The sequence below is a fragment of the Pseudomonas brassicacearum genome, assembly GCF_000585995.1.
Taxonomy (GTDB): Bacteria; Pseudomonadota; Gammaproteobacteria; order Pseudomonadales; family Pseudomonadaceae; genus Aquipseudomonas; species Aquipseudomonas brassicacearum_A.
Window position 1 is genome coordinate 1314831 of the sequence record NZ_CP007410.1, and the last position, 112961, is coordinate 1427791.

The 112961-nt window shown below is 60.7% G+C and carries 113 protein-coding genes and 1 pseudogene (2 of these 114 cut by a window edge); 82 read left to right on the top strand and 32 right to left on the bottom strand.

The window, feature by feature from the left end; genetic code table 11:
• From lysS to CD58_RS05630, 6 genes are all read left to right on the top strand, one after another.
• Positions 1–341, top strand: the 3' end of a protein-coding gene (gene lysS, locus CD58_RS05605; RefSeq protein ID WP_025212075.1) for a lysine--tRNA ligase. 1162 nt of this gene lie to the left of the window's left edge; the window shows 341 of its 1503 coding nt (coding positions 1163–1503); its start codon lies beyond the left edge, outside the window; it ends in the stop codon at positions 339–341.
• A gap of 113 nt (positions 342–454) precedes the next feature.
• Positions 455–1159, top strand: coding sequence for a TetR/AcrR family transcriptional regulator (locus CD58_RS05610; RefSeq protein WP_038436458.1), 705 nt, complete (start codon positions 455–457; stop codon positions 1157–1159).
• A 165-nt stretch (positions 1160–1324) separates the two neighbouring features.
• Entirely contained in the window at positions 1325–1879 is a 555-nt protein-coding gene (locus CD58_RS05615; RefSeq protein ID WP_025212077.1) for a hypothetical protein, read from the top strand.
• Positions 1880–1915: 36 nt separating this feature from the next.
• Positions 1916–3193 (top strand): flavohemoglobin expression-modulating QEGLA motif protein, encoded by a 1278-nt coding sequence (locus CD58_RS05620; protein ID WP_025212078.1) that lies wholly within the window; start codon positions 1916–1918, stop codon positions 3191–3193.
• 149 nt (positions 3194–3342) lie between these two features.
• Positions 3343–4248: an alpha/beta hydrolase gene (locus CD58_RS05625; protein ID WP_025212079.1), complete on the top strand. Its 906-nt coding sequence runs from the start codon at positions 3343–3345 to the stop codon at positions 4246–4248.
• Positions 4245–4574, top strand: a complete 330-nt coding sequence (locus tag CD58_RS05630; RefSeq protein ID WP_025212080.1) for a hypothetical protein — start codon at positions 4245–4247, stop codon at positions 4572–4574. Before CD58_RS05625 ends, CD58_RS05630 begins: the two co-directional genes overlap by 4 nt.
• Positions 4575–4766: 192 nt before the next feature.
• Here CD58_RS05630 and CD58_RS05635 read toward each other — a convergent pair whose 3' ends face one another.
• The 3 genes from CD58_RS05635 to CD58_RS05645 form a co-directional block, all read right to left on the bottom strand.
• Positions 4767–5555, bottom strand: a complete 789-nt coding sequence (locus tag CD58_RS05635) for an OmpA family protein (RefSeq protein ID WP_025212081.1) — start codon at positions 5553–5555, stop codon at positions 4767–4769.
• Positions 5556–5606: 51 nt separating this feature from the next.
• Entirely contained in the window at positions 5607–6020 is a 414-nt protein-coding gene (locus CD58_RS05640) for a DUF4398 domain-containing protein (protein WP_025212082.1), read from the bottom strand.
• Between the two features lie 286 nt (positions 6021–6306).
• The gene (locus CD58_RS05645) at positions 6307–6651 is read right to left on the bottom strand and encodes a hypothetical protein (protein WP_025212083.1); all 345 of its coding nucleotides are present in this window, start codon (positions 6649–6651) and stop codon (positions 6307–6309) included.
• Between the two features lie 217 nt (positions 6652–6868).
• Here CD58_RS05645 and ppc point away from each other — a divergent pair, with 217 nt between their 5' ends.
• The 7 genes from ppc to CD58_RS05680 all read left to right on the top strand — a co-directional run bounded on the left by ppc (position 6869) and on the right by CD58_RS05680 (position 14319).
• On the top strand, positions 6869–9499 hold the full coding sequence (ppc, locus tag CD58_RS05650) for a phosphoenolpyruvate carboxylase (RefSeq protein WP_025212084.1): 2631 nt from the start codon (positions 6869–6871) through the stop codon (positions 9497–9499).
• Between the two features lie 290 nt (positions 9500–9789).
• Complete coding sequence (adk, locus tag CD58_RS05655) at positions 9790–10440, top strand: adenylate kinase (protein ID WP_025212085.1); 651 nt, start codon at positions 9790–9792, stop codon at positions 10438–10440.
• A gap of 94 nt (positions 10441–10534) precedes the next feature.
• Positions 10535–11212, top strand: a complete 678-nt coding sequence (tsaB, locus tag CD58_RS05660) for a tRNA (adenosine(37)-N6)-threonylcarbamoyltransferase complex dimerization subunit type 1 TsaB (protein WP_025212086.1) — start codon at positions 10535–10537, stop codon at positions 11210–11212.
• Between the two features lie 369 nt (positions 11213–11581).
• Positions 11582–11890, top strand: coding sequence for a hypothetical protein (locus CD58_RS05665; protein ID WP_025212087.1), 309 nt, complete (start codon positions 11582–11584; stop codon positions 11888–11890).
• Positions 11890–12750, top strand: a complete 861-nt coding sequence (locus tag CD58_RS05670) for a DUF72 domain-containing protein (RefSeq protein ID WP_025212088.1) — start codon at positions 11890–11892, stop codon at positions 12748–12750. The genes CD58_RS05665 and CD58_RS05670 overlap by 1 nt, the downstream gene beginning before the upstream one ends.
• Before the next feature lie 32 nt (positions 12751–12782).
• On the top strand, positions 12783–13604 hold the full coding sequence (locus CD58_RS05675) for an isocitrate lyase/PEP mutase family protein (RefSeq protein WP_025212089.1): 822 nt from the start codon (positions 12783–12785) through the stop codon (positions 13602–13604).
• Between the two features lie 37 nt (positions 13605–13641).
• On the top strand, positions 13642–14319 hold the full coding sequence (locus tag CD58_RS05680) for an extensin family protein (protein WP_419178821.1): 678 nt from the start codon (positions 13642–13644) through the stop codon (positions 14317–14319).
• Positions 14320–14332: 13 nt separating this feature from the next.
• Here CD58_RS05680 and CD58_RS05685 read toward each other — a convergent pair whose 3' ends face one another.
• The gene (locus tag CD58_RS05685; protein WP_025212091.1) at positions 14333–14953 is read right to left on the bottom strand and encodes a hypothetical protein; all 621 of its coding nucleotides are present in this window, start codon (positions 14951–14953) and stop codon (positions 14333–14335) included.
• A gap of 108 nt (positions 14954–15061) precedes the next feature.
• Between CD58_RS05685 and CD58_RS05690 the strand changes: the two genes are divergently transcribed.
• Positions 15062–15844: a class I SAM-dependent methyltransferase gene (locus CD58_RS05690; RefSeq protein WP_025212092.1), complete on the top strand. Its 783-nt coding sequence runs from the start codon at positions 15062–15064 to the stop codon at positions 15842–15844.
• Positions 15845–15970: 126 nt separating this feature from the next.
• Here CD58_RS05690 and CD58_RS05695 read toward each other — a convergent pair.
• Positions 15971–16605: pseudogene (locus CD58_RS05695) on the bottom strand (TetR/AcrR family transcriptional regulator).
• A 94-nt stretch (positions 16606–16699) separates the two neighbouring features.
• On the opposite strand from CD58_RS05695, the gene CD58_RS05700 reads away from it, so the two are divergent.
• On the top strand, positions 16700–17800 hold the full coding sequence (locus CD58_RS05700; RefSeq protein ID WP_025212093.1) for an efflux RND transporter periplasmic adaptor subunit: 1101 nt from the start codon (positions 16700–16702) through the stop codon (positions 17798–17800).
• A gap of 6 nt (positions 17801–17806) precedes the next feature.
• Positions 17807–20872, top strand: a complete 3066-nt coding sequence (locus CD58_RS05705; protein ID WP_025212094.1) for an efflux RND transporter permease subunit — start codon at positions 17807–17809, stop codon at positions 20870–20872.
• Between the two features lie 131 nt (positions 20873–21003).
• Here CD58_RS05705 and CD58_RS05710 read toward each other — a convergent pair whose 3' ends face one another.
• The 4 genes from CD58_RS05710 to plsB all read right to left on the bottom strand — a co-directional run bounded on the left by CD58_RS05710 (position 21004) and on the right by plsB (position 25271).
• Positions 21004–21693: a DUF4197 domain-containing protein gene (locus CD58_RS05710; RefSeq protein ID WP_025212095.1), complete on the bottom strand. Its 690-nt coding sequence runs from the start codon at positions 21691–21693 to the stop codon at positions 21004–21006.
• A gap of 33 nt (positions 21694–21726) precedes the next feature.
• A complete protein-coding gene (locus tag CD58_RS05715; protein WP_025212096.1) occupies positions 21727–22122 on the bottom strand; it encodes a YbaY family lipoprotein in 396 nt (131 codons plus the stop codon).
• A 127-nt stretch (positions 22123–22249) separates the two neighbouring features.
• On the bottom strand, positions 22250–22585 hold the full coding sequence (locus CD58_RS05720; RefSeq protein WP_049866944.1) for a hypothetical protein: 336 nt from the start codon (positions 22583–22585) through the stop codon (positions 22250–22252).
• Between the two features lie 187 nt (positions 22586–22772).
• Positions 22773–25271 carry a glycerol-3-phosphate 1-O-acyltransferase PlsB gene (gene plsB, locus CD58_RS05725; RefSeq protein ID WP_025212097.1) on the bottom strand — a complete coding sequence of 833 codons (2499 nt, stop codon included), beginning with the start codon at positions 25269–25271 and terminating at the stop codon, positions 22773–22775.
• Between the two features lie 226 nt (positions 25272–25497).
• Between plsB and CD58_RS05730 the strand changes: the two genes are divergently transcribed.
• Positions 25498–25707 carry a cold shock domain-containing protein gene (locus CD58_RS05730; protein ID WP_025212098.1) on the top strand — a complete coding sequence of 70 codons (210 nt, stop codon included), beginning with the start codon at positions 25498–25500 and terminating at the stop codon, positions 25705–25707.
• 172 nt (positions 25708–25879) lie between these two features.
• On the opposite strand, the gene CD58_RS05735 is transcribed toward CD58_RS05730, so the two are convergent.
• The 3 genes from CD58_RS05735 to dapE all read right to left on the bottom strand — a co-directional run bounded on the left by CD58_RS05735 (position 25880) and on the right by dapE (position 28300).
• Positions 25880–26257, bottom strand: a complete 378-nt coding sequence (locus CD58_RS05735; RefSeq protein WP_025212099.1) for a hypothetical protein — start codon at positions 26255–26257, stop codon at positions 25880–25882.
• Positions 26258–26339: 82 nt separating this feature from the next.
• A complete protein-coding gene (locus tag CD58_RS05740; RefSeq protein WP_025212100.1) occupies positions 26340–27149 on the bottom strand; it encodes a putative RNA methyltransferase in 810 nt (269 codons plus the stop codon).
• Positions 27149–28300, bottom strand: a complete 1152-nt coding sequence (gene dapE, locus CD58_RS05745; RefSeq protein WP_025212101.1) for a succinyl-diaminopimelate desuccinylase — start codon at positions 28298–28300, stop codon at positions 27149–27151. The genes CD58_RS05740 and dapE overlap by 1 nt, the downstream gene beginning before the upstream one ends.
• Positions 28301–28691: 391 nt before the next feature.
• Between dapE and tcdA the strand changes: the two genes are divergently transcribed.
• Entirely contained in the window at positions 28692–29510 is an 819-nt protein-coding gene (gene tcdA, locus CD58_RS05750) for a tRNA cyclic N6-threonylcarbamoyladenosine(37) synthase TcdA (RefSeq protein ID WP_025212102.1), read from the top strand.
• 126 nt (positions 29511–29636) lie between these two features.
• Here the strand turns inward: tcdA and CD58_RS05755 are convergent, their stop codons facing one another.
• From CD58_RS05755 to CD58_RS05770, 4 genes are all read right to left on the bottom strand, one after another.
• Entirely contained in the window at positions 29637–30044 is a 408-nt protein-coding gene (locus tag CD58_RS05755; protein ID WP_025212103.1) for a SufE family protein, read from the bottom strand.
• Entirely contained in the window at positions 30041–31246 is a 1206-nt protein-coding gene (locus CD58_RS05760) for an aminotransferase class V-fold PLP-dependent enzyme (protein ID WP_025212104.1), read from the bottom strand. The genes CD58_RS05755 and CD58_RS05760 overlap by 4 nt, the downstream gene beginning before the upstream one ends.
• A 126-nt stretch (positions 31247–31372) precedes the next feature.
• Positions 31373–32407: a 2,3,4,5-tetrahydropyridine-2,6-dicarboxylate N-succinyltransferase gene (gene dapD / locus CD58_RS05765; RefSeq protein WP_025212105.1), complete on the bottom strand. Its 1035-nt coding sequence runs from the start codon at positions 32405–32407 to the stop codon at positions 31373–31375.
• Positions 32408–32439: 32 nt separating this feature from the next.
• The gene (locus tag CD58_RS05770; protein ID WP_235195312.1) at positions 32440–32748 is read right to left on the bottom strand and encodes an arsenate reductase; all 309 of its coding nucleotides are present in this window, start codon (positions 32746–32748) and stop codon (positions 32440–32442) included.
• A 355-nt stretch (positions 32749–33103) separates the two neighbouring features.
• On the opposite strand from CD58_RS05770, the gene CD58_RS05775 reads away from it, so the two are divergent.
• A complete protein-coding gene (locus tag CD58_RS05775; protein WP_025212107.1) occupies positions 33104–34750 on the top strand; it encodes a Na+/H+ antiporter in 1647 nt (548 codons plus the stop codon).
• Between the two features lie 211 nt (positions 34751–34961).
• On the opposite strand, the gene CD58_RS05780 is transcribed toward CD58_RS05775, so the two are convergent.
• Positions 34962–35570 carry a short chain dehydrogenase gene (locus CD58_RS05780; protein ID WP_025212108.1) on the bottom strand — a complete coding sequence of 203 codons (609 nt, stop codon included), beginning with the start codon at positions 35568–35570 and terminating at the stop codon, positions 34962–34964.
• A gap of 108 nt (positions 35571–35678) precedes the next feature.
• Here CD58_RS05780 and CD58_RS05785 point away from each other — a divergent pair, with 108 nt between their 5' ends.
• Both CD58_RS05785 and CD58_RS05790 read left to right on the top strand, forming a co-directional pair.
• Complete coding sequence (locus CD58_RS05785; RefSeq protein WP_025212109.1) at positions 35679–36593, top strand: LysR family transcriptional regulator; 915 nt, start codon at positions 35679–35681, stop codon at positions 36591–36593.
• 604 nt (positions 36594–37197) lie between these two features.
• The gene (locus CD58_RS05790) at positions 37198–37557 is read left to right on the top strand and encodes a DUF6124 family protein (protein ID WP_025212110.1); all 360 of its coding nucleotides are present in this window, start codon (positions 37198–37200) and stop codon (positions 37555–37557) included.
• Positions 37558–37807: 250 nt separating this feature from the next.
• Here CD58_RS05790 and dapC read toward each other — a convergent pair whose 3' ends face one another.
• From dapC to map, 3 genes are all read right to left on the bottom strand, one after another.
• Positions 37808–39007 carry a succinyldiaminopimelate transaminase gene (dapC, locus tag CD58_RS05795; protein ID WP_025212111.1) on the bottom strand — a complete coding sequence of 400 codons (1200 nt, stop codon included), beginning with the start codon at positions 39005–39007 and terminating at the stop codon, positions 37808–37810.
• A 137-nt stretch (positions 39008–39144) separates the two neighbouring features.
• On the bottom strand, positions 39145–41847 hold the full coding sequence (locus tag CD58_RS05800; RefSeq protein ID WP_025212112.1) for a [protein-PII] uridylyltransferase: 2703 nt from the start codon (positions 41845–41847) through the stop codon (positions 39145–39147).
• 44 nt (positions 41848–41891) lie between these two features.
• On the bottom strand, positions 41892–42674 hold the full coding sequence (map, locus tag CD58_RS05805) for a type I methionyl aminopeptidase (RefSeq protein ID WP_025212113.1): 783 nt from the start codon (positions 42672–42674) through the stop codon (positions 41892–41894).
• A 448-nt stretch (positions 42675–43122) separates the two neighbouring features.
• Here map and rpsB point away from each other — a divergent pair, with 448 nt between their 5' ends.
• From rpsB to ispD, 23 genes are all read left to right on the top strand, one after another.
• Positions 43123–43860 (top strand): 30S ribosomal protein S2, encoded by a 738-nt coding sequence (rpsB, locus tag CD58_RS05810; RefSeq protein WP_003198231.1) that lies wholly within the window; start codon positions 43123–43125, stop codon positions 43858–43860.
• Between the two features lie 191 nt (positions 43861–44051).
• Positions 44052–44915, top strand: coding sequence for a translation elongation factor Ts (gene tsf / locus CD58_RS05815; RefSeq protein WP_025212114.1), 864 nt, complete (start codon positions 44052–44054; stop codon positions 44913–44915).
• A 213-nt stretch (positions 44916–45128) separates the two neighbouring features.
• Positions 45129–45872, top strand: a complete 744-nt coding sequence (pyrH, locus tag CD58_RS05820) for a UMP kinase (protein ID WP_003184915.1) — start codon at positions 45129–45131, stop codon at positions 45870–45872.
• Complete coding sequence (gene frr, locus CD58_RS05825) at positions 45869–46426, top strand: ribosome recycling factor (RefSeq protein WP_003198238.1); 558 nt, start codon at positions 45869–45871, stop codon at positions 46424–46426. The genes pyrH and frr overlap by 4 nt, the downstream gene beginning before the upstream one ends.
• Positions 46427–46439: 13 nt before the next feature.
• A complete protein-coding gene (gene uppS, locus CD58_RS05830; RefSeq protein ID WP_025212115.1) occupies positions 46440–47195 on the top strand; it encodes a polyprenyl diphosphate synthase in 756 nt (251 codons plus the stop codon).
• Positions 47195–48001 (top strand): phosphatidate cytidylyltransferase, encoded by an 807-nt coding sequence (locus CD58_RS05835; protein ID WP_025212116.1) that lies wholly within the window; start codon positions 47195–47197, stop codon positions 47999–48001. Before uppS ends, CD58_RS05835 begins: the two co-directional genes overlap by 1 nt.
• Complete coding sequence (ispC, locus tag CD58_RS05840; RefSeq protein WP_025212117.1) at positions 47998–49188, top strand: 1-deoxy-D-xylulose-5-phosphate reductoisomerase; 1191 nt, start codon at positions 47998–48000, stop codon at positions 49186–49188. The genes CD58_RS05835 and ispC overlap by 4 nt, the downstream gene beginning before the upstream one ends.
• Positions 49189–49240: 52 nt before the next feature.
• Positions 49241–50593, top strand: a complete 1353-nt coding sequence (gene rseP / locus CD58_RS05845; RefSeq protein ID WP_025212118.1) for a sigma E protease regulator RseP — start codon at positions 49241–49243, stop codon at positions 50591–50593.
• Positions 50594–50667: 74 nt separating this feature from the next.
• A complete protein-coding gene (gene bamA, locus CD58_RS05850; RefSeq protein ID WP_025212119.1) occupies positions 50668–53055 on the top strand; it encodes an outer membrane protein assembly factor BamA in 2388 nt (795 codons plus the stop codon).
• 45 nt (positions 53056–53100) lie between these two features.
• Positions 53101–53604 carry an OmpH family outer membrane protein gene (locus tag CD58_RS05855; protein ID WP_003184901.1) on the top strand — a complete coding sequence of 168 codons (504 nt, stop codon included), beginning with the start codon at positions 53101–53103 and terminating at the stop codon, positions 53602–53604.
• 3 nt (positions 53605–53607) lie between these two features.
• The gene (gene lpxD / locus CD58_RS05860; RefSeq protein WP_025212120.1) at positions 53608–54663 is read left to right on the top strand and encodes a UDP-3-O-(3-hydroxymyristoyl)glucosamine N-acyltransferase; all 1056 of its coding nucleotides are present in this window, start codon (positions 53608–53610) and stop codon (positions 54661–54663) included.
• 102 nt (positions 54664–54765) lie between these two features.
• The gene (fabZ, locus tag CD58_RS05865) at positions 54766–55206 is read left to right on the top strand and encodes a 3-hydroxyacyl-ACP dehydratase FabZ (RefSeq protein ID WP_008154051.1); all 441 of its coding nucleotides are present in this window, start codon (positions 54766–54768) and stop codon (positions 55204–55206) included.
• Entirely contained in the window at positions 55203–55979 is a 777-nt protein-coding gene (gene lpxA, locus CD58_RS05870) for an acyl-ACP--UDP-N-acetylglucosamine O-acyltransferase (RefSeq protein WP_025212121.1), read from the top strand. The genes fabZ and lpxA overlap by 4 nt, the downstream gene beginning before the upstream one ends.
• 2 nt (positions 55980–55981) lie before the next feature.
• A complete protein-coding gene (gene lpxB / locus CD58_RS05875) occupies positions 55982–57112 on the top strand; it encodes a lipid-A-disaccharide synthase (protein ID WP_025212122.1) in 1131 nt (376 codons plus the stop codon).
• Entirely contained in the window at positions 57109–57768 is a 660-nt protein-coding gene (gene rnhB, locus CD58_RS05880) for a ribonuclease HII (RefSeq protein WP_025212123.1), read from the top strand. Before lpxB ends, rnhB begins: the two co-directional genes overlap by 4 nt.
• 241 nt (positions 57769–58009) lie before the next feature.
• Positions 58010–61531 carry a DNA polymerase III subunit alpha gene (dnaE, locus tag CD58_RS05885; RefSeq protein WP_025212124.1) on the top strand — a complete coding sequence of 1174 codons (3522 nt, stop codon included), beginning with the start codon at positions 58010–58012 and terminating at the stop codon, positions 61529–61531.
• Between the two features lie 149 nt (positions 61532–61680).
• The gene (locus tag CD58_RS05890) at positions 61681–62628 is read left to right on the top strand and encodes an acetyl-CoA carboxylase carboxyltransferase subunit alpha (RefSeq protein ID WP_025212125.1); all 948 of its coding nucleotides are present in this window, start codon (positions 61681–61683) and stop codon (positions 62626–62628) included.
• A 150-nt stretch (positions 62629–62778) separates the two neighbouring features.
• Positions 62779–64080, top strand: coding sequence for a tRNA lysidine(34) synthetase TilS (gene tilS, locus CD58_RS05895; protein WP_038436466.1), 1302 nt, complete (start codon positions 62779–62781; stop codon positions 64078–64080).
• 298 nt (positions 64081–64378) lie between these two features.
• Positions 64379–66010, top strand: a complete 1632-nt coding sequence (locus CD58_RS05900) for a CTP synthase (protein WP_025212126.1) — start codon at positions 64379–64381, stop codon at positions 66008–66010.
• A 4-nt stretch (positions 66011–66014) separates the two neighbouring features.
• Positions 66015–66860: a 3-deoxy-8-phosphooctulonate synthase gene (gene kdsA, locus CD58_RS05905; RefSeq protein WP_025212127.1), complete on the top strand. Its 846-nt coding sequence runs from the start codon at positions 66015–66017 to the stop codon at positions 66858–66860.
• A 204-nt stretch (positions 66861–67064) separates the two neighbouring features.
• Entirely contained in the window at positions 67065–68354 is a 1290-nt protein-coding gene (gene eno, locus CD58_RS05910) for a phosphopyruvate hydratase (protein WP_025212128.1), read from the top strand.
• Between the two features lie 171 nt (positions 68355–68525).
• Positions 68526–68804 carry a cell division protein FtsB gene (gene ftsB / locus CD58_RS05915; RefSeq protein ID WP_025212129.1) on the top strand — a complete coding sequence of 93 codons (279 nt, stop codon included), beginning with the start codon at positions 68526–68528 and terminating at the stop codon, positions 68802–68804.
• Positions 68801–69508, top strand: coding sequence for a 2-C-methyl-D-erythritol 4-phosphate cytidylyltransferase (gene ispD, locus CD58_RS05920; protein ID WP_025212130.1), 708 nt, complete (start codon positions 68801–68803; stop codon positions 69506–69508). The genes ftsB and ispD overlap by 4 nt, the downstream gene beginning before the upstream one ends.
• A 176-nt stretch (positions 69509–69684) precedes the next feature.
• On the opposite strand, the gene CD58_RS05925 is transcribed toward ispD, so the two are convergent.
• Positions 69685–70581 carry a LysR substrate-binding domain-containing protein gene (locus CD58_RS05925; RefSeq protein WP_025212131.1) on the bottom strand — a complete coding sequence of 299 codons (897 nt, stop codon included), beginning with the start codon at positions 70579–70581 and terminating at the stop codon, positions 69685–69687.
• A 108-nt stretch (positions 70582–70689) separates the two neighbouring features.
• On the opposite strand from CD58_RS05925, the gene CD58_RS05930 reads away from it, so the two are divergent.
• The 8 genes from CD58_RS05930 to rpoS all read left to right on the top strand — a co-directional run bounded on the left by CD58_RS05930 (position 70690) and on the right by rpoS (position 77831).
• Positions 70690–71802 carry an S-(hydroxymethyl)glutathione dehydrogenase/class III alcohol dehydrogenase gene (locus tag CD58_RS05930; RefSeq protein ID WP_025212132.1) on the top strand — a complete coding sequence of 371 codons (1113 nt, stop codon included), beginning with the start codon at positions 70690–70692 and terminating at the stop codon, positions 71800–71802.
• A gap of 8 nt (positions 71803–71810) precedes the next feature.
• Positions 71811–72656, top strand: coding sequence for an S-formylglutathione hydrolase (gene fghA / locus CD58_RS05935; RefSeq protein ID WP_025212133.1), 846 nt, complete (start codon positions 71811–71813; stop codon positions 72654–72656).
• A gap of 43 nt (positions 72657–72699) precedes the next feature.
• Positions 72700–73173 (top strand): 2-C-methyl-D-erythritol 2,4-cyclodiphosphate synthase, encoded by a 474-nt coding sequence (ispF, locus tag CD58_RS05940; protein WP_025212134.1) that lies wholly within the window; start codon positions 72700–72702, stop codon positions 73171–73173.
• Positions 73170–74228 carry a tRNA pseudouridine(13) synthase TruD gene (gene truD, locus CD58_RS05945; RefSeq protein ID WP_025212135.1) on the top strand — a complete coding sequence of 353 codons (1059 nt, stop codon included), beginning with the start codon at positions 73170–73172 and terminating at the stop codon, positions 74226–74228. The genes ispF and truD overlap by 4 nt, the downstream gene beginning before the upstream one ends.
• A complete protein-coding gene (surE, locus tag CD58_RS05950; RefSeq protein WP_025212136.1) occupies positions 74216–74965 on the top strand; it encodes a 5'/3'-nucleotidase SurE in 750 nt (249 codons plus the stop codon). Before truD ends, surE begins: the two co-directional genes overlap by 13 nt.
• A 41-nt stretch (positions 74966–75006) precedes the next feature.
• The gene (locus tag CD58_RS05955; RefSeq protein ID WP_170862085.1) at positions 75007–75642 is read left to right on the top strand and encodes a protein-L-isoaspartate(D-aspartate) O-methyltransferase; all 636 of its coding nucleotides are present in this window, start codon (positions 75007–75009) and stop codon (positions 75640–75642) included.
• Between the two features lie 226 nt (positions 75643–75868).
• On the top strand, positions 75869–76717 hold the full coding sequence (locus CD58_RS05960) for a peptidoglycan DD-metalloendopeptidase family protein (RefSeq protein WP_025212138.1): 849 nt from the start codon (positions 75869–75871) through the stop codon (positions 76715–76717).
• Between the two features lie 106 nt (positions 76718–76823).
• Complete coding sequence (rpoS, locus tag CD58_RS05965) at positions 76824–77831, top strand: RNA polymerase sigma factor RpoS (RefSeq protein ID WP_003198289.1); 1008 nt, start codon at positions 76824–76826, stop codon at positions 77829–77831.
• A 511-nt stretch (positions 77832–78342) separates the two neighbouring features.
• Here rpoS and fdxA read toward each other — a convergent pair.
• From fdxA to CD58_RS31185, 3 genes are all read right to left on the bottom strand, one after another.
• Positions 78343–78666: a ferredoxin FdxA gene (gene fdxA, locus CD58_RS05970; RefSeq protein ID WP_025212139.1), complete on the bottom strand. Its 324-nt coding sequence runs from the start codon at positions 78664–78666 to the stop codon at positions 78343–78345.
• A 142-nt stretch (positions 78667–78808) separates the two neighbouring features.
• Positions 78809–81376: a DNA mismatch repair protein MutS gene (gene mutS, locus CD58_RS05975; RefSeq protein ID WP_200868906.1), complete on the bottom strand. Its 2568-nt coding sequence runs from the start codon at positions 81374–81376 to the stop codon at positions 78809–78811.
• Between the two features lie 561 nt (positions 81377–81937).
• A complete protein-coding gene (locus tag CD58_RS31185) occupies positions 81938–82105 on the bottom strand; it encodes a hypothetical protein (RefSeq protein WP_200868907.1) in 168 nt (55 codons plus the stop codon).
• Between the two features lie 644 nt (positions 82106–82749).
• Here CD58_RS31185 and CD58_RS05985 point away from each other — a divergent pair.
• The 24 genes from CD58_RS05985 to recX all read left to right on the top strand — a co-directional run bounded on the left by CD58_RS05985 (position 82750) and on the right by recX (position 100153).
• Positions 82750–83484, top strand: coding sequence for a LexA family transcriptional regulator (locus tag CD58_RS05985; RefSeq protein ID WP_025212141.1), 735 nt, complete (start codon positions 82750–82752; stop codon positions 83482–83484).
• A gap of 545 nt (positions 83485–84029) precedes the next feature.
• Complete coding sequence (locus CD58_RS05990; protein WP_025212142.1) at positions 84030–84458, top strand: hypothetical protein; 429 nt, start codon at positions 84030–84032, stop codon at positions 84456–84458.
• Between the two features lie 130 nt (positions 84459–84588).
• The gene (locus CD58_RS05995; protein WP_025212143.1) at positions 84589–84939 is read left to right on the top strand and encodes a phage holin family protein; all 351 of its coding nucleotides are present in this window, start codon (positions 84589–84591) and stop codon (positions 84937–84939) included.
• Between the two features lie 36 nt (positions 84940–84975).
• A complete protein-coding gene (locus CD58_RS06000) occupies positions 84976–85488 on the top strand; it encodes a hypothetical protein (RefSeq protein WP_025212144.1) in 513 nt (170 codons plus the stop codon).
• A 3-nt stretch (positions 85489–85491) separates the two neighbouring features.
• Positions 85492–86103: a phage baseplate assembly protein V gene (locus CD58_RS06005; protein ID WP_025212145.1), complete on the top strand. Its 612-nt coding sequence runs from the start codon at positions 85492–85494 to the stop codon at positions 86101–86103.
• 11 nt (positions 86104–86114) lie between these two features.
• On the top strand, positions 86115–86447 hold the full coding sequence (locus CD58_RS06010) for a phage baseplate protein (protein ID WP_025212146.1): 333 nt from the start codon (positions 86115–86117) through the stop codon (positions 86445–86447).
• A complete protein-coding gene (locus CD58_RS06015) occupies positions 86444–87439 on the top strand; it encodes a baseplate J/gp47 family protein (protein ID WP_025212147.1) in 996 nt (331 codons plus the stop codon). The genes CD58_RS06010 and CD58_RS06015 overlap by 4 nt, the downstream gene beginning before the upstream one ends.
• The gene (locus CD58_RS06020) at positions 87436–88071 is read left to right on the top strand and encodes a phage tail protein I (protein WP_025212148.1); all 636 of its coding nucleotides are present in this window, start codon (positions 87436–87438) and stop codon (positions 88069–88071) included. Before CD58_RS06015 ends, CD58_RS06020 begins: the two co-directional genes overlap by 4 nt.
• Positions 88072–89619, top strand: a complete 1548-nt coding sequence (locus tag CD58_RS06025; protein WP_025212149.1) for a phage tail protein — start codon at positions 88072–88074, stop codon at positions 89617–89619.
• A gap of 81 nt (positions 89620–89700) precedes the next feature.
• A complete protein-coding gene (locus tag CD58_RS06030) occupies positions 89701–90138 on the top strand; it encodes a hypothetical protein (protein WP_025212150.1) in 438 nt (145 codons plus the stop codon).
• 89 nt (positions 90139–90227) lie between these two features.
• Positions 90228–90437 (top strand): hypothetical protein, encoded by a 210-nt coding sequence (locus tag CD58_RS06035; RefSeq protein ID WP_025212151.1) that lies wholly within the window; start codon positions 90228–90230, stop codon positions 90435–90437.
• Between the two features lie 2 nt (positions 90438–90439).
• On the top strand, positions 90440–91606 hold the full coding sequence (locus tag CD58_RS06040) for a tail protein (RefSeq protein ID WP_025212152.1): 1167 nt from the start codon (positions 90440–90442) through the stop codon (positions 91604–91606).
• Complete coding sequence (locus CD58_RS06045) at positions 91606–92112, top strand: phage major tail tube protein (protein ID WP_025212153.1); 507 nt, start codon at positions 91606–91608, stop codon at positions 92110–92112. The genes CD58_RS06040 and CD58_RS06045 overlap by 1 nt, the downstream gene beginning before the upstream one ends.
• A 210-nt stretch (positions 92113–92322) precedes the next feature.
• Positions 92323–92898 (top strand): phage tail assembly protein, encoded by a 576-nt coding sequence (locus CD58_RS06050; protein ID WP_025212154.1) that lies wholly within the window; start codon positions 92323–92325, stop codon positions 92896–92898.
• Positions 92895–93020 (top strand): hypothetical protein, encoded by a 126-nt coding sequence (locus CD58_RS31590; RefSeq protein WP_038436473.1) that lies wholly within the window; start codon positions 92895–92897, stop codon positions 93018–93020. The genes CD58_RS06050 and CD58_RS31590 overlap by 4 nt, the downstream gene beginning before the upstream one ends.
• 6 nt (positions 93021–93026) lie before the next feature.
• A complete protein-coding gene (locus CD58_RS06060; protein ID WP_025212155.1) occupies positions 93027–95201 on the top strand; it encodes a phage tail tape measure protein in 2175 nt (724 codons plus the stop codon).
• Positions 95201–95584, top strand: coding sequence for a phage tail protein (locus CD58_RS06065; protein WP_025212156.1), 384 nt, complete (start codon positions 95201–95203; stop codon positions 95582–95584). The genes CD58_RS06060 and CD58_RS06065 overlap by 1 nt, the downstream gene beginning before the upstream one ends.
• Entirely contained in the window at positions 95577–95789 is a 213-nt protein-coding gene (locus CD58_RS06070; RefSeq protein ID WP_025212157.1) for a tail protein X, read from the top strand. The genes CD58_RS06065 and CD58_RS06070 overlap by 8 nt, the downstream gene beginning before the upstream one ends.
• 9 nt (positions 95790–95798) lie before the next feature.
• A complete protein-coding gene (locus CD58_RS06075; RefSeq protein WP_025212158.1) occupies positions 95799–96815 on the top strand; it encodes a contractile injection system protein, VgrG/Pvc8 family in 1017 nt (338 codons plus the stop codon).
• Positions 96816–96887: 72 nt separating this feature from the next.
• The gene (locus CD58_RS06080) at positions 96888–97451 is read left to right on the top strand and encodes a glycoside hydrolase family 19 protein (protein WP_025212159.1); all 564 of its coding nucleotides are present in this window, start codon (positions 96888–96890) and stop codon (positions 97449–97451) included.
• Positions 97433–97969, top strand: a complete 537-nt coding sequence (locus CD58_RS06085; protein ID WP_038436476.1) for a lysis system i-spanin subunit Rz — start codon at positions 97433–97435, stop codon at positions 97967–97969. Before CD58_RS06080 ends, CD58_RS06085 begins: the two co-directional genes overlap by 19 nt.
• Before the next feature lie 71 nt (positions 97970–98040).
• Complete coding sequence (locus CD58_RS06090; protein WP_025212161.1) at positions 98041–98541, top strand: CinA family protein; 501 nt, start codon at positions 98041–98043, stop codon at positions 98539–98541.
• Positions 98542–98624: 83 nt separating this feature from the next.
• Positions 98625–99677, top strand: a complete 1053-nt coding sequence (recA, locus tag CD58_RS06095; protein ID WP_003184807.1) for a recombinase RecA — start codon at positions 98625–98627, stop codon at positions 99675–99677.
• 8 nt (positions 99678–99685) lie between these two features.
• Positions 99686–100153: a recombination regulator RecX gene (recX, locus tag CD58_RS06100; protein ID WP_025212162.1), complete on the top strand. Its 468-nt coding sequence runs from the start codon at positions 99686–99688 to the stop codon at positions 100151–100153.
• A gap of 46 nt (positions 100154–100199) precedes the next feature.
• On the opposite strand, the gene CD58_RS06105 is transcribed toward recX, so the two are convergent.
• Positions 100200–101318 carry a TIGR00730 family Rossman fold protein gene (locus tag CD58_RS06105; protein WP_025212163.1) on the bottom strand — a complete coding sequence of 373 codons (1119 nt, stop codon included), beginning with the start codon at positions 101316–101318 and terminating at the stop codon, positions 100200–100202.
• 455 nt (positions 101319–101773) lie between these two features.
• On the opposite strand from CD58_RS06105, the gene CD58_RS06110 reads away from it, so the two are divergent.
• On the top strand, positions 101774–101968 hold the full coding sequence (locus CD58_RS06110) for a hypothetical protein (protein ID WP_025212164.1): 195 nt from the start codon (positions 101774–101776) through the stop codon (positions 101966–101968).
• On the opposite strand, the gene CD58_RS06115 is transcribed toward CD58_RS06110, so the two are convergent.
• Positions 101969–102391: a quorum-sensing-regulated virulence factor family protein gene (locus tag CD58_RS06115; RefSeq protein WP_025212165.1), complete on the bottom strand. Its 423-nt coding sequence runs from the start codon at positions 102389–102391 to the stop codon at positions 101969–101971. It abuts the gene before it with no gap.
• Between the two features lie 184 nt (positions 102392–102575).
• Between CD58_RS06115 and CD58_RS06120 the strand changes: the two genes are divergently transcribed.
• From CD58_RS06120 to CD58_RS06130, 3 genes are all read left to right on the top strand, one after another.
• Positions 102576–103322 (top strand): tRNA-uridine aminocarboxypropyltransferase, encoded by a 747-nt coding sequence (locus tag CD58_RS06120; RefSeq protein WP_025212166.1) that lies wholly within the window; start codon positions 102576–102578, stop codon positions 103320–103322.
• 214 nt (positions 103323–103536) lie between these two features.
• The gene (gene erdR, locus CD58_RS06125) at positions 103537–104190 is read left to right on the top strand and encodes a response regulator transcription factor ErdR (RefSeq protein ID WP_025212167.1); all 654 of its coding nucleotides are present in this window, start codon (positions 103537–103539) and stop codon (positions 104188–104190) included.
• Positions 104191–104262: 72 nt separating this feature from the next.
• Positions 104263–104625, top strand: a complete 363-nt coding sequence (locus CD58_RS06130; RefSeq protein ID WP_025212168.1) for a diacylglycerol kinase — start codon at positions 104263–104265, stop codon at positions 104623–104625.
• A 12-nt stretch (positions 104626–104637) separates the two neighbouring features.
• Here the strand turns inward: CD58_RS06130 and CD58_RS06135 are convergent, their stop codons facing one another.
• Positions 104638–105564: a LysR family transcriptional regulator gene (locus CD58_RS06135; protein ID WP_025212169.1), complete on the bottom strand. Its 927-nt coding sequence runs from the start codon at positions 105562–105564 to the stop codon at positions 104638–104640.
• Positions 105565–105685: 121 nt separating this feature from the next.
• Between CD58_RS06135 and fpr the strand changes: the two genes are divergently transcribed.
• On the top strand, positions 105686–106465 hold the full coding sequence (fpr, locus tag CD58_RS06140; protein ID WP_003198368.1) for a ferredoxin-NADP reductase: 780 nt from the start codon (positions 105686–105688) through the stop codon (positions 106463–106465).
• Between the two features lie 194 nt (positions 106466–106659).
• On the opposite strand, the gene tsaA is transcribed toward fpr, so the two are convergent.
• The 5 genes from tsaA to rimO form a co-directional block, all read right to left on the bottom strand.
• Positions 106660–107358, bottom strand: coding sequence for a tRNA (N6-threonylcarbamoyladenosine(37)-N6)-methyltransferase TrmO (gene tsaA / locus CD58_RS06145; RefSeq protein ID WP_025212170.1), 699 nt, complete (start codon positions 107356–107358; stop codon positions 106660–106662).
• 239 nt (positions 107359–107597) lie between these two features.
• Positions 107598–108059: a DUF1456 family protein gene (locus CD58_RS06150; protein ID WP_025212171.1), complete on the bottom strand. Its 462-nt coding sequence runs from the start codon at positions 108057–108059 to the stop codon at positions 107598–107600.
• A 57-nt stretch (positions 108060–108116) separates the two neighbouring features.
• Complete coding sequence (locus CD58_RS06155; RefSeq protein ID WP_025212172.1) at positions 108117–108827, bottom strand: rRNA pseudouridine synthase; 711 nt, start codon at positions 108825–108827, stop codon at positions 108117–108119.
• Positions 108828–108909: 82 nt separating this feature from the next.
• Positions 108910–109383: a GNAT family N-acetyltransferase gene (locus tag CD58_RS06160; protein WP_025212173.1), complete on the bottom strand. Its 474-nt coding sequence runs from the start codon at positions 109381–109383 to the stop codon at positions 108910–108912.
• 258 nt (positions 109384–109641) lie between these two features.
• Positions 109642–110982, bottom strand: a complete 1341-nt coding sequence (gene rimO, locus CD58_RS06165) for a 30S ribosomal protein S12 methylthiotransferase RimO (protein ID WP_025212174.1) — start codon at positions 110980–110982, stop codon at positions 109642–109644.
• Between the two features lie 335 nt (positions 110983–111317).
• On the opposite strand from rimO, the gene CD58_RS06170 reads away from it, so the two are divergent.
• Positions 111318–112961, top strand: the 5' portion of a protein-coding gene (locus tag CD58_RS06170; RefSeq protein ID WP_419178832.1) for a potassium transporter Kup. Its footprint extends 198 nt past the window's final position; 1644 of the gene's 1842 nt are visible here — the first part of the coding sequence; it begins with the start codon at positions 111318–111320; the stop codon falls past the right edge of the window.

Here is a 112961-nt window from a genome sequence, read left to right on the forward strand (position 1 = left end):
ACCCGTTCGAAGTGTCGCCGCTGGCCCGTCGTAACGACGAAAACCCCAGTGTCACCGACCGTTTCGAGTTGTTCATCGGTGGCCGTGAAATCGCCAACGCCTACTCCGAGCTCAACGATGCCGAGGACCAGGCCGAGCGCTTCATGGCCCAGGTGGCCGACAAGGACGCCGGCGACGACGAAGCCATGCACTACGATGCCGACTTCGTACGTGCACTCGAATACGGCATGCCGCCGACGGCGGGCGAGGGCATTGGCATTGACCGCCTGGTGATGTTGTTGACCAACTCACCGTCGATCCGGGATGTGATTCTCTTCCCGCACATGCGGCCTCAAGCGTAAGTGCTTCAACTAAAAAGCCGCCTGGAAGGGCGGCTTTTTATTGCCTGTCTGGTACAAACGTATCAATTGGTTACTTTTTCAAAGAGCGAGGAAGACCTGTCGTGAATCGTGCAATGGTTCCAGAAGGTGCAGCGGGCGTGGCCACTGCTGTCGCTGAAAGTGTTCAGTACCAAGGCCGCAAGGCCAGCCGACAGGGCAGCGAACAGCGTCGCCAGGAGATTCTCGACGCAGCCATGCGCATTGTGGTGCGCGATGGCGTGCGGGCGGTAAGGCACCGCGCCGTGGCTGCCGAAGCGGGCGTGCCGCTGTCGGCCACCACGTACTATTTCAAGGACATCGATGACCTGCTCACCGATACCTTCGCCCAGTACGTGGAGCGCAGCGCGGCATTCATGGCCAAGCTGTGGACCAACAATGAAGGCCTGTTGCGGGAAATGGTTGCCTATGGGGACGGCAGCGCCGAATCCCGTTCGCAACTGGCGGACGACATTGCCCGGCTGACCGCCGATTACGTGCAGCACCAACTGGACAGTCGCCGCGATTACCTGATGGCCGAACAGGCCTTCCGCCAGGAAGCGCTGCTCAACCCGCGCCTGGCGGAACTGGTGCGTTCCCACCAGCAGATCCTGTTGCACGGTACGTGTCAGTTTTTCCAGGTATTAGGCTCGCGCGAGCCGCAACAGGATGCCAAAGTGTTGACGGCGATTATCGGACGGATGGAATATCAGGGCTTGCTCAATGGCGCCGAGCCGGTCGCGGCAGAAGAAATGCTCGGTATCCTGACCCGCTACATGCACCTGGTACTGGCGTCGGTATGAATTACACAGGTCCCTGTGGCGAGGGGATTTATCCCCGCTGGGGCGCGTAGCGGCCCCAAAACCAGCCAACTCGGTACGTCTGGCTAACTGAGCTGACTGCAAGGGGGCTGCTCCGCAGCCCAACGGGGATAAATCCCCTCGCCACAGTTGCCATAGGGAGTTCAAATGAAAGCCTGGCGTGCCGTTGTAATGGCCGTGTCGTTGCTGCTGCTCAGTGGCTGTCTGGTGTCCTTCAAGGCGCCGTTGCCTGAAAGCGAAGTGGCGCCCAAGGGCCTGCTCGGCCAGTGGACCAGCACCAACGCCTGGGGCGAACCGTTGAACCTGGAGTTGACGAAGGTCGGCAGGCATCGCTACCAGGCCATCAGCTATTTCCGGGCCCGGCCCAAGGAGCGCGAAGCCATCCCGCTGACCGTTTCCCGTCACGGCAGCCGCTGGTACCTGTCGGCCAAGGTGCCGGCCCGGTATGGCGGACATTATGTGATCGCCGGTTTCGAATTGACCGACAAGCAGGAACTGGTGGTCTACAACCTGGACCTGGAGCAGGTCAACCAGGCCATCGCCCAGAAGATCCTCAGCGGCCAGCCGAACCAGAGCGAGGAAGGTGACGGCGTACTGGTGGACAGCGACATGAGCAAGGTTTTCAGTTACCTCGATGACCCGGCCAATTCCGATGTGTTCTCGGAAGCCGTGCGCTACCAGCGGCTGGACAAATCCCAATAATTGCAACAAGCGGACGTTTTTTCACAGGAGTTCCGGGTGGACGATTACCAGCAGACGATACGCACCTTGTCCGATCGCATTGTGCTGGCGCAGACGCCGATTCGTATTCTCGACGCAGTGAAATGGGATGACAGCATCCGCAAGGGCTTCCTCAAGGCCAAGGGCAAGGAAATGCCCGCCGTGGACCGCGACTATTACCTCAATCGGCCGCTGTCCTTCGACTCCAGCAAGGTGAAGCTGGAATTCCAGAACATCGAGCGCGACATCACTCGCCAGCTCGGGCAGTTCAATCCGGTCGGCCAGATCATGCGCCGCATGTGCAAGGAATACCGCATGGTGGTGCGCATGCTCGAAGCGCGCGGCACCGAGGATTTCGGGCTGATTTCCCAGGAGTTGTACGGCGCGGCCTCTGACGCTTTCCACGCGGGCGACCCGACCCTGGCGGACCTGGGCCTGATGCTGTCCGACTATCTGAACAACATCGATGGTCGTGGCGACCTGAAGGACGAGCCGAAGATCCTGACGGCCAAGGACGCCGTGAGTTTGCTGCAACATCGCCTCAACCGGGTGTTCGGCGAAGCCGAAGAAACTATCCGAGTGTTCGAGTCCGACGGGATCGTGGCCGATGCGGCGGCGGGCGCGGACTACATCAAGATCCGCACCGATGCGATGTTCAACGAGCGCGACGTGCGGGCCCTGGAGGTCCACGAGGGGCTGGTGCATGTCGGCACAACGCTCAATGGCCTGAACCAGCCGATCTGCACGTTCCTGTCCAAGGGCCCGCCCTCGTCCACGGTGACTCAGGAAGGCCTGGCGATCCTGATGGAAATCATCACCTTCGCGTCCTACCCGAGTCGCCTGCGCAAACTCACCAACCGCACCCGGGCCATCCATATGGTGGAGGAGGGCGCCGATTTCCTGCAGGTCTTCGAGTTCTTCCGCGAGCAAGGCTTTGAAATGGCCGAAAGCTACGGCAACGCCAGCCGGGTTTTCCGTGGCTCGGTGCCGACCGGCCTGCCATTCACCAAAGACTTGTCCTACCTCAAGGGCTTCATCATGGTTTACAACTACATTCAGTTGGCCGTGCGCAAGGGCAAGCTGGAACAGGTGCCGCTGCTGTTCTGCGGCAAGACCACCCTGGAGGACATGCGTACCCTGCGGCAACTGGTGGACGAAGGCCTGGTCGTACCGCCCAAGTACTTGCCCGAGCAGTTTCGCGACATGAACGCGCTGTCGGCCTGGATGTGTTTCTCCAACTTCCTGAACCACCTGAGCCTGGACCGGATCGAAGCGGATTATTCCAATATTCTTTAAGCATCACACTGCCCAATTGTGGGAGCGGGCTTGCTCGCGAAAGCGGTGGGTCAGATAACGATGATGTCGACTGACCCACCGCTTTCGCGAGCAAGCCCGCTCCCACAGGGGACTGTGTTCCAATTCTGTTTTTTGCGAGGTTTCACCGGATGCGAATCCTCGGCATCTTTTGCCTGCTGCTGGCCCTGGGCGGTTGCAGCTCACTGCTGTTCTACCCCGAGCGCGGTCTGCCGTTTACCCCCGAGCGGGCCAAGCTCGAGTACCGCGACGTCACCCTGACCACGGCCGACGGGCTCAAGCTCCACGGCTGGTGGCTGCCGGTCAAACCAGGTGTCGAGGTCAAGGGCACGGTGCTGCACCTGCACGGCAACGGCGGCAACCTGGCCTGGCACCTGGGCGGGAGCTGGTGGTTGCCGGAGCAGGGTTATCAGGTGTTGATGGTCGACTACCGCGGTTACGGCCTGTCCGAAGGCGAGCCGAGCCTGCCGGCGATTTACCAGGACATCGACGCCGCGTTCAAATGGCTCGACCAGTCGCCCGAGGTCCAAGGCAAGCCGCTGGTGCTGCTCGGCCAGAGCTTGGGCGGCGCGCTGGCGGTGCATTACCTGGTGGAACATCCCCAGCGGCAACGGCAGCTCAAGGCCTTGGTGCTCGATGGCGTGCCGGCCAGTTACCGCGACGTCGGACGTTTTGCCCTGAGTACATCGTGGCTGACCTGGCCGTTCCAGGTGCCGTTGTCCTGGCTGGTGCCGGACGGTGATAGCGCGATCAGTTCCGTGGCGCAATTGAATGGCGTGCCGAAATTGATCTACCACAGCCTGGATGATCCCATCGTGCCTCTTTCCAATGGCATCCGTCTGTATCAAGCTGCGCCCCCGCCCCGGGTCCTGCAACTGACCCGCGGCGGACATGTGCAGACGTTCGCCGACCCGGTCTGGCGCACCGTGATGCTGCGCTACCTCGACGACCCCCAGCACTTCGACGGCCTGCGCCGCCTGGGCGAGGTCCCGAATTACCCGAAATCACCCGTTGAATCTGCTGAGAGTGTGCAATGAGCGAAGAACGTAACGCCATCCCCCTGATCATCACCGGCATCTGCAGCATCCTCGGTACCGTCGCGGTGCTGTGGTACTACGGTTACCTGCACTTCGCCAAGCCCGAGGACGCGTTGCTGCTCGACCAGTTCACCATGCTCAAGACCGTGCCGGGCGAGGATTACAAGGTCTCCCTGGAACCGGCTACTCAGGTGGCCCAATGCATCGATGGCGTGCTGGTGTTGTTCGACACCGAACAGAAAGGCCTGACCGGCGTGCTGATCAACGAGAAGAAGCGCGCGGTGCGGTGCATGGGGCAGGAGACGCCGCAGAAGCTTCAACCGTGAGCCGGGATTGACTTGATATCGGCGATCTCCTGTGGGAGCGGGCTTGCTCGCGAAGGCGTCGGATCAATTACCTATCTGGAGACTGACACACCGCTTTCGCGAGCAAGCCCGCTCCCACAGGGAATGTGGATAACCAACAAAAAGCCCCGCCTGATTGAAGTCAGGCGGGGCTTTTTTGTTGCACTCAGCCGATCAATTGGCGCTCATGGTCGAACGCGGGGCGACGGGTTGGTTGTCGTTGGAAATGGTCACTTCCACCCGACGGTTCATGGCGCGGCCCGAGACGCTGGTGTTGTCAGCGACCGGGAATTCCTTGCCGTAGCCTTGGGTCACGATACGGGCTGGGTCGACGCCCATTTTCACCAGCTCGGTGCGCACGGAGCCCGCGCGGCGTTCCGACAGCGACTGGTTGTAGGAATCCGAACCGGTGCTGTCGGTGTAGCCTTCGATGATCACCTTGCGGTCCGGGTTTTCCTGGAGGAACTGCGCCAGTTTGTTCACGTTCGTTATGCCGTTGGCGCGCAGGTCGGACTTGTTGGTAGCGAACAGCACGTCGCCGAAGGTCACCAGGGTGCCGCGTTCGGTCTGCTTGGCGTTCAGGCTGTCCTGCAGTTGCTTGATCTGCGCGTTGCGAGCGTCGAGCAGCGCACGGGCACGTTCGTCACCGGCGTTTTTCAGTTCGGCTTCGGCGTTGCGCAGGGCGATGGTCTGCTTGGCGACTTCAACGCGCTGGTTGGTCAGGTAAGCCAACTGGTCAACCTTGGCTTCGTCTTCCTTGTCCATATAGGCCTTGTCGGCCTTGGCCAGGAAGTCGGCGGCGTCTTTGGTTTCCAGCGCGGCCACCTTCGTCGCGGCCGGGTCAGCCTGCAGGCCGTTGTAGTTGGTACGGGCCTGTTCCAGGTTGGCGTTCGGATCGTGGGAGCAAGCGGCCAGGGCTACGCAGGCAGCGAGCAGGGCGGGCATCATCAAGTGTTTGTGCATCATAGTCTGTCGTCCTTTTATCAATGAGAAGTACGTCGTGGCGTGAACGGTTTACTGAACCTTGTTCATGCCTTCCTGACGCAGTTCCTGAACCCCTTTCTGAGAATCCTTGAGTGCTTGTTCGGCCTTGGCGGCCTGGGCCTTGCGCTCGGCGACGCGGGCATCCCACTCGGCCTGTTCGGCCAGACGCTTGGCTTCGTCGTATTTCTTGTCGTGCATGGCGATCTCGGCCTGCTTGAGCTTGTCCTGGGCCGACTTCATTTCCACGGCGGCGAATTCGGTACCGCCAGCGCTGACCGCACTGTTGACCGCTGATTGAGTCACCGCGTATTGCTCGGAAGGTGGGTTGCCAGCACAGCCGGCCAGGATGAAGCTGCTACCGATGGCCAGGGCAGCCAACTTCAGGCCGCGCAGGCCAGTGGATGAGGGTTTGGCAATGCAGGTATTCATAGGCTTCAACTCCATTGGGGAAACTCCTGAAAAAACGACTGATCCATGCTGGGACCGAAGCCTTGACGTCTGTTTTGGCGCTGGCGCCAGGGCGCGTTTATTTAAACGACTGTTCCAGTATGGTTACTCGGTGTGACCCGAGGCTTTTTTCAAAAGTTCAGCAAAGATGGCCACTCGCCAAAAGAATTGCTGACTGATTGGTCAGCGCTTGAAAAGCTGAACTTTCAAGGCGCGCAGCGGTATCCACGGCACTGGAAAAGGAAAAGACAGTGCCGGGAGGTCGCCATTGGCAAGGCAGAAATCAGTGTTTGGATTTGTCGTTCTGCGAGGAAAGTTCGTGCAGATGACGGCGGGACAAGGCGAGAAAACGCGGGGTTGGCCCTACGTCTTCGTACAGCGGGTCACCTTCTTCGTCGGTGGCCACCACCTGCGAACCCTTGATGTAGGGGAAGCTCGCTTCCAGCTCTTCCAATGCCGCGCCGATCAACTCGCCCAACAGTTCTTCGGGGTGGCGCTTGGGGTACATGTCGCAGATCGCCGCCAGGCGTGCGGCGGCTTCCACGTCCAGGTGAATCGTGTAGCCAGTCTGGGTCAGGCGACCCTTGGCGTTTTCTTCCCAATGTTGAGCGAGCTCACGAATTTTCATAATGGCCTCAATAAGCCTGCTCGTGGCAGGCGGTGAGTGGCAAGCCGTTGTGTGGCTTACTTATGAGACTAGCTTTGTCCGACAAGGTTTAAAGTCCCTTCGTCGCTTGTCATAACCGAGTTGCATCGGCACTCTCTAGGACATGCATCTAGCCCACGCATCTAGCCCATGCGTCTACCCCGATAGCTGTCCGGACCTTTTTGCTGGAGAACTGCTGATGACCGATATCGATGCCCGCTTGCGCGAGGATGTTCACCTGCTCGGCGAGCTGCTGGGCAACACCATCCGCGAACAGTACGGGGACACGTTTCTCGACAAGATCGAGCAGATCCGCAAAGGCGCCAAGGCGGATCGACGCGGTTCCGTGGACGCCGAGCTCAGTGCCAGCCTCAATCAGTTGAGCGAGGATGAATTGCTGCCGGTGGCGCGGGCGTTCAACCAGTTCCTCAACTTGGCCAACATCGCCGAGCAATACCAACTGATCCACCGCCGCGAAGAGTCGCAGCCGGAACCGTTCGAGGCGCGGGTGTTGCCCGAGCTGCTCGCCCGGTTGCGCGCCGAGGGCCATGGCGCCGAATCCCTGGCGCGGCAATTGGGACGGCTGGAGATCGAACTGGTCCTCACGGCCCACCCCACTGAAGTGGCCCGCCGCACGCTGATCCAGAAGTACGACGCCATCGCCGCGCAACTGGCGGCCCAGGACCACCGCGACCTGACCAGCGCCGAGCGCGCGCAAATCCACGAGCGCCTGCAGCGACTGATCGCCGAGGCCTGGCACACCGAAGAAATTCGCCGGACCCGGCCGACCCCCGTGGATGAAGCCAAATGGGGCTTTGCGGTGATCGAGCATTCACTGTGGCAGGCCATTCCCAATTACCTGCGCAAGGCCGACCGGGCGTTGCACGCCGCCACCGGGCTGCGCCTGCCGTTGGAGGCCGCGCCGATCCGCTTTGCTTCGTGGATGGGCGGCGACCGTGACGGCAATCCGAATGTCACCGCCGCGGTCACCCGCGAAGTGCTGTTGCTGGCCCGGTGGATGGTGGCGGACCTCTACCTGCGCGACGTCGATCAACTGGCCGCCGAACTGTCCATGCAAAACGCCAGCGAGGCTTTGCGTGCCCAGGCGGGCGAAAGCGCCGAACCCTATCGTGCGGTGCTCAAGCAATTGCGTGAGCGCTTGCGCGCCACCCGTAATTGGGCCCATGCATCCTTGAAAGAAACCACGCCGGCCACCGCCGATGTGTTGCAGCACAACCGCGAGCTGCTGGACCCCCTGGAGCTGTGTTACCACTCCCTGCACGAATGCGGCATGGGCGTGATCGCCGACGGGCCGCTGCTCGATTGCCTGCGCCGGGCGGTGACTTTCGGGTTGTTCCTGGTGCGTCTCGATGTGCGCCAGGACTCGACGCGCCATACCGCGGCGATGACCGAAATCACCGATTACCTGGGCCTGGGTCGCTATGAAGATTGGAACGAGGAGCAGCGCATCAGCTTCTTGCTGGACGAACTGAACAACCGACGTCCGCTTCTACCCGCCCACTTCAAGCCATCGGCCGACACGGCGGAGGTCCTGGCCACGTGCCGGGAGGTCGCTGCGGCACCGGCGGCGTCCCTGGGGTCGTACGTGATCTCTATGGCCGGGGCGGCTTCCGATGTCCTCGCGGTGCAGTTGTTGTTGAAGGAATCCGGCGTGTTGCGGCCGATGCGGGTGGTGCCGCTGTTCGAAACCCTGGCCGACCTGGACAACGCGGGACCAGTGATCGAGCGGTTGCTGCTGTTGCCGGGTTATCGTTCACGGCTGCAAGGGCCCCAGGAAGTCATGATCGGCTACTCCGACTCGGCCAAGGACGCCGGGACCACGGCGGCGGCCTGGGCGCAATATCGAGCCCAGGAACGGCTGGTGGACATCTGCCGCGAACAGCAAGTCGAACTGCTGCTGTTCCATGGCCGTGGCGGCACCGTGGGCCGTGGCGGCGGCCCGGCGCACGCGGCGATCCTGTCCCAGCCTCCGGGTTCGGTGGCCGGGCGTTTCCGCACCACCGAGCAGGGCGAAATGATTCGTTTCAAATTCGGCCTGCCGGACATCGCCGAACAGAACCTCAATTTGTACCTCGCCGCCGTGCTTGAGGCGACCTTGCTGCCACCGCCGCCACCGACGCCCCAGTGGCGGCACCTGATGGACGAACTGGCCGCCGATGGCGTCAGCGCCTACCGCGCCGTGGTGCGCGAGAATCCGCAATTCGTCGAGTACTTCCGCCAGTCCACGCCGGAGCAGGAACTGGGGCGCCTGCCCCTGGGCAGTCGGCCGGCCAAGCGCCGGGCCGGTGGTATCGAAAGCCTGCGGGCGATCCCGTGGATCTTCGGTTGGACCCAGACCCGGCTGATGTTGCCGGCCTGGCTCGGTTGGGAAACCGCCCTGAGCAAGGCCCTGGAGCGGGGCGAAGGCGAGTTGCTGGGACAGATGCGCGAACAGTGGCCATTCTTCCGTACCCGCATCGATATGCTGGAGATGGTGCTCGCCAAGGCCGACGCCGACATTGCCCGTTCCTACGATGAGCGTTTGGTGGAACCTGCACTGCTACCGTTGGGTGCGCATTTACGCGACCTATTGTCGCAGGCGTGCTCGGTGGTCCTGGGGTTGACCGGTCAGTCGCAGCTACTGGCACATAGCCCAGCCACGCTGGAATTCATTCGCCTGCGCAACACCTACCTCGATCCGTTGCACCTGTTGCAAGCCGAGCTGCTGGCCCGCTCGCGGCAGCAGGATGTGGCCCAGGGCAGCCCCGTAGAACAGGCGTTACTCGTGTCTGTGGCGGGGATTGCCGCCGGTTTGCGCAATACCGGCTAAGGTTAAGCAGCGCACCGAAACGGCCCGTCCGGTGTCTCGGGGGCGTGGTCTTGGAGGGGAGGGAACAGGTCTGCCGGGCGACAGTTTGTGGTCCGGTTGCGCCTCTCGCCACCCCCTTCGAAGGTCGTATCAGGCGCGGGTTCCTCCGACTTTCGGCGGCTTGTGTGGGTCGGGCCTGCTGTGTATCTTGATCAGCCTTTGGCCGTTTGGGCGGTCACGATCCTGTTTTCCGAGATTGGCCCCACGAGGCGAATCCGAGCGTTTACATAAAAAAATTGAGGAGCACATCGATGCGCGTCATTCTGCTGGGAGCTCCCGGGGCCGGTAAAGGTACTCAGGCAAAGTTCATCACCGAAAAATTCGGTATCCCGCAAATCTCCACTGGCGACATGCTGCGTGCCGCGGTCAAGGCGGGCACCGAGCTGGGCGTCAAGGCCAAGAGCATCATGGATGCCGGCGGCCTGGTGTCGGATGACCTGATCATCGCGCTGGTCAAGGATCGCATCGCTCAAGCCGACTGCGTCAACGGCTTCTTGTTCGACGGTTTCCCGCGCACCATTCCCCAGGCCGAAGCCCTGGTAGAAGCCGGCGTGGAGCTCGATCACGTGGTTGAGATCGCCGTTGACGACGAAGAGATCGTCCAGCGCATCGCCGGTCGTCGTGTCCACGAGCCGTCCGGCCGTGTCTACCACACCGTCTACAACCCGCCGAAAACCGCCGGCAAGGACGACGTCACCGGTGAAGACCTGGTGCAGCGCAAGGACGACACTGAAGAAACCGTGCGTCATCGCCTGTCGGTCTACCATTCCCAGACCAAGCCGCTGGTGGCGTTCTACCAGGAGCTGTCGGCCAAGACTCACGGCAAGCCGAAATACAGCCACATCCCGGGCGTTGGTTCGGTCGATGCGATCACCGGCAAGGTGCTCGAAGCGCTGAGCTGAAAAGTCTGATCAGCAGCATCAACTACGGCCCGCTTGCGGGCCGTAGTTGTTTATACTGGCGCACTTTTTTCCCACCTGATTTACGGACACATCGATGAGCACCTTGCTGGCCCTGGACACCGCGACTGAAGCTTGCTCCGTTGCCTTGCTGCACGACGGCAAGGTCACGAGCCATTACGAGGTGATCCCGCGCCTGCATGCGCAAAAGCTGTTGCCGATGATCCAGCAATTGCTCAGCGATGCCGGGATCACCTTGCAGGCGGTGGATGCCATTGCCTTTGGCCGGGGGCCGGGGGCTTTTACCGGCGTGCGCATCGCCATCGGTGTGGTGCAGGGGCTGGCGTTTGCGTTGGAGCGCCCGGTGTTGCCGGTGTCGAACCTGGCGGTGCTGGCCCAGCGCGCCTTGCGCGAACAGGGCGCCCGGCAAGTCGCAGCGGCCATCGATGCGCGGATGGACGAGGTGTACTGGGGTTGCTATCGCGAAACCGACGGCGAAATGCGCCTGGTCGGTGCTGAAGCGGTACTGCCACCCGAGGCTGCAACTTTGCCGGCTGGGGCCGACGGTGATTGGTTCGGCGCGGGTACCGGTTGGGGCTACGGCGAGCGGATAGCCGTCAACCTCAGCGGCCAGGATGCCACCCTGCTGCCCCACGCCGAAGACCTGCTGGCCCTGGCCCGTTTTGCCTGGGCGCGGGGCGAAGCCATCCCGGCCGATGATGCGCAACCGGTGTACCTGCGGGACAAGGTCGCGACGCCGAAATCCGAGCGGTAAGCCCAGGGTTGACCGCATTCCCAAGCGGGCAGCGTTGTGGCGAGGGAGCTTGCTCCCGCTGGGGCGCGCAGCGCACCCCGACATCGGCACGCCAGACGCTCATCTGGCGAGCGCTGCGCACTCGAGCGGGAGCAAGCTCCCTCGCCACAAAAGTGATCTGCACCCACAAACATCTGCGCACCACAGAGTCATCTACCTCATCTTAAAAGTCATTTCCTCCCCCAAAAGTCACGTCGAATATTGCCAGTCGTCACTTTTTCCGCCCGTTTTTAAACCTTTTTGACTTTATGTGTTCTAGTTATCACTTGCGCATTTGCGCGGCTGTGAAAGTGCCGCTAAATTGCCATCATTGATACCGAGCATTCTGTTATGCGTATAGACGGCGTTCCCTCCCAGTCCTACCCCATCAAGCGCAAGCCTCGTGCAGGCAAAGCCGCTGAGCCTGAGTCTTTCGATGACATCGATGGCGAACTGGAATTTCCGTCTGAAGAGCAATTGGCCGCCCGTGCCGCCAAAGCCTCTGCGCAACGCCTGAGCAATCTTCCCGCCCGTCAGCAAGACATGCTGTATCACCGTTCCATGAGCCGCAGTGTGGCCACGGCCCTGGCCAGCTACCTGAGCACCGCCGGTTTCGTCGATTGGGATATGGAAGTGCTGGGACTCGACCTCTACATCTGATGGTGTTGCCTTATTACCTGGGCTGCCCGTCGTGGAGCGAAAACGCCTGGCGTGATTATCTTTATCCCCAGGACGCAAAAACCTCCGACTTCCTGAATCTCTATTCCCAAGTGTTCAATGCCGTGGAAGGCAATACGACTTTCTACGCCAGTCCCTCTGCGGCCATCGTCCAGCGTTGGGCCGACACCATGCCCGGGCATTTTCGCTTCACCGCCAAATTACCCGGTGACATCAGCCACAATGGCGACTTGCGCGAGCGCCTGACAGCCACCGAAACCTTCGTGCAATTGCTTAGCCCCCTGGGTGAGCGGGTCTCGCCGTTCTGGCTGCAGTTATCCAAGGCTTTTACCCCCAATCGATTGCCCGAGTTGGCGGGTTTCATCGACGCCTTCGAGCGGCCGTTGGCCGTGGAGGTGCGCCACGATGAGTTCTTTGCCAAGGGCGATGCCGAACGGCGCCTCAATCGCCTGTTGCTCGACCGTGGCGTCGAGCGCATCTGCCTCGATCCCCGGGCGCTGTTCAGTTGCACCTCGACCGACCCTGCCGTGCTCCATGCTCAATCGAAAAAACCGCGGGTGCCAACCCGGCCGACGGCGTTCACCCAATGTCCGCAGGTGCGCTTCATCGGCCATCCGGTGCTGGAGGCCAACGAGCCATTCCTGACGCCCTGGGTAGAAAAAATCGCCGGGTGGATCGAAGAAGGGCGCACGCCTTATATCTTCCTGCACACCGCCGACAACCTGCTGGCGGCAAAGCTCGCGCAGCACTTTCACCGCCGCTTGATGAGTCGTTTGCCTGGCTTGCCGGCCCTGCCTGAGCTATATAGAGAGCCCGCCGCCGAGCAACTGGGTTTGCTCTGAGGCCGATCCCTCTCTGCTTAGGAGCGAACTACATGGATGCGCAAACCCGTCGAGCCCAGGCGTTCAAGGCCCTGCACGAACGCGAAGGGGCTTTTGTCATCCCCAATCCGTGGGACGCCGGTTCCGCCAAGATGCTGGCCAGCCTCGGCTTCGAGGCCTTGGCGACGACCAGTGCCGGTCACGCTTTTTCCCTGGCCCGGCCTGATGGTGCATTGGGGCTGGAAGACACCCTGGCCAACGTACGGGCGATTGTCGCCGCCACTGATCTGCCGGTGGCGGTCGACCTGGAGAACGGTTTCGCCGACGCGCCCGAGGATTGCGCCCGCAACCTGCTCCGTGCGGCGCAGGCCGGTGCGGTAGGTGGCTCCATCGAAGATGCCACCGGGCGCGAAGACAGCCCGATCTATTGCTTCGAGCATGCGGTGGCACGGGTCAAGGCCGCCGCCGATGCCGTGCGCAGCTTGCCGTACCCCTTCCTGTTGACCGCCCGGGCGGAGAACTTCCTGCACGGCAACCCTGATCTGGATGACACGATCCGTCGCCTGAAGGCGTTTGCCGAGGCCGGTGCCGACGTGCTCTACGCCCCGGGGCTCAGCTCGGCCAAACAAGTGCTCGCGGTGGTGCAGGCCGTGGCGCCGAAGCCGGTGAATGTGTTGATGTCCGGCGCGCTGGACCTGACGCTGGAGCAGTTGAGCGAACTGGGGGTCAAGCGCATCAGCGTCGGATCGGCCCTGGCCTTGGCCGCGTATGGCGAGTTTTTCCGCGCGGCCGAGGAAATCCAGCAGCAGGGCACGTTCACGTTCACCCGTCGCGCGATGCCGTTCAAACAGGCTAACCAATTATTCAAGGGTTGATGCCCGAGGCAGTGTCGTGCGGTTTTTGAAAGGTTTAATGGTCCTAGCGCTGATCGTTGGCTTCGCGGCGCTGGCGGTATGGCGTGGCTGGCTGTCGCTGCCGCCACAATGGAATCCCTGGGCGCCCCTGGACGTCAATCAGCCACCCAACCTGCTGACCCGCTACAAGCTCATGGCCCTGCGCAACGACCCGCAGCTGTGTGACCAGGCACTCGCCACCTCGGGGCTGCGGACCGCTCGCCAGGCCGACAGTGGCGCCAATACGTCGTGCCCGTTGACCAACGTGTTGAGGGTGCAGGGAGGTGAGGTGGCACTGAGCAGCAGTTTCCTCGCCAGTTGTCCATTGGCGGTGGCCTTCGCGCTGTTCGAGCGTCATGCGCTGCAGCCGGCGGCAGCGGCGGCCTACGGGCAGAAAGTGACGCGGGTCGATCACCTCGGCAGTTTTGCCTGTCGCAACATGTACGGTCGGGAAAGCGGGGCGCGCAGCCAGCACGCGACGGCCAGTGCGTTGGATATCGCCGGGTTTCGCCTGGCCGATGGTCGCACGGTCAGCGTGCTCAGGGATTGGCCGAAGGATAACGCCGACGCGCGGTTCCTGCGGCAGGTACGCGAGGGCGCCTGCGATATGTTCAGTGTGGTCTTGAGTCCGGATTACAACGCGGCCCACCGCAACCATTTTCATCTGGATGTGGGGCCATGGTGGATCTGTCGCTAGTGTCCTGAGCGGGTCAGGCAGCGATACGCAGGTTCTGCAGCACGATCGGGCGTGCCCAGCGGGTGTCGAAGTCCAGTTGTTTCTGCTGTGCCACGAGCTCTTCTTCCGGGAACGGTGGGAAGGGCTTGTCCAGCAGGTCGAGTTCGAACTCGGCAATCGGCAGGTGCAATGGACGCGGCTGCGGTGCCGGGCCAGGTTCAGGCAGCGGTTGGCCGGCGGCGAGGACGAGCGGGCGGACCCAATGGCTCTCGAAGGTCTGCTGTTTTTGCTGGGCGGCGATTTCTTCCGCTGGGAAGGGCGGGAAAGGTTTGTCCAGCAGGTCGAGTTCGAATTCGGCGATGGGCAGGAACAGCGGCTCAGGCGGTTTGACCGGGGTTTCGATCACTTCGCAGGTGCGCTGGCTGACAATGTGTTCCAGCAGTTCGGCGCCGAGGGTTGGTTCAACCGCTTCATCGAGGGCGACTGGCTGGTAGCTGCCAGGCACCGGAGCGTTATCACCCAGTTGATCGGCCAGGGCCCGGGCGAAAAAATCTTGCCACAGGTGACTGACGCCGCTCAGGGCTTGGGTGTTTCGCAGGCTGTAATCGCCGTAAGGGGAGATAACGCCTATCGATGTGGATTGAATGTCTGACATTTTTCTCGGTCGACGCTCAGCTCTGGCAAAATGCCGTTCACCTTTGTTATCGGCCGTTTTTGCCGATCATTAATTTTTTGAGCATGTTTCCTTGAATGAACAACTTCCATGAGTGAGCAATCGGCGCCCTGTCGCATCCATGTCCAAGCCTTGGCCCCCGCCTTCCAGCCCCAGGCCGAGCAGTGGGCCGAGCGGCTTGGCCTGCCTTTACAGGTGGACGATGGCGAGTTTGCCTTGCAGGTCGGCGAGCAAGGGCTGCAATTGCAGCAACTGGGGCCGGACGCGCCGGGGCCGGTGCGAGTGGACTTCGTCGAGGGCGGCGCAGCCCATCGTCGGTTGTACGGCGGCGGTAGCGGCCAGATGATCGCCAAAGCAGTCGGGATCGCCCAGGGTGTGCGTCCGCGGGTGCTGGATGCCACCGCCGGGTTGGGCAAGGATGCGTTTGTGCTGGCCAGCCTGGGGTGTGAAATGAGCCTGATCGAGCGCCAGCCGCTGATTGGGGCGCTGCTGGAAGACGGCCTGGCCCGCGCGGCGGAGGATTTCGACGTGGCGCCCATCGTGGCGCGCATGCGCTTGCTCAAGGGCAATTCCATCGAGGTGATGCGCAACTGGGAGGGCGAGCCACCCCAGGTCATCTACCTGGACCCGATGTTTCCTCATCGTGAGAAAACAGCCCTGGTGAAGAAGGAAATGCGCCTGTTCCGGCCCCTGGTGGGCGATGACCAGGACGCCCCGGCACTGCTGGCCGCGGCCCTGGCCCTGGCGACTCACCGGGTGGTGGTCAAGCGTCCACGCAAAGCCCCGTGTATCGAAGGGCCGAAGCCGAGTCATGGCCTCGATGGCAAATCCAGCCGGTATGACATCTACCCCAAGAAAGCGCTCAAGCCCTGAGGCCGCGTCGCCTGCATCGCGAGCAAGCTCGCTCCCACATTGGATCTGTAGCGTTTATCAAACCCTGTGGGAGCGAGCTTGCTCGCGATGAGGCCCTCCCAGCCAGCGAAAGGCTACCGGCTCGACCTATGGCCGATAAGCCCGCACAAACAACCCCACCACTTCCTGTACATGGGCCTCGGCGGCTTCGCCTTCCAATTGAGGGCCGCAGCCGTATAACAAGCGGAAATTCGCCGCGCCCTTGATCAGGCAGAAAAAATGCTCGGCGGCATTGCGCGGTTTGTCGATGTTCAGGGCACCACTTTGGTTGACCTTGTTCAGCAGCCGCTCCATGCCCGAGAGCATCCGCTGGGGCCCGCTTCGTAGAAAATCGTCGAGAGCTTCGGATCCTGGCTGCCCAGGGCCATGATCAGCCGATGCAGGTTCACCGATTCGTCGCTGTTGATCAGTTGGTTAAAGCCACGGGCAATGTTCAACAACACATTCTCAATCGGCACGCCATCAGGCCATTCGTAAAACAGCGGCGGCACCTGTTCCTCGCACTTGGCCAGGACGGCAGCGGAAAACAGCGTTTCCTTGTCGTTGAAGTGGCTGTAGACCGTCAGTTTAGACACGCCCGCCTCAGCGGCGACGGCGTCCATGCTGGTACTGGCATACCCCAGGCTCAGGAACAGTTTTTTTGCCGCGTCGAGAATGGCTTGGCGTTTGGCCAGGTCCTTCGGACGGCCAGGGCCGTTGGGAGGTGAAAGATTGTTCGACATTATTCGCTTTTAATACTGGACTGGTGAGTTTGCTATTAATAACATACTCGCCAGTATAATTATTCCAAGCACCATTAGCGAAAGGTTACTCGCCATGCTCCGCTATGCGTTGTCCCTCGCCCTGCCAGTCAGCCTGGCGTTTTTATTGTCTGCGTGTGGTCATGACGAGCCGGTGCCGATGGCCGTGCGCCCCGCCATGGTGGTGAAACCACAGCCTTCGGCCCAAGCCATGGACAGTTATCCCGGCGAAGTGCGCGCCCGCTTCGAGCCCGATCTGGCCTTTCGCATTGGCGGCAAGGTGAGCCGACGACTGGTCGAGGAGGGGCAGCGGGTCAAGGCCAATCAGGCGCTGGCCGAACTCGACCCCGAGGATGTGCGTCTGCAACTGGAAGCCTCCCGCGCCCAGGTTGCTGCCGCCGAGGCCAACCTGAACCTGGTGCGTGCCGAGCGTGACCGCTACAAGACCTTGATGGAGCGGCAGATGGTCAGCCGGTCCCAGTACGACAACGCGGAAAACCTTTATCGTTCCGGCGCTGCGCGGCTCAAGCAGATCAAGGCCGAATTCGACGTCGCCAACAATCAGGCCAGCTACTCGATATTACGTGCGCCGCAGGATGGTGTGGTTGCCCGGCGTTCGGTGGAAGTCGGGCAGGTGGTATCGGCGGGGCAAACCGTCTTCACCCTTGCCACCGACGGCGAGCGTGAAGTGCTGATCGACCTGCCGGAGCAGAGTTTCGGCCGGTTCAAGATCGGCCAGCCGGTCTCGGTCGAGCTGTGGAGTCAACCCGACCAGCGTTTCAGCGGGCGCATCCGCGAACTCTCGCCAGCCGCCGACCCCAAATCTCGCACCTTCGCTGCCCGTGTCGCGTTCACCGCTGGCAGCGTTCCGGCTGAGTTGGGCCAGAGCGCCCGGGTGTTTATCCAGGCCGCCGACAAGGTCTCACTGTCGGTGCCGTTGTCGGCCCTGACTGCCGAGAACGGCGCCACTTTTGTCTGGGTGCTCAACGCCAACAACACCCTGAAAAAAGTCCCGGTGCGCGTCGGCGCCTTCGGCGAAAAAACCGTTCCGGTGCTGGAAGGCCTGGGCCCCGATGATTGGGTCGTGGCAGCTGGCGTGCATGTGCTCCTCGACGGCCAGCAGGTGCGGCCGGTGGATCGCTCCAACCGCGTGGTCAACCTGGCGGCCAAGGAGTAATCCCCGATGGGCTTCAATCTTTCCGAATGGGCGCTGCGTAATCGCCAGATCGTACTGTTCCTGATGCTGTTGCTGGCCGTCGTCGGTGCGCTTTCCTACACCAAGCTCGGTCAGAGCGAAGACCCGCCGTTCACCTTCAAAGCCATGGTCATTCATACCAACTGGCCGGGCGCCACCGCCGAGGAAGTTTCGCGTCAGGTCACCGAACGCATCGAAAAGAAGCTGATGGAAACCGGCGATTACGAAAGGATCGTCTCGTTCTCCCGCCCGGGTGAATCCCAGGTGACCTTCATGGCCCGCGATTCCTTGCATTCGGCGCAGATTCCCGAGCTTTGGTACCAGATCCGCAAGAAGATCGGAGACATCCGCCAAACCTTGCCACCGGGCATCCAGGGGCCATTCTTCAACGATGAGTTCGGCACCACCTTCGGCAATATCTACGCGCTGACCGGCGATGGATTCGACTACGCGGTGCTCAAGGATTACGCCGACCGCATCCAGATCCAGCTGCAACGGGTCAAGGATGTGGGCAAGGTCGAGCTGCTCGGTTTGCAGGACGAAAAAATCTGGATCGAACTGTCGAACGTCAAGTTGGCGACCCTCGGCTTGCCGTTGGCGGCGGTCCAACAGGCCCTTGAAGCGCAGAATGCGGTATCGACCGCCGGCTTCTTCGAAACCGCCAGTGAGCGACTGCAGCTACGGGTTTCAGGGAATTTTCAGACAGTAGAAGATATTCGCAACTTTCCGATCCGGGTCGCCGATCGCACCTTCCGTATCGACGATGTGGCCGAGGTGCGTCGCGGTTTCAATGATCCGCCGGCCCCGCGCATGCGCTTCATGGGTGAAGATGCCATTGGCCTGGCCGTGGCCATGAAGCAGGGCGGCGATATCCTGATCCTCGGCAAGGCCCTGGAGGTCGAGTTTGCCCGTTTGCAGAACAATCTTCCGGCCGGCATGCAACTGCGCAAGGTTTCGGACCAGCCGGCGGCGGTGAAAACCGGTGTCGGCGAGTTCGTCCAGGTCTTGGTCGAAGCGCTGACGATTGTGTTGCTGGTGAGCTTTTTCTCCCTCGGGTTGCGCACCGGCATGGTGGTGGCCCTGGCGATTCCGCTGGTGCTGGCGATGACCTTCGCCGCGATGTACTACCTGGGGATCGGCCTGCACAAGATCTCCCTCGGTGCGCTGGTATTGGCGCTGGGGCTGCTGGTGGATGATGCGATCATCGCGGTGGAGATGATGGCGATCAAAATGGAGCAGGGCTTCGACCGGATCAAGGCCGCCAGTTTCGCCTGGACCAGCACGGCGTTCCCGATGCTCACCGGTACGTTGATCACGGCGGCGGGCTTCCTACCGATTGCTACTGCGCAATCCGGCACCGGCGAATACACCCGTTCGATTTTCCAGGTCGTGACCTTGGCGCTGCTCGCTTCGTGGGTGGCCGCCGTGGTGTTCGTGCCGTACCTGGGGGAAAAACTCCTGCCGGATCTGGCGAAAATTCACGCGGCCAAACACGGCACCACTGATGGCCAGACCGACCCTTACGGCACGCCGTTTTATCGGCGGGTCCGACGGTTGGTGGAGTGGTGCGTGCGTCGGCGTAAAACCGTCATCACCCTGACCGTGCTGTTGTTCGTCGACTCGGTGGTGCTGTTCCGGTTTGTGCCGCAACAGTTTTTCCCGGCGTCGGGGCGGCTGGAACTGATGGTTGACCTGAAACTGCAGGAAGGCGCTTCCCTGAGTAACACCGCCGAACAGGTCAAGCGCCTTGAAGCACTGCTCAAGGACCACGCGGGCATCGACAATTATGTGGCGTACGTCGGCACCGGTTCACCGCGCTTTTACCTGCCGCTGGACCAACAGCTGCCGGCGTCGAGCTTTGCCCAGTTCGTGGTGCTCGCCAAGACCATCGAAGACCGCGAGCCGTTGCGCAGTTGGTTGATCAGCACCTTGAACGAACAATTCCCGACCTTGCGCTCGCGGGTCACGCGCCTGGAAAACGGCCCGCCCGTGGGGTACCCGGTGCAGTTCCGCGTAACCGGTGAGCACATCGAAGAAGTTCGGGCCCTTGCACGGAAAGTGGCGACGAAGGTCCGTGAAAATCCCTACGTGGCTAATGTGCATCTGGATTGGGAAGAACCGAGCAAAGTGGTGTACCTGAACGTCGATCAGGACCGTGCCCGGGCCTTGGGCGTGAGCACGGCCAATCTGTCGAGCTTCCTGCAAAGTTCTCTTACTGGGTCCAGCGTCAGCCAGTACCGGGAAGACAACGAGTTGATCGAAATCCTGTTGCGCGGCACGGTGCATGAGCGCACCGAACTGTCGCTGCTGCCGAGCCTGGCGGTGCCCACCGACAGTGGTAAAAGCGTCGCACTGTCGCAGATCGCGACGCTAGAGTATGGCTTCGAAGAGGGGGTGATCTGGCACCGCAACCGTCTGCCGAGCGTGACCGTGCGGGCCGATATCTACGGCAAGGAACAACCGGCGACCCTGGTGCAACAGATCTTCCCAACCCTGGAGCCGATTCGTGCCGAACTGCCGGACGGTTATTTGCTGGAAGTGGGCGGTACGGTGGAGGATTCGGCTCGCGGGCAAAAATCGGTGAATGCCGGTGTGCCATTGTTCATCGTGGTGGTACTGACGTTGCTGATGCTGCAACTGCGCAGTTTCTCACGCACGGCCATGGTGTTTCTCACGGCGCCCCTGGGGCTGATCGGTGTCACGCTGTTCCTGCTGGTGTTCCGCCAGCCGTTCGGTTTCGTCGCCATGTTGGGCACCATCGCGCTGTCGGGGATGATCATGCGCAACTCGGTGATCCTGGTGGACCAGATTGAGCAGGACATCAAGGCCGGGCTCGCACCCTGGCAGGCGATCATCGAAGCGACCGTGCGACGCTTCCGCCCGATTGTGCTCACTGCACTGGCGGCGGTACTGGCGATGATCCCGCTGTCGCGCAGCCTGTTCTTCGGCCCGATGGCCGTGGCGATCATGGGCGGGCTGATCGTGGCGACGGCGTTGACGTTGCTGTTTTTGCCGGCGTTGTATGCGGCGTGGTTCAGGGTCAAGAAAACCTGATCAAGAGGTGCACACCGAAGCTGTGGCGAGGGAGCTTGCTCCCGCTGGGCTGCGTAGCGGCCCCAAGCTTTTGCGGTTGCTGCGCAACCGAGCGGGAGCAAGCTCCCTCGCCACACAGGTGTCTTGCGATCTTAAAGGGTACCGAAAACCTTCTTCGCCAAACTGGTCGCCGCAGCCGCCGGGTTCTGGCGGATGGTGGCTTCCTGCTTGCCGATCATCTCGAACAACCCATCCAGCGCCTGTTCGGTCACGTAGTTTTCGATGTTGGCGCTTTTGGCGTCCAGTACGCCGAAGGTCGCGGCCTGGCCGGCGAAGCTGTTGTATTTCTGCGCCAGGCCGACCTTGTCGGTGGCTTGCTTGACGATGGGCAGGAACTTGGCGCGGATCTGCTCGCGGCTGCTTTTGTTCAGGTATTGCGTGGCGGAGTCCTTGCCGCCGCTGAGGATGCCCTTGGCATCGTCCACGCTCATGTTCTTCACGGCGTTGACCAGGATCGGCTGGGCCTGGACCACGGCGGCTTCAGCGGCCTGGTTCATGCTGGTTTCCAGTTGATCGACCTGCTCGCCCATGCCGAAGGCTTTCATCTTGCTGGCGACTTTGCCGAGCTTGCCCGGCAGCTCGATCTTCACCTCCGGGTTATTGCTGAAACCGCCGGGTGTGCCCAGTTGCTTGACCGCCACTTGGGCGCCTTGGGTCAGGGCGTCCTTGAGACCGCCCGTGGCATCTTTTTGCGACAGATCGCCAAGGGACAGGGCCATGGCATTGGCGCAGATCAACAGGCCCGCGCACAGGCCGGTAAAACGGAGGGTAGAACGGAGCATGACAGCTTCCTTGAAGAGAATTTGAAAAAGGAATCAGCGTGCGGCGTTGACGCGGATCTTCAACGGCTGCGGATCTTTGCCATCGAGTTGCACGGTGTGTTGTTCGGTGGTGATGAACATCAACTGGCCGTCCACTTCGATGCGGGCGCTCACGGCATAACGATGGCCGGGCTTGACCTGGGCGGGATCATAACTGAGGTGGAACGGCAGCGGGACCTGGCCTTTGATCGGGCCGCTCTGCTCATCGAGCACCACCGCAGGAGCGTCGGCCAGGGAAACGTCCTGCAGGCTCACGCTCAAGGTCGCGTTGGGTGGCAGGGCAACGCGTTGCAGATAAAACACTTCGCCATCGAGGGACGCGGAGGGAGGGGGTGCCGATTGGCAAGCGGCCAGTAGGGCCATGGATGCAAGCAGAGCGAGTTTTTTCATGGGAAGCACCTGGCTTATTGACGTCAGCCACACTGGCGTCAATAAGCGTTTAGCGGATTTGCGTCCAAGCATCCCTGCGTAACGTCGCGGCTCAGGAACCGAAGGCGGGCGCTTGAACAGTTTCAGCCTACGATGCTGGCGCCAGGCTCAGCAGGATGTCAACGTGTTGATCGCCGCCATCCCAGGTGAAGGACTGTTCGGTATCAAGGAAAAGAGCGGTATCGCCTTGGTACATTTGCACCTTTACCGAGAGTTTCTCGCCTACGGACGCCATCTCGGAATCGACCTGGAAGCGATATTGCCAAGGCTGCTGGAGCGGCTCCCTTGGCGCCATGTTGGAGCCCTGTCCGCCGCTGGTGCTGATCTGCACACCGTCGGCATTTCGAACACCGATTTCGGCACGGCCGGCTTCCGGGAGCTCATAGCCTGCGGGCAGTTGCAGGGTGAGGGTGATGATGTTCATGTTGAATTCCTTTTCAATACGTCGACATTGACGTGGGCTCATCCTAGAGGCCTGCTCCAAAGTTCTCTGTAGGTTTTTTCTTCGTTTGACGTCGCCTTGGCCGCTGCGCAGCGTCGGAGTACGCCTGTCGATTGACCGATGCACTCACCAGAAGCGTTCCACGCTCAGGGTGAGTGATCGGCAAATGTCAAAGGTCGGGGCTGACGGCGATCTCCGCCGCGTCTTCACTGCGATGCAACGCCACCTGGCGGATCGACAGGCGAATCTCCGCCGGCAGCACCCGCTTGGCCGCGCCTTCGGCCAGTTCGCCCAGCAGTTCGTGGTAGCTGAGTTTGCCGGCCTCGTCGCGGCGCAGCACATCCAGGTCCAGCATCGTCTGGATGAAGTGGCGGAACAGGCTCTTGTCGAAGAACTCCGGAGCGTTCAAGCCGTGCAGGATCGACAGGCGCTGGGCCATGACCGTGCAAAGGTCTTCCAGTTCTTCGGCGCTGACCGTGTTCTGGCCGCTGTTGAGCAGCAGTGAGACGGTCATGTAGAAGCGTTGCAAGGTCTGGGCGATGCTTTTGGACAACAGGGTCAGCAGCACGAAGTGCCGCGAGCTCGGCGCCGGGCGCAGGTACAGGTCGTTTTCGAAACGCAGCAGGCCTTGTTCGACGAATGCTTCGAGCCACTGGTCGACCACGCCGTCCAGTTCTTCCAGCGACCAGCGAATGAACAGCTCCGATTGCAGGTACGGGTACAAGGCGCGGGTGTAGCGCAGGATCTGCTCGCGGCTCATGCGTGAGCTGCTCTGGAAGAAGCTGGCGAGCAACGCCGGCAAGGCGAAGATGTGCAGCACGTTGTTGCGGTAGTAGGTCATCAGCACCGCGTTCTGTTCATCCAGATACAGAATCTTGCCCAGGGCATCGCTCTGTTCCGACAGCAGGTCCATGCCTTTTACGTGCTCGATCAGCGCTTGGCCGTCGCCTTCGGGGAGGGTGGTGTGGGGCGAATACGGCACTTTGCGCAACAGCGCCAGGTACAGGTCCAGCACCCGGGCCATGGCGCGGTCGTCCAGGGCCAGGCGGCTGGTGGAGAGCAGCGCCAGGGCCACGAGGTTGACCGGGTTGATGGCCGCAGCTTCGTTCAGGTGCCGGGCCACACGCTCGCCGAGGCGGTGGGTGGTCGCGTTGAGCCAGGCTGGCTTGAATTGCGGCCCCAGCTCCTGCTGGCGCCAATCGGGCTGTTCGCCGTCGAGGAATTCCGCCAGCTTGATCGGTTCGCCGAAGTTCACCGCGACCTGGCCGAAGCGTTGCTTGAGGGCACCGATGACCTTGAAGATGTCGAAGATCGATTCTTTCTTCTTGCTGGCCCCCCGCAGCTCGCCCAGGTAGGTACGGCCTTCCAGTACCCGCTCATAGCCGATGTAGACCGGCACGAAGACGATGGGCATGCGCGATGAACGCAGGAAGCTGCGCAAAGTAATGGCGAGCATGCCGGTCTTGGGTTGCAGCATGCGCCCGGTGCGCGAGCGACCGCCCTCGACGAAGTACTCCACGGGGAAGCCCTTGGTGAACAGCGTGTGCAGGTATTCGTTGAACACGGCGGTGTAGAGCGGGTTGCCCTTGAAGGTACGGCGCATGAAAAACGCCCCGCCACGACGCAGCAGGCTACCGATGACCGGCATATTGAGGTTGATGCCGGCGGCGATGTGCGGCGGGGTCAGGCCGTTGCGAAACAGCAGGTACGACAGCAGCAGGTAGTCGATGTGGCTGCGATGGCACGGCACGTAGATGACTTCGTGGCCCTGGGCGACGTTCTGCACGCCTTCGATGTGGTTGACCTTGATGCCGTCGTAGATCTTGTTCCAGAACCAGCTCAACACCACTTCCAGGAAGCGGATCGCGGTGTAGGTGTAGTCCGAGGCGATTTCGTTGCCGTAGCGCAGGGCCTGGGCCTTGGCTTTTTCCGGGGCGATCTTTTCCCGCTCGGCTTCCTCGGCAATAGCCTGCTTGACCAGCGGCTGGTTCAGCAGGCCCTTGACCAGGTTGCGTCGGTGGGAAATATCCGGGCCGATGACCGCCGCTTTCAGATTGCGAAAGTGCACCCGCAGGATCCGCTGGGCCATGCGCACGGTGCGTTCGTGGCCCTTGTCATGCTCGATCAGCTCGCGCAGATGGATCGGCGCGGAGAACTGCACGCGGGTCTTGCGCCCCAGGATCATGATGCTCAGCAAGCGGCGCAGACGTCCGGTGACGGCCCAGCTGTCAGCGAACAACAGTTTCCACGGGCTGGATTCGCTGTCAGGCGATTGGCCCCAGAACACGCTGACCGGAATGATCTGTGCGTCTTCGGCAGCGTTGTGGGACAGGGCATTGACCAGCCGCGTCAGGGTCGGCGGCGCACCACGTTTGTCCTGGCGTCCGAGCCAGTCCGGCGCCGGTGTCAGGTAGAAAAACGCCGCCGGCTCCAACAGGTTGCCCACTGAGACCGGCAGCACCGGACGCGGCAGGCCCGCCTTGGTGCACTCGGTGTCGAGCACGGCCAGGTCGGTGAGCGAAGGATCTTGCAGGACGTAGAACACCGGACGACTGCGGTCGAGGTTGAGGGTGAAGGACGACTGGTTGATCGTCTCGGAGCGAACCCAGAGGTACAACAATCGGCGCAGGGTGCCAAACACAAGACGGCGGAACGGGGAGCGGGTCATACGGCTTCTGCATGAGTGAATGGGGTGGGGCGGTCGGTAGTGTGCCGGATTCGTCGAAAATCGGCAAAAAAGCACCGAAGTAAAGTCAGTTGAGAGTTTTTTCGGGTGTCATATACTCGGCCAGTGACTGCCACGGCCTCCCTTATGGACGGTCGGACGGTAGCTAACGTTCGTACGGCTTTCCATCGAAAAGCCGACTTAAAAATAAGAAATGGGAGTGAGCATCATGGCAACACGCGAGACGGGCAGTGTGAAGTGGTTCAACGACGCCAAAGGCTACGGCTTCATTCAGCGTGAAGGTGCGGCGGATGTCTTCGTGCATTACCGCGCCATCCGTGGCGAAGGCCACCGTTCCCTGACTGAAGGCCAGCAGGTCGAGTACGCGGTCGTGGAAGGGCAGAAGGGCTTGCAAGCTGAGGATGTGGTGGGGTTGTAAACCGCGCTTGCCGTCACAGTAAATCCCTGTGGGAGCGGGCTTGCTCGCGAATGCGGTGTATCAGTCACAAGGATATTGCCTGACACACCGCATTCGCGAGCAAGCCCGCTCCCACATTGGGATTTGTTCAAGTTGCTTCGGGCCGTGCAATCGCAACAGTCTTATCCGACTGTCAGGCCGTCTTCCAGGTAATCTCTTCCTCCCCATCAACGCTGATGCGAATCCAGCGATCCGCTGATTCCTCACCTTCTTCCTCCACCCACGAGCCAGGCGCGCAACGCACTTCGACATTCAGTGCGGCGAAGGCCGCGCGGGCGCAGGCGATGTCGTCTTCCCACGGGGTCTGGTCGCTTTCCAGGTACAGGCTGTTCCACTTGCCCACGGCCTTGGGCAGCCAGGTCACCGGGATGTTGCCGGCCTTGCACTTGTAGGTCTGGCCTTTCTGCACCCATTCGCTGCACGGGCCCAGGGCCTGGCTGAGCCAGGCGGCGATGGCCTTGTGGTCGACGTCGGCGTCTTTGAGGTAAATCTCGATATCGGGTTGGCGCATGGATGTCCTCGCTGCGGTCTTGAAAAATCCATTCGCGGATTTAACGGGCCCCGAGCGGTTGCCCGGGGCCGGAATCAAAAGGTTATTGAAGAACGAAATAATCGTAGCGCATCGACACGCTGACCTCGAACGGCGCGGCTTGCTCGATCACGCTGGCACGGCGTTCGGCACTGGCGCGCCAGCCGTGGGGCGTCATGGCCAGCAGGTTGGCGCGGTCCTGGCCACTGTCGAGCGTCAGCTTGAATTCGAGGGTTTCGCTGTGGTCCAGGACCATGCCCGAAGGCACCAGGGCCAGGTGCTTGTCATCGGTGTACTCGCGCACTTCGTCGTACAACCGCTCGCGCAATTCCATCAGATGGCCGGCGGTCGGACCGACTTTCATCAAGCCGCCGCCCGGGCTGAGCAGGCGTTTGGCCTCCTGCCAGTCCAGCGGGCTGAACACGCTGGCCAGGAACTGGCAGCAGCCGTCCGCCAACGGCACCCGGGCCATGCTGGCGATCAACCAGGTCAGTTGCGGGTTGCGTTTGCAGGCACGCTTGACCGCCTCGCGGGAAATGTCCAGGGCGTAGCCATCGGCATTGGGCAAGGCGTCAGCGATCTGCGCGGTGTAGTAGCCCTCGCCACAACCAATATCCAGCCAACGCCCGGGTGCGCGCTCGGCGGCCAGTTCGGCCAGGCGTCGGGCAACGGGGGCGTAATGCCCGGCGTTGAGAAAATCGCGCCGGGCTTCGACCATGGCCTGGTTGTCGCCGGGGTCGCGGCTGTTCTTGTGCTGCACTGGCAACAGGTTCAGGTAACCCTGCCGCGCACGGTCGAAGCGGTGGCCGGCCGGGCACACCACGCCGTTGTCCACGGCGTTCAGCGGTTCACTGCAGATCGGGCAGGCGAGCATCAGGCGAGCAACTTGATCAGCGTCTTGTAGTAGATCTCGGTCAGCACATCGAGATCGGCCGCCAGCACGCGCTCGTTGACCTGGTGGATGGTCGCGTTGACCGGCCCCAGCTCGACCACTTGGGTGCCCATGGTGGCGATAAAACGACCGTCGGACGTGCCGCCGCTGGTGGACGCTTTCGTCTCGCGGCCGGTGACGTCCTTGATGCTCGACGACACCGCGTCCAGCAACGCCCCTGGCTCGGTAAGGAACGGCAGGCCGGACAATGCCCAGTCGATGTGCCAGTCCAACTGGTGCTTGTCGAGGATATCGGCGACGCGCTGTTGCAGGCCTTCGACGGTAGATTCAGTGGAGAAACGGAAGTTGAAAACCGCTTCCAAGTCACCGGGGATCACATTGGTCGCGCCGGTGCCGGCGTTGAGGTTGGAGATCTGGAAGCTGGTGGGCGGGAAGAAGTCGTTACCGTGGTCCCAATGCTCGGCGGCCAACTCTGCCAGCGCTGGAGCGGCCAGGTGAATCGGGTTCTTCGCCAAGTGTGGATAAGCCACGTGGCCCTGTTTGCCGCGCACCGTCAGCTTCGCGCCAAGGGAACCGCGCCGGCCATTCTTGACCACGTCGCCCACCAGGGTGGTGCTCGACGGTTCGCCGACGATGCACCAGTCCAGCCGCTCCTGACGCGCCTTGAGGCGTTCGACCACGGCTTTGGTGCCATGGTGGGCCGGGCCTTCTTCATCGCTGGTGATCAGGAAGGTCAGCGAGCCCTTGTGGTCCGGGTAGTCGGCGACGAAGCGCTCGGCCGCCACGATCATCGCCGCCAGGCTGCCCTTCATGTCTGCCGCGCCACGGCCGCAAAGCATGCCGTGCTCATCGATGACCGCATCGAACGGGTCGAGCTGCCAGGCTTGCACCGGACCGGTCGGCACCACATCGGTGTGCCCGGCGAAACACAGCACCGGGCCGTCATGCTTGCCGTGGCTGGCCCAGAAGTTATCCACATCCTCGATGCGCATCGGCTCAAGCTTGAAACCGGCGTTGCCCAGGCGCTGCATCATCAGTTTCTGGCAATCGGCATCCACCGGCGTCACGGACGGACGGCGGATCAGGTCGCAGGCGAGTTGCAGGGTCGGCGAGAGGTCGGCGTGGGCCGTCATGGAAAACTCCGGAAACATGGAAAGGAGACACGGATCTCTGTGGGAGCGGGCTTGCTCGCGAAGGCGGTGTGTCAGTCACACATGTATCGCCTGATACACCGCTTTCGCGAGCAAGCCCGCTCCCACAGGTCCTGAGTTCGGCCGTTGGATTGCATTTGGGCCAAGGTTCGCAAAATGGCGGTTATCTTATAGCAAAACGACCACCATGGGCCCAAGTATGCCGACGGTGTGTGACACAGAACCTGTGGGAGCGGGCTTGCTCGCGATGGCGTCGGATCAGCCAGCATCGATGTCGACTGATACACCGCCATCACGAGCAAGCTCGCTCCCACAGAGGTTTTGCTTAAATTGCCGAGACAAAGCCCTATAATGCGCGCCGGTTTTTGGGGTATTGGTCATGAGTACAGAAGATCCACGGTTTGCCGGCATCGCCCGTTTGTATGGCATCGACGGCTTGGAGCGCCTGCGGGCGGCGCACGTCGCGATTGTCGGCGTGGGCGGCGTCGGTTCCTGGGCGGCGGAAGCCATCGCCCGTTGTGGCGTGGGCGAGATTTCGCTGTTTGACCTGGACGATGTCTGCGTCAGCAACGCCAACCGTCAGCTGCATGCCTTGGACAGCACCGTCGGCAAACCCAAGGTCGAGGTGATGGCCGAGCGGCTGCGGGGGATCAACCCTGACTGCACGGTGCATGCGGTGGCCGACTTCGTCACCCGCGACACCATGGCCGAATACATCACGCCAAACATCGATTGCGTGATCGACTGCATCGACAGCGTCAACGCCAAGGCTGCGCTGATCGCTTGGTGCAAGCGCCGCAAGATCCAGATCATCACCACCGGCGGCGCGGGCGGGCAGATCGACCCGACGCTGATCCAGGTCTGCGACTTGAACCGCACGTTCAACGATCCGCTGGCCTCGAAAGTGCGTTCGACCCTGCGCCGCGACTACGGTTTTTCCCGCACCGTGACCCGTCACTACAGCGTGCCCTGTGTGTTCTCCACCGAACAGCTGCGCTATCCGAAACCGGACGGCAGCATTTGCTTGCAGAAGAGTTTTGTCGGTGATGGCGTCAAGCTCGACTGCGCCGGTGGGTTTGGCGCGGTGATGATGGTCACGGCGACGTTCGGCATGGTCGCGGCGACCAAGGCTGTGGATAAGATCGTGGCCGGAGTGCGGCGGCCGGCGGATAGGGTCAAGCCTGGCCAGTGAGCGCTTTTGTGGCGAGGGAGCTTGCTCCCGCTGGGCCGCGAAGCGGCCCCCCATTGGCGGCGTCAATCATGCTGAATCCAAGGCGGCTGCTTCGCAGCCGAGCGGGAGCAAGCTCCCTCGCCACAATCATTGGCGGGTCAACTCAAACATCCGCTTCAACACCGCATTCAAGCCATTGCTACGCGACGGCGATAGCTGCCGCGATAATCCCAGCTGATTGAACCAATCCGGCAGATCCACTTGCTGCAACTCCTCAGCGGTCAACCCATTGACCCGCGCCAGCAGCAACGTCACCAACCCGCGGATCAACCGCGCATCGCTGCTGGCGGAAAACTGCCAGTGCCCGTCGTGCAAGTGACCCACCAACCACACCTGGCTTTCACAGCCGTGGACGAGGTTGGCCTCGCACTTGTCCTCGTCGCTTAACGGCGGCAAACGTTCGCCCCATTGCATCAGCAGCCGGGCCCGTTGTTCCCAACCTGAGGCGTCCTGGAAAACCTGCAGCGCCGCGGCGGCATCGGCCGGCAGGTTCATCGGAGCATCTCCAAGGCCTGGTCCAGGGCGTCGAAGAAACGTTCGATGTCGGCGGAGTCGTTGTACAGTGCCAGCGACACGCGGATCGCCCCGGAAAGCTTCAGATGCTTGAACAGCGGCATGGCGCAGTGATGCCCGGCGCGCACGGCGATGCCTTGCTCGGTCAGCAGGTGGGCCAGGTCGGCGTTGTGCACGTCTTCGACCACGAAACTGACCAGGGCCAGGCGCGGATTGCCCACCAGGCGCACGCCATTGCGCGCCAGCAGGCCGTGCAACAGATAGTCGTGCAGCGCCGTTTCATGATCGATGAGCGCTTGCGGGTCGAGACCGGACAGGTAATCCAGGGTCGCCCCCAGCCCGATCACGCCGGCAATCGGCGGTGTACCGGCCTCAAAGCCAAGCGGCGCCGGGCGGAAGGTTGCGCTGTGGTAATCGGCCTGTTGCACCATCTCGCCGCCGAACTGCCAGTGGCGCAGTGTCTGAAGCGCTTCGGTGCGGCCGTACAGCACGCCCAAGCCTTCGGGGCCGTAGAGCTTGTGGCTGGAAAATACATAGAAATCGCAACCCAGGGCCTGCACGTCATGACGGCCATGGACCACGCCCTGGGCGCCGTCGATCACCGTCAACGCACCTTGGGCCTTGGCCAGTGCCAGCAGCGCCGGCAAGGGCTGCCAGGTGCCCAGCACGTTGGACAACTGACTCACCGCCAGCAGCCGCGTGCGCGGGCCGATCAGCTCGGCGGCGGCGCCCAGGTCGATCACCCCGTCGGCATTCAGCGGCAACACCACCAGCGTCAACGAGCGGCGTTCGGCCAGTTGTTGCCAGGGCAGCAGGTTGGCGTGGTGTTCCAGGGCGCTGATGACGATTTCATCGCCCGGGTTGAATAGATGTTCCAGCCCGTAGGCCAGCAGGTTCAACGCGGAAGTCGCGCCATGGGTGAAGACGATCTGCCCGCAATTGCTGGCGTTGAGCCATTGCGCCACCTTGAGGCGGCTGTCTTCGAAGGCCTGGGTGGCGTGGGCGCCCGGCAGATGTTGCGCACGGTGCACGTTGGCCGCGCCATTGGCGTAGTAATGCGCCAGGGCGTCCAGCAGGGCTTGGGGTTTTTGCGTGGTGGCGGCGTTGTCCAGGTAGGTCTGGCCTTGCCGTTGCAGGGCGGCGATGGCCGGGAAATCGGCGCGCCAGGGGGATTGGATCAACATACTTACGGGCCCCGCAGGATATGCGCCGGACCCTGTGGGAGCGGGCTTGCTCGCGAAGCCTTTCGGCGGCCTTGAGGGCGCCTTCGCGAGCAAGCTCGCTCCCACAGGTGGACTGTGTGAAGCGGCTTAGTTGTGCGCGTGCAGTGCTTCGTTCAGCTCGATGGCCGACTTATGGGTCTTGCATTCCACCGCGCCGGTCTCGGAATTGCGGCGGAACAACAGGTCGGGCTGGCCGGCCAGGTCGCGGGCCTTGACCACTTTCACCAGTTGGTTGTTTTCGTCCAGCAGGGCGACTTTGGTGCCGGCGGTCACGTACAGGCCCGACTCCACGGTGTTGCGGTCGCCCAGTGGGATACCGATGCCGGCGTTGGCACCGATCAGGCAGCCTTCGCCGACCTTGATCACAATGTTACCGCCACCCGACAAGGTGCCCATGGTGGAGCAGCCGCCGCCCAGGTCCGAACCCTTGCCGACGAACACGCCCGCCGAGACACGGCCTTCGATCATGCCCGGGCCTTCGGTGCCGGCGTTGAAGTTGACGAAACCTTCGTGCATCACGGTGGTGCCTTCGCCCACGTAGGCGCCCAGGCGAACCCGTGCGGCATCGGCGATACGCACGCCGGCCGGAACCACGTAGTCAGTCATTTTCGGGAACTTGTCCACCGAGAACACTTCCAGCAACTCGCCGCGCAGACGGGCTTCGAGCTGGTGCTCGGCCAGTTCGCTCAGGTCGATCGCGCCCTGGCTGGTCCAGGCCACGTTCGGCAGCAGTGGGAAGATGCCGGCCAGGTTCAGGCCGTGGGGCTTGACCAGGCGATGGGACAGCAGGTGCAGCTTGAGGTAAGCCTCAGGCGTGGAGCTCAGTTGCCCATCTTCGGCCAGCAGGGTAGCGACCAGCGGCTTGTGGCTTTCGGCCAGGCGGGTCAGCAGTGCGGCTTGCGCGGCATCGACACCCTTGAGGGCTTCAGCCAGTTGCGAAGCCTGGGCGGTGGTGAAGGTGATGGCCTGGTTGCCTTCGCTGTAGCCGAGAATCGGCGCGATGGCTTTGATGATGTCAGCCGACGGATTGAGCAGTGGCTGTGCGTAGAACACTTCCAGCCAGGCGCCTTGACGGTTTTGAGTGCCGACACCAAAGGCCAGGCTGAACAGGGTAGTGGACATGAAATTACCTCTACAAAATGGACTGGGCAGGCTTACTTGATCTCTGCCGCATAGATATCTGGCTTGAAGCCAATCAGGGTTCGGTCACCGAGATCGAGCACCGGGCGCTTGATCATCGAGGGTTGGGCGAGCATCAGTTCGATGGCTTTCGTCTGGTCGAGATCGGCTTTGCGTTCGTCGTCGAGTTTGCGAAAGGTCGTACCGGCACGGTTCAACACCACTTGCCAGCCATGCTCGTTGCACCATTGGGTCAGGTGCTCACGGTCGATGCCGGCGGTCTTGTAATCGTGAAAGTCGTAGTGCACAGCGTGTTCATCGAGCCAGGTGCGCGCCTTTTTCATCGTGTCACAGGCTTTGATGCCGAAAAGGTGCAACGTTTTGCTTGAATCGGTCAAGGAAATTGCCCCCTTTGCAGGTGCTGGAAGTAAAAGGTCAAGGATTATGCCATGACCGGACGGTTTCGCGACGGCCCAGGTTGATGTACACCAAAACCTGTGGGAGCGAGCTTGCTCGCGATGGCGGTCTTACATCCAACATTGATGTCGATTGGTTACACCGCTATCGCGAGCAAGCTCGCTCCCACAAGGGCAGGGTTGCGACATAGGTGTAACGGCCAAGTTAATGCTAAGCGGTTAATATGGCACTTCAACGGCAAGCTGTTGCCGGATGTGTGTTGCTGTAATTGGAAGTCCGTTTATGCAAAGCGCGTATACCGTCCTGATCCTGTTGATGCTGGTGGGCGTTTCGCGCCTGCTCGGACGGCTGGTCCCGCTGCCGTTGCCCCTGGTGCAGATCGGCGCCGGTGCCTTGCTGGCCTGGCCGTCCCTGGGCCTGCACGTGGCCCTCGATCCCGAACTGTTCCTGTTCCTTTTCTTGCCACCGCTGCTGTTCTCCGACGGCTGGCGCATGCCCAAGCGCGAGTTGTGGCGCCTGCGCGGGCCGATCCTGACGCTGGCGGTGGGGCTGGTGTTGTTCACGGTGGTGGGCGCCGGTTATTTCATTCATTGGCTGCTGCCGAGTATCCCGTTGCCGGTGGCCTTCGCCCTGGCCGCGGTGCTGTCGCCGACCGACGCGGTGGCGGTGTCGGCGATTGCCCGTGACCGTCTGCCCGCGCCGCTGATGCACATGCTCCAGGGCGAGGCGCTGATGAACGATGCGTCGGGCCTGGTGACCTTCAAGTTCGCCCTGGCGGCGGCCATCACCGGGGTCTTTTCCCTGGCCAATGCGAGCCTGACCTTCGTGTTGGTGGCGGTCGGTGGCCTGCTGGTCGGCGTGGCCCTGAGTTGGCTGCTGGGCCGGTTGCGAGCGTGGATGATTGCCCGGGGTTGGGACGACCCGGCCACCCATGTGGTGTTCATGTTGCTGCTGCCGTTCGCCGCTTATGTGCTGGCCGAACGCTTGGGCGCCTCGGGCATTCTCTCGGCGGTGGCGGCGGGGATGATGCAGAGCTGGCTTGACCTGCTGCCGCGCCAGACCGGCACGCGGTTGCTCAACCGCAGTGTCTGGTCGCTGTTGGAATTCGCCTTCAACGGGTTGATCTTCCTACTGCTGGGCCTGCAATTGCCGGACATCATCAAGGCGGTGACCCACCTCGAGGCCACGCTGTGGCCGACGCTGTTCTACCGCTGCCTGGATGTGCTGGCGATTTTCCTGGTGTTGCTGGTGCTGCGGTTTGTCTGGGTGCAAAGCATCTGGCGCTTGTCCGGGCTGCTGCGACGCTGGCGTGGTCAGGGCGAGCTGACCTTGGTTCCGAACGCACGTTCTTGCTGGTTGCTGACTTTCGGTGGCGTGCGCGGCGCGGTGACGCTGGCGGGCGTGCTGTCGGTGCCATTGCTGTTAAGCGCCGCAGAGGCGTTCCCCGAGCGAGACCTGCTGATCTTCATTGCCGCCGGGGTGATTCTGCTGTCGCTGATCGCGGCGTGCATCGCCTTGCCGTTGTTGCTGCGGGGCATCGAGAAGAGCCCTGATGACAAACGTCGCAACGAAGTCCGCGAGGCCTGGCGCAAAACCGCTGAAGCGGCGATCCATGCGCTGGAAGTGGAAGAACCGACCGAGGCGGGCAGTACGCCGGATGCAGCCCAGGCGGCGCTGGCGACCGAGGTCAAGGCGCGGTTGATGTCCGAGTATCGTCATCAGCTCGACGTGTTCAACGACTCCGCCGAAGCCCAGGCGCTGGCATTCGAGATGGACCTGCTGGAACGCCGGCTGCGCTTGAAGGCTTTTCGGGCGCAGCGGCTGGAATTGTATCGCCTCAGCCGTCATCACCAGATTGGCGATGATGTGCTGCGGGAGGTGCTGGGGGAGTTGGATTTGGCGGAGGCGAATTTGGGGTTGGGTAAGTAGCAATGATGCGCCGGTCCCCCGCCACAGGGAGATTGGGTAATTGCACTGACTTGACCACCTATTTGCATTCGACCTGACCAGGTGCTTCGTCGCCATGATCGGCAGAAAAGAATCCAAAGCTGCCCTTCAGCATCGGAACCACCTATGTCCTGTTGCTCTGTTATCGATCGCGGTAATTGGGGCATACGCAGAGGGCCGCGAGCCGTCTAATTCAATGACCAACCCGATATACGCGACCGCTCTGCACGCCTTCCACACTGCGTCGATAGGCCATTGCTACGCGGGTCGCCGGCACGCTTTCGTAGCCAGGAAAGTACGGACCAAACCGGTCCATCGATTCCGTCAGCACTGTCGGACTAACTGCGTTGATGCGGATGCCTCGTGAAAGATCGCACGCAGCAGCACGCACGAACCCTTCAATCCCAGCGTTCGACGCTGCGGCATTGGAGCCTTGCGCAATCGGATCATCGACAGCGATGCCTGAGGTCAGCGTGATCGACCCGCCGTCGTTCAGGTAATGCTGACCAACCAGCGCGACGCGCACCTGGCTTAGCAGCTTGTCCTGCAAGCCTTTGTTGAAGTCGGCCGCCGTCATCTTTTCGATTGGAGCGAGGATTACATTGCCTGCGGTAGCAATGATGGCGTCGATTTGTCCGATCTTCTTGAACAACGCACCCACGCTGTCATCACTGGCGATGTCAACCTGATGGTCACCTTGGGTGCGACCGACGCGGATGATTTCGTGTTTGCCGCCACGTGCAAGTTCATCTGCCACGGCACGACCTACATCACCACCGGCGCCAATTATCACGATCTTCATAGAGCACTCCTTTTTCGAATTTAGGTTGGAACGCCTCTATTGTGTATCGAACTGCTAAGGTGATAAATGTGCTCTAAATTCAAACTCTACGAACCTATAGTTAGCAATATGGACAAACTGCGTGCCATGGAAACCTTCGTTGCCGCCGTCGAGGGAGGCAACTTCACCGAGGCCGCGCAGCGGCTTGAAATGTCGGCGGTAATGGTTGGAAAGTATGTGCGCGAACTAGAAGGACGCCTCGGTGCGCGCTTGCTTGAGCGCACCACACGACGCCAGAGCCTGACTGATGCTGGTCGTGTTTTTTACGAAGACGCCAAGCGTGCGCTTGAACACGTACGTATGGCCGAAACCTCGATCGAACGGTTGCGCGCTTCGCCATCCGGCACGTTGCGCATTAGCGCTCCAATCACCTTTGGCTCGTGTGTCATCGCTCCTCTGGCTGCGACTTTCCAGCAGATATATCCGCTCGTTCGCATTGAACTGGAATTGAGCAATCGCGTCGTTGACCTTATTGACGAGGGTTTTGATCTGGCTATCCGCATTGGTGAACTGGGCGATGCCGACCTGATAGCAAGGCCGCTGAGCATGTATCGCATGGTGATCTGTGCGTCGCCGGACTACCTCGCCCGACATGGCCGTCCAGAGACACCACAGGACCTGAGCGCGCATCACTGCCTTTCTCACACAGTGTGGAACAGCCGCAACGGCTGGAAACTCAGAGGCTGGGATGGGGTGCCGTTGCCGACGGACCCAGTCTTCACATGCAATGACGGCAACGGACTGCGTATGGCAGCAATCGCCGGTGCGGGATTGTTGCTGCAGCCCGAAGTTCTGGTGGCCCACGATATGGCAAGCGGGACGTTGGTGCCGGTCCTGCAAGCCTACTTACCCGAGCCACACCCTATCCATATCGTGCATCGACACGATCGGCGACCGCTGCCAAAGCTCACCCATTTTATTGCGCATTTGCTCACGCATGTGGCGGAGCAGGAGTCGTCCCAGGTTCTGTACGAAAAGAGCTGACGCAAACACGAAAAGCAAAGCCGCCCGAAGGCGGCTTCAATTGACACGCAACTGAGCTTGCTTCGCCCTTTCTGCGCCGCTGGGTCAACCCCGAGAGGGACCCAGACTCCTGCCAGCTTTCACTGGTGACGAGGGTGATCATGGCGACCGGTAATAGCGCATTCAAGCCAGCTTGATTCTTGAAACAGGACTGCGTGAGATCTGTTGAGGTGCTTAACCAGTGAAATCAATGGCTTGCTTTAGGGAGGTGCGTTTTATTTCTTTTCTTGTCTGAGCAGGCGATCGCGGTCTGTCAGACGCACCGAAGTTTCCGACAAGTTTTTAAGGTTGTCCGTCGGAAGCGAGGGCTCTAGCCTCTGGGTGTCGCTGCCAATTCAGCGACCGGACGTGAGAATCCGATTTCCCCTAGTAGGCGCGCAGGCGCCGACCATATAAAGTGCAGGCGCTTTTCGTCTGGGCATTATGTTATGGCGGCTGTGCGCGGGCATGCTTCGGTATGGCCGGGCTTCTAGGGGGGCTCGGATTCTCACCCCGCGTACGGCTGCCACCCTCCAGTCCGTGAGAAGACTCGGTGGCGACTTCTAATTCCCCTAGGAGCAATAACATGATCAAAGAAACGCCGAATCCTCCAAAGCCAGCCTCCACTTTCCCCTATGGCGACTACGCCCCTGAAAAGCTGCAAGAAGCCGCGGATCGTGCGCTGGATCATTACCTCAAGCCTGACGACAGCGAGTCAGACTCCAAGCCCTCGGTACAGTTGTTCATCGTGTCGGACAGCGTTGATACCGAAGCCCTGCTAGCCAACCTCAGCGAAACCCTGGCTTCGGCCAATGCGATGCTCAGCGACCTGGCGTTTGGCCTGGACGGCTCGCGGCGGCATGTGGCATTGGGAGTGGCGCAGATGATTGAGTTGGGTGCGTTGTTGGCGAACAAGGCGTTGGATCGGGTAGAGCTTCGGACTTGATGCAATAAATGCCGGCCTCATCGCGAGCAAGCTCGCTCCCACAGGGGATTTGTGTCGTTCACAAATATGCCAATCGACACCAACCCCCTGTGGCGAGGGAGCTTGCTCCCGCTGGGGCGCGAAGCGCCCCCAAAACCTGACAACCCGATGTGTCAGGTCAATTGAGTTGACTGCTTTGGGGCCGCTGCGCGCCCCAGCGGGAGCAAGCTCCCTCGCCACAACAGCGGTCCGCTTCAGTTCGAGACAGCCATCAACCCCGACGCTGGATGAACGCGCGGATCCGCTCCGCCGCTTCCACGCATTCAGCCAGCGGCGCGACCAGCGCCATGCGCACGCGCCCGGCACCCGGGTTGACGCCGTCCACATCGCGGGACAGGTAGGAGCCCGGCACCACGGTTACATGTTCCTGTTCGAACAGGTCCCGGCAGAACGCTGCATCATCGCCGGCTACATTCGGCCATAGGTAGAAGCTGCCATCAGGACGCTGTACGTCCAGCACTGGGCTGAGGATTTCCAGCACTGCGTCGAATTTTTCCCGGTACAACGCACGGTTGGCCCGCACATGGACTTCGTCGTTCCACGCCGCGATGCTCGCCAGTTGGGTCTGAACCGGCATTGCGCAGCCGTGATAGGTGCGGTACAGCAAGAAGCCCTTGAGGATGTCTGCGTCGCCAGCGACGAAACCGGAGCGCAGGCCGGGCAGGTTGGAGCGTTTGGACAGGCTGTGGAACACCACGCAGCGCTTGAAGTCCTTGCGACCGAGTTCGACACAGGCGCTGAGCAGGCCCGGTGGCGGGGTCTGTTCGTCGAAGTACAGTTCGCTGTAGCACTCGTCCGCGGCGATGACGAAGTCATGCTCATCGGCCAGGGCGATGAGTTTTTTCAGCACGTCCACCGGAATCAGGGCGCCGGTCGGGTTGCCGGGGGAGCACAGGAACAGGATCTGGCAGCGCTTCCAGATGTCCGGCGAGACGGCATCGAAATCCGGATTGAAGCCGTTCGCGTCCAGGCACGGCAGGTAGTGCGGCTTGGCTCCGGCCAGGAACGCCGCGCCTTCGTAGATCTGGTAGAACGGGTTCGGGCTGACCACCAGCGCATCGTCGCCACGGTTGACCACGGTCTGGGTGAAGGCGAACAGGGCTTCACGGGTGCCATTGACCGGCAGCACGTGGCGCGCCGGGTCCAGCCAGCCGCTCGGCACGTTGAAGCGGCGCTCGCACCAACCAGTGATGGCTTCGCGCAACTCAGGGATGCCGAGGGTGGTTGGGTACACCGCCATCTTTTCCAGATTGCTGGCCAGGGCTTCGGCCACAAAGCTCGGCGAACGGTGCTTGGGTTCGCCGATGGACAGGGCGATCGGGCGCTTGTCCGGGTTGGGCTTTACGCTGCCCAGCAAGGCGCGGAGCTTTTCGAACGGGTAGGGCTGCAACTGGTTCAGAGCGTTGTTCATCGGGGGCCTCGTTCAATGTGGGCGCGGTCCTTGTGGGAGCGAGCTTGCTCGCGATAGCGGTGGGTCAGGCAACATCAATGCTGGATGTTGCGCCGCCATCGCGAGCAAGCTCGCTCCCACAGGGGCAGTTCTTTGATTCAGATATTGATGCGCGTCAGGTTGATATCAGGTTCCTGGTTGACGCTCAAATGCCGGACGATCGCTTCCTGCAGGCGGCTGCACAGCTGCGGATCGGACAGCGGCTGGTTATGGGCGTCGGTGATGAAGAACACGTCCTCCACTCGCTCGCCCAGGGTGGCGATTTTGGCGTTTTGCAGCGACAGGTCGAACTCCAGGAAGATATGACCGATCCGCGCCAGCAGGCCCGGGCGGTCCGGGGCGCTGAGTTCCAGCACGGTGACCTGGCGCTGGGCGTCGTTGTGGATCGTCACCTGGGGCGCGAAGGCGAAGTGCTTGAGCTGGCGCGGCACTCGGCGCTGGATGATGGTCGGGTAGTCCGCCGGGTTGCGCAGGGCTTCGGTCAGGCCATCGCGAATCTGCTTGACCCGCGCCGGGTTGTCGCCAATCGAGTCGCCGTCGGTGTCGAGCACGATGTAGGTGTCGAGGGTGAACTGGCTGCTGGAGGTGATGACCCGGGCGTCATGGATGTTGAGGTTGAGCTGGTCCATCGCCGCCACGGTCACGGCGAAGAAGTCGTGCTGGTCCGGCGCATAGATGAAGATCTGCGTGCCGCCCTCGAACTCGCGCTGGGTGGTTTCCTTGATCAGCACCAACGGCCCGCCATCGGCCGGTTGCTGCAAAATCGCGTCGCTGTGCCAAGCCACGTCGCCGGCAGTGTGGCGCAGGAAGTAGTCATCGCCCAATTGCGACCAGAGCTGCTCGACATCGTCCGGATCGGTGCCGCCGCGTACCAGGATGTCCAGGGCCGCGCTTTGGGTGCGACGGATCTGCTCTTCGCGGTCCACCGGGTTTTCCAGGCCACGGCGCAAGGCCCGCTTGGTCTCGGTGTACAGCTGGCGCAACAGGCTGGCGCGCCAGGAGTTCCACAGGCTCGGGTTGGTGGCGTTGATGTCGGCCACGGTCAGCACATAGAGGTAATCCAGGCGCGTCTCGTCGCCGACGATCTGGGCGAAGTCGTGGATCACCTGCGGGTCGGACAAGTCCTTGCGCTGGGCGGTGGTCGACATCACCAAGTGGTTCTGCACCAGCCAAACGATCAACCGACTGTCCCAGAGGGGCAGTTGATGGCGCTGGCAGAACGCCTCGGCGTCCACCGCACCGATCTCGGAGTGGTCGCCCTGGCGGCCTTTGCCGATGTCGTGGTACAGCCCGGCCATGTAGATCAGCTCAGGCTTGGGCAGCTTGGCCATGAGCTTGCTGGCCAGCGGGAATTTCTCCGACACCTGGGTGTATTGCAACTTACGCAGGTGCTTGATCAGGTTCAGGGTGTGGGCATCGACCGTATAGATGTGGAATAGGTCGTGTTGCATTTGCCCGACGATGAAACCGAACTCCGGCAGATAGCGCCCGAGGATCCCGTAGCGATTCATGCGCCGCAGGTTGCGGTGCACGCCGATCCGGCATTTGAACAGCTCGATGAACAGGCTGGTGTTGCGGATGTCGTGGCGGAAATCCTCATCGATCAGATGACGGTTTTCCCGCAGCAGGCGGATGGTGTCGGCGCGCACACCCTTGATTTCCGGCTGCTGGGCCATCAACACGAAGATTTCGAGCATGGCGAACGGCGTGCGGCGGAACACATAGTCATGACGCGCTTCGATGTAGCCGTCGTGCAGCTGAAAGCGTGAGTTGATCGGCTGCGGCGGTTCCTCGTCTTCGGGGGCGAGAATGACCTCCTCGAAGTGCTGGATGATCAGTTCGCTGAGCTGGGCGATGCTCATCACCACCCGGTAGTACTGCTGCATGAAATTTTCGATGGACTGCTTGGCGTCCTGCCCCTCAAAACCCAGCAGGCCGGCGATGGAGCGCTGGTGATCGAACAACAGGCGGTCCTCGGAGCGCCCAGCGAGCATGTGCAGGGCGTAGCGAACCTTCCATAAAAATTCTTGGGACGAGGCCAGCAGGGCGTTCTCGCTCTCCACCAGGAAACCTTCGCCGGCCAGGGCCCGCAGGTTCAACGTGCCGTACTGGCGGCGGGCAACCCACAGGATCGTCTGGATGTCCCGCAGCCCGCCCGGCGAGCCCTTGACGTTGGGCTCCAGGTTGTACTCGGTGTCGTTGTACTTGTGGTGGCGGGCCTTCTGCTCGGCGTGCTTGGCCAGGAAAAAGTCCTTGCTCGGCCACATGTGCTCTGTGCTGGTGACATCGAGCATGCGCTGGCGCAGGTGTTCGGGGCCGGCGATGGTGCGGCTTTCCATCAGGTTGGTGATCACCGTCAGGTCGGCGCGGGCCTCCTCGGCGCACTCCTGCACCGAGCGCACGCTCTGGCCGACTTCCAGGCCGATGTCCCACAGCAGCGTCAGGAACCGCTCGATGGAATCGCGGAAAACCTCGTGATCGGCGCTGTCCAGCAGGATCAGCAAATCGATGTCGGAGTAGGGGTGCAGCTCGCCGCGCCCATAGCCGCCCACCGCCACCAGGGCGATGTCGGCATCTTCGCTCCAGTCGAACTGCTCCCAGGCCTTTTGCAGGATGTTATCGACAAACCAGGCGCGGTCCTCGATCAGCCGACGGATATCCCGGCCATTGCGAAAGCGTTGGTCGAGCACATCATGGGCCTGGCGGATCGCCTTCTTGAACGCCGAGATGGGGCTTGCCTTCAGGGCCAGTTCAGCCTGGAACTGGCCGCGGTCGAAGAGTTCGGGATCCACCTGCGGCATTGAATGGCTTTCCTTTCTATCTATAGCTAAAGACTGTGTGCGGGTCAGGCGGAAATGCGGGCGATGGTGTCGTCGCTGCGCAGGGTGAAGATTTCGTAGCCGGTTTCGGTGACCAGCAGGGTGTGTTCCCACTGAGCCGACAACTTGCGGTCCTTGGTGATGGCGGTCCAGCCGTCGCCCAGTACCTTGGTGTCGGCGCGACCCTGGTTGATCATCGGCTCGATGGTGAAGGTCATGCCTGCCTGGAGCTCCATGCCGGTGCCGGCGCGGCCGTAGTGCAGGATCTGAGGTTCTTCATGGAACACCTTGCCGATACCGTGGCCGCAGAATTCGCGCACCACCGAGAAGCCGTTCTTCTGCGCGTGCTTCTGGATCACTTCGCCGATATCTCCCAGGCGGCAGCCCGGTTTCACCAGCTCGATGGCCATGTACATGCATTCCTGGGTGACTTTCGACAGGCGCTGGGCCCACTCCGGCACGTTGCCGACATGGAACATGCGGCTGGTATCGCCGTGGTAGCCGTCCTTGATGACGGTGACGTCGATGTTCAGGGTGTCGCCATCCTTCAACGGCTTTTCGTTGGGGATACCATGGCAGACCACGTGGTTGATCGAGGTGCAGATCGACTTCGGGAAGCCCTTGTAGTTGAGCGGAGCAGGGATGGCCTTCTGCTCGTTGACGATGTAATCGTGGCAGATGCGGTCCAGCTCTTCGGTGGTTACGCCCGGCTTGACGTAATCGGCAATCATTTCCAGGACGTCGGCGGCGAGTTTGCCGGCGACACGCATTTTGGCGATGTCCTCGGGGGTCTTGAGGGTGACGGTCATACAGGCTCTCTCTGCGCCCGGCGGCGCTGTTCAAAACGAAATGGGCGGCGGATGGGGATCCGGGCGGCCCTGAAAGAGGCGATTCTAACAGACGATCAGTACAATGAGCGCTCCAGCCTGGAACTCTGTGGCGAGGGGATTTATCCCCGTTGGGCTGCGCAGCAGCCCCAAATCCGGCAGCATGGTGTATCAAGTCGATTGAATCGCCTGGTATGGGGCCGCTACGCGCCCCAACGGGGATAAATCCCCTCGCCACAAGAGGTTTTCAGAATCCGTGTTCCGTTTTCGCCCTTGCTGTGGTATAAAATGCGCCGCTTTCCGGGGATGACCCCGCAAGCTTAAATCCACACACGTGTCGACACGATGACCTGGGTGCCTCGGCTTATATAAGCCGCTGGTTGGTCATTGGGATACGTGGAGGCCAAACCCGACTTATCAAGGAACTATCATGTCCCAAGTCAATATGCGCGATATGCTGAAGGCCGGTGTGCACTTCGGTCACCAGACCCGTTACTGGAACCCGAAAATGGGCAAGTACATTTTCGGCGCGCGTAACAAGATCCACATCATCAACCTTGAAAAAACCCTGCCGATGTTCAATGAAGCACTGACCTTCGTAGAGCGCCTGGCCCAGGGCAAAAACAAGATTCTGTTCGTCGGCACCAAGCGTTCCGCTGGCAAGATCGTTGCTGAAGAAGCAGCACGTTGCGGTTCGCCGTACGTCGATCACCGCTGGTTGGGCGGCATGCTGACCAACTTCAAGACCATTCGCGCTTCCATCAAGCGTCTGCGTGACCTTGAAGTCCAGTCCGAAGACGGTACTTTCGCCAAGCTGACCAAGAAAGAAGCGCTGATGCGCACTCGCGATCTTGAGAAGCTGGACCGCTCCCTGGGCGGTATCAAGGACATGGGCGGTCTGCCTGACGCACTGTTCGTGATCGACGTTGACCACGAGCGCATCGCGATCACCGAAGCCAACAAGCTGGGTATCCCGGTCATCGGCGTTGTCGATACCAACAGCAGCCCGGAAGGCGTTGACTACATCATCCCAGGCAACGATGACGCCATTCGCGCCATCCAGCTGTACATGGGTTCGATGGCTGACGCTGTGATCCGTGGTCGCAACAACGTGAATGGCGGCACCGAAGTCTTCGCTGAAGAAGCTCCGGCAGCAGCCGCTGAGTAAGTGACGCCCTGGCGTTGACTCAGTAAGCAAAAAGGGGGCTTGGCCCCCTTTTTGCCACCTCGAAAACCATTTGTCGGCAGCGCAGCTACAGCATCTGTAACGTGCAGCGGCTAACAAGGGTGGTTCGGGAAGAATTGAACGCCCGTTCGGTCGGGTGGAATGGTTGAAAACCTATCCAAGAGGATTTTGAAATGGCAGAGATTACTGCAGCGTTGGTCAAAGAACTGCGCGAGCGTACCGGCGAAGGCATGATGGACTGCAAGAAGGCCTTGACCAAGGCTGGCGGCGACATCGAGAAAGCCATTGATGACATGCGTGCTTCGGGCGCCATCAAGGCTGCCAAGAAAGCCGGCAACATTGCCGCTGAAGGCGCGATCGGCATCAAGGAAGACGGCAAGGCTGCCGTTATCATCGAAGTCAACTCGCAGACTGACTTCCTGGCCCTGCAAGACGACTTCAAGGCATTCGTTGCTGCCAGCGTAGAAAAAGCCTTCGCTGACAAGCTGACCGACGCAGCCCCGCTGATCGCCGCCCAGGAATCGGCGCGTGAAGCACTGGTTGCCAAAGTAGGCGAAAACGTCAACATCCGTCGCCTGGTTCGCATCGAAGGTGACGTTGTTGGTTCTTACCTGCACGGCAACAAGATCGGCGTCGTTGTAGCCCTCAAAGGCGGCAACGTGGAACTGGCCAAGGACATCGCGATGCACGTCGCAGCCAGCAACCCTGAGTTCCTGCTGCCTTCGGAAGTCTCCGCTGACGCCATCGAGCGTGAAAAAGCTGTGTTCATGCAGCTCAACGAAGACAAGATCAAAGGCAAGCCAGCCGAAATCGTTGAAAAAATGGTTGCCGGTCGTATCACCAAGTTCCTGGCTGAAGCCAGCCTGGTTGAGCAGGCGTTCGTCAAGAACCCTGAAATCAAGGTCGGTGAACTGGCCAAGAAAGGCGGCGCTGAAATCGTTTCCTTCACCTACTTCAAAGTGGGCGAAGGCATCGAGAAGCCAGTAGACAACTTCGCTGAAGAAGTCGCTGCTCAGCTGGCTGCCAGCAAGCAATAAGACGGTTTTTATAACTGTCGCCCTGAAGAGGCTGCCCGCTTAACGCGCGCAGCCTCTTTTTGGATGGGGATGCCGATTTCTATTGGTTTCCTGTCGGAACTGGCTTACAAAGCCGTGTTCCGATGGCGCTGTGTCAGCGTCAGACTAGAGTGAGAGCAGGCTGCAAACAGCCTGAAAAGAATTTTCGAAAATACGCCGCAGGAGAGATTCGCAATGGCTCAGCAGGGCAGTGGTTATCAGGCTCGCTATAAACGCATTCTACTCAAGCTTAGCGGCGAGGCCCTGATGGGCTCGGAAGAGTTCGGGATCGATCCCAAGGTGCTGGATCGCATGGCGCTGGAAGTCGGCCAGCTGGTCGGGATCGGCGTTCAGGTCGGCCTGGTCATCGGCGGCGGCAACCTGTTTCGCGGCGCTGCGCTGAGCGCGGCCGGCATGGATCGGGTCACGGGCGACCACATGGGCATGCTGGCCACTGTGATGAACGCCCTGGCTATGCGCGATGCACTCGAGCGTGCCAATATCTCGGCCATCGTCATGTCGGCCATTTCCATGGTCGGCGTGACCGATCACTACGACCGCCGCAAAGCCATGCGTCACCTCAATGCCAAGGAAGTGGTGATTTTTGCCGCGGGTACCGGCAATCCGTTCTTTACCACGGATTCGGCCGCCTGCCTGCGAGCGATCGAGATCGATGCCGATGTCGTGCTCAAGGCAACCAAGGTCGACGGCGTCTACACCGCTGACCCGTTCAAAGACCCGCATGCCGAGAAGTTCGATCATCTGACCTACGATGAAGTGCTGGATCGCAAGCTGGGTGTAATGGATCTGACGGCTATCTGCCTTTGCCGTGACCACAAGATGCCGCTACGTGTCTTTAATATGAACAAGCCTGGTGCCCTGCTGAATATCGTGCATGGCGGCGCCGAAGGAACACTGATCGAGGAAGCGCAACAATGATCAACGAAATCAAGAAAGACGCTGAACAGCGCATGCAGAAATCCCTGGAATCCCTGGCGCACAACTTCGGTCGCATTCGTACCGGCCAGGCGCATCCGAGCATCCTGGAAGGTGTGATGGTGCCGTACTACGGCTCTGACACGCCGATCAAGCAAGTGGCCAACATCACCGTTAAAGATGCTCGCACCCTGCAAGTCGTGGCGTTTGAACGCAACATGCTGGGCGCGGTCGACAAGGCCATCGGCAGTGCCGGCCTGAACCTGAACCCGACCAACCTGGGTGAGCTGCTGCTGATCTCCATGCCGGCCCTGACCGAAGAGACCCGCAAGGGCTTCACCAAGCAGGCTCGTGACGTGGCTGAAGACGCCCGCGTTGCCGTGCGCAACATCCGCCGTGATGCCAACAGTCAGCTCAAGGATCTGGTCAAGGAAAAGGAAATCAGCGAAGACGAAGAGCGTCGCGCTACCGGCGAAATTGATGATCTGACCAAGAAGTACGTGGCTAAAATCGACGCGGATTTGGCGCAGAAAGAAAAAGACCTGATGGCCGTATAAGGGTCTCGTTTTCATGGATAAGACCAAGCAGGCCGTGCCGTTTGCGGTGCCGCGCCACGTGGCGATCATCATGGACGGCAATAATCGCTGGGCCAAGAAACGCTTTATGCCTGGCGTTGCCGGGCACAAGGCGGGGGTCGATGCGGTTCGCGCGGTCATCGAGGTGTGCGCCGAAGCCGGGGTCGAGGTGCTGACCCTGTTCGCGTTCTCCAGCGAGAACTGGCAGCGTCCGGCCGATGAGGTCAGCGCCTTGATGGACCTGTTCCTCAAGGCCTTGCGTCGTGAGGCCAAGCGTCTCAACGAGAACAGCATCAGCCTGCGCATCATTGGCGATCGCTCGCGTTTTCACCCTGAGCTGCAAGCCGCGATGCGCGAAGCCGAGGCTGCGACCGCCGGTGCCGACCGCTTTGTCCTGCAAATTGCCGCCAACTATGGCGGCCAGTGGGACATTGCCCAGGCAGCCCAGCGGTTGGCGCGGGAAGTCCAGGCCGGGCACCTGCGGCCCGAAGACATCACTCCCGAGCTGTTGCAAACCTGCCTGGCTACCGGCGACCTGCCGTTGCCGGACTTGTGCATCCGTACCGGTGGTGAACATCGCATCAGCAATTTTCTGCTCTGGCAGCTGGCTTATGCCGAGCTGTACTTCTCCGACCTGTTCTGGCCGGACTTCAAACACGAAGCCATGCGCACCGCACTGGCCGATTTCGCTTCCCGTCAGCGTCGCTTCGGTAAAACGAGCGAGCAGATCGAAGCTGGAGCCCGGGTTTAATGCTCAAACAACGAATCATCACTGCCCTGATCCTGTTGCCTATCGCCCTGTGCGGGTTCTTCTTGCTCGAAGGGGCAAGTTTTGCCCTGTTCATCGGGCTGGTGGTGACCCTGGGGGCGTGGGAGTGGGCGCGGCTGGCTGGTTTTCCTGCGCAGTCGGCGCGGGTCGCCTACGCAGTGGCCGTGGCGGCCATGCTCTTCGTCATGTACCTGGTGCCAGGCATTGCGCCTTGGGTGCTGGGGGCAGCGGTGCTGTGGTGGGCGACGGCGACCTTCCTGGTGCTGACCTATCCGCGCACCACGCACCATTGGGCCAACGCGGCGACCAAGCTGATGATCGGCCTGTTGATCCTGTTGCCGGCCTGGCAGGGTCTGATCTGGATCAAGCAGGGCGCGTTGGGTAACTGGCAGATCATGGCCGTGATGGTGCTGGTCTGGGGTGCCGACGTCGGGGCTTATTTCTCTGGCAAGGCCTTCGGCAAGCGCAAGCTGGCACCGAAGGTCAGTCCCGGCAAGAGCTGGGAAGGTGTCTACGGTGGCCTGGCCCTGAGCCTGGTGATTACGACCGTGGTCGGCTTCGTGCGGGACTGGACGGTCGCGCAGCTGCTGATGGGGCTGTTTGGTGCCGCGCTCATCGTATTTGTGTCCGTGGTCGGTGACCTGACCGAAAGCATGTTCAAGCGTCAGTCCGGGATCAAGGACAGCAGTAACCTGTTGCCGGGTCACGGTGGCGTGCTGGATCGCATCGACAGCCTGACCGCGGCGATCCCGATCTTCGCCGTGCTGCTGTGGATGGCGGCGCCGTGAGTCGTCCTCAGCAGGTCACTGTCCTGGGGGCGACCGGTTCGATTGGCCTCAGTACGCTTGACGTCATCGCCCGGCATCCCGAGCGCTACCAGGTGTTCGCCCTGAGTGGCTTTACACGTTTGAGTGAGTTGTTGGCGTTGTGCATACGCCACACACCGCGCTTTGCCGTGGTGCCCGAGGTCGGCGTCGCGCGGGCGTTGCAGGATGATCTGCGAGCAGCTGGTTTGCCTACGCGGGTCCTGGTGGGGGAAGAGGGCCTGTGTCAGGTGGCCTCCGACCCCGAAGTCGACGCGGTGATGGCGGCGATCGTCGGTGCGGCGGGCCTGCGTCCGACATTGGCGGCGGTGGAGGCTGGCAAGAAGATCCTGCTGGCCAATAAAGAAGCGCTGGTGATGTCTGGTGCGCTGTTCATGCAGGCTGTGCGCAAAAGCGGTTCAGTGCTGCTGCCCATCGACAGCGAACACAACGCGATTTTTCAGTGCATGCCGCAGGATTTTTCCCGTGGCCTGGGCGCTGTGGGCGTCCGGCGGATTTTGCTGACAGCGTCCGGTGGTCCGTTCCGGCAGACACCGCTGGAAGAATTGGTGCATGTTTCGCCCGAGCAGGCCTGTGCACATCCGAACTGGTCCATGGGGCGCAAGATTTCCGTGGATTCGGCCAGCATGATGAACAAGGGGTTGGAGCTGATCGAGGCCTGCTGGCTGTTCGATGCCAAGCCGTCCCAGGTCGAGGTGGTGATCCATCCACAGAGCGTGATTCACTCCCTGGTGGATTATATAGACGGGTCGGTGCTGGCCCAGTTGGGCAACCCGGACATGCGCACGCCGATCGCCAATGCACTGGCCTGGCCGGAGCGAATCGATTCGGGCGTGGCGCCGCTGGATCTGTTTGCCATCGCTCGCCTGGATTTCCAGGCGCCCGATGAGCAGCGCTTCCCCTGCCTGCGCCTGGCGCGACAGGCGGCCGAGGCGGGCAACAGTGCACCGGCCATGCTTAACGCCGCCAATGAAGTGGCGGTTGCAGCGTTTCTCGAGGAACGTGTCCGTTACCCCGAGATCGCGAGTATCATCGAGGAGGTCTTGAACCTCGAGGCCGTGGTTTCGGTCGATGACCTCGACGCGGTATTCACGGCGGACGCCAGGGCTCGCGAGTTGGCGGGCCAATGGCTGCGGCGCCACGGGCGTTGAAGCTGCGAGACGTTAGCCAGGGTTGCCCTGGACAGGATTGCGGAGAAAACAGATGAGCGCGCTCTATATGATTGTCGGCACCCTGGTTGCGCTGGGGGTGCTGGTCACATTTCACGAATTCGGTCATTTCTGGGTCGCGCGTCGCTGTGGCGTCAAGGTCCTGCGTTTTTCCGTGGGCTTTGGCATGCCGTTGCTGCGCTGGCATGACAAGCACGGCACCGAGTTCGTCGTGGCGGCCATCCCGCTGGGTGGCTACGTGAAGATGCTTGATGAGCGCGAGGGTGAAGTACCTGCCGATCAGCTCGATCAATCCTTCAATCGCAAGACCGTCCGTCAGCGTATCGCCATCGTCGCGGCGGGGCCGATTGCCAACTTTCTGTTGGCCATGGTTTTTTTCTGGGCGTTGGCCATGTTGGGCAGCGAGCAGGTGCGTCCTGTCATCGGTGCGGTGGAGGCCGGCAGTATTGCGGCCCGGGCCGGGCTCGGCGCGGGACAGGAAATCGTCGCTATCGATGGCGAGCCGACTTCGGGCTGGGCCGCCGTCAATCTGCAACTGGTGCGGCGCTTGGGCGAGAGCGGTTCGTTGCAATTGATGGTGCGTGAGCAGGGCTCTACGGCGGATTCGCCTCGAGAGCTGGTGCTGGATAACTGGCTCAAGGGTGCCGACGAGCCGGATCCGATTCGTTCCCTGGGCATCCGTCCATGGCGTCCGGCGTTGCCGCCGGTGCTCGCCGAACTCGATCCGAAAGGCCCGGCCCAGGCCGCGGGCCTGAAGACCGGTGACCGGTTGCTGGCGCTCGATGGCCAACCGGTCAGCGACTGGCAGCAGGTGGTCGATTCGGTCCGTGTACGCCCTGATGCCAAAATTGTCCTGCGCGTCGAGCGCGACGGTGCTTCAATCGACGTCCCGGTAGCCCTGGCTGCCCGTGGCGAGAGCAAGGCACCGACCGGTTACCTGGGGGCGGGCGTCAAGGCGATCGACTGGCCACCGGAGATGATTCGCGAGGTCAGCTTCGGCCCTGTGGCGGCGATTGGCGAGGGTGCGCGTCGTACCTGGACCATGAGTGTCCTGACCCTGGACTCACTCAAGAAAATGTTGTTCGGTGAGCTCTCGGTAAAAAACTTGAGTGGACCGATAACCATTGCTAAAGTGGCGGGCGCTTCTGCCCAGTCGGGCGTCGCTGATTTCCTGAATTTCCTTGCTTATCTGAGTATTAGCCTGGGGGTTCTGAATTTGCTACCCATTCCAGTACTGGATGGGGGGCATTTGCTGTTCTATCTGATCGAGTGGGCGCGTGGTCGTCCCTTGTCGGATCGGGTGCAAGGTTGGGGGATACAGATCGGTATCAGCTTGGTGGTTGGGGTCATGTTGCTTGCCCTGGTCAACGATCTGGGTCGTCTGTAACGCGTCGCTGAATTGCGAATCTGCCGCATTTTGCGGCAGTTTGTTTATTGCCAGTTGGAATAAGAAAGGACTTCATGAAACGTCTGCTGCTAACTGCGGTTCTCACCGTATTGATGATCGCCGAAGTTCACGCCGAGTCCTTCACTATCTCTGATATTCGCGTCAATGGCCTCCAGCGGGTCTCCGCGGGTAGCGTCTTTGGTGCCTTGCCGTTGAACGTCGGCGAGCAGGCGGATGATCGGCGCCTGGTGGAATCCACTCGTGCGCTGTTCAAAACCGGCTTCTTTCAAGATATCCAATTGGGTCGTGACGGCAATGTCCTGGTCATCACGGTTGTCGAGCGCCCGTCGGTCGCCAGTATCGAGATCGAAGGCAACAAGGCGATCTCCACTGAAGACCTGATGAAAGGCCTCAAGCAATCCGGCCTGGCCGAAGGCGAGATCTTCCAGCGCGCCACCCTCGAAGGCGTGCGTAACGAGCTACAGCGTCAATACGTCGCCCAGGGTCGCTACTCGGCTACCGTCGACACCGAAGTGGTGCCGCAGCCGCGCAACCGCGTCGGCCTGAAGGTCAACATCAACGAAGGCACCGTGGCGGCCATCCAGCACATCAACGTGGTGGGCAACACGGTTTTCCCTGATGAAGACCTGATCGACCTCTTCGAGCTCAAGACCACCAACTGGCTGTCGTTCTTCAAGAACGACGACAAGTACGCCCGTGAAAAACTCTCCGGTGACCTGGAGCGCCTGCGTTCCTACTACCTGGACCGCGGCTATATCAACATGGACATCGCTTCGACCCAGGTGTCCATCACCCCGGACAAGAAGCACGTCTACATCACCGTCAACGTCAACGAAGGCGAGAAGTACACCGTTCGTGACGTCAAGCTCAGCGGTGACCTGAAGGTGCCTGAAGACCAGGTCAAGTCGCTGTTGCTGGTGCAGAAGGGCCAGGTGTTCTCGCGCAAGCTGATGACCACCACGTCCGAGCTGATCACCCGTCGCCTGGGTAACGAGGGTTATACCTTCGCCAACGTCAACGGCGTGCCGCAGCCCCATGATGAAGACCACACCGTCGACATCACCTTCGCCGTGGATCCGGGCAAGCGTGCCTACGTCAACCGCATCAACTTCCGTGGCAACACCAAGTCCGAGGACGAAGTGCTGCGCCGTGAAATGCGCCAGATGGAAGGTGGCTGGGCATCGACTTACCTGATCGACCAGTCCAAGACCCGCCTGGAACGCCTGGGCTTCTTCAAGGAAGTCAACGTCGAGACCCCGGCAGTACCGGGCGTCGATGACCAGGTCGATGTGAACTACAGCGTCGAAGAGCAGGCATCCGGTTCGATCACCGCCAGTGTCGGTTTCGCCCAGAGCGCCGGCCTGATCCTGGGTGGCTCGATTACCCAGAACAACTTCCTGGGTACGGGTAACAAGGTCAGCATCGGTTTGACCCGCAGTGAGTACCAGACTCGCTACAACTTCGGTTACGTGGACCCCTACTGGACTGCTGACGGTGTGAGCCTGGGCTATAACGCCTTCTATCGCACTACCGACTATGACGAGCTCGATGCGGACCTGACCAGCTATGCGGTCGACAGCATGGGCGTCGGTGCCAACGTCGGTTACCCGATCAGCGAGACTTCGCGCCTGACCTTTGGCCTCACGGCCCAGCAGGACAAGATCAATACCGGTCTCTACACCGTTGACGAGATCTTCGATTTCGTGAACAAGGAAGGCGACAACTACCTGAACTTCAAGGCGTCTGCCGGCTGGTCCGAGTCGACCCTGAACAAAGGCGTGCTGGCGACCCGTGGTCATTCCCAGAGCCTGGTGCTGGAAGCCACCACTCCTGGTAGTGACCTGTCATTCTTCAAGCTCGACTATCGCGGCCAGCTGTTCCAGCCGTTGACTGACAACTACACCATGCGCCTGCACACCGAGCTGGGCTATGGTGACGGTTACGGTTCGACCGAAGGATTGCCGTTCTACGAGAACTACTATGCCGGTGGTTTCAACTCGGTCCGTGGCTTCAAAGACAACACCCTGGGTCCTCGCAGTACGCCGAGTCGTGGTGTAGGCGCCACGGGGAACAATGGTACAGCGCTGGACCCGGATCAGGATCCGCTGCCGTTCGGTGGTAACGTGCTGGTTCAGGGTGGCGTTGAAATCCTGTTCCCGATGCCGTTCGTCAAGGACCAACGCTCGCTGCGTACCTCGCTATTCTGGGACGTGGGTAACGTATTCGACTCCAAGTGCGAAACCACGACCAATACAAACGGCACCAAATCCAACACCCAGTGCAACGAGATCAGCCTGAGCAACATGGCCAGTTCCGTTGGTGTGGGCGTGACCTGGGTCACCGCACTGGGTCCTTTGAGCTTCGCGCTGGCGATGCCGATCAAGAAACCGGATGAAGCTGAAACTCAAGTGTTCCAATTCTCCCTCGGCCAGACGTTCTAAGCGTCTGACCCAAGATAACGACAATGAATTTTGTAGGAGTACATCGTGCGTAAGTTGACTCAATTGGTTCTCCTGGCGACCGTACTGGTCGCGGGTCCGGCTTTTGCCGACATGAAGATCGCCGTACTGAACTATCAGATGGCCCTGCTGGAATCCGATGCGGCGAAGAAGTACGCCGTGGATGCCGAGAAAAAATTCGGCCCGCAGCTGACCAAGCTCAAGGGCCTGGAAAGCAGCGCCAAGGGTATCCAGGACCGCCTGGTAGCCGGTGGCGATAAGATGGCCCAGGGCGAGCGTGAGCGTCTGGAGCTTGAATTCAAGCAAAAGGCCCGTGACTTCCAGTTCCAGTCCAAGGAACTGAACGAAGCGAAAGCCGTTGCCGACCGCGAAATGCTCAAGCAGCTCAAGCCGAAGCTCGACAGCGCGGTGGAAGAAGTCATCAAGAAAGGTGGTTTTGACCTGGTGTTCGAGCGTGGCGCAGTGATTGATGTCAAGCCTCAGTACGACATCACGCGTCAGGTCATCGAGCGCATGAATCAGCTGAAGTAATCCATGAGCGCGACCATCAAGCTCGGCCAATTGGCCGAGTTCCTCGGCGCCACCCTGCGTGGCGACCCGGAGAAGACAATTACTGGGCTAGCCACTTTGCAAGAGGCTGGCCCAGCTCAGTTGAGCTTTCTGGCAAATCCCCAATACCGCAAGTACCTGGCCGACAGCCGGGCTGCCGCGCTGTTGCTCAAGGCCGCTGATGCCGAAGGGTTTGCCGGCGATGCGCTGATCGTGCCCGATCCGTATCTGGCGTATGCGCGGATATCCCATCTGTTCGATCCCAAGCCCAAGCCGGCCGTGGGTATCCATCCCAGCGCCGTGATCGCGGCAGATGCGGTGGTCGATCCCACGGCCAGCATCGGCCCTTTTGTGGTCATCGAAAGCGCGGCCCGCATCGGTGCCGGTGTCACGTTGGGCGCCCATTGCTTCATCGGGGCGCGCAGCGAGGTCGGCGAAGGTGGCTGGCTGGCTCCGCGGGTCACCCTGTATCACGATGTTCGCATCGGCAAGCGCGTGGTGATTCAATCTGGCGCGGTACTGGGCGGCGAAGGATTCGGTTTCGCCAACGAGAAAGGCATCTGGCAGAAGATCGCCCAGATCGGTGGCGTCACGGTTGGCGATGATGTGGAAATCGGCGTCAACACCGCAATCGACCGTGGTGCACTGGCCGATACGGTCATTGGCAATGGTGTCAAGCTCGACAACCAGATCCAGATCGCCCACAACGTCCAGGTCGGTGACCACACGGCCATGGCCGCCTGCGTGGGCATCTCCGGCAGCACCAAGATCGGCAAGCACTGCATGCTGGCTGGTGGCGTGGGGTTGGTGGGACATATCGATATCTGTGACAACGTATTCCTGACCGGGATGACCATGGTGACCCACTCGATTACCGAGCCGGGTGCCTATTCTTCCGGTACGGCGATGCAGCCGGCGGCCGAATGGCGCAAGAGCGCGGCCCGAATTCGTCAGCTCGATGACATCGCGCGACGTCTACGACAGGTGGAAAAGCGTGTAGGGGACGTGACCCCTGACGGTAATGCTTCATCAGATGGCTGATACCATTTTCATATCAAGTGTTCACGGCCGTTAAGGCTCCTTGATTTGCTAGCGGAGTGCGCGCCACTCGCGCCCCCAATCTTTACATAGGCTTCCCCCGAAATGATGGACATCAACGAGATTCGCGAATACCTGCCTCACCGTTACCCGTTCCTGTTGGTGGATCGGGTGGTGGACCTGGACGTTGAAGGCAAGCGCATTCGCGCCTACAAGAATGTCAGCATCAACGAGCCGTTCTTCAATGGTCACTTTCCCGCGCATCCAATCATGCCGGGTGTGCTGATCATCGAAGCGATGGCTCAGGCTGCCGGGATCCTTGGTTTCAAAATGCTCGACGTAAAGCCAGCCGACGGCACGCTTTACTACTTTGTCGGCTCCGACAAGCTGCGTTTCCGCCAGCCGGTCACCCCGGGCGATCAGTTGATCCTCGAGGCCAGGTTCATCAGTTGCAAGCGCCAGATCTGGAAGTTCGAATGCCAGGCTTCGGTCGACGGCAAGCCGGTCTGCTCCGCTGAAATCATCTGTGCGGAACGCAAACTATGAGTTTGATTGACCCTCGCGCAATCATCGATCCGACGGCCGTCCTGGCCGCCGATGTCGAGGTCGGCCCGTGGTCGATCATCGGCGCAGGTGTGGAAATCGGCGAGGGTACGGTGATTGGTCCCCACGTAATTCTCAAGGGACCCACCCGGATCGGTCGTCACAACCGCATCTACCAGTTTTCTTCGGTAGGCGAGGACACGCCCGACCTCAAGTACAAAGGTGAAGAAACCCGTCTGGTCATCGGCGATCACAACGTGATCCGCGAGGGCGTGACGATTCACCGTGGCACCGTTCAGGATCGCTGCGAAACGACCCTGGGCGACCATAACCTGATCATGGCCTACGCTCACATCGGCCATGACAGCGTTATCGGCAACCATTGCATCCTGGTCAACAACACCGCGCTGGCCGGCCATGTGCACGTGGCTGACTGGGCGATCCTGTCCGGCTTCACCCTGGTGCACCAGTATTGCCATATCGGTGCCCACAGCTTCTCTGGGATGGGCACCGCCATCGGCAAGGATGTCCCGGCCTACGTCACCGTGTTCGGCAATCCGGCTGAAGCACGCAGCATGAACTTCGAAGGCATGCGTCGTCGTGGTTTCAGCGAAGAGGCCATTACAGCGCTGCGTCGCGCCTACAAGGTTGTGTATCGCCAGGGCCTGACGGTCGAGCAGGCGCTTGCCGAGTTGGCCGAGGCTTCGGCGCAGCATCCGGAAGTCGCGATATTCCGCGACTCCATCCAGTCTTCGACCCGCGGCATCACTCGCTAATCATGACTAATTTGCGTATTGCACTGGTGGCGGGAGAGGCTTCCGGTGACATTCTGGGCGCCGGTCTGATGCGTGCGCTCAAGGTGCAGCATCCGGAGGTCGAATTCATCGGTGTTGGCGGTCCACTGATGCAAGCCGAAGGGCTGACGTCTTATTTCCCTATGGAACGTCTGTCGGTCATGGGACTGGTGGAAGTGCTCGGTCGCCTGCGGGAGTTGCTGGCCCGTCGCAAGAAACTGATCCAGACCCTGATCGACGAAAAGCCGGATGTGTTCATCGGTATCGATGCGCCGGATTTCACCCTCAACATCGAACTCAAGTTGCGTCAGGCCGGTATCAAGACGGTGCATTACGTCAGCCCGTCGGTCTGGGCCTGGCGGCAGAAGCGGGTACTGAAGATTCGCGAAGGCTGCGACCTGATGCTGACGCTGCTGCCGTTCGAAGCCCGGTTCTACGAAGAGAAGGGCGTGCCGGTGCGGTTCGTCGGTCATACCCTGGCCGATACCATTCCCCTGGAGGCCGACCGCGAAGCAGCTCGCCAGGCGTTGGGCCTGCCGGAAGGACCGCTGGTGGCCTTGATGCCTGGCAGCCGGGGCGGCGAAGTGAGCCGCCTGGGTGGCTTGTTTTTTGATGCCGCTGAGCGCCTGCGGGCGATGCGTCCCGGTGTGGGGTTTGTCTTGCCGTGTGCCAGTCCGGAGCGCCGGGCTCAGCTTGAAGCGCTTCTGGTCGGTCGCAACTTGCCGATTACACTGCTCGACGGTCGCTCCCATGAAGCGCTGGCTGCGTGTGATGCCGTGTTGATTGCGTCCGGCACTGCTACCCTTGAGGCGTTGTTGTACAAGCGCCCGATGGTGGTCGCCTATCGCCTGGCGCCGCTGACATTCTGGATTCTCAAGCGTATGGTCAAGAGCCCTTATGTCTCCCTGCCGAACTTGCTGGCCCAACGCTTGCTGGTGCCCGAGTTGTTGCAGGACGAGGCGACTGCCGATGCGCTGGCCAACACGCTTTCGCCCTTGATCGACGGCGGCCAGGAGCAAACCCGGGGCTTTGACGAAATCCACCGTACCTTGCGTCGCGATGCCTCTAACCAGGCGGCGGACGCGGTGCTGACCCTGATCGGCGCAAAACAATGAGCAACGTAAAGCTACAGATGGGCCTGGACTTCAACCTGGTCGCCGAAGTGCAAGAGCTGGTGGCCGGTGTCGATGAAGTCGGACGCGGCCCATTGTGCGGCGCGGTGGTGACGGCGGCAGTGATTCTCGACCCGAACCGGCCGATCCAGGGCCTCAACGACTCCAAGAAGCTCACCGAGGCCCGTCGCGAAAAGCTCTACGACGAAATCTGCGAGAAAGCCCTGAGCTGGTGCATTGCCCGGGCCGAAGTCGAAGAAATTGATGAGCTGAATATCCTGCACGCCACCATGCTCGCCATGCAGCGCGCCGTCCAGGGGCTGCACATTACGCCGAAGCTGGCGATGATCGATGGCAATCGTTGCCCGAAACTGTCGATGCGCGCCGAAGCGGTCATCCAGGGCGACGGCAAGGTGCCGGCCATCGCGGCGGCCTCGATCCTGGCCAAGGTCAGCCGTGACCGGGAAATGGCTGCTTTTGAATTGATCTATCCGGGCTATGGCATCGGCGGCCACAAGGGCTATCCGACCCCCGTTCATCTGGAAGCCCTGGCGCGCCTTGGGCCAACACCCATCCACCGGCGTTCGTTCGCTCCGGTGCGCCTGGCCTATGAGGCGCGTGAAGGGTTGATCATAAACAGTCAGTGCCCTGTTTCTTAAGACAAGCAGTGCTTTTGTGGCGAGGGGATTTATCCCCGCTGGGCTGCGAAGCAGTCCCAAAGTCCATCAGATGTACCGGGTTGTCAGGTTTAAGGGCCGCTTCGCGCCCCAGCGGGGATAAATCCCCTCGCCACAAAAGCTGTGTTCGCATTTTCAAGAGCGGACACTCATGGCTGATGTTTTACCCAAGGCCCGGTACAATCCGGGCCTTGTTGTTTTCATGACTTAACGCAGGATCACTATGCCGGCTTCATTCGTTCATCTACGCCTGCACACTGAGTACTCCCTGGTCGATGGCCTGGTGCGGATCAAGCCATTGGTCAAGACCCTGGTGGGCATGAACATGCCTGCCGTGGCGGTCACCGACCAGAACAACATGTGTTCGCTGGTCAAGTTCTACAAGGCCGCGATGGGCGCCGGGATCAAGCCGATCTGCGGTGCCGACCTGTGGCTGTCGAACAAGGATCCGGATGCGCCGCTGAGCCGTATCAGCCTGTTGGTGATGAACGCCTTGGGGTATCGCAACCTCACCGAGCTGATTTCCCGCGGCTTTATCGATGGTCAACGCAATGGTTCGATCATCATCGAGCGCGAGTGGGTGGCCGAAGCCAGCGAAGGGTTGATCATGCTGTCGGCGGCCAAGGAGGGTGAAATCGGCCTGGCCCTGCTCAGTGGCAACCCCGAAGAAGCCGAAGTCCTGGCACGCGACTGGATGGCGGTGTTCCCGGACCGTTTTTACATCGAAGTACAACGCACCAACCGCCCCAACGATGAAGAGCACCTGCACGCCGCCGTGGCCCTGGCCGACAAGATCGGCGCGCCACTGGTGGCGACCAATGACGTGCGGTTCATCAAGCAGGAAGATTTCGAGGCTCACGAAACCCGCGTTTGCATCGGTGAGGGCCGGGCCCTTGACGATCCACGCCGTCCGAAGAATTACAGCGACCAGCAATACCTCAAGAGCGCCGAGGAAATGGCCGAGTTGTTCAGCGACCTGCCCGAGGCGCTGGAAAACACCGTCGAGATCGCCAAGCGCTGCAACATCGAAGTGAAGCTGGGCAAGCACTTCCTGCCCAACTTCCCGATCCCCGATGGCATGACCATCGACGAGTATTTCCGCAAGGTGTCTTTCGACGGTCTCGAGGACCGCCTCCGCGTCCTGCTGCCAAAGGACACTACTGAAGATTACGAAGCCAAGCGCCAGGTGTATGTCGACCGGTTGAATTTCGAGCTGGATATCATCATCCAGATGGGCTTCCCCGGTTACTTCCTGATCGTGATGGACTTTATCCAGTGGGCCAAGAACAACGGCGTGCCGGTGGGCCCTGGCCGTGGATCGGGCGCCGGGTCGCTGGTGGCCTATGTGCAGAAGATCACCGACCTTGACCCGTTGGAATATGACCTGCTGTTCGAACGTTTCCTAAATCCGGAACGGGTATCCATGCCCGACTTCGACGTCGACTTCTGCATGGATGGGCGCGACCGGGTGATTGACTACGTGGCCGAGAAGTACGGTCGCAACGCGGTGAGCCAGATCATCACTTTCGGTTCCATGGCTGCCAAGGCTGTGGTGCGCGACGTGGCGCGGGTGCAGGGCAAGTCCTACGGGCTGGCGGATCGTCTGTCAAAGATGATTCCGTTCGAAGTCGGCATGACCCTGGAAAAAGCCTACGAGCAGGAAGAAATCCTGCGGGACTTCATCAAGGTCGATGAAGAGGCCGCCGAAATCTGGGAGATGGCCCGCAAGCTCGAAGGCGTGGTGCGTAACGTCGGCAAGCACGCCGGTGGCGTGGTGATCGCGCCGACCAAGCTGACTGACTTCTCGCCAATCTATTGCGATGAAGAGGGCGACGGCCTGGTCACCCAGTTCGACAAGGATGACGTCGAGGCGGCGGGCCTGGTGAAGTTCGACTTCCTCGGCCTGCGGACCCTGACGATCATCGACTGGGCGTTGAAAACCATCAACCGTGACCGGGCCAAGGTGGGCGAAGAGCCGCTGGACATCGCCTTCATCCCGCTCGATGACAAACCGACCTACAGCCTGCTGCAAAAAGCCGAAACCACGGCGGTGTTCCAGCTGGAATCCCGGGGCATGAAAGAGCTGATCAAAAAGCTCAAGCCCGACTGCCTGGAAGACCTCATCGCACTGGTGGCCCTGTTCCGTCCGGGCCCGCTGCAATCGGGCATGGTGGATGACTTCATCAACCGTAAGCACGGCCGCGCCGAACTGGCCTACCCGCACTCGGATTACCAGTATGAAGGCTTGAAACCGGTGCTGGCACCGACCTACGGCATCATCCTGTACCAGGAACAGGTGATGCAGATTGCCCAGGTCATGGCCGGCTACACCCTCGGCGGCGCGGACATGCTGCGTCGGGCCATGGGCAAGAAAAAGCCCGAGGAGATGGCCAAGCAACGCGGCGGTTTCATTGATGGTTGCGCCACCAACGGCATCGACCCTGACCTGGCCGGTAACATTTTCGACCTGGTGGAAAAATTCGCCGGCTACGGCTTCAACAAATCCCACTCTGCCGCCTATGGCCTGGTGTCCTACCAGACTGCCTGGCTGAAGGCGCATTACCCGGCGCCGTTCATGGCCGCGGTACTCTCGGCGGATATGCACAACACCGACAAGGTCGTGACCTTGATCGAGGAAGTGCGGACCATGAAGCTGCGCCTCGATGCCCCGGACGTGAACGCTTCGGAGTTCAAGTTCACGGTGAACGACGAGGGCCGCATCATCTATGGCCTGGGTGCGATCAAAGGCGTAGGCGAAGGGCCGGTGGAGGCCATCACCGAAGCGCGCCAGGACGGGCCGTTCAAGGACCTGTTCGATTTCTGCGCCCGGGTCGACCTCAAGCGTATCAACAAGCGGACCCTCGACGGCTTGATCCGCAGTGGCGCGCTGGACCGTCTGGGTCCGTACTTCCAGGATGAGCCCAAGGCCTATCAGGCCAACATCGACCGCAACCGCGCGGTGTTGCTGGCGGCCATGGAAGAAGCGATCAAGGCCGCCGAGCAGACGGCCCGTACCCACGACAGTGGCCATGCCGACCTGTTCGGTGGCCTGTTCGTCGAGGAAGATGCCGATGTCTACGGCAATCATCGCAAGGCCAAGGAGCTGACCCTCAAGGAGCGCCTCAAAGGTGAGAAAGACACCTTGGGCCTGTACCTGACCGGTCACCCGATCGACGAGTACGAAGGCGAGATCCGCCGTTTCGCCCGCCAGCGCATCATCGACCTCAAGCCGGCGCGCGATACGCAAACCGTCGCCGGGATGATCATTGCCCTGCGGGTGATGAAGAACAAGAAGGGCGACAAGATGGGCTTCATCACCCTCGACGACCGCTCCGGGCGCATCGAGGCTTCGCTGTTTGCCGAGGCGTTCCACTCGGCGCAGTCGTTGTTGCAGACTGACGCGATGGTGGTAGTGGAAGGCGAGGTCAGTAACGACGACTTTTCCGGTGGCCTGCGGCTGCGGGTCAAGCGGGTGATGAGCATGGAAGATGCCCGCACCAACCTGGCCGAAAGCCTGCGCCTGAAGTTGCAGACTCAGGACCTCAAGGGCGATCAGCTGCGTTGGTTGGGTGAATTGTTCAAGCGCCATCGCGGTGCCTGCCCGATCACCATGGAGTATGTGCGCCCCGACGCCAAGGCGGTGTTGCAGTTCGGCGAGGGCTGGCGAATCGATCCGGCGGATGCGTTGATTCAAGCCTTGCGTGACCAGTTCGGCAAAGACAACGTCTTCCTCCAATACCGTTGACGGCCAGGTGCCACTCTGGAAACCAGAACGACCCTGATCTCGACCTGAATTTTTAATCTCGACCTAAACGCGCCTCTCCCTTAAGGTAGGCGCGAATAGACAACCGGCCGGCCCAAGCTCTCTTGGACGTCGACCCAAGACGGACGCCTATGAACCCGAATTTTCTAGATTTCGAACAGCCGATCGCCGACCTGCAAGCCAAGATCGAAGAGTTGCGCTTGGTCGGTAATGACAATTCGCTGAATATCGGCGATGAAATCTCTCGTCTGCAGGACAAAAGCCGGACGCTGACCGAAGACATCTTCGGCAAGCTGACCAGCTGGCAGATCGCGCGTTTGGCGCGTCACCCGCGTCGTCCATACACCCTGGACTACATCGACCACATCTTCACCGAGTTCGATGAGTTGCACGGCGACCGTCACTTCTCCGACGATGCCGCCATCGTCGGTGGTGTCGCCCGTCTGGACGACCAGCCAGTGATGATTATCGGCCATCAAAAAGGCCGCGAAGTGCGTGAGAAGGTCCGCCGCAACTTCGGCATGCCGCGCCCTGAAGGCTACCGCAAGGCCTGCCGCCTGATGGAAATGGCCGAGCGCTTCAAGATGCCGATCCTGACCTTCATCGACACGCCGGGCGCCTACCCGGGCATCGACGCCGAAGAGCGCAACCAGAGCGAGGCAATCGCCTGGAACCTGCGCGTCATGGCACGCCTGAAAACCCCGATCATCGCCACTGTGATCGGCGAAGGCGGTTCTGGCGGTGCGCTGGCCATTGGCGTCTGCGATCAACTGAACATGCTGCAATATTCCACGTACGCGGTGATCTCGCCGGAAGGCTGCGCCTCGATCCTGTGGAAAACCGCCGAGAAAGCGCCGGATGCCGCTGAAGCCATGGGCATCACCGCCGAGCGCCTCAAGGGCCTGGGCATTGTCGATAAAGTGATCAGCGAGCCTGTGGGCGGCGCTCATCGCGATCCGGCCGCGGCGGCGGCGTTGATTCGCGCCGAGCTGAGCTCGCAACTGTCGATGCTGAAGAAATTCGATAACGATGCGCTGCTGGCTCGTCGCTATGAGCGGTTGATGAGCTACGGTCTCTGATCTGACCAAGCTTCCAGCAGTTGTGGGGAGCCAGTGTGGGAGCGGGCTTGCTCGCGAAAGCGGTTTAACATTCAACCCATGTGTTGACTGATTCGCCGCCTTCGCGAGCAAGCCCGCTCCCACATTTGATTTGTGCCAAGGCTGATACCCATGAACACAGGCATCGACCTGCCAACCCGGCTCCTCACACAGCTATCTCCCTGGCGCAACGCCAGCACCTGGCGCATTGCCTTCTCCGGCGGTCTCGACTCCACCGTCCTGCTGCACCTGCTCGCGTCTCTCTCAAAAAACCATTCCCTGCCAACGCTCAGCGCGATCCATGTCCATCATGGCCTGCAGGCTGTGGCTGACACCTGGCCGGACCACTGTCGCTCGGTCTGCGACGCCCTTGGGGTGCCGTTGCAGGTGGTTCACGTCCAGGTCCAGCCTGGCGCCAGTCTCGAACGGGCTGCCCGGGAGGCGCGTTATGGCGCTTTCCTGGCGGCTATTCATAGCAATGAAGTGCTGCTCACGGCCCAGCACCGCGACGACCAGGCTGAAACCCTGCTGTTTCGTTTGCTGCGCGGGGCGGGGGTGAGGGGCTTGTCGGCGATGCCGAGGCGACGGCCTTTGGGCCCGGGATACTTGCTGCGGCCATTGCTCGATGTGTCCCGTGCGGAGTTGGAAGCCTACGCGACGCAACAGGGCTTGAGCTGGATCGAAGACCCTTCCAACGACGATCACCGCTACGCGCGCAATTACCTGCGCCAGCGGGTTTTCCCCGTATTGACCGAACAGTGGCCCCAGGCCTCGATGACCCTGGCTCGCAGCGCTGCGCACATGAGTGAAGCCCAAGGCTTGCTGGATGACTTGGCGCGGATCGATCTGGCCGGCGCTACAAACCCCGGTGCGTTTGACTGGCTTGGCTTGCGATCGCTTGAACTGGCACCTCTGCAGGCGCTGTCGCCGGCCCGCCAACGCAATGCAATGAGCCACTGGCTGGCGTCGATGACGACGTTACCTGACAGCGATCACTGGTCCGGTTGGGACTCGCTGCGCGATGCCAAGGGCGATGCCCATCCCATCTGGCGCCTGGCCGGTGGTGAGCTGCACCGGGCCGGCGGGCGGGTCTGGTGGTTATCCGACCACTGGTTACGTCCGGCTCCAGGCGCCGTCCAATGGCCCGATCCCGCGGTACCGCTGCGCTTGCCGGGCAATGGCGGGGTCACGCTGGGTGGCAAGCCGCCTGCGGGCCCACTTTGCGTGCGCTATCGTCAAGGCGGCGAAGTGATGGAGTTACCGGGCCGCGGTCATCGGGATCTCAAGCGTTTGCTCAACGAAAACGCCGTGCCCGCTTTTGTTCGCGGCCGATTGCCGCTGCTGTATCGGGGTGAGCAATTGCTGGCGGTGGCCAACCTGAAGGGGCTCGACACAGACGTTGATGGCTGTTGGAAATTGATCTGGACGCCATGAAGCCAAGATCTGGGTTTGAGCTGATAGGGGCTTTCCGGTAGACTACGCTCCCTTCTTGATACAACTTCTGTGGATTCGCCTGAATTGCAGGAGTTGCCGATTACCAAGCAGTCTTTGCTGGGCGATTCCAAAAAATGTGTAGCGAGCAACGTACCGGTGATTTCACTTCCGGTCTGTCCCAACGCGGCGGTTTTTTTGAAAGGTGCACTGTGATTAATGCAGGTGATCGGGGGCTTCGGCCTTCCTTCGCTTTCCCCGGCGGCTCGGACCGCTTTAACGCAGACTTCTAGGGTTTTTCATGACGCGCTACATATTCGTCACGGGCGGTGTTGTTTCTTCATTGGGGAAAGGCATTGCCTCGGCTTCATTGGCGGCCATCCTGGAGGCGCGGGGACTTAAGGTCACCATGCTCAAGCTGGACCCGTACATCAACGTTGACCCGGGCACCATGAGCCCGTTCCAGCACGGTGAAGTGTTCGTCACCCACGACGGCGCCGAGACCGACCTGGACCTGGGCCACTACGAGCGGTTCATCCGCACGACCATGACCCAGAACAACAACTTCACCACCGGCCGTGTCTACGAACACGTGCTGCGCAAGGAGCGGCGTGGTGACTATCTGGGCGCAACCATCCAGGTCATCCCGCACATCACCGACGAAATCAAGCGCCGCATCATCAAGGGTGCTGGCGACGCCGACGTGGCGATGGTCGAGATCGGCGGTACCGTGGGCGACATCGAGTCCCAGCCGTTCCTCGAGGCCATCCGCCAGTTGCGTTTCGAAATCGGCGCCAAGCGCGCGATGCTGATGCACCTGACCCTGGTCCCATACATCGCCACCGCTGGCGAAACCAAGACCAAGCCCACCCAGCACTCGGTCAAGGAACTGCGCTCCATCGGCCTGCAGCCAGACGTCCTGATCTGCCGCTCCGACCACCCGATCGACATCTCTTCGCGTCGCAAGATCGCCCAGTTCACCAACGTTGAAGAGCGTGCGGTCATCGGCCTGGAAGATGCCGACACCATCTACAAGATCCCGGGCATCCTGCACTCCCAGGGCCTGGACGATTTCGTCGTCGAGCGTTTCGGCCTTCAGTGTGCCGGCGCCGACCTGTCCGAATGGGAAGCCGTGGTCGATGCCAAGCTCAACCCGGAGCACGAAGTCACCATCGCCATGGTCGGCAAGTACATGGAGTTGCTGGACGCCTACAAGTCGCTGATCGAGGCGATGAGTCACGCCGGCATCAGCAACCGCACCAAGGTCAACCTGCGCTACATCGATTCCGAAGACATCGAGAACCAGGGCACCGGCCTGCTCGAAGGCGCCGATGCGATCCTCGTGCCGGGCGGTTTCGGCCTGCGCGGTGTGGAAGGCAAGATCACCGCGGTGCAGTACGCTCGTGAAAACAAGGTGCCTTACCTGGGCATCTGCCTGGGCATGCAAGTGGCGGTCATCGAGTTCGCCCGTAACGTGCTGGGCTGGAAAGACGCCAACTCCACCGAATTCGATCGCGCCAGCGGCCATCCGGTCGTGGGGCTGATCACCGAGTGGGAAGATGCCACCGGTGCCGTGGAAGTACGTACCGAAGCCTCCGACCTGGGCGGCACCATGCGCCTCGGCGCCCAGGATTGCCTGCTCGAAGCCGGTTCCCTGGTGCATGACTGCTACGCCAAGGATGTGATCGTCGAGCGTCACCGTCATCGTTACGAAGTGAACAACAACCTGCTGCCGCAACTGATCGAGGCCGGCCTGAAAATCTCCGGTCGTTCCGGTGATGGCGCGCTGGTGGAAGTGGTCGAGGCCCCGGATCATCCATGGTTCGTCGCCTGCCAGTTCCACCCCGAGTTCACCTCGACGCCACGGGACGGTCATCCACTGTTCAGCGGCTTCGTGAAAGCCGCGTTGGCTCAACACCAGAAAAAGGCATAAAACGATGGCCCAGAAGATCATTCGCGTCGGCGACATCGAGATTGCCAACGACAAGCCCATGGTGCTGTTCGGCGGCATGAACGTGCTGGAAAGCCGCGACATGGCGATGCAGGTCTGCGAGGAATACGTGAAGGTCACCCAGAAACTGGGTATTCCTTACGTCTTCAAGGCCAGCTTCGACAAGGCCAACCGCTCGTCCGTGACGTCTTACCGTGGCCCAGGCCTGGAAGAGGGCATGCGGATCTTCCAGGACATCAAGCAAGCCTTCGGCGTGCCGATCATCACCGACGTCCACGAGCCGGCCCAGGCCGCGGCCGTCGCCGAGGTCTGCGACATCATCCAACTGCCGGCCTTCCTGTCGCGCCAGACCGACCTGGTGGTCGCGATGGCCAAGACCGGCGCGGTGATCAACATCAAGAAAGCCCAGTTCCTCGCCCCCCAGGAAATGAAACACATCCTGAGCAAGTGCGAAGAGGCCGGCAATGACCAGTTGATCCTCTGCGAGCGTGGTTCGAGCTTCGGCTACAACAACCTGGTGGTGGACATGCTCGGCTTCGGCATCATGAAGCAGTTCGAATACCCGGTGTTCTTCGACGTGACGCACGCCCTGCAAATGCCTGGCGGTCGTTCCGACTCCGCAGGCGGGCGTCGCGCCCAGGTGACTGATCTGGCCAAGGCTGGCATGAGTCAATCCCTGGCGGGCCTGTTCCTCGAAGCCCACCCGGACCCGGACAACGCCAAGTGTGACGGCCCTTGTGCCCTGCGCTTGAACAAGCTGGAGCCTTTCCTGTCTCAGCTCAAGGCGTTGGACGAGCTGGTCAAGGGTTTTCCGACGATAGAAACCGCGTAACGCGGTTTTCTCCGGTAAAGTACCGCTCGATTATCGCTCTGGCCTGCGGGCCGCACCGTTCTTGAGGGCACGCCTTGTACCCTGTGGCGAGGGAGCTTGCTCCCGCTGGAGTGCGAAGCGCTCCCATTGAGTTCAAGTCGTGTCGCAGCCGAGTGGGAGCTAGCTTCCTGCAACGTTCTAGTCAACTTTGGAGTGTTTACAACAATGGCAAAAATCGTCGACATCAAAGGTCGTGAAGTTCTCGACTCCCGTGGCAACCCCACTGTTGAAGCGGACGTGCTTCTCGACAACGGCATCATCGGCAGCGCCTGCGCGCCGTCCGGTGCTTCCACTGGCTCGCGCGAAGCGCTGGAGCTGCGTGATGGCGACAAGAGCCGTTACCTGGGCAAGGGCGTGCTGAAAGCCGTCGCCAACATCAACGGTCCGATCCGCGACCTGTTGCTGGGCAAGGATCCTGCCGACCAGAAAGCCCTCGATCACGCGATGATCAAGCTCGACGGTACCGAAAACAAAGCCACCCTGGGCGCCAACGCGATCCTCGCCGTGTCCCTGGCCGCTGCCAAGGCCGCTGCCCAGGACCAGGACCTGCCGCTGTACGCGCACATCGCCAACCTCAACGGTACGCCGGGCGTGTACTCGATGCCGGTGCCAATGATGAACATCATCAACGGTGGCGAGCATGCCGATAACAACGTCGACATCCAGGAATTCATGGTGCAGCCGGTGGGCGCCAAGTCCTTCTCCGAAGGCCTGCGCATGGGCACCGAGATTTTCCATCACCTCAAAGCCGTGCTGAAGGCCCGTGGCCTGAGCACTGCCGTTGGCGACGAAGGCGGTTTCGCACCGAACCTGGCGTCCAACGAAGACGCGCTGAAAGTGATCTCGGAAGCTGTGGCCAACGCCGGTTACAAGTTGGGCACCGACGTGACCCTGGCCCTGGACTGCGCCGCCAGTGAGTTCTACGAAGACGGCAAGTACAACCTGTCCGGCGAAGGCCAGGTATTCACCGCCGAAGGTTTCGCCGACTACCTCAAGGGCCTGACCGAACGCTACCCGATCATCTCCATCGAAGATGGCCTGGACGAGTCCGACTGGGCCGGCTGGAAAATCCTCACCGACAAGATCGGCGAGAAAACCCAGCTGGTGGGTGACGACCTGTTCGTGACCAATACCAAGATCCTGAAAGAAGGCATCGACAAGAAGATCGCCAACTCGATCCTGATCAAGTTCAACCAGATCGGCACCCTGACCGAAACCCTGGAAGCCATCCAGATGGCCAAGGCCGCAGGCTACACGGCTGTGATCTCCCACCGTTCCGGCGAAACCGAAGATTCGACCATTGCCGACCTGGCCGTGGGCACTGCGGCAGGCCAGATCAAGACCGGTTCGCTGTGCCGTTCCGATCGCGTTTCCAAGTATAACCAACTGCTGCGTATCGAAGAGCAGTTGAACGGCAAGGCCAAGTACAACGGTCGCGCCGAGTTTCGCGGTTAAGCAGTAAATGGTAAAAAGACAGCGGATTGTGTCGAAAAGGTCGCCCTGGCGGCGGTTTTGCCTCTAATCTGATGCCTTATCAAGCACAAGCCTGGTTTTTCCAGGCTTCGTGCTATCAGACGTTTCAAAGTTTGGCATGGCTGTCTTTTTTCACTGGATACCTGATATTCGATGCGCAGTCCCAATTGGTTGTTTCTCGTCTTGCTCCTGTTGCTGGCTGGCCTGCAGTACCGCCTGTGGGTGGGTAATGGCAGTCTGGCGCAAGTGGCCGACCTGACTCAGCAAATAGCCGACCAGCACGCTGAAAACGAAGCATTGCTGGAGCGTAATCGGGTGATGGACGCCGAGGTCAGCGAGTTGAAAAAAGGCATGGAGACCGTTGAAGAGCGGGCTCGTCATGAATTGGGCATGGTCAAGGAGGGTGAAACCCTCTACCAGTTGGCCCAATGAGTATCCGTTTGCCGGCCTTCTGGGCCGTGATTCCTGCCGCGGGCGTCGGTGCCCGTATGGCCGCGGACCGTCCCAAGCAATACCTGCAACTGGGCGGACGCACTATTCTTGAACACAGCCTCGGCTGTTTCCTCGACCATCCCACCGTCAAGGGCGTGGTGGTCAGCGTTGCACACGATGATCCCTATTGGCCGACCCTGGCCTGTGCCAATGACCCGCGCATCCAGCGCGTGGACGGTGGCGAACAGCGTTCGGACTCGGTGCTCAACGCACTACTGCATCTGCACGAGCAAGGCGCCGACGATTTCGATTGGGTGCTGGTGCACGACGCCGCCCGGCCGAACCTGGCCCGGGACGACCTGGACACCCTGCTTGGCGAACTGGCAAACGATCCGGTCGGCGGCCTGCTGGCAGTCCCGGCCCGCGATACCCTCAAGCGCGTCGACAAACAGGGTCGCGTGCTGGAAACCGTCGATCGCAGCGTGATCTGGCAAGCCTACACGCCGCAGATGTTCCGCCTCGGCGCCTTGCATCGAGCCCTCGCCGACAGCCTGGTGGCGGATGCGCTGATTACCGATGAAGCGTCTGCCATGGAGTGGGCGGGGCAGGCGCCACGGTTGATCGAGGGGCGGGCCGATAACATCAAGATCACTCGGCCGGAAGATTTGGAGTGGTTGCGCCGGCACTGGGCGGGTCGTCGCTGATCAACTTCTGATCAGTTCCAAGACCGTGTCGCGCCCATCGCGAGCAAGCTCGCTCCCACACGGGATCTCGGTTGTTCACAAAATAGCTATCCACTGAGGTCAAGTGTGGGAGCGGGCTTGCCCGCGAAGGCGATAGTACAGGCGCCGGATAAACCACGGACAGAAACCGGCCGAGCCTAACCCCGATACTCCGGTCGCTGCGCCAACCCCTCTTTCAAGTACTCCACCAACTTACGCACCTTCGGCGACAGATGCCGCTGCTGCGGATACAGCGCCCAAACGGCTGTGTTCGGTGGTTGGTGTGCCTCCAGCAACGATATCAACGCACCGCTGTGCAAATGCTCCAGCACGTAATAATCCGGTAACTGACACAACCCCACACCTTGCAGGGCCGCGTCCAATACCGCTTGCCCACTGTTGCAACGCCAGTTTCCCTGTACCCGCTGGGAAAATTCTCGCCCGTTTTGCTCCAATTGCCAGATATCGGAGCTGCCAATCAGGCAGTTGTGACGGCTCAATTCCGACAAGCTATGGGGCCGCCCGTACCGCTCCAGGTAAGAGGGTGAAGCGCACAGGTACATGCGCCGCGGTGCCAGGCGCGTGGCAACCAGCCGTGAGTCCTGCAGGCGCCCCAGGCGAATCGCCAAGTCCAGCGATTCGTGAACCAGGTCGAGAGGGCGGTTGCTCAGTTCAATGTCCACCCGTAGCTGCGGGTAAAGTCCCATGAATCGCGTCACCAGCGGCACGATGAACCGCTCGCCGTAGGCCACGGCACAGGTCATGCGCAGCATGCCCTTGGGTTCGCTGGTGAGATCGCCCACTGCTCGCAGGGCTTCTTCGCGTCCGTCCTGAAGGCGTTGGCAATGCTGCAAAAAGGTCTGGCCGGCCTCGGTCAACGTGACCCGGCGGGTACTGCGATAGAGCAGTCGTGTCTGTAAGCGCTCTTCAAGCCGTACGATTTGTCGACTGATGTGGGAGGAGGAAACCCCAAGACGCTCCGCAGCCGCCGTGAATTGGCTGCATTCGGCCACGGCGACGAACTCGTCGATCCCTTCCCAGCGGTTGTCCGACATGATTGATTATCCCTGTACAGCAATAATGTTTTGCTTTTGGCTGGATTATTCATCGTCCGGCGGAGGATTACACTCCCGGTCTTGTTTTTATTTCACTGGAGAGACCGGATGATCAAGTCGCGCGCTGCCGTTGCCTTCGAGGCCAAGAAACCCCTGGAAATCGTTGAAGTCGACGTCGCCATGCCCAAGGCGGGCGAAGTGCTGTTGCGCGTGGTGGCTTCCGGTGTCTGCCACACCGACGCCTACACCTTGTCGGGCGCCGACCCGGAAGGGATCTTCCCGTCGATCCTCGGCCATGAAGGCGGTGCGATTGTCGAAGCCATCGGTGAAGGCGTGACGTCGGTCGCGGTGGGCGATCATGTGATTCCGCTGTACACGCCGGAGTGCGGTCAGTGCAAATTCTGTAAGTCGGGCAAGACCAACCTGTGTCAGGCGATTCGCGCCACCCAGGGCAAAGGCCTGATGCCGGATGGCACTTCGCGCTTTTCCTACAAGGGCGAGACGATTTTCCACTACATGGGCACCTCGACCTTCTCCGAATACACCGTGCTGCCAGAAATCTCCGTCGCGAAAATCCCCAAGGAAGCGCCGCTGGAAAAAGTCTGCCTGCTGGGCTGTGGCGTCACCACCGGTATCGGCGCGGTACTCAACACCGCCAAGGTCAAGCCGGGTGACACCGTGGCCATTTTTGGCCTGGGCGGCATCGGCCTGTCGGCAGTGATTGGCGCCGTGAAGGCCAAGGCATCGCGCATCATCGCCATCGACATCAACCCGGCCAAGTTCGAAATCGCCAAGCAACTGGGCGCCACCGATTGCGTCAACCCGAAAGACTTCGACCGTCCGATCCAGGAAGTCATCGTCGACATGACGGATGGCGGCGTGGACTTTTCCTTCGAATGCATCGGCAATGTCCAGTTGATGCGTGCCGCGCTGGAGTGCTGCCACAAGGGCTGGGGCGAGTCGGTGATCATCGGCGTGGCCGGGGCCGGCCAGGAAATCGCTACCCGTCCATTCCAGTTGGTGACGGGGCGCGTCTGGCGCGGTTCGGCATTCGGCGGCGTGCGCGGTCGCAGCGAGTTGCCTAGCTACGTGGAAATGGCCGAGAAGGGCGAAATTCCGCTGGATACTTTCATCACCCATACCATGGGCCTGGAAGATATCAACAAGGCGTTCGACCTGATGCACGAAGGCAAGAGCATCCGTACCGTTATTCATTTCTGAGGTCGGTCATGAGCCTTGAAAACATTTCCTGCCAGAAAAGCTTCGGCGGCTGGCACAAGCGTTACCGGCATCGTTCCGAAGTGCTCGGGTGTGACATGGTGTTTGCCGTGTACCTGCCGCCGCAAGCCGAGCAGGGCGGCAAATTGCCTGTCCTGTACTGGTTGTCCGGGCTGACCTGTACCGATGAAAACTTCATGCAGAAGGCCGGTGCCCAGCGCATGGCCGCCGAGTTGGGGTTGATCATTGTCGCGCCCGACACCAGCCCCCGTGGTGCCGATGTACCGGGCGATCCGGACGGTGCCTGGGACTTTGGCCTTGGCGCAGGCTTTTATCTGAACGCCACGCAAGATCCATGGGCGCGGCACTATCGGATGCATGACTACGTGGTGCAGGAATTGCCGGAGTTGGTCGAAGCGCATTTCCCGGCCTCGGATAAACGCGGTATCAGCGGTCATTCCATGGGCGGGCATGGCGCATTGGTTTGCGCCTTGCGCAACCCGGGGCGCTATCGTTCGGTGTCGGCCTTTTCGCCAATCAACAATCCGATGGATTGCCCATGGGGCCAGAAGGCCTTCTCTCGCTACCTGGGGGAAGATCGCTCGAAATGGCGCGAGTGGGATGCCTGTGCATTGATCGCCGAAGCTGACGAGAAGTTGCCATTGCTGGTGGATCAGGGTGATCGCGATGACTTCCTGGCCAACCAGCTCAAGCCTGAAGCCCTGCGCCAAGCGGCCAAGTCTGCCGGCCATCCGCTGGAGTTGCGCTTGCAACCGGGCTACGACCACAGCTACTTCTTCATTGCCAGCTTTATCGATGAGCACTTGCAACATCATGCACGCGCTCTAAACGTCTAATGCAGGTAGAATCACGCCCTGACAAAAATCGGGGCGTTTTTTTATGCGTATTGGCCACGGCTACGATGTTCACCGTTTCGCTGAAGGCGACTTCATTACTCTGGGCGGCGTGCGTATTGCACACGGCTTCGGGCTGCTCGCGCATTCTGACGGTGATGTCCTGCTGCATGCCTTGAGCGATGCATTGCTCGGCGCGGCTGCCCTGGGTGACATTGGCAAGCATTTCCCGGACACCGACCCGCAATTCAAGGGTGCCGACAGCCGCGTGCTGCTGCGTCATGTGGTTTCGCTGATCCACGCCAAGGGCTGGAAAGTCGGCAATGTCGATAGCACCATCGTCGCCCAGGCGCCGAAAATGGCGCCGCACATCGAATCGATGCGCCAGCTGATTGCCGAGGATCTTCAAGTTGAGTTGGACCAAGTGAACGTGAAAGCCACCACCACCGAGAAGCTTGGCTTCGTCGGTCGCGAGGAAGGCATTGCCGTCCATAGCGTTGCCTTGTTGCTGCGCCCATGACTGAACTGGAACTGTTGGGCCCACGTGCCTACGGCGAGCCGCTGGGCAGTGCGGTACTCAAGGCCATCGCTGAAGACTTCCAGGTCGATGAAGTGCTCGACATCCCGTTGACCGGCGATGGCGAGCATTTGTGGATCTGGGTGGAAAAGCGCGGCTTGAACACGGAAGAGGCCGCCCGGCGAATTGCCAAGGCCGCCGGCGTGCCGTTGCGCACCGTCAGTTACGCCGGCCTCAAGGACCGACAGGCCCTGACTCGGCAATGGTTCAGCGTCCAATTGCCGGGCAAGGCCGACCCGGACCTGTCGACGGCAGAGAATGACACGCTGAAGATCCTCAAGACCGGCCGGCATAAACGCAAACTGCAACGCGGCGCTCACTCGGCCAATGGCTTCACCTTGCGCCTGACCCAGTTCAAGGGCGACGTGGCGGCCATCGATGCTCGGCTGCAACAGATTGCTCGCCAGGGCATCCCCAACTATTTCGGTACCCAACGGTTTGGACATGACGGCGGCAATGTCGTCGATGCCCGTGCCTGGGCGGCGCGCAAGGCCTTGCCGGAACAGCGCAACGTGCGTTCGCGGCTGTTGTCCACCGCCCGCAGTTTCCTGTTCAACCGGGTACTGGCGGCGCGGGTGGCCGACGGCACCTGGCAGCAGGCGCAGGTCGGCGACTTGCTGGCCTTCACTGACAGCCGCAGCTTTTTCCCGGCGGGCGAGGCTGAATGCAGCGATCCACGCCTGGCGATCCTCGATCTGCACCCGACCGGGCCGCAGTGGGGCGAAGGGCCTTCGCCTACGGCTGGCGCGACCTTTGAGCTGGAACAGGCCGTCGCCGAGCGCGAAGCCGATTTGCGGGATTGGTTGATAAACGCGGGAATGAGTCACGAACGTCGCATCCTGCGACTGCCCATTGGCGGGCTGTCGTGGCATTATCCCCAGCCTGACATTCTGCAACTGGAATTCGTCCTTCCGGCCGGATGCTTCGCCACTGTCTTGGTGCGCGAACTCGTCGATCTGGTGCCGGTGGGGCAGACGGACAGCTCATGCGTATTCTGATTTCTAACGACGACGGGGTGACAGCACCCGGTCTTGCCGCGCTTTATGCTGCGCTGGCGGATTTTGCCGAGTGCGTGGTAATCGCTCCGGACCAGGACAAAAGCGGCGCCAGCAGCTCGCTGACGCTCGACCGTCCTTTGCACCCCTGCTATCTGGATAACGGTTTCATCAGCCTCAACGGGACACCGACCGATTGCGTGCACCTGGGCCTCAACGGCTTGCTGGAGCGCGAGCCGGACATGGTGGTGTCGGGCATCAACCTGGGCGCTAACCTGGGTGATGATGTGCTGTATTCCGGCACGGTCGCTGCCGCCCTGGAAGGTCGCTTCCTGGGGAAAACGTCGTTTGCCTTTTCGTTTGTTTCGCGGCAGGTGGATAACTTGCCGACCGCCGCCTACTTTGCTCGTAAATTGGTCGAAGCCCACGGTGAGCTGGACCTGCCACCGCGCACGGTGCTGAACGTGAACATCCCGAACCTGCCGCTCGATCACATCCGTGGCATCCAGCTCACGCGCCTGGGGCATCGCGCCCGCGCTGCCCAGCCCATGCACGTGGTCGATCCGCGGGGCAAGGCCGGTTACTGGATCGCCGCCGCCGGTGATGCCGAGGACGGTGGGCCGGGCACTGATTTCCACGCGGTGATGCAAGGCTACGTCTCAATCACGCCGTTGCAGTTCGACCGTACCTTCAACGACGCCTTTCGACATCTCGATGGCTGGCTGGAGGGGCTGCGCTGATGGCTCGTGAGCAAGACGATATGATGCGCCGCGGTATTGGCATGACCTCCCAACGCACCCGGGAGCGGCTGATCCAGCGGCTTTACGAAGAAGGCCTGTCCAACGCCCAGGTGTTGGAAGTGATTCGCCGCACGCCACGGCATTTGTTCGTCGATGAAGCCCTGGCCCATCGAGCCTACGAAGACACGGCGTTGCCGATCGGCCACAACCAGACCATTTCCCAGCCTTATATGGTGGCCCGCATGAGCGAGTTGCTGTTGGAGGCGGGGCCGTTGGACAAGGTGATGGAGATCGGCACGGGGTCGGGCTATCAGACGGCGGTGTTGTCGCAACTGGTGGAGCGGGTGTTTTCCGTCGAGCGGATCAAGGTCCTGCAGGACCGTGCCAAGGAGCGCCTGGTCGAGTTGAACCTGCGCAACGTGGTGTTTCGCTGGGGCGACGGGTGGGAAGGCTGGCCGGCCTTGGCGCCTTACAACGGCATCATTGTGACCGCCGTCGCCACTGATGTTCCCCAGGCCTTGCTGGATCAGCTAGCTCCCGGTGGGCGCCTGGTGATTCCGGTGGGCGCCGGGGAGGTCCAGCAGTTGATGCTGATCGTGCGTGAAGAGCATGGTTTTTCGCGACACGTTCTCGGTGCGGTGCGCTTTGTACCATTGCTCAATGGACCATTGGCCTGAGCATTTATAAACAGACGCTGAATTCCGTGGCATGGGTTGTGTCTTACAGCGGCATCGATAGGTTAAATGCTGATTTGTTAAACGGCGTTCAACGGTGTCGAGCAAACGTGTGCGACCACCCTTCGCGCTTCCTTTATAGAGGTGCGGTCATGGTCAGTAGTATCGGTAGCACCTCTGCCTGGACAGGCAGTTTTCCATTTTTCAGCCACCACAAAGGGAGCGGCGGGTGAGTCTCACAGTCATTGCGCAGCGTATGGGTATCACGAGCTTTCAGCGCCTGGTGACTGGCCTTGTCTTGAGTACCTTGCTGGTCGGTTGTTCCAGTACACAGTCGGGTAACGTCCGGGTCGTCGATCGCAATAACAATGCGGCGCCGCAACGTCCTACAGTAACGACCGGTCAGTATGTAGTCCGTCGCGGCGATACGCTGTTTTCCATCGCTTTTCGCTACGGTTGGGACTACAAAGCCCTCGCGGCGCGCAACAACATTCCTGTGCCTTATACGATCCATCCGGGTCAGACAATTCGCTTTGACGGCCGTAGCGGCTCAACGCCTACCGCTGTGGTCACGCAGTCGGATTCGTCGGCTTCATCGTCGAGTAAAACCACGGTCATTCGCCGACCGGCGGGGGCTGCAACGGCAACAGTACCGTCCGTCGCGAGCAAACCTGCCCCCGCGCCGATGCCTCCCGCAGGCCCCGCCCCGACAGGCTGGGGATGGCCTTCTAATGGCGTTCTCATTGGAAAATTCTCTTCAAACGGTAGTTTGAATAAAGGAATTGATATCGCCGGGGATTTGGGACAGCCTGTTTTAGCCGCGTCTGATGGCACGGTTGTGTACGCCGGGAGTGGTTTGAGGGGCTACGGCGAACTCGTGATCATCAAACACAGCGATACCTACGTCAGTGCCTACGGTCACAACCGCAGGCTGTTGGTTCGGGAGGGACAGCAGGTCAAGGTCGGACAGACAATTGCCGAAATGGGCTCAACGGGAACGGACCGGGTGAAACTGCACTTTGAGATTCGCCGACAAGGTAAACCTGTAGATCCGCTGCAATTCCTGCCACGTCGTTGATTTGATTGCCAGCCTGTTCCGTCACGTAGAGGGAACAGGCTCCAGCGTTGCCAAGGATAAAGGCGTCGCTTGAGCTTGAGGTCGAACTCACCAAAGGACTATAACAATGGCTCTCAGTAAAGAAGTGCCGGAGTTTGACATCGACGATGAGGTTCTCCTTATGGAGACCGGCATCGCTATGGATTCGATGTCGAATGATGAAGGGGCGACTCCACCTTCCGTTCGTGCCAAATCCAAACACTCCGCTTCACTTAAACAACATAAGTACATCGATTACACCCGGGCGCTCGACGCCACTCAGCTGTACCTCAACGAAATCGGTTTCTCGCCGCTGCTCTCTCCCGAGGAAGAAGTTCATTTTGCGCGCCTGTCGCAAAGTGGCGACCCGGCCGGTCGAAAACGCATGATTGAAAGTAACCTGCGCCTGGTGGTGAAAATCGCCCGACGCTACGTCAATCGCGGGCTTTCGCTGCTGGATCTGATCGAAGAGGGCAACCTGGGCTTGATTCGCGCCGTCGAGAAATTCGACCCCGAACGAGGCTTCCGTTTCTCGACCTACGCCACGTGGTGGATCCGCCAGACCATCGAACGGGCGATCATGAATCAGACCCGGACGATCCGGTTGCCGATTCACGTGGTCAAGGAGCTGAACGTCTACCTGCGGGCTGCCCGTGAGTTGACCCAGAAACTCGACCATGAACCCTCACCCGAAGAAATCGCCAACCTGCTGGAAAAACCGGTAGGTGAGGTCAAGCGCATGCTTGGGCTCAACGAGCGGGTTTCTTCGGTAGACGTCTCGCTGGGGCCGGACTCGGATAAAACCTTGCTCGACACCCTCACTGACGACCGCCCCACCGACCCGTGCGAGTTGCTTCAGGACGATGATCTGTCCCAGAGCATTGACCAATGGCTGTCGGAGCTCACGGACAAGCAACGGGAAGTGGTGATTCGCCGCTTCGGCTTGCGCGGTCATGAAAGCAGCACCCTTGAAGATGTAGGCCTGGAGATTGGTTTGACCCGTGAGCGCGTCAGGCAGATCCAGGTGGAAGGCCTCAAGCGTCTCCGGGAGATCCTGGAGAAGAATGGCCTCTCGAGTGAGTCGCTGTTCCAGTAACGAACGCAAGTGCAGCAGCAAAAGCCCCGACTGGTTCGGGGCTTTTTCGTTTCTGAGCAGATGTATTGAGCACTCAACGCTATGCGTTCCTCAGATTTCTCTATTTATAGATTCAGCGTGTAAGCCTTTGCCTAGTGTTGCGTAAGCGTTCGGATTCCCGCGCACGGGATAGACGACTATAAAGGCTGTCGTATCTTTTTAACTTGCTGATTTATAAGGTTATTTAGTTTGTGGCTGTATCATGACAGAGACAGTCGACCGAGGCAGGCGAATTGCGCTCGGCTGGGAAAACACTAATATCAGTCCTGTGTCGACGGACAGACACACCCGTCACGGACGATGGGGAAGGAAGGACATCGCAGGACGCGATTCATCAGGACGATGAATAGGATTAAAGGGATTAGGGAAAAAATGTGGGCGGGTCAAACCGCCCCTTTTTTTGCCTGCGATTTCTTGAGTCCGGAAAAGCAAAAAGGCCCGCAAGGGGCCTTTTCGATGAGCGCAGGAACGATCAGCGTTCGAGGTCTGCGAGCTTGCCAGTCTTGCCATCCCACTCTTCGGCGCCCGGCAGCGGGTCTTTCTTCTCGGTGATGTTCGGCCAGATGTCCGCCAGTTCGGCGTTCAGCTCGATGAAATTCTCCATGCCAGCGGGCACTTCATCTTCGGAGAAGATGGCCACGGCAGGGCATTCCGGCTCACACAGGGCGCAGTCGATGCACTCGTCCGGGTGAATGACCAGAAAGTTCGGGCCTTCGTAGAAGCAGTCCACCGGACAGACTTCTACACAATCGGTGTACTTGCACTTGATGCAGTTGTCGGTGACGACGAAGGTCATTTCTAATTCTCTCCTCAGGCGGCGGCAGCGGAACCCCTTTACGGTGGGCTCGCCAGGTTCGGGAGCGATAGTCTGCAGACCAGGCTAATTGCCTGCAGCATCCCAAACCGCGCGAGATTCTAACAGCTTGAAAGCCTGTGCGTTAGATCCGTGTCTTCAATGTATAGAGTAAATCCAATGCCCGACGCGGGGTCAGGTCGTCCAGATCGAGCTTGGCCAGTTCATCGAGCACCGGGTGCGGCAGGCTGGCGAACATATCGCTTTGCTGCGGTGCGACCGGTTTGCCCTTGGTTGGGCGTGGCGCTTCGTGGGGCAGGCTGGTGGTTTCCAGGCGGCTCAGGTGCTCGCGGGCACGGCTGATCACTTCGCTGGGTACACCGGCCAGTTGCGCCACCGCCAGGCCGTAGCTCTGGCTGGCCGGGCCGGGCAGCACATGGTGCAGGAACACGATGCGCTCGTTGTGCTCGGTGGCGTTGAGGTGCACGTTGGCCACCAGTGGCTGGCTTTCCGGCAGCACCGTCAGTTCGAAGTAGTGCGTGGCGAACAGCGTATAGGCCCGCAGGTGCGCCAGCCGTTCGGCCGCCGCCCAGGCCAGGGACAGGCCGTCGAAGGTGCTGGTGCCGCGCCCGACTTCGTCCATCAGCACCAGGCTGCGTTCGGTGGCGTTGTGCAGGATGTTCGCTGTTTCGCTCATTTCCACCATGAAGGTCGAGCGCCCGCCGGCCAGGTCATCACTGGAGCCGATCCGGGTGAAGATCCGGTCCACCAGGGACAATTCGCAACTGGCCGCCGGCACGAAGCTGCCGATGTGGGCCAGCAGCACGATCAATGCGGTCTGGCGCATGTAGGTGGATTTACCGCCCATGTTCGGGCCGGTGATCACCAGCATGCGCGTGTTGTCGTCCAGGCTCAGGTCGTTGGCCACGAACGGCGTGGTCAGCACCTGCTCGACCACCGGGTGACGACCCTGGCTGATACGCATGCACGGCTCACTGACGAAGCGCGGGCAGTTGAGGTCCAGGTTTAGCGCGCGTTCGGCCAGGTTACTCAGCACGTCCAGTTCCGCCAGGGCACCGGCGGTGTCCTGCAACGGCGGCAATTGGCTGATCAGGTCTTCGAGCAGCGCTTCGTAGAGCATTTTTTCCCGGGCCAGGGCACGGCTCTTGGCCGACAGCGCCTTGTCTTCGAAGGCCTTGAGCTCCGGGGTGATGAAACGCTCGGCGCCCTTGAGGGTCTGCCGGCGGATGTAATCGGCCGGGGCCTGTTCGGCCTGCTTGCTCGGCAATTCGATGAAATAACCGTGGATACGGTTGTAGCCGACCTTGAGGTTGGCCAGGCCCGTACGGGCTTTTTCCCGGGCTTCGAGGTCGATCAGGAACTGGCCGGCGTTTTCGCTCAGCGACTGCAGCTCGTCGAGTTCGGCGTCATAGCCGGTTTTCAGCACGCCACCGTCGCGGATCACCGCCGGCGGGTTGTCGATGATGGCTTTTTCCAGCAGCGCGGCCAGGTCCGGGTAGGTGCTGGTGGTGCGCGCCAGTTGCTGCAGGTGCGGCGCTTCGAGGTCGGTCATCGCCACTTGCAGCTCGGGCAAGGCGCCGAGGGCATCGCGCAGGCGCGCCAGGTCTCGGGGGCGGGCGTTACGCAGGCCGATACGGGCGAGGATCCGCTCGATATCACCGATTTCCTTGAGCTGCGGTTGCAGTTGCTCGAAGCGATAACGGTCCAGCAGGCAGGTGATGGAGGTCTGGCGCGCCAGCAGCACCGTCAGGTCCCGCAGCGGACGGTTCAGCCAGCGGGTGAGCAGTCGGCTGCCCATGGCGGTCTGACAGCGGTCGACCACCGATTGCAGGGTGTTGTCGCGCCCGCCGGCCAGGTTGGTGTCCAGTTCCAGGTTGCGGCGGCTTGCGCCGTCCAATACCACCGTGTCGTCCAGGCGCTCGTGACGCAGGCTGCGCAAGTGCGGGAGGGCGGTGCGTTGGGTTTCCTTGGCGTAGGCCAGCAGGCAGCCGGCAGCGCCGATGGCCAGGGTCAGGTTCTCGCAACCGAAGCCCTTGAGGTCCTGGGTGGAAAACTGTTGGCAGAGACTTTTCAGCGCCGAATCACGCTCAAAATCCCACGGCGCCCGACGACGCACGCCACGGCGTTTTTCCGCCGGCAGGTCTTTGGGCCAGTCGTCCGGGATCAGCAGTTCCACCGGGTTGACCCGCTCCAGCTCCGCCAGCAGGTTTTCCCAGCCCTTGATCTCCAGCACCGAGAAGTTGCCGCTGGTGATGTCCAGCACCGCCAGGCCGAACAAGCGTTCATCCCCCAGGACTGCGGCGATCAGGTTGTCCCGGCGTTCATCCAGCAAGGCCTCATCGCTGACCGTACCCGGGGTGATGATCCGCACGACTTGGCGTTCTACTGGCCCTTTGCTGGTGGCCGGGTCGCCGACTTGCTCACAAATCACTACGGACTCGCCGAGCTTGACCAGCTTCGCCAGGTAACCTTCCGCCGCGTGGTAAGGAATCCCACACATCGGAATCGCCATGCCTGCCGATTGCCCACGCGCCGTCAGGGTAATGTCCAACAACTTGGCGGCCTTCTTCGCGTCCTCGTAGAAGATCTCGTAGAAGTCGCCCATGCGGTAGAACATCAGCTGATCGGGGTGCTGATTCTTCAGGCGCCAGTATTGCTGCATCATGGGCGTGTGGGAGGACAGATCGTTCACGGCTGTATTCATCGGTGTCAGGGAAGCTCGTTGAAAGGTGTGGGGCAAAAGGAGGGGCATTGGCCCGGCTTTTCCGCGATGGGCGCAAGGTTAACATGGGTGGTCGGGGGGGACCCAGGCGTGAGTGGTTTTTGGGATTGTGTGAATATCCGTTGCTGCGGTAATGGCTGCTGACGGTTCCGCTCTTACAGCGGCTCACTTTTGAGAAGCGCAAAAGTAAGCAAAACGCTTTAGCCCCACCACTCGGTGCCTCGCCTAGGCTCGGCATGCCTGAACGAAGGCATTGCTCCGTGGGCCGCCGCGAAGGGCCATCCATGGCCCAGCGCGGCTAACCCGGCATCCATGCCGGGTTGCCCACTGCGCAATACCTTCGTTCAGCCAGCGTGGTTAACGGGGCGCCGAGATCAACGTCCACCGCGAGGCGGCCTGATAGCCGACCTGGTTCTTGGTGGGACCGCGTTCCCCCTGTGGGAGCGGGCTTGCTCGCGAAGGCGGCACCGCAGACGATGAAAATGTTGGACGGCATTACGACACTTGATCGGGCTCTCTTGAACCTGGAGATCAGGCTCGTTTTACCTCGGCTTGCATCATCACCAGATTCTGCTGCTTGGTAGCCTCGGCCAATACCTTGCGGTAAACACGCTTCTTTTCCTTCGATTTTGCGTTACGAATGAAATCAGCAAAGGGGCGTTTGACTCCTTTAGACAAGCCTTGCTTGATCGAAATCATAGTGCGCTCCCGATGGCTGTTCATTGGCGCTCCAGCGCGAAGCGCTCACTCGCGACTAAACGAGGGGTGGCAGCTGTACGCAGGTTAGTCGACCGGGGATCCAAGGAACCGGCGCGCCCGAGGGCGCCCTGCGCACAGCTACCATCAAGTGCAGGAATAGAAGTACCTGACTGAATGGAGCAATGAGCACCTTGGAATACCGAGCGACTAAACCCGATCACTGATGGGCAGTGACGAGAATCAAAGTACCGATGGGATCCAAGGTGGACAAGCCGGCGGATTCTGGCGTAGTCGTAGGCAGAGGCGCAAGGCGATGTAGCCTGGTGTCGCACATTTGAAGGAAGCGGATCGAGGGATTTCCCAAGAAGTTGTAGGGGAAATTCCCCAATTCAAGGATTGAATTGAACCTGTGGCGAGGGAGCTTGCTCCCGCTGGCGTGCGGAGCGCGCCCAAAAGGACTGAGCTCAATTCGCCGAATGCTCAGTGATTGGAGGTTTTTTGGGGCTGCTGCGCAGCCCAGCGGGAGCAAGCTCCCTCGCCACGGTGGATCGGGCCGACCTTGAGTGAGTGGTTTCTTCATCGATATGCATGATTATGCAAAACAGCATTTGTCTTCTGCGAAAAGAACAAGCACTATGCGCGTTATGCAAAAACGCAACGTTTCATCCGTATTAAGAGCATTGCTCGATCAGCACGGGATCTCCCCCACGGAGCTTCACCGGCGCACTGGCGTGCCTCAGTCCACCCTCTCGCGGATTCTCAGCGGCAAGATCGTCGATCCTTCGGATAAACACATCTCGAAGATCGCCGAGTACTTCGCCGTGAGCACCGACCAGTTGCGCGGGCGCGCGGACGTTGCGCTCGCTGGCAATAGCCGCCGCGTCGAGTCGCATTCCGAACTCAAGGACATAAGCCTGTGGGATGACGAAACGCCCGTCGAGGAAGACGAGGTGTCGGTCCCTTTTCTGCGTGAGGTTGAATTGGCTGCTGGATCAGGAAGATTCGTCATCGAGGAAAGCGAGCGCTCAAGCCTGCGCTTTGGCAAGCGCAGCCTGCGGCATAACGGCGTGCAGTTCGACCAGGCCAAATGCGTGACGGTACGCGGCAACAGCATGTTGCCGGTGCTGCGCGACGGTGCCACGGTCGGAGTGAATGCGGGCAAGTGTGGGATCGGCGACATCGTCGACGGTGACCTCTACGCCATCAACCACAACGGCCAACTGCGGGTGAAGCAGCTTTACCGCTTGCCTACCGGCATTCGACTGCGCAGTTTCAACCGCGATGAGCATCCGGATGAGGACTACACCTTCCAGGAAATGCAGGATGAGCAAATCGTCATCCTCGGCCACGTCTTCTGGTGGGGCATGTACGCCCGTTAACCCCTTCGCTGTCAGATAAAACCCGCCACCGTGCGGGTTTTTTTTCGCCCCTGAAAATCGCCTAACCCCCGTATCCATTGAGTGGTGATGCGCTGATGCATTAGTCGCGCATAAATAAATGCATTTGCGCATTGACTGTGTATGCATCCATGCATATTCTGTGTCCAAGCCGCTCGACAAAGCGGCTGGCAACAAAGCTCTTTAGTTCCACCAACAGGCAGCGATGAACCGGCCTTAACGGTTCAGAGGGTTGGCAACTGACCCGGGTGTGCAGCGTAAAGCACCAGAAGCAGTTATCCGGCGGGCAGGGACCGCGGTCGGAAAAACAATTTGAATGGATCCGTACCGCGCCAGTCGCGCCGAAAGATCAAGCGCATTACTGAAAAGCCTGGGCAACCGGGCTTTTTGGAATGCCTCTGTCGTGAGGCACTTCAAATTAGTAAGGAGATTTCCATGCGCTCGCTTGTGAAGGCTAAGGAGGTGTTCAGATAAAAACGTGTATCGACGTTCTCAAAAAATCCACTCATTTAAAGGGAAGTAAACTAATGAAAAAATTGTTCAGCGTGTTGATCGCAGCCGTCCTGGCTACCCAAGCCATCCAAGCCATTGCCGAAACCTCACCTGTCGGTTCCTGGCAATTCGCTTCCTACCATGTTCCGGGCGGCGGTTTTTATGCCAACCAAACGATCTGTTTCAAAGAAGACAATACCTGGTACTCGAGCTCCCAGGCCGGCTGGAAGGGCGCATGGTTCCAGAACGGGGACGATCTCCAATGGAACGGGAGTGTGCCAATGCCGGGTGCAGGGAGCGCCAACAATCTCGCGACCATTGCCATGGGTAAGTTCGTTGTCGCAGGTTCGATGTCGGGTAACTACGCGGAATGGGCAGCACCCAGTGCGCTACCGCTGCCTTGGGACAAGCACTACACCTACACCATGACTTACAAAGGCGTGACCTGCGCTGCGCCAAAGTGATGTCAGCCTTCAATGGCCTGACAAACGTTTGAACGGCGTTTCTAGTGACTTAATGGGTTGCAACGCCCCACCTCTCTTTCAACTTCAAACAACTTCCCCGCCCAATCTTAATCACCCCAGGAAACGAGACATGACAAACGAGCAACAAGCGTTGCTGGACATGCCGATCTGGCTGGTCATCGTGCTCGCCCTGGTGGGCGGGGTGTCCGGCGAGATGTGGCGCGCCGACAAGGAGGGCGCTCGTGGCTGGCCGTTGCTGCGCCGCGTGGTTCTGCGCTCCGGCGCCTGCGTGGTCTGCGGGGTTTCGGCAACCATGCTGTTGTACGCCCTCGGCATGTCGATCTGGAGCGCCTGCGCCCTGGGTTGCCTGACTGCCATGGCCGGTGCCGATGTGGCCATCGGTCTATACGAACGCTGGGTCGCCAAGCGGATCGGCGTTTGCGAGGTGCCACCGCGAGACCTTCCGCCCGATCAGCCGTGAATCGACATCGTTGATCCATACAAAAGGAGGCGATCAATGCCCGTCCTCATCGAAAAACCGTCGCAGCTGTTCGCCGCCATTGCCCAGATGCTGCGCGCCACTCACCCCACCTTGAAAGTCGGCAGTCCCCAGGATTTCGATGGCACCGACGACCAACCCTGGGTGCTGATTGCCATTGAGCGTGATGCGTCCGGCAACCGCGCCAATGACGGGCGTATCGCCCATGTCCTGACGGTTTCCTTGCAAGTGGTCATGGCCGTTCCAGGATGGGAGGCCTGCGATCTGGCCGGTGAATTGAAGCACCTGGTCGTGGATAACCGCTGGGGCCTGTCGGGCGATCAATGCGATCTGCCCTCGGAAATCGATGGCATCGCATCCACGTTCATCCACGAAGCCCGGGTGTACAGCGCCTGGACCCTTTCCTTCAACCAAACCCTGTACCTCGGCCCAACGCTGCTGGAGGACCCGCTGGGCATCCCGAAATTTGCCCGTACCTGGGAAGTGTCGGACATCGACGACCCGGATCAATACACAACACTCGAGGCCTGACCCATGTTCGATGCGCTTTTGAGTCTGCATCTGGGGCCGATCATCGAGCGTCTGGCCGAGATGGAGACCGAGCTGGAAGACCTGCATCGGCGTGCCGACAGTTTCTGTCGCATCGGCGTTTGTCAGGAGGTCGATGCCGCCAGCAACACCTGCAAGGTCAGCCACGGTGGGCTGCTCACCCCAGCGATCCGCTTTTTCAATCCCAGTGCCGGCGCCCAGAGCGAGTCGCGGATTCCCTCCGTGGGCGAGCAGTGCCTATTGCTGAACCATGGCGGCGGCGAGGGCGGTGGGCAGTCGGTGGCGTTGTTCGGCCTCAACGGCGGTCAGTTCCCGCCCGTCTCGACACAGGCCTCGCTGACGCGTCGCCTCTATCAGGACGGTTCGGAAAACGGCTACGACCACGCCAGTCATGTCCTGTATTGGAAAAACGGTCCGGCGGCGTTCACCGGTTCCCGTGAAGCCCTGCAACTGAACTTCGGCCCGTCGCGGTTGGCGATGACAGCCGAGGCCATCGAATTGCAAGTTGGCGCCGTCGGCCTGCGGCTCGATGCTTCCGGTGTGCACCTGAGCGGCCCGGTGGTGGATCACCAGGGTCGCGTCATCAGTACCGCATAAGAGATTTCCTCATGATTGGAATCGATCGAAATACCGGCGCCACGGTCGACGACTGGCTGCAGTTCGTGCAGCGCGCCACCCGGGCGTTGACCACGCCTTTAGGCACTCGTCAGAAGCGTCCTCTATATGGCTGCGCACTCACCCAGCTACTCGGGCAGAACCTCGGCGACGACTTGCTGATCCTTGCCCAAAGCCACGCCGCTCAAGCGTTCTACAACCCACAAAACGGCATCAGTGATTTCGAGCCACAGGTCATTGTCGCCAGCCGACACGGCGCCGGCTTGCTGTTGCGCTTCGCCGGCACCTGGAAAAACCGTAAGCAAACCTTCGAGGTGGTGACATGAGCATGTTGATACCCGGCCAGAACCAGTTGGCCGAACCGGCCATCGTCACCGTCGACGCGTTCGAGGACCTGCTCGCAGAGTTCAAGACTTTCGTTATCGAGTACGTCGGCGCCCGCTCTCCCGGGAGTGCGGCCAAGCTGGTGGACAGCCTCGAGAACGAAAGCGAACTGCTGACCCTGGCCCTTGAGGCGTTCTGCGTACGGCTGCAAACCCATGAACGCAAATACAACGCTCGCATCAAGCAGATGCTGGCGTGGTGGGCCACCGGGACCAACCTTGATGCTCGCCTGGCGGACATGGGGCTCGAACGTCAGTTGCTCGATCCGGGCGATCCGGCGGCTTTCCCGCCCATCGCTCCGGTCTACGAGAGTGACGATGATGCCCGCTTGCGCTACTACCTTGCGCCCCATGCTCCGGCGGCGGGCTCGCGCATGCAGTATCGGCGGGAGATCTTCACCCTCGGCGAACGGCCTGCGGTGAAGGTGGAAAGTGCCGCTGGCGGTGTCGTGAACGTGACCTACACCTTCGATCCGGACGGTCTCGCCGCGCAAGTCAAGGACGGCAACGGACGCCGGACCGCACCGGGCGAAGTCACGGTCACGGTGCTTTCCCGCGAGGGCGACGGCACACCGTCCGAAGCGCTGCTGAACGGTGTTCGCCAGCACTTCTCCCGGCCTGATGTGCGACCGGAAACCGACCTGGTCATCGTGCAGGCCGCGCAAATCAAACCCTACAAAATCCGTGTCGTGGCGAAGATCAATGCCGGTCCGGATTCGGGTTTGACCCAAGTTGCCGCAGAGCAGCAATTACAGGCGTACGCCGAGGCCTGTCACCGCCTGGAAGGTCGGGTGGACCCGAGCTGGATCGACTACACGTTGCACAGCGCGGGCGCAGTTCAACTGCAGATTCTCGAACCGCTGGCGCCGATTGTGACGACGGCTTTCCAAGCCCCGTACTGCACGGGCGTCGAGGTCGAGGTGGACACGTTATGAGTGACGACACACCGCGCCCGAGTTTGCTGCCGGCCAACAGTTCACCGCTGGAAAGGGCGCTTGACCTGGGTTTCGCCCGCTTGCTTGAACGCATCGATCCGCCGTTTCCCGAGCTGATGAATCCGCTCTCGACGCCCCAGGCCTTTCTGCCGTACCTCGCGGCGGATCGCGGGGTCAGTGAGTGGAGCTCCGCGGCGGGCGAGACTGAAAAGCGTCTGACGGTGGAACTCGCCTGGCCCACCGCTCGGCAAGCCGGGACACGAAAGGCGCTGGAAAATGCCGCCAAGGGCTTGCAGCTCATGCCCGAGGTGCGCGCCTGGTATGAGCAAACGCCACCCGGCCCGCCCTACAGTTTTTCCGTCAGGGCTTTTACCGAACAACCCTATAGCGAAGCCATCGACGCCCGCCTTGATCGTCGGCTGGCCGATGCCAAAAGCGAGCGCGACACCTTGACGGTTTCGGTCGGCTTGAGTGCCTTCGGCCGTCACGTCATCGGCGCCGCCACGCTGTGCGGCGAGCTGACCACGGTTTATCCGATTGTCATCGACGGGCTCGAAGCCTCGGGCCAGGCCTTCATGGCCGCCGGGCTCTACAGCGTCGAAACCTCCACTATTTATCCACAGGGGTCCTAAATGGCCGACTACTACACCCTGCTCACCGATGCGGGGATCGCCTACGAAACCGCCTGCAAGGCGGCGGGCACACCCATCAAGCTGTCGCAGATTTCCGTCGGTGACGGCGGCGGCGCGGTCTACAACCCCGCGGCCACCGCCACGGCGCTGAAACGCGAAGTGTGGCGCGGGCCGCTCAATGCGCTGTTCCAGGATGAGAAAAACTCGAGCTGGTTACTGGCCGAAGTGACCATCCCGCCGGAAGTGGGCGGCTGGTATGTGCGCGAGGCCGGGATCTGGACCGATACCGGGATCCTGTACGCAATTGTTAAATATCCGGAGTCGTTCAAACCGGTGTTGGCGACTTCCGGTTCGGGGAAAGAGTTTTATATCCGGTCGATTTTCGAGACCAGTAATGCTGAGTCGGTGACGTTGCTGATTGACGACACTGTGGTCAAGGCGACGCGGGCTTGGGTGGCGAGTTATGTGGCTGATGAGCTTGCCAAGCTCGATGGAAAGCAATCTGTGCGGGTGGCGACGACGGCCAACATTGCCCTGAGTGGCGCGCAGACGATTGATGGTATTGCTGTGGTCGCGGGAGATCGAGTTCTCGTTAAGTCCCAGACGTTGGCGAAGGACAACGGTATTTATGTCGCCACAAACAGCGCTTGGATACGAGCAAAGGATGCCGACGCAAGTGTCGAAGTCACCTCGGGGCTGATTGTCTCGGTTGAGGAAGGGACGACGCTTGCCAATACGATCTGGCAGTTGGTGACAGATGGTGTGATCGTGCTGGGTACTACGGGGCTGAGTTTTCAGAACGTCACTCAAGGGTTTGCGCCGATTAATTCCCCAGCTTTCCAAGGAATGCCTACAGCTCAAACGGGGGCTCAGTTTGATAACACGAACAAGCTAGCTACAAACCTGTTTGTGCAACGAGCTCTGGGTAATCTTAGTGCCGCTATAGCTATTACCGATACGATCAGCCTAACGGCTGCGCATTGTGGCTTCTTACTGGTAGGGTCCGTTGGACTTCTTGGTAAAACTGTTACGTTGCCACCCATCAGTGGGCTGCCTACCGGCGCGACGATCCATTTTTCTGCCGGTGTGGCTGAGACCACTATTGCGGCGGCAGGGTCCGACATCATAGGTCCGAATGTAGGTGCAACGGGGTCAACCATCACCTCATTTTTAATTGACGCGCTTGATTCAGTCACTCTTGTGAACGTCGGATCAGGCTGGCGAATGGTAGGTGGTTCTCACCTTAACAAACACAGCGGCCAGTTTGGTGCTGGTCTCGTTGCCAATGGCTATCAGAGACTCCCGAGCGGTTTGATCATTCAGTGGGGCACTGCCGGGAACACAAACGGATTCGGAACATGGACTTACCCAATAGCATTTCCAAATGCAGTTTTTCGTGTGTTTGCCAGTAACGACGCCACGGCTTCTGGTGCCAGCATGTACGCATGTGGTGCTCATCCTTCTGGAACGCCTAAAGTATCAGCCACCATCGCGAGTCAGTTGGCGACTGGGGGAGATGCCATCTTCCTGTTTGCCATCGGTTACTGACTTTCAAGACAAGGAACTTCTACCAAAATAAAACTACTTCATCAGTCCTGGATGCTGGGACTGTGAACATAAGGTGAGGAAATGACTCTTTTTTCAAGCAAGACAACGGGTGGTTTCTACGATGACTCCATTCACTCTGCTGCGCAGATTCCCGAAGATGTAGTCGAAATAACCCAAGAGCGACATATGGAGCTTCTTGAGGGACAGTCCATGGGGAAGCGGATTTCAAGTGGCGAGGATGGTTATCCAATACTTATCGATCCACCTGAACAGTCGCCTGAGTCTTTAGCAGCGATTGAGCGTGTATGGCGTGACGGCCAGCTTGTTGTGACCGATGGCATGGTTGCCCGGCATCGCGACGAGTTGGAGGAGGGGCGAGAGACCACTCTTCCTGTCGAACAATACTCGGAGCTTCAAACGTATCGACGAACGCTACGCAACTGGCCGGAGGGGAAAGATTTCCCGCTGGTCGATCACCGTCCGATAACACCGTCTTGGCTGCTTAAACAGCCCCAATAAACGCCCCGCACCGACGGGGCGTTTTCTTATCCGTCCAACACCCAACAGCCCCTTCTCAAGGGGCTTTTTCGCATCTGGAGAACCCAAAAATGGCACCACGCCAAACCTACACCGTACTCCTCCCATTCCCCACCGGCGGCGGTCATTGGTCGACCACCGGCCAGGAACTCGACCTGCTCGACGTCGAGGCCAACGCCTTGCGCAGCGCCGGTCGCCTGGAACTGAAAAAAACCGAGGCCGGTGAATCGGTCTCTACATCCACCGCGGCCAAAAAAGCCGCTGCCAAGAAGGCTGAATAACCATGGCTGAGGTTTTGAACTTCGAGCACAACGGCATTACCGTCAATGCCACTGAATCTCCCGAGGCCATGGGTGGCCTGGGTGACAACGTCATCGGGCTGGTCGGCACCGCGCCGAATGCCAATCCGCTGATTCCCAAGAACACGCCGTTCCGCATCAACAGCTTCACCACCCAGGCCCAGTTGGATCCGACCGGTGCCGAGGCGGGGACCTTGTTCCAGGCGGTGTTCCAGATCCTCAAAGTGGTCAAGGTGCCGGTCTATGTGGTCATCGTCGAAGAGGGCGCCACACCGGCTGATACCCAGAACAACGTCATCGGCGGCATCGAGGCGCAGACCGGTCGCAAGTTGGGCTTGGCCGCGTTGAGTGGGGTCGCTGAAGACCTGACCATCATCGGCGCGCCAGGCTTCACCGGCACCAAGGCCGTGGCCGGCGAGTTCGCCTCGTTCGGCAAACGCATCAAGGCGCGGGTGGTGCTCGATGGCAAGGACGCCTCGGTCGCCGACCAAGTGACCTACAGCCAGGAACTGGGCGGCGCGGACCTCGGTTTCGACCGCTGCCTGGTGGTACACAACATGCCAGCGGTGTACTCCAAGGCCGCGAAGAAAAACGTCTTCCTGGCGCCGTCGAGCCTGGCCATCGCCGCGCTCGCCAAGGTCAAGCAATGGGAGAGCCCGGGCAACCAGGTCACCTACGCCGAAGACGTCTCGCGCACCGTGGAATACAACATCCTCGACACCTCCACCGAAGGCGATCTGCTCAACCGCTACGGCGTCAGCTACTACGCCCGGACCATCCTCGGTGGCTTCTCGCTGCTGGGTAACCGCTCCATCACCGGCAAGTTCATCAGCTACGTTGGCCTGGAAGATGCCATCAGCCGCAAGCTGGTCAAGGCCGGCCAGAAAGCCATGGCCAAGAACTTGACCAAGTCGTTCATGGACCAAGAGGTCAAGCGCATCAACGACTGGCTGCAAACCCTGGTCGCCGACGAAACCATCCCGGGCGGCAGCGTGTACCTGCACCCGGAATTGAACAGCGTCGAGAAGTACAAGAACGGCACCTGGTACGTGGTCATCGACTACGGCCGCTACGCGCCGAACGAACACATGATTTATCAACTCAACGCCCGCGATGAAATCATCGAGCAGTTCCTGGAGGACGTTCTCTAATGTTTACCAACCGCGTAAGACAGGCCATCGCGGCCACCCTGCAAGGCCTGCCGTTGTCGGCGACCGTGGAAAGCTTCACCCCACCGAAGATCGAGTTCGCCATGGAGACGATGACCGGCGGGCGCTTTATTGGCGAGGAAATGGCCAAGAGTGGCAACGTGCTTGGGGCCACGTTGGTGCTACAAGGCGTGGGACCGGAAATCATGCTGGCCCTAGGGGTGGGCGTGGGCGACGACATTCTGCTGAACGTGCGCGAGGCCGGTCAGGATCAGGATGGCAATACCTGGTTCACCTACCACACCGTCGGCGGGAAGTTGAAATCCTTGACCGAAGCGCCGCTGAAAATGGGTGATAAATCGACCACCACGTTGGACCTCTCCTGCCGCACCTACAGCCGTCTCGAAAACGGCATTCCGGTGATCGACATCGACGTACGCACCCAGAAGTTCGTGCTCAACGGCGTCGATATTCTCGGCGATGCTCGCCGTGCGGTGTTGTTGCCCTAATCACTGCAGCATTCGCAATGCCAGTCAGTTAAACGCAGTCCCTGTGGGAGCGGGCTTGCTCGCGAATGCGTCAGCACATCCAACATTAATGTTGCCTGACCCACCGCTTTCGCGAGCAAGCCCGCTCCCACAGGGGAATCCGCCCAGCCAGAGATTTGCGATAACTGCCCCGTGTTGCGCCTCCCCAGTATTCACCAAGGAACTGATTCCATGTCCTGGACGCCTCCCGTTCACGTCTTGCTGTCGCCGATCACCGGTGACGACGAAACGCAGATCAAGCAACTCCAACTCAAGCCGCTGTACTACGCCGCGCAGAAAGACGCCCTGGCCCGTGCCGGCGATGACGAAGACGATCAGTTCTTCGAGCTGGCCAAATTGGCCACCGGCCTGTCGGTCAAGGAACTCGACCAGCTCAAACGCCCGGACTACGTGAGCATTGCGCAATACGTGCATGAAATGTCGACCCGTCTGACGTCCCACTTCCTGGAACAGGTGGACGGCGCACCCGCCGACCCCGACCAGGTGCAACTGCTGCAACCGCTCAACGCAGCGGGTCGCAGCGTGACGTCGCTGAGCCTGGAGATGCCGATACTGCGCGCCACCAAAGCGATGAAAAAACTGAAGACGGCCAAGGAACGCGCCGAGTTCATCACGGCTCATTGCACCGGCCTGATGCTTCCCGACCTGGACCTGCTGACCGTGCCCGACTGGACGCAACTGCAGGTACGCATCGACGATTTTTTAAACAAACCGGCGGACTTCTTTCGGAGCGCGACATCGAAGTGATCCTCGATGTGGTGCCGCTCATTTACCCGGTAAGTGAAGCGGAAATTCTGGAGTGGGACGCCGGCAAGGCCTTGCGCCGTTACGACATCGCGATCACTCGCCTTGGCGTGAAACAGGAGTAGAGCGGGATGGCGGACGATAGATATTCGCTCAAATACGCAGCCTTCAATGAGAGTGGGTTGGCGTTTGGTAATACCAGCCTCGCGAGTGGTGTTTCAGCGCAAGGCACAGGTGCGTCCGCCAGGGAACAGCTGTCTGGCCTCGGTCTGGCGCTGGAGAACCTCGGACTCAAGCTCGGTCTGCTGACGACGGCTGTCGAGTCATTGACCTTGAAGCTTTCGGCGCAACGGACGATGGGGGCCGCAGCCAAGGCTGAGACGGCCAAGGATCCGAAGGGTCGATCAGGTGGCGGTATCGAACCGCCGGAGCTGCTGAAGCCGGCGATAGCGATGGATTTGGCCATGGCCGATCTGAAGCAGGCGGGCCGATTTAGCCCTCGTCAGATCGCAGAAATGGCTGAGCCAACTCAGCAGATCGCCATCGCTCCGCTAGTGGCAGCCGGTGGGACCAAAGCGGTCGATCTGGTGAGGATCGAAAGTATGGCGGCCAGGGCGGGAATCGGGAGCGATCTGCCCAACGCTTCAGACCGACAGTTCGAGTTGCTGCGCTTCGCCAGTGATGCTGGCGTCGCTGCCTCGGCATTCAGGCTGCCGGCCATGGAGGTCGCCGAAATGATGGTCGGCTGGCGCACCTCCATGAAGCTCAGCGGCGCTCAAGCCTTTGACCTGGCGGATGCCTCCAGCCATCTGGGCAAGATCCCCGGTGGCGCGAAAGCGGGTGACATCGGCGCCGTCTTGCAGCGTGACGGTGCGGCGGCGACGGCGGCGGGGCTGGCCCCTGCGCAAGCCGCCGCGTTGACAGCGGCATTGCTCAATACCGGTTCGCAACAAACTGAAGCCAGCGTAGCGCTCAATACTTTCACGACTGCCATGGGCAAGGGTGATCAAGCCTCCGCCACTGAGCAAGCGGCCTGGAAGCAGTTGGGACTGGAGCCGAACGCGGTGGCGAGCGGCCTGCGCGGCAAAGACACGGCGCCTGGCACAGTGATGTCGGTGCTTGCGGCTTTGAACGCGCAACCTGCCGAGAAGCGCCCGGCGCTGGCCTCCACGTTGTTTAGCTCCGGTGACGAAGCGGTGCTGCGCATGGCGCAGAAACTGGCCGATGTGAATGAAGCCTTCGGACAGGTGAACGACCCAGCTCAGTACGCCACGTCGCAGTTGGGTAATGGAGGCTCGGTGAGGCAGGACGCGTTGGCGCTGTCGAACACTCGGCAAGGTCAGTTGAACGTCCTGGATGCACGCGCTGACAGGCTCTCAGTGACCACGGGCAATGCCCTGGCGCCCGTCGCGGACATCTCGATTCAGGCGCTTGGTTCGCTGGCGGATGGCATGAGCGAATTGGCTGAGTCTTCACCTAAAGCCACCGCTGCCATTGTATTGGTTGCCGCCGCGATCAAACCGCTGGTGGGCATGCTGCTCAAGGCCGTAGTGGATGAGATGTCCAATCAGGTGGCCAAGCGGGTGTTGGGCAAGGCCGCTCCGCACCTTCCCGGCCGACTGGGTGAGGTGATCTCCGAAGACTTCAGGAAAAATCCTCGTGGGGACAAGCTGGATACAAGCAATGCCAGCCAGCGTCCCGAATCCACGAGAGGACCGAAAATACGCGTCAGTACACGAGGCTCGCGGGGGACCGCAGGGCGTTATCCACTCGGACCAACGGCCTCATTACGCTCGATGACGCGCAACGCGCCCGGCCCATTGAAAGTGGTCGGCGCCGTCGCTGATGTGGCCGAGGGTGTGCTGACCGGCGACAAACAGATGATGGGCGCAGGCCTGGGAGCCGCGGGTGGCGGCTGGGCAGGCGCGGCTGCGGGGTCTGCGGCCGGTGCCGCTTTGGGCAGTGTCGTTCCGGTGATCGGCACTGCCATTGGGGGGCTGGTTGGCGGACTGCTGGGCGGCTGGCTGGGGAGTGATGCCGGCGCCTCCCTGGGTGAAAAACTCGTCGCCCCCGCCGACAGGCTCGCTGCTCCAGACCAGGTCAGCAAAGACCTGGCCAGCACCCAGACAACCACACAGCAGAACACCATGACCGCCAACATCTACATCAACGGCCAGGACCAGGCCAGCGCCAGTCAGCTGGCCAACCTGGTCGTGCAGCAGCTCTCGGGCCAATTCGGCTTAACGACCGTGCCCAACTCACTGGCCATGCGCAGTGATGCGGCCCTGACCGACGGAGGTACGTGATGCGTCAACAAATGGCACTCGGCAGTTTCATCTTTGGCCTGTCCAGGCATTTCGCTTACCACAACCTGGTGCACACCTCGAATGGCGGCTGGAAGAGCATCGACATCCTCACCAGCAAACCCAAGTCCAGCCAGGTCGGCCAAGGCCTGCAAGGGCTGACGATCACGGGCAAGTCGATGTATGCGACCGCTATGGATCGACTCGATGAGCTGCGGGCATTGCAGGCCCAGCGCATCCCCCTGCCGCTGGTGGATGGCATCGGTCGCAACTGGGGCCTGTGGCAGATCAACAAGGTCACGGAAACCCAGACCGAGATCATCGATGACGGCACCGCGATGGTGGTCGGCTGGGTCATTGAATTGACGGAGTTCGCCAATGCGTAGGGTTCGAAGCATCGCCGGTGATTCGGTGAATCTGTTGCTGTACCGCGAGCTTGAGCGTTGTGACGATGCCACCGAGGAAGCACTTTGGCGGCTCAATCCAACCTTGGCCGAATGGGGGCCGGTCCTGCCGGCGGGGGTGTGGGTCGTGCTGCCGGAAGTAGACCTCAAGCCCGTTGCAACTGCGCCGGTTTCGGCTTGGGATTAAGGAGGCGACATGTCACTGGGTTTCACCCCCGCGGTAGAAATTTACGGCGCGAACGCCGCGTTGCTCAACGAACGTTTGCTCAGTTGGACCCACGTCGATGCAGCGGGAATCGAGTCCGATCAACTGGCGCTGACGATCAGCCTGGAGGGGCTTGAAGGCTTGCCCAGCCTGGGCGGTAAAATCGGTCTGCGGGTCGGCTACCTGGAGTCGGGGCTGGTGGATAAGGGCGAGTTCGTCATTACCCGGCGCACGCCGACGCTGTTCCCGTTGCGCCTGACATTGGTGGCCATGGCCGCGCCGTTCAGTGCGGCGGACCAGACCGGATTCAAGCAGCGCCGCTCCGTCAGCCATGGCCCGACGACCTTGGGCGCGCTGTTTCGTCAATTGACCTCCAGGCACGGCTTTTCTCCCCGTGTGGCGCCGGACTTGTCGCTGATAAAGATCGAACACATCGACCAGTCCAACGAAACCGACATGGGTTTCCTGACGCGCCTGGCCCACCGTTACGACGCGGTCGCCAAGCCGGTCAACGAGTTGTATGTACTGGCGCGGCGCGGTCAGGCGAAGTCGTTGTCTGGCAAAGTCCTGCCGCAGATCCAACTGTCGGTGACGACGAACAATCGTCCGGGCGACCAGGCTTTTATCTCGGCTGTCCTTGATGAAACCGCCCGGGCGAAATACCAGGGTTGCAAGACCCGTTGGTGGGACGCGGCAACCGGCACATTGCGAGTGGAGGAGAGCGGCATCGCGCCGTTCAAGTCCCTTCGCCAGCGTTTCCAGAGCGCCAACGACGCCCGCGCCGCCGGTGAAGGGGAGGTGCGTCGGATGATGCGCGAAGCACTCAAGGTGAAGATCGAATGCCCGGGCAACCCGGGGCTGTCCGCTGAAGGCATCGTGCTGCTGGACCCCACCTGGCCGGACTTCATGCGCGGTCGCTGGTCGATCGACAAAGTCATCGCCTCTGGTGATCGGGCAACCAGCTATCGCTGCAAGATTGATGCGACGTGCCTGGATGCCAGGGCCTGACACCTGCCCCTTATGGACGCGAGCTTGCTCGCGAAAAGGGCAACACCCATAACGAATTTCGATGACCTGACTATGGACGTTACCCAACAGCAACTCATAAAAATCATGCCCAACGCCCGCAGCCAAGCGGGCGTTTTTGTTTCCGCGCTTAACAGCGCCATGTCCCGCTACCGTATCGAAACCCCCAAACGCGTCGCCGCATTTCTGGCGCAGGTCGGTCACGAATCGGGGCAATTGCGCTATGTGCGCGAGCTCGGCGGTGAGCAATACCTCAGCCAGTACGACACGGGACCGTTGGCCGCGCGCCTGGGCAATACGCCCCAGGCCGACGGGGACGGTCAGAAGTACCGAGGCCGGGGGTTGATTCAGATAACCGGGCACGACAACTATCTTCGTTGCAGCCTGGGTTTGTTTGGCGACGAACGCCTGCTGGCTTTGCCCGAGCTGCTGGAGCAACCGCAATGGGCCGCTGAATCCGCGGCGTGGTTCTGGGAGCAGAACGGCTTGAACGAACTGGCTGATCGCGACCAGTTCAACAGCATCACCCGACGCATCAACGGCGGCTTGAACGGTTTGGAGGATCGCCTGCAACTCTGGGCGCGGGCGAGGGCGGTGTTATGCCAGTCTTCGACCTGATGCCTTTCTCTGCTCGCACCCTGGGTATTGTCGTTTTACTGGCAGTGTTGGCAGGTGGTCCGGCGATGCTCGCGTGGCGACTCCAGGATTGGCGTTATGGCCAACAGTTAGCGCAATTGGCGCAATCCCAGGCCGCGACATTGAATCAGATAACCCAGGCAGCAGCGATGCAGCAAAAGGCCGAGCAAGACAAACGCCAAGCCCTGGAACAACAACTCTCCACCAGCGAATACACCCATTACCGAGCCTTGAGCGATGCCCAACGTGACCAGGATCGCCTGCGCGATCGCCTTGCTACTGCCGATGTCCGGTTGTCAGTCCTCCTCGACGCCGACGATGTTGCCGCCGGTTGTGCAGTGCCTGCCGCCGCCGGCACCGGCGGCGTGGATCATGGCGCCCCACGCGCCCGACTTGACCCGGCGCATGCTCAACGAATTATCGCCATCACCGACGCCGGTGATCGCGGATTGATCGCCTTGCAGGCGTGTCAGGCCTACGTCAGGGCGCTGAGCCGGTAATCCGTCGAGCCTTGCAAGCTTGGCATGCTCGTGTACGGTAGGCCCCACTTGCGACGAATCAGGAGAGCCTCATGGACGACATTACCGAGCTGGCCGCTGAACTGGGCAGGCGCCTGCAGTTGCTCAATGCCCATGTGACCACGGCCGAGTCCTGTACTGGCGGCGGGATTGCCGAGGCGATCACGCGCATTCCAGGGAGTTCGGCCTGGTTCGAGGCTGGCTACATCACTTATTCCAACCGCCAGAAGACCCAGCAATTGAATGTGCCGGCCGAATTGTTCGGGACGGTGGGGGCGGTCAGCCGCGAGGTGGTCGAGGCCATGGTACGGGGCGCTCAGCACCAGAGCCTGGCGCGGTTTGCCGTGGCGGTCAGTGGTGTGGCCGGGCCGGACGGTGGTTCGCCGAATAAACCGGTGGGCACAGTGTGGCTCGCCTGGGGCATTGGCGAGACAGTGCTCAGCGAGCAACGATTCTTTCCGGGCAACCGCGATGAGGTCCGCCGACAAACGGTGAAGGCCGCGCTAGAGGGGCTGTTACAACATGCCTCTGTAGAAATCTCAAATCAGGGGTAGGCGATCCTCAATCGCTGTGGAATAATACTGGCTACTTATACAGGTGTTGGCCGTCAGGCCTTATTGATTACGTGAGGACTTTAATGGACGACAACAAGAAGAAAGCCTTGGCTGCGGCCTTGGGTCAGATCGAACGTCAATTCGGCAAGGGTGCCGTAATGCGTATGGGCGATCAGGACCGTCAGGCTATTCCTTCCATCTCCACCGGCTCCCTGGGCCTGGACATCGCGCTTGGCATTGGCGGCCTGCCGAAAGGTCGTATCGTTGAAATCTACGGTCCTGAATCGTCGGGTAAAACCACACTGACCCTGTCTGTGATCGCCCAGGCTCAAAAAGCCGGCGCGACCTGCGCCTTCGTCGACGCCGAACACGCCCTGGACCCGGAATACGCCGGCAAACTGGGTGTCAACGTCGATGACCTGCTGGTTTCCCAGCCGGACACCGGTGAGCAGGCCCTGGAAATCACCGACATGCTGGTGCGTTCCAATGCGGTCGACGTGATCATCGTCGACTCCGTGGCGGCACTGGTGCCAAAAGCTGAAATCGAAGGTGAAATGGGCGACATGCACGTGGGCCTCCAGGCTCGCCTGATGTCCCAGGCGTTGCGCAAGATCACCGGTAACATCAAGAACGCCAACTGCCTGGTGATCTTCATCAACCAGATCCGTATGAAGATCGGCGTGATGTTCGGTAGCCCGGAAACCACCACCGGTGGTAACGCACTGAAGTTCTACGCCTCGGTTCGCCTGGACATCCGTCGTACTGGCGCGGTGAAAGAAGGTGATGAGGTTGTCGGCAGCGAAACCCGCGTCAAGGTCGTGAAGAACAAGGTGGCTTCGCCGTTCCGTCAGGCTGAATTCCAGATTCTTTACGGCAAGGGCATCTACCTCAATGGCGAGATGATCGACCTGGGTGTGTTGCACGGTTTCGTCGAGAAATCCGGCGCCTGGTATGCCTACAACGGCACCAAGATCGGTCAGGGCAAGGCCAACTCGGCCAAGTTCCTGGCGGACAACCCGGAAGTTGCCGCAGCCCTCGAGAAGCAACTGCGTGACAAGCTGCTGAGCCCAGTGGCGGACGTCAAGGCAGTGGCGAATCGCGAAACCGTTGATGACCTGGCTGACGCTGACCTCTGATTGATTCGATGACCGTCGTACTCGATACCCTCGTCGCGGTGCGACGAACCGCGATGGACCTGCTCGCCAGACGCGAGCATGGTCGGGTCGAGCTGACGCGTAAACTACGTCAGCGCGGTGCTCCCGATGAGCTGATCGACTCGGCACTCGACCGTTTGACGGAAGAGGGTCTTTTATCAGAGTCCCGCTACCTTGAGAGCTTTGTCTCTTATCGTGCCCGCTCTGGGTACGGTCCGTTGCGAATTCGCGAGGAGCTCGGGCAGCGTGGCTTGCAACGCCCGGATATCGAACTCGCGCTGCGCGAAAGTGGGATCGATTGGCAAGCGCAGCTGACGGACACTTGGCGTCGCAAGTTCTCAGGGCATTTGCCCATTGATGCACGAGAGCGTGCTAAGCAAGGGCGTTTCCTGGCGTACCGAGGGTACTCCATGGAAATGATCAACCGATTGTTCAGCGGTCGCGGCACGGATGATTAAACAAGAACGGCCCGCTATTTCGATAGCGGGCCGTTTTTTTATGGGCTCAGGTTGCCTTGATCGGTTCCCACGTGAGCGGATGGGGTTCGGGAGTGGGCTGGGCCCAGTTTTCCGACAGGTTGATGTAGTCCACCAATTCCCTTAAGCGGCCGTGATCGCGGGCGTTGAAGGTAAACGCCAGTCGTGTCAAATGACTGAACCGGGCTTCGTCGTGCTCCTCGCCGCTGTAGTCATGTTGATGAAAACAGTCGTTCAGGCACAGGTCGGCAAATTCTCCCTGCATTTGCTGCAGCGCCTGCTCGCTGAGCTTGTGATTCATGCGAATCACGAACTGGTGCTTGAGCCAGCGGCTGGAGTGGAAGTTGCGATAGAACTGGTTGATCTCCTCCACGGCTTCTTCGGCGTTGTACACCAGGCGCATCAATTTCATGTCAGTGGGCAGGATGTAGCGGTTTTCCTCCAGTTGCTCGCGGATGAAATCCAGGGCGCCTTGCCAGAACTTGCCCCCTGGAACATCCAGCAGTACCACCGGCACCAAGGGGCTTTTGCCCGTCTGTACCAGCGTCAGGACTTCCAACGCTTCATCGAGGGTGCCAAAGCCGCCCGGGCAGAGCACCAGTGCATCGGCCTCCTTGACGAAGAACAGTTTGCGGGTGAAGAAGAAGTGGAACGGCAGAAGGTTCGGCGTGCCTTCCACGGTCGGGTTGGCGTGTTGTTCGAAGGGCAGGGTGATGTTGAAGCCCAGGCTGTGGTCGCGCCCCGCGCCTTCATGGGCGGCGGCCATGATGCCACCGCCGGCACCGGTGATGACCATCATGTCCGAACGGGCCAGCGCCGCCCCCAGCTCTCGAGCCAGGCCGTACAGCGGGTGTTCGATGGGTGTGCGGGCCGAGCCAAAGACCGTGACCTTGCGTCGGCCCTTGAACTGTTCGAGCGTGCGGAACGCGTGCTCCAGTTCTCGTAGGGCCTGCAAGGTGATCTTGGCATTCCAGCGGTTGTGATCTTCCTGGGCCATGCGCAGCACGGTCAGGATCATGTCGCGGTAGATGGGGAGGTTCGGGCTGTTGGGTGATACCAGGTTGAGTTGCTCTTCGACCTTGCGGGTGAGGTCGTGGCCATGGCTCTCAAAATGACGACTGAGCAGGTCATTCGGTTTATAAGGCATTCAACTTCTCCTTCTTAACAGGACCCCGGCCCGAACGAGAGATTCGTCAGGGCCACGACACACCGTGTGTCGTTGTCGGCCCAGGCCCGTGCCTGGACGTTCGACCTGGCTCGACGCGATCTATGGCAGGCGATCAAGCCATCCTGCGGGTCCTGCTTTTTCCTTGAATGAAAGAACAATCACACAGCAAGGTGTTGGCGGGGCAGCCTCGGTCTGCCCGATGAAAAACAGATACTTCTGAATCTAGCTGATCTTCGCTGTCTTGATCATGGCGCTCAAAAGTGACCGTTGGCAACCGCTGGCTACACGCGCTGAAATACCCCGCCGCTCGTCAGATGGCCGACCGGGCAGGTGCCGCTCTGATTTACTGATAATAAGCGTGCCAATGCAATTCGGCGCTCAGGGCTGGGCGCCACGCGATGGACTGAACGGGATCGGGCATGGAGGCGGGAGAGATGACCAGGGTGACTCTGGAACTCGACAGGCAGTTGTACCTGACATTGCTGGAAGCGGCTCAAGCCAATCAGGTAAGTCTTGAAGAGGAATGCTGCCGACGGCTGGAAGGCCGGGCATGGCGCTCGCGTTATTTGCAGGCGTTGGTGGCGGAACTGCGCGCCGACGATGAACAGCGGCGCGCTCGCTCGGGTTGATTACTTCTTCGTCTTGGCCGGTTTCGGGCAGTCCGATTCCTGGAAGCGTTCGGTCGCGACCGGGCGATTGGTTTTAACCTCGGTGAACTCGTAGCGCATGGTGGCGCCCTTGGCCATCAGCTTACGGAAGCCTGGGTTGGTGCACACTGTAGAGCCCAGCTGGAAATACACGGCCTTGGGGTCGGCGCGCATTTTCTGGGCATGGCTGCTTTGCACACTGAGGTGATTGATCAGCTCGGTGCCTTCGACGGTATAACCCTGGTCGAGAATGTCTTCGTTGATCGCCCGTGGCGTGCCGACGCTGCTTTGCGTGGCCACATTCTGCAGCATCTTGTTCAGTTCGAGTTCTTTCAGCGAAGCAGCCTGAGCGCTGAGGGACGTCGCCAGCAGAACGGCAACGGTAGGGACGATAAGGCGCAGCATGAAACTCTCCTGGTTCAGTGACTGGTGGTTCGACCGATCACATGACTGTGCGTTCAGTGGCGGGAAATTATAGGGGAGCTCGGGCGGACGGTACAGGCTTGCGCGCTCTGGTAGACTGCCGGCCTCAATTGCCTTGCCGAGTGTTGTTCGTGTCGAGTTTTCCTGTCTGTCGGCGTCGCCCCCGATGAATCATGCCCCTAACGCCGTAGCCCGCCTGCGCGACCAGCGCATCGATGAGGGTATCAAGCCGATTCAGGCCCGTGGTTGGCGCGCTCCCCGTTGCAGCGCCTGCCGGGTGATCGAGAGTCATTGCCTGTGTGCCTGGCGTCCAAGCGTTGAGACCCGCTCCGGGATCTGCCTGATCATGACCAACAAGGAAGTGTTCAAGCCGAGCAACACCGGTTGGTTGATTGCCGACGTGGTGCGCGACAATCACGCCTTCATCTGGTCACGCACCGACGTCGACGCGCAACTGCTGGCGCTGCTGAATGACCCGCAATGGCAGCCGTACCTGGTGTTTCCTGGCGAATACGTAGAGCCATCGCGGGTCACCCACACGGTTGAACTCGATTCTTCCAAGCGTCCGCTGTTCATTCTGCTGGACGCGACCTGGACCGAGGCGCGGAAGATTTTCCGTAAAAGTCCCTATTTTGACCGACTGCCGATCCTGAGCCTGTTGCCCGACAAGTTGTCGCGCTACCGCTTGCGCCGTTCCACCCGCAGTGAGCACCTGTGCACCGCCGAAGTGGCGGCGTTATGCCTGGAACTGGCAGGGGACAGCGATGCCGCGTCGGCCCTGGACGCCTATTTCGATGTGTTCAGCCAGCATTACCTGGGCGCCAAACGCCAGCAGGAGGTGAATGTATCGACCCCGGCCCATGCCGAGTTGCAACCCTTTATCCGTACGGCGCAAGCAGTGTTGGCCCAATAGTGGCCCATACTGCACGCAGCGGTGGCGGTGCTGCTTGACCACCCTGGCTTCGCTGGGCATGCTGGGCGCCGACCAGGGTGCGGCCAAAGTTTGAAACGCTGTGTTTGGCGTTGAACATGCCCCTGTGGATACTGCTGCCGGGCGGTATCTTGAGTGGTTTTGGCGAGGCGCGAATGCATCGGGCCTGCCATTAAAAAACAGGATCATTTTAAAAATGGCCACATACGAAATCCTGATTGCTGATGATCACCCGCTCTTTCGCAGTGCGTTACATCAGGCAGTGACCCTGGGCCTTGGCCCGGATGTCCGGCTGACGGAAGTGGCCAGTATTGCGGAACTGGAGATCCGGTTGACCGAAAAGGCTGACTGGGACCTGGTGCTGCTGGACTTGAATATGCCGGGTGCCTATGGTTTTTCCGGTTTGGTGCTGTTGCGTGGTCAATACCCGCAGATCCCCGTGGTGATGGTTTCAGCCCAGGAAGAAGCGTCGGTGATGGTCAAGGCCCGGGAGTTCGGCGCCAGCGGCTTCATTCCCAAATCCAGCTCTCTGGAACAGATCCAAAAAGCCGTGAAGGCTGTGTTGGATGGCGATGTGTCCTGGCCGCCCCAGGCGTTCGAAGCAGTCAGCGTGTCCGCCGAAGCCAAAGCCGCCAGCGAAGGCCTGGCCAGCCTCACGCCGCAGCAGTTCCGGGTGTTGACCATGGTCTGCGAAGGCTTGCTGAACAAGCAGATTGCCTATGAGCTGAGCGTGTCGGAAGCCACCATCAAGGCCCACGTAACGGCCATCTTTCGTAAACTGAACGTGCGCACCCGGACCCAGGCGGCTTTGCTGTTGCAACAACTTGAGTCAATTTCACCGCAGCCTTAACGCTCTTGTTCACGCTTTTTTGACCGGTTATGAATTAGCTTCTCCACTCCTTTCGATCAGTTGCCTACTCATATGTCACCTTTTAAAGGCCAAACGGGCCTGAAACGCATCCTCAACGCCTCTGGATATTCTCTGGATGGGCTGCGTGCAGCGTTTGTCGGCGAAGCGGCTTTCCGTCAGTTGGTGCTGCTCAATGCCGTGCTGATTCCGTTGTCGTTTTTCCTGAATGTCAGCCGCGTCGAGCAGGCGCTGTTGATTGCGGTCTGCCTGCTGGCGTTGATTGTGGAGTTGCTCAACTCTGCGGTGGAGGCGGCCATCGACCGCATCTCGCTGGAACTGCACCCACTGTCAAAAAACGCCAAGGACATGGGCAGCGCCGCCCAGTTGGTCGCGCTGACGATGATCGCGTTGGTGTGGGGAGTGGTGCTGCTTTAAGCGTCCAGGCGCTCAGGCAATGGCCGGCAGTACGATTTCATCGCTACGCTGGACCCCGGCGGTGAAGGCTCGGCACAGTTCGAGGAACTCACGCATGGCCGATGTCTGATATTTCTGTTTGTGCCAGATGAAATAAAACTGCCGGGCCAGGTCCATGTCCGGGGTCTCCACCGCGACGAGGCTGCCACGGCGGAAAGCGTCGCGCAGGGCCAGGCGTGAGATGCAGCCAATCCCCAGGCCGGACTCCACGGCGCGCTTGATGGCTTCGGTGTGCTCCAGCTCCAGGCGGATATTCAACGCGCTGCGATGGTGGCGCATGGCTTGGTCGAAGGTCAGGCGTGTGCCAGAGCCCTGTTCCCGAAGAATCCACGCTTCATGGGTTAGCTCCTCCATGGTCGCTTGGCCGCGCTTGGCCAGGGGGTGTTGAGGTGCACAGAACACCACCAGTTCGTCCTCGACCCAGCTCTGCACTTCGATGTCCGGATGGCTGCAATCGCCTTCGATTAGACCCAGATCAATTTCATAGTGGGCAACCTGTTGCACGATATTGGCAGTGTTCTGCACGTGCAGCTTCACCTGGCTTTCCGGATGGCGCTGCATGAAGCCGCCGATCAACAGGGTCGCCAGGTAATTGCCAATGGTCAGGGTCGCGCCGACCGCCAGTGAGCCGAAACCGGACTTGCCGTTGAGCAGGTCTTCGATCTCCTTGGCCTGGTCCAGCAGCGCCACCGCCTGGGGCAGCAGCTGTTTGCCGAGGGCATTGAGACTCAGGCGTTTGCCGGCGCGGTCGAACAATTGGCAGCTGGATTGACGCTCCAGTTCGGTGATGGAGGTGCTGGCGGCCGACTGCGAAAGATTGAGCAGGCCCGCAGCACGGGACACACTCTCTTGCTGAGCGACGGCGACGAAGACTTGAAGTTGACGTAGAGTAAATCGCATATCGATATAACCGATAACCCTTATCTTAATAATCCATTTAACAGATATTGTCGCCGCCATTAGAATGCGATGCAATTGCGCACATTGACGACGCAGGCATCATTCCCAGGAGTCCCCGTACATGAGCAACATGAACCACGAGCGTGTCCTCAGTGTTCATCACTGGAACGACACTCTGTTCAGCTTCAAGTGCACCCGCGATCCGGGCCTGCGCTTCGAGAACGGTCAGTTCGTGATGATCGGCCTGCAGCAGCCCAATGGCCGCCCGCTTATGCGCGCTTACTCGATTGCCAGCCCGAACTGGGAAGAGCATCTCGAATTCTTCAGCATCAAGGTGCCTGACGGTCCACTGACTTCCCAGTTGCAGCATCTGAAGGAAGGCGACGAGATCATCATCAGCAAGAAGCCCACCGGCACGCTGGTGCTGGACGACCTCAAGCCTGGCAAGCATTTGTACCTGCTCAGCACCGGCACCGGTCTGGCGCCGTTCATGAGCGTCATCCAGGATCCGGAAACCTATGAGCGTTTCGAAAAAGTGATCCTGTGCCACGGCGTGCGTTACGTCAATGAAGTCGCCTACCGCGAGTTCATCACCGAGCACTTGCCCCAGAATGAGTTCTTCGGCGAAGCGCTGCGGGAAAAGCTGATCTACTACCCGACCGTGACTCGCGAGCCGTTCGAAAACGAAGGCCGCCTGACCGACCTGATGCGCAGTGGCAAGCTGTTCCGCGACATCGGCCTGCCACCGATCAACCCGCAGGACGACCGTGCGATGTTGTGCGGCAGCCCGAGCATGCTCGACGAAACCAGTGAAGTGCTCAACAGCTTCGGCCTGACCGTTTCGCCGCGCATGCGTGAGCCGGGTGATTACCTGATCGAGCGGGCGTTTGTAGAGAAGTAAGGTGTTGTGGTGACTGATAGATCGCCATCGCGAGCAAGCTCGCTCCCACATGGGGATTTGGATTGAATCCAAACGCGTGAACAACCTGTGGGAGCGAGCTTGCTCGCGATGGCAGCGACTCGGTCCAACTGACAGAGCATAAAAAAGCCCGCGCCGCCTGATAAAGGCCGCGCGGGCTTTTTCGTTTCCGGGTTTTATTTAACGACAGGAACGACTTCCAACACACGGATCAACCCCGGCTGCGGGTAATGCCAGCGAACGTCCAGGTCCCAGAACTGTGCGCCGTATTCCCGTTCGACGGTAGGAATCTGGTACGCCGGGCGTGGGTCTTGGGCCAGGCACTGTTCGATCAGCTCCACCAAGGGCTCTGCCAGGCGCGTGGCGTGAGCCCGGGCTTGTAGCAGGGCTGTGTCCGCCCATTGCACGGGGATCAGCTCAGGCGCCGCACTGGCGATGTTGTTGGAGGCCGCGCCGATGATGTCGGCGTAAGGCACGTAGGGCTTGATGTCCAGCACCGGCGTGCCGTCCAGCAGGTCGATGCCCGAGATCCAGAGCCGACCGGCCTCGACCCGTTCCAGCTTAACCACCGACTGGCCGATGCCATTGGGGCGGTGGGTGGCGCGGGTGGCGAATACGCCCATGGACTTATTGCCGCCCAAGCGCGGCGGACGGACCTTCAACCGTGGCTTGTCTTCCAGTGCCTGATGGAACAGGAACAGCAGCCAGACATGACTGACCTGCTCCAAGCCCTGCACCGCATCACCCTGATCGAACGGCGCCACCAGCTCCAGCACTCCGCGTGCGGCCGGGGCCAGTTGCGGTTGGCGAGGGATGGCGAACTTCTCCTTGAAACAGGAGCGGACGAAGCCGATGGGAGAGACGCTGTAGGTCATGGGTTGGGATCGAGGCGAGGTTGAAAGGGCATCATAGCGCGAGAGCTGAAATCGACACGGTCCTCTGTGGCGAGGGAGCTTGCTCCCGCTGGGCTGCGAAGCGCCCCCCCTGGTGTTGTCTGACACACCGCGAGGGGACGCTGCACGTCCAGCGGGAGCAAGCTCCCTCGCCACAAAAGCCCCCAGGATTCAGCGGTTCTTCAAAACAAAAGTTTTCAGGATTCAGCTGTCCTTCAAAGTCAGCCGCGAACGCGCAGCGTCAGGCCCTTGAGGAAGTTGCGCAGCAACTGGTCGCCGCACGGGCGATAGTTGGTATGACCGAATTTGCGGAACAGTGCACTCAATTCCGGCTTGGACACCGGGAACTCGGCGGCCTTGAGGATGGCGTGCATGTCGTCTTCCTTAAGCTCGAAGGCCACCCGCAGTTTCTTGAGAATGATGTTGTTGGTCACCGGCACTTCGATTGGTTGCGGCGCACGGCTTTCGTCCTTGCCACGCTTGAAGATCACCAGGCCATCGAGAAAATGCGCCATGACGTCATCAGGGCAGAACACAAAACCTTCTTCTTCATCTTTCTTGAGGTAGCCCGCCAGGTCCGCCAGGGACACGTCCAGGCCGCCAAGCTTGATGATCTCGATGACTTTCTTGTCGCTGATGTCGAGCATGTAGCGCACGCTGCGCAGTACGTCGTTGTGAACCATGTGTGCAATCCTGATTAATCGGCAGTGGGCGCCCCAACTCGGTGCGGCGCCGGAAAATTAGAATTTCTCTTTGGTAGACAGGTAGCGCCACTGGCCCAACGGCACCTTGCCGATGGACACGCCGCCGATGCGGATGCGACGGATGGCGACCACCTTGAGGCCGACCGCCTGGCAGAACAGCGCGATCACGCCCGGTTGCGGGTTCTTCATGGCAAAGCGCAGGCGGTTCTCGTTTTGCCAGCTGGCCTTGACCGCTGGCAGCTCTTTGCCTTTGTAGGTCAGGCCATGGTTCAAACGATTGAGACCATGGGCGACCATCTCGCCTTCGACTTCCACCACGTATTCCTGCTCGATCTTGGCGGCATCGGCGGTGAGCTTGCGCAAGATCTTCCAGTCCTGGGTGAACACCAGCAGCCCACTGGCGTTGGCCTGCAGGTCGGCGCTGGCGGTCAGGCGCAGGAAGTGGCCCTTGAGCGGTCGCTTGCCGAAGCGGTGCTCCTCGCTCAGGGTCTGCGGCCCAAGGGACGCCATCGCGGTGTCCACATCCATGCCCACCGGGGCGTTCAGTAGAAGGGTCACCGGTTCCGGCGCGGTGGCCTTGGCCTCGGGGTCCAGTTCAACTGTCTGGGTGGTGACCTTGAATTGCGGCTCGTCGATCACTTCGCCATCCACGGTGACCCAGCCGCCCTCGATGAACAGCTCAGCCTCCCGACGGGAACAGCCGACGAGTTCGATGAGGCGTTTGGAGAGACGAATCGGGTCAGTCATGACAGGGCCGTAACAAAAAGAGGGTGGGCATTGTACCTGCCTGGCGCCGGTTAATCGCGGGTCCATTTGCCTTGTGTGGCTTTTAGCCGCGTCGGGCCTTGAGGTCCGGCTGTTTGTAGCGCATGTGCAGCAGCGGGTAAGGCTGGTTCATGCCGTCCCGTTCCGAGCGGCCGACCACTTCGAAGCCTTGCTTGAGGTAAAAGCCCAGGGCTTGCGGGTTCTGTTCGTTGACATCCAGTTGATCGGCGTTCAGCTGTTCCATGGCGTAGCGCAGCAGTTGCTTGCCCAGGCCCTGGCCGCGGTGCTGCGGGTCGATGAAGAGCATCTCGATCTTGCCGGCCGCGACGCCGGCGAAACCGGTGATTCGCTGGCGAGCGTCGCGGGTGCAAATGAGCATCACCGCGTCCAGGTAGCGGGTCAGCACCAGGTTCTTCAGCAGCTCGATGTAGCTGTCCGGCAGAAAATCATGGGTGGCCCGCACCGACGCCTCCCAGACCCGGGTCAGTTCCTCATAGTCGCTCGGTTTCGGTGTATGGATGACCGAATGCTGCCGCATGCCCGCCTGTTCCTTATGCTGGATGTCCGGTGTTTCTCCATACGATAGCCGTAAAAAAGCCCCGCATCTTGTCGCAAGGCGGGGCTTTTAAAATTTTTGAGGTGGGCGAGTTAATAGCTGTAAGCACAGAACCTGTGGCGAGGGAGCTTGCTCCCGCTGGGCAGCGCAGCGGCCCCCGCTTTTTGCGATTGCTGCGCAATCGAGCGGGAGCAAGCTCCCTCGCCACAAAAGCCCGCTCGGCTTAAGCCCAGGCCTGGATCAACCGATCTGTTCAGCCCACAAGTCATATTCGTCGGCGTCGGTCACCTTGCACCAGACCTTGTCGCCTGGCTTGAGGTTGCTGCCGTTGTCGATGAAGACGTTGCCATCGATTTCCGGCGCGTCGAAGAAGCAACGGCCCACGGCACCTTGCTCGTCCACTTCATCCACCAAGACTTCGATTTCACGGCCGATGCGCATTTGCAGGCGCGCGGAGCTGATGGCTTGCTGGTGCGCCATGAAACGCTCCCAACGGTCCTGCTTGACGTCATCCGGTACCACGTCAAGGTCCAGGTCGTTGGCCGGTGCGCCTTCGACGGGGGAATACTGGAAGCAGCCGACACGGTCGAGCTGGGCTTCGGTCAGCCAGTCCAGCAGGTACTGGAAGTCTTCTTCGGTCTCGCCGGGGAAGCCGACGATGAAGGTCGAACGGATGATCAGGTCCGGGCAGATTTCGCGCCAGTTCTTGATGCGGGCCAGGGTCTTGTCTTCGAAAGCCGGGCGCTTCATGGCCTTGAGGACTTTCGGGCTGGCGTGCTGGAACGGGATGTCCAGGTACGGCAGGATCTTGCCGGCCGCCATCAGCGGGATCAGCTCGTCGACATGCGGGTACGGGTAGACGTAATGCAAGCGGACCCAGACGCCGAGGGTGCTGAGGGCTTCGCACAGTTCGGTCATGCGGGTTTTCACCGGCGCGCCGTTCCAGAAACCGGTGCGGTATTTCACGTCGACGCCGTAGGCGCTGGTGTCCTGGGAAATCACCAGCAACTCTTTGACGCCGGCCTTGACCAGGCGCTGGGCCTCGTCGAGCACATCGCCCACCGGGCGGCTCACCAGTTTGCCGCGCATCGACGGGATAATGCAGAAGCTGCAGCTGTGGTTGCAGCCTTCGGAGATCTTCAGGTAGGCGTAGTGGCGCGGGGTCAGCTTGATGCCCTGTGGCGGCACCAGGTCGATCAGCGGGTTATGGTCCTGGCGTGGCGGCACTGCGTCGTGCACGGCGTTGACCACCTGCTCGTACTGCTGCGGGCCGGTCACGGCCAACACGCTCGGGTGCACGTTGCGGATGTTGCCTTCTTCCACGCCCATGCAGCCGGTGACGATGACCTTGCCGTTTTCCTTGATGGCTTCGCCGATCACTTCCAGGGATTCAGCCTTGGCCGAGTCGATGAAGCCGCAGGTGTTGACCACTACCACGTCGGCGTCCTGGTACGTGGACACAACGTCATAGCCTTCCATGCGCAGCTGGGTCAGGATGCGCTCGGAGTCGACCAGAGCTTTCGGGCAACCCAGGGATACGAAGCCAACCTTCGGATTGGCTGGCGCGGTAGTGGTGGACATGTCTAACCTCGGTGTAGGGGGGATCGTCTCTTGCCGAGACAGGGCGCCTGGCGCGCCTCTGATCAAAAAGTGCGCAATTCTATCCATGGTCGACGCACTTGACCAGCTTTATACCGGGAAATACGACGAGTGCTGCGCTATGCTTCGCGCCTTTACGTTCTGTAGATTTCTATAGTCAACAAAACGTCTGTAACAACACGTAAAACAGCGCATGCTGCTTCAACAAGGCAAAGTGCTTCGTTCAAGCAGGCAGGTTTGGCAATCAGGAGTGTTGGATGGGTCATGCAAGTAGTCAGGCGGCGGGTGCCGAGCATTCGGCAGCGAAGCCGGTGAGCATGCTGGTCGCGGCGGTCGGAGTGGTTTATGGCGACATCGGCACGAGCCCGTTATACACCCTCAAAGAAGTGTTTTCCGGCGGTTATGGCGTACCTGTCAGTCACGACGGGGTGCTGGGGATTCTGTCGCTGATTTTCTGGTCGCTGATCTGGGTCGTGTCGATCAAGTACATGATGTTCGTCCTGCGCGCCGACAACCAGGGCGAGGGCGGGATCATGGCGCTCACCGCCCTGGCGCGGCGAGCCGCGGCGGGAAGGGCGCGACTGCGGACATTCCTGGTGGTCTGCGGCTTGATCGGCGCGGCGCTGTTCTACGGCGACAGCATGATCACGCCGGCGATTTCCGTACTCTCGGCCATTGAAGGCCTGGGCCTGGCGTTCGAAGGCATCGACCACTGGGTGGTGCCGCTGTCGTTGGTGGTGCTGGTTGGGCTGTTTCTGATCCAGCGCCACGGCACGGCACGGATCGGCACCCTATTCGGCCCGATCATGGTGACCTGGTTCCTGGTGCTCGCCGCCTTGGGTGTGTACGGCATCATTCAACACCCGGAAGTGATGCAGGCGGTGAACCCGGCCTGGGCCGTGCGTTTCTTTGTCGTTCATCCGGGCATGGGCGTGGCGATCCTCGGTGCCGTGGTACTGGCACTGACCGGCGCCGAAGCGCTGTACGCCGACATGGGCCACTTCGGCCGCAAGCCGATCGCTCGCGCCTGGTTCATCCTGGTGTTGCCGGCGCTGGTGCTCAACTATTTCGGTCAGGGTGCGTTGCTGCTGGGTGACCCGGAAGCGGCGCGTAACCCATTCTATCTGCTGGCGCCGAGCTGGGCGCTGATCCCGCTGGTGGGGCTGTCGACCCTGGCCACGGTGATCGCTTCGCAAGCGGTGATCTCCGGCGCGTTCTCCCTCACGCGTCAGGCGATTCAGCTCGGTTACATCCCGCGCATGTACATCCAGCACACCTCCAGCGCCGAGCAGGGCCAGATCTACATCGGCGCGGTGAACTGGTCGCTGATGGTCGGCGTGGTGCTGCTGGTGCTGGGTTTCGAGTCCTCGGGCGCATTGGCTTCGGCCTATGGCGTGGCCGTGACCGGCACCATGCTGATGACCACGATCCTGGTTTCGGCGGTCATGCTGCTGTTGTGGAAATGGCCACCGCTGCTGGCGGTGCCGGTGTTGATCGGTTTCCTTTTGGTGGACGGCCTGTATTTTGCCGCCAACGTGCCGAAGATCGTCCAAGGCGGCGCTTTCCCGGTCATCGCCGGCATTGCCTTGTTCGTGTTGATGACCACCTGGAAGCGCGGCAAGCAATTGTTGGTGGATCGCCTGGACGAAGGGGCGCTGCCGCTGCCGATCTTCATCAGCAGTATTCGCGTGCAACCACCCCATCGTGTCCAAGGTACGGCTGTGTTCCTGACCGCACGCTCGGACGCGGTGCCCCACGCGCTGTTGCACAACCTGCTGCACAACCAGGTGTTGCATGAACAAGTGGTGCTGCTGACCGTGGTGTACGAAGACATCCCCCGGGTACCGCCGCAGCGGCGCTTCGAGGTCGATGCCTACGGCGAAGGCTTCTTCCGGGTGATCCTGCATTTTGGCTTCACCGACGAGCCGGATGTCCCGCAGGCGCTCAAGCTTTGCCATTTG

Bases quoted from the DNA above. Each gene is read 5' to 3' on its own strand.
- CD58_RS05610 (WP_038436458.1), top strand. From the start codon at position 455: ATGGTTCCAGAAGGTGCAGCGGGCGTGGCCACTGCTGTCGCTGAAAGT.
- CD58_RS05615 (WP_025212077.1), top strand. From the start codon at position 1,325: ATGAAAGCCTGGCGTGCCGTTGTAATGGCCGTGTCGTTGCTGCTGCTC.
- CD58_RS05625 (WP_025212079.1), top strand. From the start codon at position 3,343: ATGCGAATCCTCGGCATCTTTTGCCTGCTGCTGGCCCTGGGCGGTTGC.
- CD58_RS05630 (WP_025212080.1), top strand. From the start codon at position 4,245: ATGAGCGAAGAACGTAACGCCATCCCCCTGATCATCACCGGCATCTGC.
- CD58_RS05635 (WP_025212081.1), bottom strand. From the start codon at position 5,555: ATGCACAAACACTTGATGATGCCCGCCCTGCTCGCTGCCTGCGTAGCC.
- CD58_RS05640 (WP_025212082.1), bottom strand. From the start codon at position 6,020: ATGGAGTTGAAGCCTATGAATACCTGCATTGCCAAACCCTCATCCACT.
- CD58_RS05645 (WP_025212083.1), bottom strand. From the start codon at position 6,651: ATGAAAATTCGTGAGCTCGCTCAACATTGGGAAGAAAACGCCAAGGGT.
- ppc (WP_025212084.1), top strand. From the start codon at position 6,869: ATGACCGATATCGATGCCCGCTTGCGCGAGGATGTTCACCTGCTCGGC.
- adk (WP_025212085.1), top strand. From the start codon at position 9,790: ATGCGCGTCATTCTGCTGGGAGCTCCCGGGGCCGGTAAAGGTACTCAG.
- tsaB (WP_025212086.1), top strand. From the start codon at position 10,535: ATGAGCACCTTGCTGGCCCTGGACACCGCGACTGAAGCTTGCTCCGTT.
- CD58_RS05665 (WP_025212087.1), top strand. From the start codon at position 11,582: ATGCGTATAGACGGCGTTCCCTCCCAGTCCTACCCCATCAAGCGCAAG.
- CD58_RS05670 (WP_025212088.1), top strand. From the start codon at position 11,890: ATGGTGTTGCCTTATTACCTGGGCTGCCCGTCGTGGAGCGAAAACGCC.
- CD58_RS05675 (WP_025212089.1), top strand. From the start codon at position 12,783: ATGGATGCGCAAACCCGTCGAGCCCAGGCGTTCAAGGCCCTGCACGAA.
- CD58_RS05680 (WP_419178821.1), top strand. From the start codon at position 13,642: ATGGTCCTAGCGCTGATCGTTGGCTTCGCGGCGCTGGCGGTATGGCGT.
- CD58_RS05685 (WP_025212091.1), bottom strand. From the start codon at position 14,953: ATGTCAGACATTCAATCCACATCGATAGGCGTTATCTCCCCTTACGGC.
- CD58_RS05690 (WP_025212092.1), top strand. From the start codon at position 15,062: ATGAGTGAGCAATCGGCGCCCTGTCGCATCCATGTCCAAGCCTTGGCC.
- CD58_RS05700 (WP_025212093.1), top strand. From the start codon at position 16,700: ATGCTCCGCTATGCGTTGTCCCTCGCCCTGCCAGTCAGCCTGGCGTTT.
- CD58_RS05705 (WP_025212094.1), top strand. From the start codon at position 17,807: ATGGGCTTCAATCTTTCCGAATGGGCGCTGCGTAATCGCCAGATCGTA.
- CD58_RS05710 (WP_025212095.1), bottom strand. From the start codon at position 21,693: ATGCTCCGTTCTACCCTCCGTTTTACCGGCCTGTGCGCGGGCCTGTTG.
- CD58_RS05715 (WP_025212096.1), bottom strand. From the start codon at position 22,122: ATGAAAAAACTCGCTCTGCTTGCATCCATGGCCCTACTGGCCGCTTGC.
- CD58_RS05720 (WP_049866944.1), bottom strand. From the start codon at position 22,585: ATGAACATCATCACCCTCACCCTGCAACTGCCCGCAGGCTATGAGCTC.
- plsB (WP_025212097.1), bottom strand. From the start codon at position 25,271: ATGACCCGCTCCCCGTTCCGCCGTCTTGTGTTTGGCACCCTGCGCCGA.
- CD58_RS05730 (WP_025212098.1), top strand. From the start codon at position 25,498: ATGGCAACACGCGAGACGGGCAGTGTGAAGTGGTTCAACGACGCCAAA.
- CD58_RS05735 (WP_025212099.1), bottom strand. From the start codon at position 26,257: ATGCGCCAACCCGATATCGAGATTTACCTCAAAGACGCCGACGTCGAC.
- CD58_RS05740 (WP_025212100.1), bottom strand. From the start codon at position 27,149: ATGCTCGCCTGCCCGATCTGCAGTGAACCGCTGAACGCCGTGGACAAC.
- dapE (WP_025212101.1), bottom strand. From the start codon at position 28,300: ATGACGGCCCACGCCGACCTCTCGCCGACCCTGCAACTCGCCTGCGAC.
- CD58_RS05755 (WP_025212103.1), bottom strand. From the start codon at position 30,044: ATGAACCTGCCGGCCGATGCCGCCGCGGCGCTGCAGGTTTTCCAGGAC.
- CD58_RS05760 (WP_025212104.1), bottom strand. From the start codon at position 31,246: ATGTTGATCCAATCCCCCTGGCGCGCCGATTTCCCGGCCATCGCCGCC.
- dapD (WP_025212105.1), bottom strand. From the start codon at position 32,407: ATGTCCACTACCCTGTTCAGCCTGGCCTTTGGTGTCGGCACTCAAAAC.
- CD58_RS05770 (WP_235195312.1), bottom strand. From the start codon at position 32,748: ATGAAAAAGGCGCGCACCTGGCTCGATGAACACGCTGTGCACTACGAC.
- CD58_RS05775 (WP_025212107.1), top strand. From the start codon at position 33,104: ATGCAAAGCGCGTATACCGTCCTGATCCTGTTGATGCTGGTGGGCGTT.
- CD58_RS05780 (WP_025212108.1), bottom strand. From the start codon at position 35,570: ATGAAGATCGTGATAATTGGCGCCGGTGGTGATGTAGGTCGTGCCGTG.
- CD58_RS05785 (WP_025212109.1), top strand. From the start codon at position 35,679: ATGGACAAACTGCGTGCCATGGAAACCTTCGTTGCCGCCGTCGAGGGA.
- CD58_RS05790 (WP_025212110.1), top strand. From the start codon at position 37,198: ATGATCAAAGAAACGCCGAATCCTCCAAAGCCAGCCTCCACTTTCCCC.
- dapC (WP_025212111.1), bottom strand. From the start codon at position 39,007: ATGAACAACGCTCTGAACCAGTTGCAGCCCTACCCGTTCGAAAAGCTC.
- CD58_RS05800 (WP_025212112.1), bottom strand. From the start codon at position 41,847: ATGCCGCAGGTGGATCCCGAACTCTTCGACCGCGGCCAGTTCCAGGCT.
- map (WP_025212113.1), bottom strand. From the start codon at position 42,674: ATGACCGTCACCCTCAAGACCCCCGAGGACATCGCCAAAATGCGTGTC.
- rpsB (WP_003198231.1), top strand. From the start codon at position 43,123: ATGTCCCAAGTCAATATGCGCGATATGCTGAAGGCCGGTGTGCACTTC.
- tsf (WP_025212114.1), top strand. From the start codon at position 44,052: ATGGCAGAGATTACTGCAGCGTTGGTCAAAGAACTGCGCGAGCGTACC.
- pyrH (WP_003184915.1), top strand. From the start codon at position 45,129: ATGGCTCAGCAGGGCAGTGGTTATCAGGCTCGCTATAAACGCATTCTA.
- frr (WP_003198238.1), top strand. From the start codon at position 45,869: ATGATCAACGAAATCAAGAAAGACGCTGAACAGCGCATGCAGAAATCC.
- uppS (WP_025212115.1), top strand. From the start codon at position 46,440: ATGGATAAGACCAAGCAGGCCGTGCCGTTTGCGGTGCCGCGCCACGTG.
- CD58_RS05835 (WP_025212116.1), top strand. From the start codon at position 47,195: ATGCTCAAACAACGAATCATCACTGCCCTGATCCTGTTGCCTATCGCC.
- rseP (WP_025212118.1), top strand. From the start codon at position 49,241: ATGAGCGCGCTCTATATGATTGTCGGCACCCTGGTTGCGCTGGGGGTG.
- bamA (WP_025212119.1), top strand. From the start codon at position 50,668: ATGAAACGTCTGCTGCTAACTGCGGTTCTCACCGTATTGATGATCGCC.
- lpxD (WP_025212120.1), top strand. From the start codon at position 53,608: ATGAGCGCGACCATCAAGCTCGGCCAATTGGCCGAGTTCCTCGGCGCC.
- fabZ (WP_008154051.1), top strand. From the start codon at position 54,766: ATGATGGACATCAACGAGATTCGCGAATACCTGCCTCACCGTTACCCG.
- lpxA (WP_025212121.1), top strand. From the start codon at position 55,203: ATGAGTTTGATTGACCCTCGCGCAATCATCGATCCGACGGCCGTCCTG.
- lpxB (WP_025212122.1), top strand. From the start codon at position 55,982: ATGACTAATTTGCGTATTGCACTGGTGGCGGGAGAGGCTTCCGGTGAC.
- rnhB (WP_025212123.1), top strand. From the start codon at position 57,109: ATGAGCAACGTAAAGCTACAGATGGGCCTGGACTTCAACCTGGTCGCC.
- dnaE (WP_025212124.1), top strand. From the start codon at position 58,010: ATGCCGGCTTCATTCGTTCATCTACGCCTGCACACTGAGTACTCCCTG.
- CD58_RS05890 (WP_025212125.1), top strand. From the start codon at position 61,681: ATGAACCCGAATTTTCTAGATTTCGAACAGCCGATCGCCGACCTGCAA.
- tilS (WP_038436466.1), top strand. From the start codon at position 62,779: ATGAACACAGGCATCGACCTGCCAACCCGGCTCCTCACACAGCTATCT.
- CD58_RS05900 (WP_025212126.1), top strand. From the start codon at position 64,379: ATGACGCGCTACATATTCGTCACGGGCGGTGTTGTTTCTTCATTGGGG.
- kdsA (WP_025212127.1), top strand. From the start codon at position 66,015: ATGGCCCAGAAGATCATTCGCGTCGGCGACATCGAGATTGCCAACGAC.
- eno (WP_025212128.1), top strand. From the start codon at position 67,065: ATGGCAAAAATCGTCGACATCAAAGGTCGTGAAGTTCTCGACTCCCGT.
- ftsB (WP_025212129.1), top strand. From the start codon at position 68,526: ATGCGCAGTCCCAATTGGTTGTTTCTCGTCTTGCTCCTGTTGCTGGCT.
- ispD (WP_025212130.1), top strand. From the start codon at position 68,801: ATGAGTATCCGTTTGCCGGCCTTCTGGGCCGTGATTCCTGCCGCGGGC.
- CD58_RS05925 (WP_025212131.1), bottom strand. From the start codon at position 70,581: ATGTCGGACAACCGCTGGGAAGGGATCGACGAGTTCGTCGCCGTGGCC.
- CD58_RS05930 (WP_025212132.1), top strand. From the start codon at position 70,690: ATGATCAAGTCGCGCGCTGCCGTTGCCTTCGAGGCCAAGAAACCCCTG.
- fghA (WP_025212133.1), top strand. From the start codon at position 71,811: ATGAGCCTTGAAAACATTTCCTGCCAGAAAAGCTTCGGCGGCTGGCAC.
- ispF (WP_025212134.1), top strand. From the start codon at position 72,700: ATGCGTATTGGCCACGGCTACGATGTTCACCGTTTCGCTGAAGGCGAC.
- truD (WP_025212135.1), top strand. From the start codon at position 73,170: ATGACTGAACTGGAACTGTTGGGCCCACGTGCCTACGGCGAGCCGCTG.
- surE (WP_025212136.1), top strand. From the start codon at position 74,216: ATGCGTATTCTGATTTCTAACGACGACGGGGTGACAGCACCCGGTCTT.
- CD58_RS05955 (WP_170862085.1), top strand. From the start codon at position 75,007: ATGACCTCCCAACGCACCCGGGAGCGGCTGATCCAGCGGCTTTACGAA.
- rpoS (WP_003198289.1), top strand. From the start codon at position 76,824: ATGGCTCTCAGTAAAGAAGTGCCGGAGTTTGACATCGACGATGAGGTT.
- fdxA (WP_025212139.1), bottom strand. From the start codon at position 78,666: ATGACCTTCGTCGTCACCGACAACTGCATCAAGTGCAAGTACACCGAT.
- CD58_RS31185 (WP_200868907.1), bottom strand. From the start codon at position 82,105: ATGATTTCGATCAAGCAAGGCTTGTCTAAAGGAGTCAAACGCCCCTTT.
- CD58_RS05985 (WP_025212141.1), top strand. From the start codon at position 82,750: ATGCAAAAACGCAACGTTTCATCCGTATTAAGAGCATTGCTCGATCAG.
- CD58_RS05990 (WP_025212142.1), top strand. From the start codon at position 84,030: ATGAAAAAATTGTTCAGCGTGTTGATCGCAGCCGTCCTGGCTACCCAA.
- CD58_RS05995 (WP_025212143.1), top strand. From the start codon at position 84,589: ATGACAAACGAGCAACAAGCGTTGCTGGACATGCCGATCTGGCTGGTC.
- CD58_RS06000 (WP_025212144.1), top strand. From the start codon at position 84,976: ATGCCCGTCCTCATCGAAAAACCGTCGCAGCTGTTCGCCGCCATTGCC.
- CD58_RS06005 (WP_025212145.1), top strand. From the start codon at position 85,492: ATGTTCGATGCGCTTTTGAGTCTGCATCTGGGGCCGATCATCGAGCGT.
- CD58_RS06010 (WP_025212146.1), top strand. From the start codon at position 86,115: ATGATTGGAATCGATCGAAATACCGGCGCCACGGTCGACGACTGGCTG.
- CD58_RS06015 (WP_025212147.1), top strand. From the start codon at position 86,444: ATGAGCATGTTGATACCCGGCCAGAACCAGTTGGCCGAACCGGCCATC.
- CD58_RS06020 (WP_025212148.1), top strand. From the start codon at position 87,436: ATGAGTGACGACACACCGCGCCCGAGTTTGCTGCCGGCCAACAGTTCA.
- CD58_RS06025 (WP_025212149.1), top strand. From the start codon at position 88,072: ATGGCCGACTACTACACCCTGCTCACCGATGCGGGGATCGCCTACGAA.
- CD58_RS06030 (WP_025212150.1), top strand. From the start codon at position 89,701: ATGACTCTTTTTTCAAGCAAGACAACGGGTGGTTTCTACGATGACTCC.
- CD58_RS06035 (WP_025212151.1), top strand. From the start codon at position 90,228: ATGGCACCACGCCAAACCTACACCGTACTCCTCCCATTCCCCACCGGC.
- CD58_RS06040 (WP_025212152.1), top strand. From the start codon at position 90,440: ATGGCTGAGGTTTTGAACTTCGAGCACAACGGCATTACCGTCAATGCC.
- CD58_RS06045 (WP_025212153.1), top strand. From the start codon at position 91,606: ATGTTTACCAACCGCGTAAGACAGGCCATCGCGGCCACCCTGCAAGGC.
- CD58_RS06050 (WP_025212154.1), top strand. From the start codon at position 92,323: ATGTCCTGGACGCCTCCCGTTCACGTCTTGCTGTCGCCGATCACCGGT.
- CD58_RS06060 (WP_025212155.1), top strand. From the start codon at position 93,027: ATGGCGGACGATAGATATTCGCTCAAATACGCAGCCTTCAATGAGAGT.
- CD58_RS06065 (WP_025212156.1), top strand. From the start codon at position 95,201: ATGCGTCAACAAATGGCACTCGGCAGTTTCATCTTTGGCCTGTCCAGG.
- CD58_RS06070 (WP_025212157.1), top strand. From the start codon at position 95,577: ATGCGTAGGGTTCGAAGCATCGCCGGTGATTCGGTGAATCTGTTGCTG.
- CD58_RS06075 (WP_025212158.1), top strand. From the start codon at position 95,799: ATGTCACTGGGTTTCACCCCCGCGGTAGAAATTTACGGCGCGAACGCC.
- CD58_RS06080 (WP_025212159.1), top strand. From the start codon at position 96,888: ATGGACGTTACCCAACAGCAACTCATAAAAATCATGCCCAACGCCCGC.
- CD58_RS06085 (WP_038436476.1), top strand. From the start codon at position 97,433: ATGCCAGTCTTCGACCTGATGCCTTTCTCTGCTCGCACCCTGGGTATT.
- CD58_RS06090 (WP_025212161.1), top strand. From the start codon at position 98,041: ATGGACGACATTACCGAGCTGGCCGCTGAACTGGGCAGGCGCCTGCAG.
- recA (WP_003184807.1), top strand. From the start codon at position 98,625: ATGGACGACAACAAGAAGAAAGCCTTGGCTGCGGCCTTGGGTCAGATC.
- recX (WP_025212162.1), top strand. From the start codon at position 99,686: ATGACCGTCGTACTCGATACCCTCGTCGCGGTGCGACGAACCGCGATG.
- CD58_RS06105 (WP_025212163.1), bottom strand. From the start codon at position 101,318: ATGCCTTATAAACCGAATGACCTGCTCAGTCGTCATTTTGAGAGCCAT.
- CD58_RS06110 (WP_025212164.1), top strand. From the start codon at position 101,774: ATGACCAGGGTGACTCTGGAACTCGACAGGCAGTTGTACCTGACATTG.
- CD58_RS06115 (WP_025212165.1), bottom strand. From the start codon at position 102,391: ATGCTGCGCCTTATCGTCCCTACCGTTGCCGTTCTGCTGGCGACGTCC.
- CD58_RS06120 (WP_025212166.1), top strand. From the start codon at position 102,576: ATGAATCATGCCCCTAACGCCGTAGCCCGCCTGCGCGACCAGCGCATC.
- erdR (WP_025212167.1), top strand. From the start codon at position 103,537: ATGGCCACATACGAAATCCTGATTGCTGATGATCACCCGCTCTTTCGC.
- CD58_RS06130 (WP_025212168.1), top strand. From the start codon at position 104,263: ATGTCACCTTTTAAAGGCCAAACGGGCCTGAAACGCATCCTCAACGCC.
- CD58_RS06135 (WP_025212169.1), bottom strand. From the start codon at position 105,564: ATGCGATTTACTCTACGTCAACTTCAAGTCTTCGTCGCCGTCGCTCAG.
- fpr (WP_003198368.1), top strand. From the start codon at position 105,686: ATGAGCAACATGAACCACGAGCGTGTCCTCAGTGTTCATCACTGGAAC.
- tsaA (WP_025212170.1), bottom strand. From the start codon at position 107,358: ATGACCTACAGCGTCTCTCCCATCGGCTTCGTCCGCTCCTGTTTCAAG.
- CD58_RS06150 (WP_025212171.1), bottom strand. From the start codon at position 108,059: ATGGTTCACAACGACGTACTGCGCAGCGTGCGCTACATGCTCGACATC.
- CD58_RS06155 (WP_025212172.1), bottom strand. From the start codon at position 108,827: ATGACTGACCCGATTCGTCTCTCCAAACGCCTCATCGAACTCGTCGGC.
- CD58_RS06160 (WP_025212173.1), bottom strand. From the start codon at position 109,383: ATGCGGCAGCATTCGGTCATCCATACACCGAAACCGAGCGACTATGAG.
- rimO (WP_025212174.1), bottom strand. From the start codon at position 110,982: ATGTCCACCACTACCGCGCCAGCCAATCCGAAGGTTGGCTTCGTATCC.